The following is a 115,343-nucleotide window of genomic DNA, read 5'->3' as shown; positions in this document are numbered from 1 at the left end:
CGAGATCCAACTGCTACGCGGCAGCGGACTGCTCGCGGCCGATCCCGACGACCTCGAGACCACGCACCTCGTCACCCGCATCATCGCGGCGTCCGACGCCTCGATCGGACACCTCCTCGGCTACCACTACACACACCTGTGGCGCGCCCGCCTGTACGACAACGCCGACCTGGCCCGCCGACTGCGACAAGACGTCAGAGCCGAAGGGCTCTTCGTGGCCTCCGTCAGCAACCCCCGCGACACCATCGTGGCGACCACGACCGCAGACACGTTCACGGTCTCCGGCCGGGGCGCGTTCGCCACCGGATGTGCCATCGCTGACCGGATCCTGGTCGGCGCGATTCGCGACGACCAGGAGTCCCGCATCGTGGTAGTGGTACCCGGTGACGCGGACGGGCTCTCGCATCCACCGGACTGGGACAACCTGGGCCAGCGCCTGACGGCCAGCGGCAGCATCGTCCTGCGGGATGTCACGGCCGGCCCCGCCGACGTGCTGGGCACCTTCCCGCCCGGTGAGGACGAGACGAGCCCGAGATGGCAGCAACTGTCGCTCGTCTCCCTCGCCTTCCAAACAGTGCTCACCCAGATACTCGTCGGCATCACCGAGGGAGCGCTGGACGAGGCTGCCCGCTACACGCGGGAGCAGTCCCGGCCCTGGCCAGCCAGCGGGCTGGCCAGGGCCGTCGACGACCCACACGTGCTCGCCGGATACGGCGAACTCGCCGCGAGCCTCCACGCGGCGCGATTGCTGGCCGACGACGCGACCCGCGCCCTCGTCAAGGCCGACCGGCGGGGCCTGGACCTGACCCCGGCCGAACGTGGCCGGACCGCGCTGACGGTCTCGGCCGCGAAGGTCGTAGCCACCCGCCTCGCGGTGGAGGCAACGAGCCGGATCTTCGAACTCACCGGGGGTCGCGCCACGACACGCTCATCCGGACTGGACCGCTTCTGGCGTGACGCCCGAACGCTCACCGTCCATGATCCAGTCACCTACAAGGCCCGGGAACTCGGCACGCACCTGCTCACCGGCAACCCGCCACCGACCACGGCGTACAGCTGAGATCCGTTGCTCAGCGGATCGCGACCAGGACCCGCTCTTCGAGATCCTGCCAAACCACGCCGACCTCGGTCAGCCCGGCCTCCACGAGAGCTGCCTGGTGATAGTCGAGCGTGGCACCCGTCCAGTCACGGGCCCCTGCTGGCCACAGCGTCTGCCGTTCGGCGACGGCGTCGGCCAGCGCCGGGTGTGCTTCGACGGCCGCCCACCAGTCCTCCCACGGCTCCGCGCCGGCCTCGATCGCATGCTGCTGGCGCCCCCGGTCGATGGCCTCACAGGCGGCCCGGAGGCGGCTGCCCGCAGGTAGTGGTAGGTAGTCGGCGTTGATCAGGACGCCACCCGGGCGGAGCAACCCGGCCGCGGTACGGTAGACCGCCGTCAGCGCGGGCGGCGTGAGCCAGTGCAGCGCCGTGCTGGACAGGACGGCATCGAACGAGCCCTCACCGGATTCAGGGCCGAGCCGCTCCGCCCACGACGGATCACGGAGGTCAGCCCGGACCCAACGCAGCCGCCCGCCCTGGTCGCCGAGCCCGCCCTCGCCGATGGCGAGCAGCACCGGATCGGTGTCAAGCGCCACCGCGCGGCCCTCGGGAAAGCGGCGGAGAAAGCGTTCGCTGATGGCGCCGGGACCGCAGGCGAGATCGAGCACCGTCAGGCCGGGCTGCGGGCAGAGCTGCTCCAGGACGTCGAACATCACGGTGAACACCCGCTCGCGTTGCTCGATGTAGATGTCCTGCTGGACATCCCAGCGGCGCAGCAGCTCGGCGAACGAGGCCTGCGCGATCGTCTGGTCGATCATGCTTGCTCCTGATTCTGTCGGTGACAGGCGACGGACTCGTCGGGACGGGGCCCGACGATCATTTGCGGGCGTTCGGCTTCGCACCGGTCGAACGCCTGCGGACAACGCGGGTTGAAGGCACACCCGTCGATGCTGGCGAGCGGGCCGGGCATCTCCCCGCGCAGCGTAGGAGCCGGCGAAGGGTCCGCGTCGAGGCGTGGGACGGCCGCAAGCAACGCCTGCGTGTACGGGTGCCGAGCGGCATCCATCAGGCGCAGCGTGGGCGCGCTCTCGACGATTCGGCCCCGGTACATGACGGCCACCCGGTCGGCGAGTTGGCGCACCACGGCGAGGTCATGCGCGATGAACAGGCAGCCGAGCCCGAGCCTGTCCACCAGATCCCGGATCAGGTTGAGGACGGTGGCCTGCACGGGCGCGTCGAGGGCCGTGACCGGTTCGTCGCAGATCAGCAGCCGGGGCCGTACCGCGAGAGCGCGCGCGATCGCGACGCGTTGGCGCTGCCCTCCACTGAGCTCACGCGGCCGCCGCCCGGCGAGGCCCGGGTCCAGCTCGACCAGCTCGAGTAGTTCCGCCACCCGCTGGCGGCGTGCCGCCCGAGAGCCGATGCGGTGGATGTGCAGTGGTTCGGCGAGCGCACGGGCGACCGTCTGCCGCGGACTCAGCGATTGGAACGGATCTTGAAAGACCATCTGTACCGCCCGCCGGTACGCCCGGAGGGCGTCACCACGCAGCGCGTGGACATCCGCGCCGTCCAGAGACACCGTGCCGGCGATCGGGCGTTCGAGCCGCACCACGGTCCGGGCGATTGTCGACTTGCCGCAACCGGACTCACCCACGAGCGCCAGCAGTTCGCCGGGGCGGACACTCAGGTCGACGTCGCGGACCACCGGCACGAGCCTGCCGGCGATCGGGAACGCCACTCGTACTGCGGTCAGCTCAAGCACCGTCGTACCCGATCGGCCGCGCCACCGTCGGACGCACCCAGCAGGCAGAGGTGTGCCCTGGCGTCACCGGTTGCAGCGGCGGTTCCTCGACGTGACATCGCTTCGTGGCATGTGCGCAGCGCGGCGTGAATGCGCAGGCACCCACCTCGCGTCGGGCCGGCTCCGCGGGCGGAAGGGTCCGGAACCGGGTTCCGGGCACCGCCATGGGTGACGGCACCGCGTCGAGCAGGCCGCGTGTGTACGGATGGTCGGGCCGGCTCACGACGTCGGCTGCCGGCCCGACCTCGACGATGCGGCCGGCGTAGCAGACCGCGATGTCGTCGGCTATCCGGGCCGCCGCCGCGATGTCGTGGCTGATGAGGATCAGCCCCATCCCGATGGATTCGCGCAGATCCGCCAGCAGAGCATGGATCTGGGCCTGGGTGGTGACGTCCAACGCCGAGGTTGGTTCGTCGGCGATCAGGATCTCCGGCTCTCCGGCCAAGGCCAGGGCGATCATCACCCGCTGGCACATTCCACCGGACAGCGTGTGCGGGTAGGCGTAGACCTGCGACTCCGGTTCCGGGAGACCGACCATCTTCAACAGCTCGAGCGATCGGGCGCGCTCACGGCCGCGCGGGACGACGCCAGCGTGCCGCACCGCGTCGTCGAGCAGCGCGCCCACCGTCCGTACCGGGTTGAGCGCACCCCGCGCGTCCTGCAACACCACACCGACCCGGCGCCCCCGCACCGCCTCCTGGATCGCCGGTCCGCCGCCGAGCAGGTCGACCTGGCCCAGGACGGCGCGACCGCTGACCCGCGCGGTGGCATCGATCAGCCCGAGCGGGGCGAGGGTGGACAAGGTCTTGCCGCTCCCGCTCTCCCCGACGATCGCCAACGCTCTGCCAGGGGCTACGCGGTAGTCGATACCGTCCACCACCTTTCGTCCGGCGAAGGCGACCGCGAGTTCCTCGACCCGGTACGGGCCGGCGGTCGAGCCGTTCATCCGGGCGCGCCGCCGCGGCATCCCGAGCCGTACCAGCGGCAGGTTGTCGGTGGCGAACTGCTCGGCCAGCAGGTTGCTGGCGAGGACGACGGCGGCGATGGCCAGGCCGGGTGGCAACGCCAGCCACAGGGCGGAGTCCAGATACGGGCGGGCGTCGATGAGCATCTGCCCCCACTCCGGTTCGGGCGGCGGGATGCCGAGACCGAGAAAGCTGAGGAACGCCAGCGACAGCACGATGAAACCGATCTCGATGCTCGCGTAGACGAGCACTGGTGCTGCCAGGGCGGGCAATGCATGTTGAAAGAGGATCCGGAACCGGGACGCGCCGAGCACCTGCAGCGCGTCGAAGTAGGTGCTGCGGCGGAGACTGACGAACCGCCCACGCGCCAACCGGGCAAATGGCGGCCAACCGGTCAGGGACAGGGCCAGAACGAGGTTGGCGCTGCCGTGACCGCGCACGCCCAGGATGGCCAGCGCGACGATCAGTGAGGGCAGCGTCAGCGTCACGTCCATCAACCACAACGCCACGCGATCCGGCCAGCCGCCGAGGAAGCCTCCGGCGGCACCGATCACCACCCCGACAGTGACGGACACCGCGAGCACCGCCGCGGCCAGTATCAGTGAGGCCTGCGCACCGTACAGCAGGCGGGACAACTGGTCCCGGCCCAGTTGGTCGGTGCCCAGCAGATGCTCCATCGACGGCCGCGCCAGGCTGGCCATCAGATCGTTGGCGATCGGGTCGTACGGAGCGATGACCGGTGCCAGGGCCCCGGCTATGACGAAACCCAGCAACGGCAGTGCGCAGATCACCGTACGACGCCGGCGGCCCGCCCCCGACGCCGTCATCCGCTGCTCACCCGCGGGTCGATCCGGCCGTGCAGCCGGTCGGCCAGCCGGTTGGTCGCGGTGAAGGCCAGCGCGAAGCACAGCACGCACGCCTGGATCGCCATCAGGTCGCGGAAGTTCACGGCCTGGACGAAGTAGTCACCGATACCGTTGTGGGCGAAGACGGTCTCCACCACCAGCGCTCCGGTGAGCATGCCGCCGACGATCAGGCCGATCGTGTTGAGGACGGCGCCGGCGACGTTGGGCAGCGCGTCGCGCACGACGATCGACACCGTCGGCGTGCCCCGCGCCTGCGCGGCGCGTACATACGGTTGGGCGAGTGCTTCGCGCAGTGACACAGCGACCACACGGCTGAGTAGGCCGACAGCCGGTAGGGCGAGGACGACCACCGGCATCACGTATCCGGCGAGACCGCCGTCGGCGGAGGTGGGTAGAAGACCCAGTTGCTCGGTGAGCACGACGACCAGTAGGTAGCTGACCCAGAAGGTGGGCAACGAGACGGCGAGCAGGCCCGTCAGCCGCAGGCCGCGTCGAGCCGGACGCCACGGCAGCATGACGGCCAGCGCACCGACCAGCATGCCTAGCGGCAACGCCACAACCGCCGCCAGCCCGGCCAGCGACAGCGTGACCGGGACTCGTTCCGCCAACTCGGTCAGGACCGGCCGGCCGGTGCGCGCGGACTTCCCCAGATCACCCTGCACGGCGTGGCCGAGCCAACGGACGTAACGTTCGGGGATGCTGCCCTCCATTCCCAGCTCACGCCGGGCCGAGGCGACCTGGTCCTCGGTGACGCCGGGGTGCCCGGCCCGCTGCTGCGCGAGCCGGGTGGCGGCGTCACCGGGGGCCAGCGCGATGAGCCCGAACGCCAGCAGCGACGTGATTCCGAGAACCAGCGCCAACTCGGCGGCCAGCCGGGCCGACCGCCGAGTCCAACGCACGAGCAGAGCGTTCATCGTTGCAGCGTCACCGTGGACAGGTCGAAGTCGTACTCCGTGTGCGGCACCTGGAAGCCCTTGACCGCCGGACCGACGGCCCACACCCGTGGCCGGTACGCGATCGGCACGAAGGCGGCCTCCCGGTTCAGCACGGCCCAGGCGTCCTGGTAGTTCTTGGCGCGGGTGGCGGCGTCCCGGGCGTACAACGCTCCGTCGATGAGCCGTTCGACCTCGTCGGTCTTCCACAGTCCGGGATCCTTACGGTCGCCGGTCAGGAAGCCGACCACGAACCCCGACGGGTCGTAAGGGGCGCCGTAGGTCTCCATGAAGGCGAGGTCGTACTTGCCGGCGTGCAGGTCGTCGTAGAACGTGGCCTCGTCGACCGCGACGATGTTCACCGTGATCCCGACCTCGCCCAGTGCCGAGGCGACGGCCTGAGCGCTGAGCCGCGAGTCCTGCCAGCCGACGGCGGCCGTCGACGGGATCCGCAGCGACAGGACCAGCTGCTTGCCATCCTTGACCCGGCCCTTGCCCTCCTGGCGCCACCCGGCCGCATCGAGAATCCGGCGGGCCTGGTCGGGATCGAAGGGCAGGCTCTGCGGCGCCCCTGCGTCCGGGATTCCCGGCGCGAACAGCGTGGTCGCGGCCTTGGCCTGTCCGGCATAGAGCACCTTGGTCAGGGTTTCCCGGTCCAGGGCGTACCGCACCGCCTCGCGGATCGCCTTGTCGCCCGCGATGCCGTTGAGGTTGAAGCCGAGCATGACGGTGATGTCCGGATCACCGTGCAGCACCGTGACCCGCTCGTCCTTGCCGAGGGTGACCGCCTCGGTCGGCGAGATCGGCGCAAGGTAACTACCGCCGAGCATGTCCACCTCGCCCGCGCGCAGCGCGGAGACCCGGGTCTGCGAGTCCTTTCTGACGCTGAACTCAACCCGGTCGATCTTCGGTTTGGCGCCCCAATAGCCGTCGTTGCGGACCAGGCTCGCGGCCGTCGTCGTGATCTGTTCCAGCCGCCATGGCCCGGTGCCGATGGCCTTGGTGAACTTCCCGGAAGTGTCGACGGCCTTGGGGCTCATGAAGCCGGGGGGCCGGGTGAAGGTCAGTTCCTGCAGCAGCGGGTCGTAGGCGCGTCCGAGGCGCAGCCGCAGCTTCATCGGCCCAGGCACCTCCACGGCCTTGATGATCTTCGAGGCGGCCAGCCAGGAGTGCGACTCCTTGCCCACCCAGCGATCGAGGTTCCACTTCGCCGCCTGTTCGTCGAACGGCGTGTCGTCGTGGAACTTCACACCGGTCCGCAGCTCGAAGTCGATCGTGAGTCCGTCCGCCGCGACCTGCCACGACGTGGCCAGGCCCGGCTCCAGGCGACCACCCTGTCCGTACTTCACCAGCGTCTCGAAGACCATCGGCGCGATGAACCAGTCCCCGTTGTAGTCGTGCGGGTCCTGGTCGCCGTACTCGTTCGCGTTCGCCACGCGCAGCGTGCCGCCGGTCGCGGCGGTTCGATCGGTGTCCCCGGATCCGCTGGCCGTGCAACCTGCCACCAGAGCAGCCAGCACCGCCAGTGTGGCCAGCGCCCGGGCTGGTCGGCGAACCCGCACCAGCGAGGAACCTTCGTCCGAATAGCAAGCGACACGCATCAAGGAGCCTTCCAGAGTGGCATCTGCGCTGACCAGGGGTGGCGGACACCCTAGCCTCGAGAAGGAGGCCGGGGTGATTCACAGACATAGTCGTCTGACGACAAGCGAAAGTTCCCTCAAGGTGAGCCGGCGACCGGATCGGCGGACCAGTCGGGTGATGCGGTACGCCGACCGGGCGCGGGAGTGTGGCGATGTCGGCTCTGCCTCACGCAGCCCCGCCACAGTCCAAACCGGTGCCTGGCACCTGCTCCGATCCGGCGACGGGGTGTCCCCGAGGCGAGTCGGTCACGGTGCCGTGCCCCGATCCCGGCGTGCACCCCTGCGCCCGAGCCCTCGTTGTCCCTCCGAAGGTCGTTTGCCGATCCGGCAAGTTTCCTCGCCGGCATCGCGTAACAGGGGGCACCATGCCGGTCGAGCCTGATCGATCGTGAGGACGTGAGCGTATGAAGTACATCGAGCGCCCGGACGCGGCAACCCCGGCCGAGTTCTGGGAGAGTCTGCACCAGCAGGTGGCCGACGCCCAGTGGGAGGTGCGCGTCAACCCGATCCTTGCCGCAACGGTCGGTGACCTTCCGCCGGGTGCCGCTCTCGACCTGGGCTGCGGCCAGGGCGGCGACAGCCTGTGGCTCGCGCAACGCGGCTGGCAGGTCACCGCGGTCGACATCGCCGATGCCGCCCTGCAACGGGTGAGCGAACGTGCCGCCCAGCAGAGACTGAGCGACAGGATCGTCACCGAACGGCATGATCTGGCGGATTCCCTACCCCGGGGCACCTGGGACCTGGTGAGCGCTCATTACCTGCACAGCCTCTTCGACTTCCCCAGGGCCCGCATCCTGCGTGATCTCGGCGAGCAGGTGAACCCCGGTGGCATGCTGCTGATCGTCGACCACGGTTCAGTAGCACCGTGGTCCTGGAACCAGGGGGCCACGATTCCCACCCCGGACGAGACCCTGGCCGGTCTGGCCCTCGATTCCACGTTCTGGCATGTGCTTCGCTGCGAAGCCCGCGACCGGACGGCCACCGGCCCGGGTGGCCAGACGGCCGAGGTGACCGACAATGTGATCGCCTTGCGCAGGACGGGCTGACCGGATCTTCGCTGCGAGGGCGACCGCCGTCGGCTCGGCCCGCGCGAACTGGCCCACGACGGGCGTCATTCGGTTCGGGCAGAGCGTTCCGCGTTACCGGAGGTGACCGTCCCCCGGCGGGCCATGTCGTCGCCGGTGACGAGCAGGCCGTCAGGTTCGGCTGGTTCCACGCTGCTGACGCTGGCGGGTTTGTGGGCGAGGGACCCGCTCCGCTGCTGGTGGAAGGTCGGAACAGGGAACTAAAGCCGTCCACGGCGCGACCAACCCGAGGTGATGACTGACGTTCCTGACGCCGGGATCGCCGGGGTGCGCACCCGGGTGGTGCTGGTCATCCTGTTCGACGGGGTGCAGCCGATCGACGTGGCCGGTCCGGTCGACGTGTTCACGTCGGCTACCCGCTTCGTGGGTGACGCGGACAGCCCGCCGTACGTCATCCGGACCGCCTCTCTCGATGGTGGGGCGGTCCGGGCCGCCGGTGGTCTGTGCCTCGTCCCGGACGGTGACCTGGGCGGCGTCGAGGATCCGGACCTGCTGGTGGTGCCGGGCGGGCCGGGCGTGGGAGACGTCGACGACCGGCTCGTCGCCTGGCTCGCCGAGCGTGCTCCCGGCATCCCGCGGGTGGTTTCGGTGTGCACCGGGGCCTACCTGCTGGCCAAGGCCGGTCTCCTGGACGGTCGCCGGGCCACCACCCACTGGGAGGCCTGCGGTTATCTGAGCGAGATGTTTCCCCGGGTGGCGTTCGACCCGGACGCCATCTTCGTCCGGGACGGGACGATCTCCACGTCGGCGGGGGCGACAGCCGGGGTCGACCTGGCCATGGCGCTGGTCGAGGAGGACTTCGGTCGTGCGGTGGCTCTGGGCATCGCCCGGCTGTTGGTGTGCTACCTGCGCCGGCCGGGCAATCAGGCCCAGCTCAGCGTCCAGCTCTCGACCCAGATCGCCCGGACCGATCCGCTGCGCGAGGTGCAGTACTGGGCCGCCGCGAACCTGGCGGCCGACCTGTCCGTCCCGGCGATGGCGGAGCGCGCCGGGCTGTCTCCGCGGCAGTTCGCCCGGGCCTTCGGGGAACAGGTTGGGATGCCGCCGGGCCGGTACGTGGACCTGATCCGGCTGGAGGCTGCCCAGCGCATGCTGACCGACACCACCGATGGTGTGCTCGGTATCGCTCACCGTTGCGGATATGGGTCGGCGGAGGCGATGCGCCGGGCGTTCCTGCGCGAACTCGACATTTCGCCGACCGAATACCGTCGCGCGTCGGCGAAGGAATCGGTGATCCCCGACGGATCCCCGTCGATGGCAGATTTGTTGGCCGGTACGTCATAGGCGTGAGCGCGGGCCGCTTCTAAGCTTCCTGACATATGGCGAAATGAATATTTTCATGCCATTTTCAGCTTTCCGTGCACGCTTCATGACAGAGATGTGAGCTCGACGTGACTCTCGTTCCAGACCGGATTGTCCGTTCCACGCTGGCCATCGGCCTCGTCGTCGCGCTCGGCGCCTGCTCGGGGACGACGGTGCCGGACGCTCCGGTCGCATCGGCCGACGCGTCGGTCGCCGTCGGTCCCCGAACCACGTATCCGCTGACGATCGACAACTGCGGCCGTGAGGTCACGTTCTCCCAGGCGCCCCGCCGGGTCGTGCTGCTCAACGGCGCGTCCGTGGCCGAGGTCGAGTCGATGATCGCGCTCGGTGTCGAGGGAACCATCGTGGCCAACAGCCAGAGCTACGGCGTCTCCGACGACCCGACGATGGTCGAACGGATCAAGGCCATCCCGACGGGCGGGCTGAAGCTGAACAAGAACTTCGAGGTCCCCCGCGAGCAGGTGATCGCCCAGTCACCCGATCTGGTGATCTCGACATGGGCGGGCGGGTTCGACGACAAGATCGGCTCGATCACCCGCGACGAGCTCGGCAAGGCCGGCATCAACAGTTTCGTGTCCCCGTCGAACTGCGCCAACGGTGCGACCTCGCCCCGACCGCAGGACACGGCCACGTATGCGAAGCGGTCGGTCGAGTCGTCGTACGAGCTGCTGAACCAACTCGGGGTCATCTTCGACGTTCAAGGCAAGGCGGCGCAGGTCGTGCAGGACTCGCGCACGGCGCTGGCCGCCATCCCGTCGCCGAGCGGGGCACCCAAGCGGGTGCTGGCCGCCTATCCCAGTATGGGGTCGGCGATGGGTCTCAAGGTGCCTGCCGTGTTCGGCGGCGGCATCTTCGACGACATCATCACCCGGGCCGGCGGTGTCAACGCGTTCGGCGGCCTGACCGACCAGCAACTCACCGCACTCAACGTCGAGGCCCTCGCCGCGGCGAACGTAGAGGTGCTGGTGATCGGCCTGTACCAGCCGGACGACGACGCCAAGAAGTTCGCGGAGCAGCTGTTCGCGCAGTATCCGCAGTGGCCGGCGTCGAAGACCAAGACCTACACCTCGGTTTCCGACAGCTTCTACCTCGGACCGCTGAACGCGGTCGCGGTGAAGAAGATCAGCGATGCCGTCCACGCAGCGAACTGACCGCACCCGCCCGGAAGCGGCCCGTGCCCACCTCGTACCCGACAGAGCCGTTCCGCTGCTGATCGTGCTCCTGACCGTCGCGGTCGTGCTGGCTGCGGCGGTCGCGATCGCCGTCGGCACGGTACCGGTGCCGCTGGGCGACGTGGTCGCGGTGACCTGGGCGCACCTCACGCCGGGAGACACCGAGCGCAGCCTGCTCTACGACCAGATCGTGTGGGACTTCCGCGCGCCCCGGGTGCTGCTGGCAGGGGTCGCCGGCGCGGGTCTCAGCATCGCCGGAGTCTGTCTGCAGGCATTGGTGCGCAACCCGCTGGCCGATCCCTACCTGCTCGGCATCTCAGGAGGCGCCTCCATCGGCGCCGCCCTGGCGCTGAGCTTCGTGCCCGCGGCGATCGCCGGACTGGGTGTCTCCGGCGCGGCCTTCCTCGGGGCGGTGGTCAGCGTCGCCCTGGTCGTGGGGCTGGCACAGCGGGCCGGTCGGGTCGCGCCGGGCCGGCTGATCCTGGCCGGAGTGGCCGTCGCCTATCTGGGCAGTGCCGTCACCAGCTACATCCAACTGCAGGCCAACCCGGGCGAACTACGCGGCATCCTGTTCTGGGTGCTCGGCTCGGTCGCCGCCGCGTCCTGGCCGGACCTACCCGCACCCACCGCCGCCCTGCTGGTCTGCCTGCTCTGGCTGCTGGTTGACGGCCGCCGGTTGAACGCGCTGACGATGGGCGAGACGTCGGCGGCCGGGCTGGGGATCGACGTCAACCGGCTGCGTCTCGGGCTGCTCGCGGTGGCGTCGCTGCTGACCGCGACGATCGTCAGCGTCGCGGGTGGGATCGGCTTCGTCGGCCTGCTGGTGCCGCACGCGGTCCGGCTGCTGGTCGGCCCCGACCATCGCCGGGTGATCCCGGTGTCGCTGCTGCTGGGGGCGGTCTTCCTGATCCTCGTCGACCTGTTGTCGCGCACCCTGGACCGGCCGAACGAGATGCCGATCGGCATCTTCACCGCCGTGCTCGGCGCGCCCTTCTTCCTGTGGCTGCTGCGCAGCCAGTCCGGGGCGGTGCGATGAGGGTCGTGGCGACCGGCGTCTCGGTGACCATCGACGGCACGACCATCCTCGATGACGTCTCGTTCACCGCCGCCGACGGCCGGGTGACCGGACTGATCGGGCCGAACGGATCCGGCAAGAGCACACTGCTGCGCTGCCTGTACCGCATCATCCGGCCGCAGCAGGGCACCGTGCACATCGGCGATCACGACGTCTGGCAGGTCCCCGCCCGCCGGGCCGGCCAGTTACGGGCGGTGGTCGCCCAGGACCAGGAACTCGACAACGACTACACCGTCCGCGACATCGTCGCCATGGGACGGATCCCGCACCAGCGACTGCTCGAACGGGAGAGCACCACCGACCGCACCATCGTCGACGAGGCGCTGGTCCGCGCCCGCATCGAGTGGGCCGAGGGACGGCGTTTCGTCACGCTGTCCGGCGGCGAACGCCAGCGGGTCCTACTCGCCCGCGCGCTCGCCCAGAACACCCCGGTCCTGCTGCTCGACGAGCCGACCAACCACCTCGACATCGGCGCGCAACTGGAACTGCTCGAGTTGATCCGCGAACTCGGGCTCACCACCGTCGCCGCCCTGCACGACCTCGACCACGCGATGTCCTACTGCGACGCCGTCGTGCTGCTGCACCACGGCCGGGTCGTCGCGGCCGACGATCCCGTCACCGTGCTCACCCCGCAACGCCTGGCCGACGTCTTCGGCGTACGGGGAGCGACGACCACCCACCCACTCACCGGTCAGCCGCACCTGGTGTTCGCGGCGCCGTGTTCCGAACGGGAGATTTCCAGATGACCATGCAGAGCCCGCCCGGCGAGCCGGTTCCCGACGCCAGGCTCACCGCACCCCTCGAACCACCTGCGACCGGCACCATCACCGTGGCCGTCGTTCTCTCACCGCACGCGGAACTGGTCGACTTCGCCGGCCCGTGGGGCGTGTTCGAGTACGCCCGCCTCGACGACGGGCGTACCCCGTTCACGCTGACCACGGTGGCGGCTACGACGGACCCTGTCCCGATCTCCGGAGGCATGGTCGTCGTGCCCGGTCACGCCGTCGAAACAGTGCCGGCACCGGACATCGTGGTCGTCCCGGCCCTGGACACCGGCAAGCTCGCCCCCGAGGTGCTGGACTGGCTGCGGCGTGTCCATCAGAACACCGCAGTGACCATGTCGGTCTGCAACGGATCGTTCGTACTAGGCCAGGCGGGCCTCCTCGACGGCCGGACCGCAACGGCCCACCACAGCGCCTACCAGGCACTCCAGGCCATGTTTCCCGCCCTTACCGTCGTCGCCGGGGTCCGCTACGTCGAGGACGGCCGGCTCGCCACCGCCGGCGGGCTCACCTCGGGCACCGACCTGGCCCTGCGGATCGTCGAACGCTACTTCGGGCGCGCCGTCGCGCAGCGCACCGCCACCTACCTCGAATACCAGGGCACGGGCTGGATGCACCCCGACAGCAACGCCGAGTTCACCGAGCCTGCGGCGGTAAACCCGGAACAGCCGGTGTGTCCGGTATGTCAGATGCCGGTATCCCCCGACACCCCGATCACCCTCGAACTGGACGGACGTACCTGGCACTTCTGCGGCGACTGGTGCCAGGAGCAGTTCCGGGCGGCACCACAGCGCTTCGCCATCGCGGAGGGATCGTGACATGCAGGTCGCCATCGTCGTCTATCCCGGTTTCACGGCGCTCGACGTCCTCGGGCCGTACGAGGTTCTGGGTCGTCTGCCGGACACCGAGGTCGTGTTCGTCGCCGAGCGTCCGGGCTTGGTCGTGAACGACCTGGGCAGCCTGTCGGTCGACGCCGTCGCGACGTACGCCGACGTGTCCGAGCCGGACATCGTGCTGGTCGGCGGGGGAGCGGGCCAGCAGGACCAGATGGCCGCCGACGGCCCGCTGATCGAGTGGCTGCGGGCCGTCGACCGGACCACCACATGGACGACGTCCGTCTGCACCGGCGCGTTCGTGCTGGCCGCCGCCGGACTGCTGACGGGCCGACGGGCGACGACCCACTGGGCCGGGCTCGACATGCTCACCGGCTTCGGGGTGACGCCCGTGAAGGACCGGGTGGTGATCGACGGCCACTACGCGACCGCGGCCGGCGTGTCCGCAGGCATCGACATGGCGCTGATCCTGGCCGGCCGGATCATGGGCGACGAGGCCGCACAGACCGTGCAGCTGATCATCGAGTACGCCCCGGAGCCGCCGTACCAGGCAGGTTCCGTGGACACCGCGCCACCGTCGGTAGTGGAGCGGGCCGGCCGCATGCTGTCGCCTTGATGGGTACTCCGGTCCACTATGGACCGCCGAGTCTGCCGTCTGGTTCGGCGACACCCACCGCACCTTCACCCACGGCCAGGAACTTTCTCCTCCCGGCCGGCGACTGTCTGTACATCGACGGGTGTCGGGAGGTGCTCCTCATGAGGCGACGGGCAGTGCTGGCGGGTAGTGCGGCTGCGGGCGTGGGCACACTGATCGGCGCACAGCCGGCCGAGGCCACACGGGGTGGTGCCAAGGGTCCCCTGCGGGTTGGCATCGTCCTGGTCGACGGTCAACGTCAGGGGGCTGGGGAGGGTTCGGCACCCGGCTGATCACCGGCAGTTATACCCGCTCAAGTCAACAGGGTGCGCCAGTAGAACCAGAACTGCTCGCCGATGAGGGCGACGATGATGACGTACCAGACGGTGAGGACGACGGTGTGATACCGGAGGAGCACAGCCCCCCGGGAAGTGAACAACTGCTCGCGATGGACGTTGTGCAGGGTGACATACCAGAAGATCGCGATGGTGACGACCCACACCACAATGCAGTACGGACACAACGCGCCGATACGGTAGAGGCTCTGGAAGATCAGCCAGTGCACGAACCCGATACCGAACGTCGCGCCGAGTTGCAGGCCGAGCCAGAACCAGCGCGGTAGTCGGGCGCCGGCCAGGACCGCGACACCGATGGTGGTCACCGCGCTGAACCCGACGATACCGATCAGAGGGTTGGGGAAACCGAACGCGGCCGCCTGCGGCGTGGTCATCACCGAGCCGCAGGACAGGATCGGGTTGATGCTGCAACTGGGCCGATAGCTCGGATCGGTCAGAAGGTTGATCTTCTCGATGGTCAGGGTCAGCGCTGCGGCGCTACCGATCGCACCGCAGACGGCCAGCACCCAGCCGATGATGCGCGCCGCGAACGGCACCGTCGGGTCCGCCGGGACGACCGCCGGGCCGGGAGCGGTCGTGACCTGCCCGCTCATCCGGCGAGCGCTGCGTCGACGGCGGCCTTGAGCCCGGCGTACGTGGCCTGCCCGTCGAAGCGCTGGCCATTGATGAAGAACGACGGGGTGCTCTGGACCCCGGCGGCGGTCCCGTCGCTCTGGTCGTCACGGATGCGGGCCGCGGTGCCCGGGTCGTCGCGGTCGGCGCGGAACTTCGCCAGGTCGAGGCCAAGCTGCTGGGCGTAGCCCTCGAAGACGACGGACTGGTCCTGCTGCTGCCCGCCCCACGTGGACTGGTTCTCGAAGAGCTTGACGTACATCTGCTCGAACTTGTCCTGTCGCGCGGCGGCCTCGGCGGCGCGGGCGGCGTTCTGTGCGTTGGCGTGCTGGGTCAGCGGGAAGTTCCGGACCACATAGGTGATCTTGCCAGTGTACTCCTGGCGGAGTCTCTCCACGCCAGGGAACGCCTGTCCGCAGGACGGGCACTCGAAATCGAGGAACTCGACGATGGTGACCTTGCCGTCCTCGGCGGCGGTGAGCCGGTGGCTGTCCGCCCTCACCACCCGGTCGCCAGCTGCCTGCCGAGCTTTGTCACTGCTGTTCTGGACGAAGACGAACAGCCCGGCGAGTCCGGCGAGCACGATCGCCAACAGCCCGAAAGTGATCTTGGTGTTGGTGCTCACACGTCGGGCGCGCATCGCCTTGGCAGCCTTGTCAGACGCCTTCCTGCTGCGCTCTGCTCCGGAACCGCCAGTCCTACCGCCGTCGGCGGTCGGCCTTGCGGGGCGGTTGCGCTTCTTGGACATCCGTGGACCTTCCACCCGAGGCTTCGTCGCACTGCCGCCTTCGGGCGGGTGCTGCCTCATTGGTCGTTCGAGACCCTGCTGGAGTTCCGGCTCGTGCGACGACCGGTCAGATCCGGATGGCCGTCGACAGAGTCGGGAGGGCGCCGGAGTCCGTGTCCAGCTCGAAGGACAGCCGCCAGACGTGACCGGGGGTAAGGGCCACGTGTCCGATCGCGGTTTGAGCGGTCAGCGCCAGAACCTCGACGTCGGTCCGCAGCTCGGGAGCGGTGGCGTCCACGGCGGTGGCCGCCCAGCCGCGGATCTCGTCGGCGGGGCCGCCGTCGTTGGTCCAGCAGAGGTGCAGGAGGGGAGACGCGGTGTCGCGCTGCAACCACACGTGCAGAGTGTGGCCGTCCCCGCTGATCGCCACCGACTGACGCTTGGGACAGAACGCGCGGTCACGGGCTGCCTGCGCGGTGACCGGTGGCACCGTCACCGCGGCGATCAGCGTCAGTGCGAGGGCGGACACCGCGAGCACGGCTGGCCATCGCTGGTGCCGCTGCGGCCCGCTGAGCGCCTCGTGACGCCCACGGGCACGAGGCGCGCAGCTGAGGACATGACCGAGATCCTGAGTCTTCCCCGTGGTGTGGCCGGCCGTCCGGTGACTCAGCCGGAGACCCGGGCCATGTCGCCGCCCGTGACCGCGTACCGCTCTGGTCGCCGTGATCGCTGGTGCGGTCACCTGCCGTCGACGAGTCGTCGGGTGTCGAGGGTCGGGGAAGCAGCGGGCCGGGCCGGTTGCGGCGTGGTCAGGCTCCGCGCACTGGCCAGGCGACGATGGCACTTCGGTTTCCACGGAGGTGTCTCCGGATAGATCAGGAACACGTCGCCCGGCCGTCAGGAGCAGGCAGACCGTCACGGCCAGACCCACCGCCAGGATGTGTACGCCCGTCATTCGGTACCGCCCCCCCGCCGCGCCCCGGTACGGCATGCGCCGACCGCTGGTGGGGTAGTCGCACCGCCGACCCCGCTGGTTCCCGACATCCGGCGCGCACCACCGGTCTCGCCGCCCTGACCAGAGGCGACGTCCGGCGAACTGATCACGGCAACGGGGGTGACCAGCCGGCATCGGATTGGGCGTGCTGCTGGCCCACCAGACGCGGGGTTCGGCCGCCCGTTCGGCGGACGAACGGCCGAACCCTGTCAGTGCGTCAGCTGCCGGCTGGCGCGGGGGAGGTGGGGACCACGGCCGGACGGCGTCGTCGCGACACCGCGCCCACGACGACGTCGATGACGAGGAATGCGAGCAGGGTGATCCCGAACAGGGGCAGCGCCCAACCGATTGCCACGGTCACCGGTACGCCGATGAGCAGGACCCACACCGGCATGCCGCGGACACCGCCACGGGACGGCGGGGTGCCGGCGAGGGCGCGTCGGTCGGCGCGGGTGGGTCGACGTTGCCACCACATGCGGTAGCCCCAGACGATGACGCAGAGCAGCCCGAGCGCCAGCGCCGCGAGCAGGATCTGGTTGACCGGGCCGAACAGGATACCCATGTGGGCCTGGATACCGAGACCACTGAGTTTCGCCAGCAGCGGCCAGTCGGCGAAGTCGCTGCGGGCGGTGACCTGACCGCCGGCCGGGTCGACGGCGACGCGGTCCTTGGCGACGGGCCAGGTGTTGTCGACCTGCGTGACCGTCCAGGCCGAGCCCGCCTCGGCAGCCGGGGCGATCTCGACCGGGCCGTCCAGGCCGGCCGTACGGGCGGCCGCCACCACCCGATCGAAAGCAGCCGACTCGACCACTCCGCCTGCACCGCTGGCCTCGTGGTGGCCGCCGCCGGTCTCGGCCGGCTCGTCCGGGACGGTGGTGAGGCTGGTCGAGATCTCCGGGGCGCGGGCGCTGAGCGCGTCGAGGCCGGCACCGAAGTTCGCCCCGGCATAGCGGGACCAGGTGAGCCCGGTGGCCGAGAGGAACAGCAGGCCGACGGTGAGCCAGATGCCTGTGGTGGCGTGCCAGCCCCGGGTACGGCGGACACCCTTGCCGGCGGACAGGTCCGGTACGAGCAGGTGCCGGGCGGTGGCCCGGGAGGCGCTGCGTCGACGCCACCACAGGATCACCCCGCCGAGCGCGAGGACCCACAGCCAGCTCGCGGCCAGCTCGGAGTAGTGCCGGCCCACCACGCCCAGGTGCAGGTTGCGGTGCAGGTCGTCCAGCCAGGTGGTGGCCGGGGTCGAGCCGAACCAGGTGGTCAGCTGGCCCTGGACCTGCGCGGTGTACGGGTCGACGTAGACGGTGTGCTGCTTGTCGCCGAGCGCTGGCAGGGCGAACGTCACCCGGGTGGTCCGGTCACCCTCGCCGGGCTGCACGGTGGTGATGCTGCCCTCGGGGTGGGCGTTGCGGGCGGCACCGACCTGGTCGGCCAGTGGCAGCGGACGGTCACCCACCTGAGCGACGGTCAGTTGGTCGCTGTAGAGGATGCTGTCCAGTTGCGGGGTGGTGGTGTAGGCCAGCCCGGTCAGGGCGGCGACCACCAGGAACGGGGCGACGAGGATACCGGCGTAGAAGTGCAGCCGTAGCAGCAGCGCACCGAACGGTGACGTTCGTCGGGCCGGTCGGGCAGGTGTTTCGGTGGCTGTGGCGGGTTCCGGCGTCGACCCGCCGGACAGTTCGGTGAGAGACATGTTCTTCCGATCGGCATTGGCGAGAAGCACCCCGCCAGGGGGTGCTTCTCCTGCTGGCATGGTCGCCCGGTGGTTCGTTGCGTTGCTCCGGCTTGGTGAGGTAGTCGGAACGCAAGCCCTCGAGGTTCCCGAGAATTTCTCGGACGGCACCAGGCCGCAGCGTTGTCAGTGCTGGTCGGATCCGGTCGCGCGCCGCGCGCCACTGTCGGCCTGTCCGGACGCGGCGAGGAACGCGTTGTAGCGGGCGAGGTCGTCCTCCTCGCCGGTTGCGTCCGCCCGGTCGGCCGCCCGGTCGAGGCGGGCCTGCTCGCGCACATCGGCGCGGATCCACTGGCGAACAAGAATAATCATGACGACGACGGCAGGTAGCTCGCCGAAGGCCCAGGCGATGCCGGCGCCGAGGTTCTGGTCGGCCAGCAGCGACGACGCCCAGGCGGGGTGGACGGCGATGTACCAGTCGGGGGCGATGACGGTGGTGGTCTGCATGAGGACCAGGCCGAAGAAGCCGTGGGCCATCATCGACGCGAGGTGGATGATCACCAGCAGGGGATGGGGGAGCCGTCGGCGACCGGGGTCGACACCGACGAGCACCCAGAACAGCAGGTAGCCGGCGACCACGAAGTGGGTGAGCATCGCCAGGTGACCGAGGTGGGAGCGCATCAGCACGCCGAGCAGGTCGCTGAAGTACAGACCGAACAGGCTGCCGGTGTAGATGCCGAGCGCGACGAGTGGGTGGGTGAGCAGCTTGGTGACGCGGCTGTGCACGGCGATCAGCAGCCACTCCCGGGCGCCGCGTACCTGTGGGTCGGCCGGTCGGCGTAGGGCACGCAGGGCGAGGGTGACCGGTGCGCCGCCGACCAGCAGGATCGGCACCAGCATCGACAGCACCATGTGTTGGGCCATGTGTGCGCTGAACAGCACGTACGCGTAGCGGGCCACACCGAGGTTGGTCGTCGCGGCGAGCAACAGCAACCCGCCCACCCAACTCGCCGTCCGGGCGAGAGGCCAACGGTGCCCGGCGACGTGCATCCGGCGTACCCCGGCCAGGTACCCGCCGACGCCGACAGCGCAGAGGGTCAGGAAGAACATGTCCGGCAGCGGCTGCCCGAGCAGGTTGCCCGCCGTGGGTGCGGCAGGCATCGGGAAGCCGAGCAACTCGGTGATCGGGTCGGCGTCGATGCCGGACACCGGGACGGGGGTGGGGCTGCGCGACAGTGCCACGGCAAGGCCCACGGTGGCGGCGAACACGATCAGCTCACCGGCGGCCAGTCGGGTGAACGCCCATCGACTGCCGGCGCGCAACGCCGGCAGGGTACGGCAGCGGTGTGCCGCGCCGAGCACGCCGAGGATCAGCAGGGCGGCGACCTTGCCGAGGACCAGCCAGCCGTAGCGGGACTGCCAGAGCTGGTCGACCGTGCCGAGGCGGACGGCGGCGTTGGCCAGCCCGCTCACCGTCACGGCGACGATGCAGCCCAGGGCCAGGCGGCTGTACCGGGCAGCGGCCTCGGCCAGCATTCGGCTGCGCCGCACCATCAGCAGGGCGACGAGTCCACCGATCCACACCGCGGCGGCGAGGATGTGCAGGGCCAGGCTGGTGACCGCGATCTGGTGGTCACCGGCTCCGGCGGCGTGGCCGGTGAAAGCCGGAGGTAGCACCGCGATCAGGGCCAGGATCGTGACCGTCGCGGCGAGCCCTCGGGACACCCCGGCGCGGGCCAGCAGCGCCACGGTCAGGGCCAGCCCAGCCTGCAGCATGAGGGACTGGCCCTGCGAGATCATGGTGGCGAAACTGACGACCGTCGCGGGCTTGAGCGTTTCCAGCGGCTGGCCGAGCAGGTCTGAGACCGTCAGCACCATCAGCGACAGCGCCGCCACCGCCCAGCCGAGCGCGGTGAGGCTCGCTCGCCGTAGCAGCAGGTAGCCGTGGGGCGAGACGGTGCGCCCGTCGCCGGGCAGCAGGAATGCGGAGGTCACCAGCATGCCGACGGTGACGGTGGCGAGGCCGTCACCGAGGAGCCGGACCACCGGTAGCGCCCAGGTCGTGGCTGGTCCCGCATCGGGTAGGCCTGGAATCACGGCGGCGAGGGCACCCCCGACCCGCAGGCCCGACAGCAGCACAGCGATCCCCGAGGCGCAGGCGGTGACAACAAGGAACCAGTCGTAGGCCGTCGATGCGGTGGACCGGAACCGGCTGGCGGATGTCGCCGCCGGCACCGGGGTGGTGGTACCGGAGCCGTCGGCGGCGACCTGCCGGGAATCTGTGTCGGACACGTGGTGACCTTGACCTGTGAAGTGGTGATGGGACGCGACCGCAGGAGAACGGTCTGGTCAGCGACGGTTCGCTCGCCGTCGGAGGAGCAGCCCACCAACGACCACCACGACGACGGCGGCCAGCGCGCCGCCGGCGACGAGGACGCCGGTGCCCGGCCCATCGTCGCCCTGCACCGACGCCGCCGCGGACGGCGCGTCGGTGGTCGTACCGACGATCGGCGCGGCGCTGGAGTTGGGGTCGGCCACCGTGAACGGGTACGACCCCTGGACCGGGTGGCCGTCGGTGGAGACGACCCGGTAGGCGACGGTGTAGGTGCCGTTGGGCAGCGCCCCGGTCAGCTGGACCGATCCCTTCGCGCCACCGACGACCGGATCGCCCGTGGGTACCTTCCGTTTGGCGGCGTCGGTGAGCACGATGGTGGTGAACGTCGGGTCCAGCCGTTCGACGAACTCGAGCACGATCTCGGTGGGTGCGCTGGACAGCGTCGACTCCTGGGCCGGTGCAGCCGAGCGCAGCGTGTTGTGTGCCCACGCCGGGCTGACCGGAATGAGCAGCGCCACGACGGCGGCGAGTACCGCCGCGCCGAGTCGAACGGCGGTGGGGCGGGACGACGGTGCGGTCATGACGAAACTCCGGTGGACGTGATCATCCGAGTACCTGCTCGCCGATCCATCCTCCCGGTTGACAACCGGGAGGGACGGCGAAGACGGCGGACCCGATCGGGGTGGTCCACTCGTTGAGTAGATCCCGATCGGCCAACCGGCGCTGGATGGGCAGGAACTGACGGGTGATGTCGGCCTGGTAGGACGCGAAGATCAGACCGCTGTCCGCGTGACCCTCCGCCGTCGGCGCACCGTCGTAGTTGTAGGGCCGGCGCAGGATCTTGTACCGGTCGTCGGTGACGTGTGCGCGGGTCATGTGGGAGAAGTCGGGGATGACGGTGAGGCCGTCCGGGCCGGTGGCGGCGAAGTCGGGTTCGTCGTGCTCGGCGGTTCCGGTCAGTGGTGCGCCGGTGGCGAGCCGTCGGCCCACGGCGAGTTCGCGGTCGGTACGGCCGAGCAGGTCCCAGGTCTCCAGGTTCATGCTGATTCGTCTCAGTACCAGGGTGGTGCTGTCGCGTAGCCATGCCGGTCCGTCGGCCACGAAGACGGCCGTGTCCATCGCAACCCCCGGCTGGGGGTTGGCGGTGCCGTCGAGTTGACCGAACAGGTTGCGCTGTGTGTGGCCGCCCGGCTCGACGCCGGGGCTACGCCGGAAGCCCTGTTGCACCCATCGCACGGTCGCGAACGGCCTGCTGTCCTTGATCAGGACCCGTTGGGCATGGGCCACGCTGATCGCGTCGTCGGCGCAGATCTGCAGCAGCAGATCACCACCGGACCAGGCCGGCTGAAGCCGGTCGATGCGGAACGACGGAAGGTCGGCGACCGACGCCGGCCGGCGATCGTCGACGCCGCCCGCCCGGTAGAGGCCCGGCCCGAAGCCGAAGGTCACGGTCAACCGTGCGGGCAGCAGCCCGAGTTCGGCCTCGGTGTCAGCCAGAGCGGGTCGGCCCTGGGTGAGCCGGGCCGCGTCGTCGGTCAGTAGTCGCAGCCATCGACCCAGCGCGGCCCGGTCCGTGCCGGCCCGCAGTGTGAACGCCACGAACGACCCGTGCGCCTGCGGTTCGGTGGCGATCCCGGCCTGCCGGACGCCGTGGAACGGCTCGACCAGGCCGCCGACACTCGCCACCGGCGTCGTGCCGGCGGCGTCCACCGACGGGGGGCCGGTCTGCCCTGCGCGGGTCGCGACAACGGCGGCCCCACCGGCCAGTACCCCGCCGGTGGCCAGCGCGCCGCCGGTGAGCAGGCCACGCCTGCTCACCGGGGGGACGGGTGGTGTCTGCGTCACGATGCTGGGGTCATGGTCATCCCCGGCGTGGCGCTCATGCCGGGCATCGGCTCGCCGTGCCCCGGGGCATAGGTCTCCTGCGCGCCGGTGAACGGCTTGGCGACCGCGGTGAACTGCTGGGTCTTGCCGTCGGAGAAGGTGAGCGTGAAGGTCAACTCGTCGCCGGCCTGGACGGGCTTGGTGATATCCATCAGCATCAGGTGATCACCGCCGGGCTCCAACGCGTGGGTGCTCTTGGCCTTGATCACGATGCCGCCCTGCTTCTGCTGCATGACCATCTTGCCGTCTTTCATGGCCATCTCGTGCAACTCCATCGCGGAGATGGAGGTCGTGGCGCTGGTCAGAGTCACATCGGTGTCGCCGTCGTTGACCAGGGTCCCGAAGGCCGCAGTCATCCCCTTGTCGGCTGCCTTCACCCACGGGTCGCGAACCGTGACCACACCCGCAGCGGCGCTGGCCGACGTGGACGGGCTCGGCTGCGCGGTCGACGACGAGTCGGACGAGGCGCATCCGCCGGCACCGACTGCGACGAGCGCAGCTGCGGTGGCGAGGACAAGGGCCGAACGTCGGCGCGATCCGAAAGGGCTGGTGGTGCGCATAAACTGTGCCTCCGATAGTTGCGTGCTGCATTGTTGGTCGGTCGCCGCGGCGCGAAAGTTCCGGGCTGGCGGGTAATGGCCGTCACGTGGCCACGGCTGGCGCAGTGGTGTGGCGCTCTCGCTGTTCAGGCCGCTGACCGGTCGCTGATCCGTGCCGTGCCCGGGTGGGGCGGTGCCAGTCGCAGCCTCGGCCGGGTGGCCTGTGGTTCGTCACCAGCCGTGGAATGCCAAGTGGGACGGGTGGTCCGGCTGTGCGTCGGAGGCTCGTCACGGTGCCGCCTGGTCTGCGACAACGCGACGACGATCAGGTACCCGGCGAGCAGGAAACCGTGGCTGACCAGGCGGGAGGGTTCCACCCGGCCGGTCATCAGGTCATTGACCGACAACAGCATGAGTGTGCCGACGAAGGCACTCAGGGTCGGCACCAGCCCGGTGGAGGGTGTACGCCGCGCTGCCACGAAGAGGAATCCAGCGCCGACGGCGACGTTCCAGGCGGCAGCCTCGTGCCACAGGTGCCCAGAGCTCAGGGCGCCGTGGGCGTGTGCGGTGGACGGGCCACGGCCGACCTGCGCCAGGCCCAGCACCAGCTGAACAGCACCGATGAGCGCAAGCCCTGCTCGCAGGGGGAGCACGAGACGGTCCCGCAGGCGTCGAGGCGCGGGGGGTGCGACCACGACGACGTGGGTGAGAACGGGTCCGGGCGCGGTGAGCGTCAGGCGGGTCCGCCGGGTCACGGCAGCGGCCCGGTCGTACCATCGCCGGCAGGTCGCGCACCCGTCGAGGTGAACGTCGGCCCCGGCCTGCTCAGCGAAGGTTGCCTCGCCGTCCAACTGCGCTGACAGGATCTCCCGCCACTGCTCACACCCCATGCACCGGTAGTCGGTTGACTGGGTGTCCTGGTTCCCGGGTTGACCGGGGATGTGGCGTCCTCGGTCGGTCGCCTTCAGCTGGCCGCGCTGCCGCGCTGCCGCCGCGCCGGCCAGGGGCTCGCGTCGACTGCGGCAACCAGGTCCTCTCGAGCCCGTGCCACCCGGGAACGGATGGTGCCGACAGGGCACCCGCACACCTCGGCGGTCTCGGCGTAGGACAGGCCGAGGATCTGGGTCGCCACGAACGCTTCGCGTCGGTCCGGCGCCAACGAGCACAGGAGATCGTTGAGCACGACCGCACCATCGAAGGCGCTGCCGCCAGCGTCGGGGACATCGTGCCGGTCTGACAGTTGCGTGGTACGCGGCCGTCTCGTCGCCGCGCGTACGTGGTCGACCGCTACCTTCCGGGCGATCCCGAGCAGCCATGTCCTGGCCGACGAACGCGCGGCGAATGACGGCAACGAGCGCATCGCTCGCAGATACGTCTCCTGGGTCAGGTCGTCGGCCTCGGACGGGCTGATCAGGTGGGCGACGAACCGCCATATGTACTGCTGGGTCGCCCGAATGAAGCGGGTGGCCGATTCCTGGTCGCCCCGGCCTGCCGCTAGAGCCCAGGAGGTGATCTCCGCGTCGTCGGTCACCTGGTACCTCCGTGTCCGGTTTTGCCGGGCGTCCCCCGCCGTCATGACCCGATCGCCGGTGACGACGGGTCGTCGCAGGTGCCGGGGGAGCCTACGGCACCGCTGCGTCTACCGGTGCGGTCACGATCAGTCAGTGGATCAACGTGCGGCGGTTGTTGTCGGCGCGCTGCCCCACTGCCTCGTCGGCCGCTGGTCGCCAGCGGAACAGGCGAAGGCTGTTGAGCACGACGAGCAGGCTGGAGCAGGCCATCGCGGCGGCGGCGAGCATCGGGGTGACCAGACCCACAGCGGCCAGCGGGATCATCAGGCTGTTGTAGGCGAACGCCCAGAACAGGTTGACCTTGATGGTGCGCAGGGTGGCCCGGGCCAGGGACAGCGCGTCGACCACGGCGGTGAGGTCCACGGTGCCGGCCCTCGCGCGGACGATCGTGACGTCGCTGGCCTCGATGGCGACGTCGCTGCCGGTCGCGATCGCCACGCCGAGGTCGGCTTCGGCGAGAGCGGCCGCGTCGTTGACTCCGTCGCCGATCATGGCTACCGTCGCGCCCTCGTCGCGCAGCCGCCGTACGGTGGCAGCCTTCGCCTCGGGTGTGACATCGGCTATGACCTCAGTCAACCCCACCTGAGCGGCGACGCCCTCCGCCGCGGCGAGGCTGTCACCGGTCAGCAGGACCGGCCGCAGGCCAAGTGCGCGCAGCCGTCGCAACATCGGCACGGTGGACTCTCGCAGCGTGTCGGCGATGGTGATCCAACCCCGAAGCTGCCCGTCCCATGCGACGTAGACCACCGTGTCCGCCGATCCCGTCACCTGGTCGACGTCGATGCCGTCCAGGGCGAGGAGCCGGGCGTTACCGATCGTGACCCGGACCTGGTCGACGGTGCCCCGGGCCCCGAGCCCCGGCTCGGCATGGAAGGCATCAGCCGGCGGCAGGCTCAGCCCATCCTCGGCCCCGGCGGCGATCACGATGGCATGGGCGACCGGATGCTCGGAGCACGCCTCGACTGCGGCGGCCAAGCGCAGCAGTTCGCTGCGGCTGACCTCGGGAAGGGGATGCACGCCGGTGACCCGCATCCGACCGCTGGTCAGGGTGCCGGTCTTGTCGAGCACGATGGTGTCGATGCGACGGGCCGACTCCAGCGCCGCCACCCCACGGATCAACACGCCGAGTTGCGCGCCGCGTCCGGTGCCGACGAGCAGTGCGGTCGGTGTGGCCAGGCCGAGAGCGCACGGGCACGCGACGATCAGCACCGCCACCGCCACCCCGACCGCCGTCGCAGCGGGGGCGAGGACGAGCCAGCCGGCGAAGGTGGCCAGGGCGATCACCAGTACGAACGGGACGAAGATGCCTGCTACTTCGTCGGCGAGACGCTGAATCCGGGCCTTGCCGGCCTGCGCCTCGGCGACCAGGCGGGTGATCTGCGCGAGCCGTGTGTCGGCCCCGACCCGGCTCGCCCGCACGACAAGCCGACCGCCGGTGTTCACCGTGGCGCCGGTCACTGTCGACCCCGGGCCCACCTCGACGGGGACGCTCTCCCCGGTGAGCAGGGCGACGTCAACCGCGCTCACGCCGGCCTCGACCACCCCGTCGGTGGCGATCTTCTCGCCGGGGCGGACCACGAACAGGTCACCGACCCTCAGGTCGGTGACCTGCGTCCGCCGCTCGGTGCCGTCCGTGTCGAGGACAGCGACGTCCTTGGCACCCAACCGGGCGAGTGAACGGACAGCAGAACCAGCGCGGTACCGGGCCCGTGCCTCCAGCCACCGCCCGGCCAGCAGGAACGTCACCAGGGCCGCACCCACCTCGAAGTACAGCGGGTGGTCGTGTCCGGAAAACCAGGACAGGCTCATCTGTAGTCCCGGCTGACCGGCGGGTGTGGCGAGCAACGCCCACAGACTCCACAGGAAGGAGACCAACGCGCCGAGAGAAACCAGCGTGTCCATCGTGGCGGCGCCGTGGCGGACATTGATCATTGCCGCCCGATGGAACGGCCAGCCCGCCCACGCGACGACCGGCGCGGTCAGTGCGGCGGTCGCCCACTGCCAGTACGGGAACTGGGCTGCTGGGGTCATCGAGATCACCATCACCGGGGCGGCGAACGCCGCCGCGACCAGCAGCCGTCGCCCCGCGTCGTTCGTGGTTCGGTCGTCTTCCTGGGCAATGGTCGTCGGCGCGGGCGGCTGAGCGGTGTAGCCCATCGCGGTGACGGTCGCCACCAGGTCGGGCACCGCAACAGCCGAATCGTGCTCCACGGTGGCGGTGGCCGTGGCGAAGTTGACCGTGGCCCGCACGCCGTCAATCCGATTGAGTTTGCGCTCGATGCGGTTGGCGCAGGCTGCGCAGGTCATACCCCCGATTGTCAGCGACGTGTGCAGTTGGTCGACGGTGGTGGTCACGCGGGGCTGCCGGCCAGTTCGAAGCCGGCCTCGTCCACTGCCCGCTGGACCTCGGCCAGCGGCAATGCCGCAGCGCTACGAATGGTGACACGACCCGCCTCGACATCGACCTCGACGGTCTGAACGCCCGACAGTGCGGTGAGCTCGGAAGTGACGGACTGGGCGCAGTGCCCGCAGGTCATACCCCGAACCTGGTACGTGGATTGCACGATGACCTCTTTCGATCAGCCGGATCCGCACGATGTACGGCGGAGAACGGGCGGCACCCTGCCCTGGTGTCGACCCTGGGTGACGCACCGCGGATGGTCCTGCGGTGGTGTGTCCCGGCTCCGCACCATGGTACGCGGGAAAGGGCGGCGCGGTTCAGCAGAACGCGGTCATTCGCTCGACATCTGATCGAGAACCAGCATCGTCTCGCGACGCAATGTGCCGCGCCGGACGTCGCGTTCTCGGGTGGCGAGGGCGGCCTCCAGCACATGCGCGTCGAGAAGGGGGCGGTGCACGCACAAGTCATCCGACCCGGAGGAGGGAGATGACTGGGCACGGGCGAGCCGGAGACGATCTGCCGTGCCGTTCCGCCAGACCGTACGGTGCGGCGTCGGCGCGGGTCCGAGGATTTCGTCCAGCCCGGTGGGAGAGAGCAGCATCGACGTGCTCACGCCGACCGCTTCGCCCCCGGCGAGCCGGCGGGCGACGCGGCCCGAGTGCTGCAGGCCGGACCCGAGCAGGTCGAGTCGGCAGCGCACTGCCATCCGTAGCCGGTGCGCGACGAGCGGACCCGTGATGGTTGCCGGCGCCTCGGCAACGGGTGGCGTCCAGTACCGCTCGTGGCGAACTGCCCCGTCGTCGTACAGCAGTGCCCCGGTAGCCTCGGGCAGGAGTACCGCGGTGGGCCCGGGTCTGGTGCCGGCGGTCCCGTCATCGAGCCAGAGCCGGCAGACTCCCGCCACATCGCCGGCAACGTACGTGCCGTACGGCGCGCGGACGAAGGTGAGGTAGCTGCCGGGGAGTCGGGCCAGCGCGCCGAACGCATGACGCCGCACGGCCTGATTGGCCTGCTCAGTGAGCAGCCGTGGCGACAGGGGACAGGGACCGAGCAGGACCATCCGGAAGCCCGGAACGTCGATCTGGTGAAAAGCCCGCTGCGGCCACCAGCCGGTGAGCCAGGGCCTGCCGGAGATCGGATCGAGTACAGTCCGGCGGGGACCTGGCGACCGGCTGTCGGCGGTGTCCGAGGGGCGGTGGCTCATCACCCAGCATCGGGTGCCGGGGATGTCGGAGGTCAATCTAGGCGGAGGCCACGTCGTCCAGCGCGCCCGAGCGGGCGAGTCCGACGATGTCGCTGAGCTGGCCGCCGCTGAGTCGGATCGCGTTACCGAAATCATCGGTGATGACGACCCGCTGCTCGGCGGGCGCTGCGGGGTCGATGTACAGCTCCGGGCATCCACAGTTGCAGTTGCCGCACAAGGTGAGCACATGAACCAGGCCGTCGGCTGCCATATGGGCCTCCATTCGTCGGACGTCGCTGTTCACGTTAGAACGGGTCTGTGCATTCCCGCCGTGACCGCTTTATGTTTGTCAGCGGGCGACTATTCATCACAAGGTGGGAACCCGATGCCGGCGGCATCCGACTACCTCCGAATGTGTAGGTGGTCGGGCTACCGACGTGGCTTACCGAGGGTCCGGTTGAGCAGACCTAAAAGCAACGCCGCCGCACCGAGGACGACACCGGCCACGGCGACGGCCAACGCGACTCCGGCCGGGCGGTCGCCGACGGCCGTCGGTGGGGCCGCAGTGATCGGCATCCCGTGTTCATCGACACCGCTGGCCGCCGCCTCGGTCAGGCGCAGGACAATGGCGGGGTTTTCCGGCTCGGGCCCGCCCGCCTGGGGTTCCTCGATCCATCGGGAGATGACGCCGTCGGCGTACGTCTGGAGCGCCTTGAACACGATGCGGTCGCCGGTGGTGGGCAACGGGCCCACGGAGACACTGAACTCCTGGAACTGGTTGCCGTCGATGGCGTCCTCGGCGGTTGCCGCCGTCCAGGTCACCGAGGTGATCGCCTCGGTCACCGTTGCCGAGCCGACCTTGACCGGCGCGGTGAGTGGGCCGTCCTCGACGGTAGCCCGCCACCCGGCCAGCTTGTGAACCGCAGCCGAGGTGATGGGCGTGGCCTCGGGCATCACGATGCGCACGCTCGTCGTCGCCGCTTCGGCGCGCTCGTTGGGCACCCGGAACGTCAGGGTGGTGAATCCACCTGGCGCGGCCTGGGCGGGGCTTACCGAGACGTGCGCCTGCGCCGGGCCGACCGGCGCGATCCCGACCGCCGCTCCCGCGAGCAACGCCAGGGCGATCCGTCCCGGTACATGCTGTCGCATCGTTCATCTCCTCCTGCTGGGCGTGCCTTCGCTGGCCTTCAGCGGCTATCGCACGATGTTCATCATGGTGGGGAGGCCGTCGGGTGGCGTGTGGGGGTGTGCCAGGCGATGTGGCCGTCCGGTCGCACCAGAAGGCCACCGGTGTCGTGCAGGCCGCACTGGTCGAGGAAGACCGTTCGCGCAGATGGCGACATCACGGTTGAGGTGGTGGACGGTCAGTGGAAACCCGACCTTCTGCTGCTCGGCCGCAGTCGAGGCCCAGGCCGCGTCGGGCCGGCGAGCAGGATGAAACCGTCGCCTGCGACCAGGTCGAGGGTGGACCGGGTCTGTTCCGGGTCGAGCCAGACGTGGGGGAGACGGTGGCCCGGCCGGCCGGTGGGGACGTAGTCGGCCACCGGATCCCCGGCAGGCGGGGCCGTGCCATCGGCGATGACGGCGGCGGAGGTGTAGTGGTGGCGAACACCGCCGGTCAACCACGGCCGGCTGCGGCCTGACAGCGGGGTCCCCGTGTCGCCCGACGGGCATGGGGACCCCGCGCAGCGCCGGCCGGGCCACGGCGGGCCGCCGATCCGGGGCCAGCCGTGGGACAGCGCGGTCATCCGCTGGTGGCCAGGCGGACACCCAGGGCGATGAAGGCCACCGCGCAGATCCGGCTGATCCGCCGCGACCACCGACCGTCGGTCACCCGGCCGGCGAACCTGCCCGCCCCGGCGCCGAGAGTGACATCGACGGTGAGTTGTATCGCGACGAAGATCGCACCGAGGAGCACCAACTGTGCCGTGACGTTACCGGTCGCCGGGCTGACGAACTGCGGCAGGAAAGCCACGCTGAACAGGATCATCTTGGGGTTGAGGAGATTGGTCACCAACCCGCGGAGGAATGCCCCGCCACCGCGGCTGTTCCGCTCCGCCGTGGTGGCGGCCGTCGCCCTGCCGTCGCGTAGGGCCCGAATCCCGAGGAAGATCAGATAGGCCGCCCCGGCCCAGCGGATCGCGGCGAACAACACCGGCGAGGCGGAGACCACGGCGGCGAGGCCACCGACCACCGCCGCCACATGTACCGCCTCCCCGGCCGCGACCCCGAGCGCGGCGACCGCGCCGGCCCGGGTGCCGTAGCGGGTGGCGTTGGCCAGGACGAACATCATGTCCGGCCCGGGAGTGATCATGAGGACGGCGATGGCGGCAAGGTAGCCGGCCAGGGTGGCCGCGGACAGTCCGAGCACCACTCAGCCCTCCTCTGCGCCGTCGAGCAACGCCCGCCGGAGAGCGAGCCGGTGCTCCCGCCGGATTTGCGCCTCCCGGTAACGACGCCGGTCACCATCGGTCTCCGGCAACAGTGGCGGTACAGCGCGCGGTTGACCGTCGTCGTCGACGGCGACCATCACCAGGTGGGCGGTGGCCACGTCGACCGGCGGCACCGCCCGGTCCCAACGGTCCGCGCTGACCTTGACGGCGACCTCCATCGAGCTGCGGCCGGCCCAGGTGATCCGGGCGTCGACGTGCACGACGTCGCCGACGCGTACGGCCCGCAGGAAGGCGGTCTCGTCGATGGCGGCGGTGACCGCCGGCCCGTCGGAGTGTCGGGCGGCGACCACTCCGGCGACGGAGTCGATGAGGTTGAGTATCCGACCGCCGTGGACGGTGCCCATCAGGTTGGTGTGGTGCTGGTCCATGATCTGCGACAGGGTCAGCCGTGACGCCGACGGGGGCCGGCCGGTGAGTGTGGTGCTCTCGTGCATGGTTCATCCGTCCTCGGGAAGCACACCGACCGACCAGCCGGCACGCACGTCGAGGACACGCCGCAGCGCATCACCCGCCCGACCCGCCCGCGAGGTCGACGGCAGCGCACCCACCTCGTGGATGCGCAGCGCGGGCAGGTCTTCGGACTCGTGGGCGTGATCCGGATCCCGGATCTCCTACTGGCCGTCGCTTCCCAGGCCGTGCGGCCCAGTGCTGATGACGGCGGTCGTTCCCACTCACCGCTGCGGGGCAGTCCCGGATTCCCACCGGGTTCCCTCTTACGACGCCCAGGCGTGACGAACGTCCGGGCGAACCAGCGCCACGAAGCAGCCTATCCGCGACCGGTCAGTCCGCCGGCCGCTGCGGGGCCTGATGTGACCCACCTCCCTGCCCGCCCTCCTCGGCGGTGGCGGGTGGCTCATCCAGCCCTCGGCGGGCAGGCGGGGCCACGCCTACGGCGGGACCCGGCACGTCCTGCGGTGCCGCCACCGGCGTTTCGGGTCGCGGCGTGGCCGTTGACGGTGCCGGCTGCGGCGCGGGCGCGGCGAAGGTGACCGGGGCGTCGAACGCGGCCCGCCGGGCGGCGCGCCGCAGGGCGGCCAGCACCGCCGGGCCGGCCAGCACGACCGCCACCGCCGTGGTGATCGCCCGCCCGGTGTCCCAACCGAACGTCGAGGTGACAGCCGTGAACACCGCGAAGCGGTGCAGATTGTCCAGCACCGGCGCACCGGCGACGTAGGAGAGTTGAGTGTCCGCGCCAAGGCTGAACGGCCAGAACCACAGGTTCATCAGTAGGCCGTAGCCGTAGGCGGCGAACGCACCGTAGCCGGCCAGGACAGCCACCTCGGCCCGGCCGCGTAACCGCGTAGGGAGCAGACCGGCACCGAGACCCACCCAGGAGGCGCACAGCATCTGGAACGGCAACCACGGACCCACCCCGGCGGTGAGCAGCGCGGAGGCGAACAGCGACGTCGAACCGAGGAGGAACCCGAAACCCGGCCCGAAGACCCGACCAGCGAGGACGAGCAGGAAGAACACGGTTTCGATGCCCGCGGTGCCGGCGCCCAGGGGACGCAGCGCGGCGTTGACCGCGGCGAGCACACCGAGCATGGCCAGGGCCTTGCTGTCGATGCCACCGGAGCTGAGTTCGGCCAGCACGAGCGCCACCAGCACCGGCAGCATGACGAGGAAGACCAGCGGGGCCTCACCCGTGCGAGCGGTGCTCTCGGGATGCGCGGGAATGAAGAACGGCCAGGTGAAGGTGGCCAACGCGGCGGCGGAGGCGAGGGCCAGCACCACGGCGGTGCGCGGCGCGATCCGCAGCACGCTCATGCCGGCTCCCGGGCCGGGCCCAGCACGGCGGTGACCTGCTCGACCGTCAGCCACGGCGCCGGGGCGAGCACCTTGGCCACCTGCGGGGCGAACGCCGGTGAGGCGAGCATGACCTCGGCCGTGGTGCCGTCGGCCACGATGTCCCCCTCGGCCATCACGACCACCCGGTCGGCGAGGGTCGCGACGAGCTCGACGTCGTGCGTCGCGACCATCACCGCCCGGCCGGCGGCGGCCAGCCCGCGAACCAGGGCGACGAACTGCCGCTTGGCGAGATAGTCCAGCCCTCGGGTCGGTTCGTCGAGCAGGACCACCGGTGGGGCGGCGGTGAGCTGCACGGCGAGCACGAGCGCCAACCGTTGCCCCTCGGACAGGTCACGGGGGTGCCGGTCGCCGGGCAGACCGGGGGCGAGCCGGTCGAGCAGGCTGCGGCAGGTGCCGGCCGCCGTGGCGGTCTCCCGGTCGGCCTGACGGCACTCGGCGTCCACCGTCTCCAGATAGAGCAGGTCTCCCGGGGTCTGCGGGACGAGTCCGACGTGCCGGCGGGCCTGACCGGCTGGCAGCTGCTTCGGGTCGACGGGGTCCCGCCCATCGCCGGCATCGACGGTGACGGTGCCCCGGTGGCGGGGACCGCTGCCCTGCACCGCCCAGAGCAGGCTCGACTTGCCGGACCCGTTGCGGCCCATCAACGCGACGACCCGGCCACGGTGCAGGTCGAGGTCGACGCCGGCCACGGCCACGGTGCCCGGATACCGCACGACGATCTTGCGGGCGGCCAGCACCGGGGTCGTGCCCGGAGCCGGCGGCGGGTCGGGAGGAGTCGTGTCGGCGAGCCGCTGGCGCAGGGCACCGGCCCGTCGGCGGGCGTCGCGGACCGACAGCGGCAGCGGCGTCCACCCGGCCAGCCGGCCCAGCTCGACCAGCGGCGGCGCGAGGTCGACGCCGGCCAGCACCGCCGCCGGTTCGCCGTCGACCACCCGGCCGTCGCCGGGCAGGTAGAGCAGCCGGTCGGCGTACTGCACGACCCGTTCCAGGCGGTGTTCGGCAAGCACCACGGTCACACCCAGGTCGTGCACCAGCCGGGTGACGGCGGCGAGGACGTCCTCGGCGGCTGTGGGGTCCAGGGCGGAGGTGGGTTCGTCGAGCACCAGCACCCGGGGGTGGGTGGTGAGGACCGCGCCGATCGCGACCCGCTGCTGCTGCCCACCCGACAGTGTCCGCAGCGGCCGGTGCCGCAGCTCGGCGATGCCGAGCAGATCAAGGGTCTCCTCCACCCGCTTACGCATCACCGCCGCAGGCAGGGCCAACTGCTCCATGCCGTACGCCAACTCTTCTTCGACGGTGTCGGTGACGAAGCCGGACAGCGGGTCCTGACCGACCACGCCGACGACGTCGGCGAGATCGCGGGGCGGGTGCCGGCGGGTGTCCCGACCGTCGACGGTGACGCTGCCGTGCAGGGTGCCGCCGGTGAAGTGCGGCACCAGCCCGTTGATCGCCCGCAGCAGCGTCGATTTGCCGGCTCCGGTGCGACCGGCGACCAGGCACAGTTCGCCCTCCTCGACCCGCAGGCTCACCTCACGCAGCGGCGGTGGACCGTCGTCGCTGTAGCGGACGGTCACCCGGTCGAAGGTGATCATGGGTGACCTCCGGGTACGGACGTGGCCGGGTCGCCGGTACGGGTAGGTGCCGCGACAGCGCTGCCCGATGTGCCCGCCGTCGGTGGTCGGGTCGACGGCGACCCGGTTGGTGGCGGGGCCAGCCACGCCGGCCCCGCCGCCGCGGTGACGGCGAGCAGCATCAGCGGCGTCACCTCGGGCCAGGTCAGCGGACTGACCGGCGGATAGAGCAACTCCGGGGTGACCGAGCCGGCGAGCAGCGTCAACGCGGCCGCGGCGATGCCACATCCGGCCACCAGCAGCTCGGCGGAACGCCACCGGTCCGGTCGGTAGCGGCTACGCCGTACCCGGCGACCGGCCAACAGCATTCCGGTCACGGCGACGACCAGGCCGGTGAGGAGCATCGGCAGACCCAGGTAGCCGGATCCGGTGGAGTCGAGCAGTCCGTATGTGCCGGCGCAGACACCGACCAGCCCACCGAGCACCAGGGCTCCCGTCGCGGCGCGCTGACCGGCCGGCACCGCCGCGGTGCGGCCGTAGCCGCGCGAGTCCATCGCCGCCGCCAGCGCCAACGACCGGTCCAGGGCATCGGCCAGCACCGGCAGGGCGATCCCCCGCAGCGCACGCATGCCCCGACCGGTCGCGCCGCGCAGCCGACGCGCCCGACGTACCCGCAGCACGCTCTCCACCAGTTGCGGCGCGACCGACAGCGCCACCACCACGGCGGTGCCCACCGCATACAGTGCCCCGGGCACCGCCTTGAGGAGCCGTTTCGGGTTGGCCAGCGCGTTGGCGGCGCCGAGGCAGACCAGCATCGTGGCCAGCCGCAGCCCGTCGTAGAAGCCGCCGAGGACCTGCTCGACGGCGACCGGCCCGAACAACCGGATGCCCGCCGCCCACTCGGGCAGCGGGATCTCCGGCAGCGACACCAGCAGGTGCTCGCCCTGCCCGCCACCGAAGACGATCCGGAACACCACCCGCATCGTGATGATCACCGCGCCGAGGACGAGGTACATCCGGAACGCCAGCGCCCATGGAGCATCGGTGCGTCGCCGTAGCACCGTCAGCGCGGCGACGGCGACGAGCAGCGCCAACAGCAACGGATTGGTGGTGTGGCTGGCTGCTGTGGCCAGACCGAGTGCCCACAACCACCACGCGCCCGGATGCAACCCCCGCGGCAGCCGGGCGGCCGACCAGCGGCGCGGTCCGCGCCCCGGGGCGGCCGCAGCCGCGTCAACCCCGTCCCGATGTTCAGTCATCGGGGTCGGCGGCGCGGCGTCGGCGGGCGGTGACCACGCCGCCGACGGCGAGCGCGGCCAGCAGCAGTGCCCCGGCGATCGTGCCCAGCGGCAGCCCGCCGTGGCCGCTGCCGGAGGCGGCGACCTCGGTCACCGCCGGCTCGCTTGCCGTACCGCCCGACGAGCCGGTGACACCACCGGGCGTCGTCGTCGGCACCGCCGTCGGGGGTGCCGCCGCCACACTGGCTGACGCCGTGCCTACCGGGGTGGCACCCGGGGTGCCGGCAGGAGGGACGGTCGTGGTCCGACCGGGCCCGCCGGCCGATGGCACGACCGGGCCACCACCTGCGGCCGGCGGTGGCGTTGCCGGCCCGCCACCGACCGCAGGTGGCGGCGATGTAGGTGGAGGAGGAGGTGTGGGAGCCGGCCGTTTCGGCGTGACTTTCGGCCTGGGGGCGTCGCTGGCGTTGCGGTTGAGCGAGAAGGACCAACCCTCGAAGCTGCCGGCCGGCGGCTTGCGGTTGAGGACACCCTTGTCGCTGTACGCCCAACCACCCCCGTTCGCGGCATGCCAGTACGACCAGTAGGCGCTGGCCGGCGGGGTGTCCACGCATTTCTCCGAGGCAGCCGACGGCTTGCCGTCGATCCGGCAGATGAAACCCTCACCCCAGCGCAGCGTGCCGGTGATCTCGAAGCCGGCGTTCTTGAGCGCCGCGAGACCGGTGGCCTGGGTTCCGGAGGCGCAGCGCACCACCGTGCCTCCGCCCAACTCGTTGAAGTCGACCACGACGGTGACCCCGGAGGCATCCGGGCAGTAGCCGGTCGACCCGGCAGCCGCCGCCGGGCTGCCCGGCCAGGAGACGCTGCTCACCGCAGTGAGCACGACGACCGTCGCGGCATGAGCGGCCCGGCGGCTCATTGCGCCCGCCGTCGACGTCCGAGCACCAACAGCACCACACCGCCGCCGATCAGCAGCAGCGCGACCAGCACGTACCCGATGATCGCCGCACCGGTGGTGGGGAGGCCGGGCAGCGCGGGAGCCGCCGGGGTGGTGCTCGGTGCGGCGGTGCCGGTCGGTGACATGGTGGGGGAGGGCGTCGCCGGGCTGCCGGTGGCGCTCGGGCTCGGCCCGGCCGTGCCGGTCACCGTCGGTGTCGGTGCGACCGTCGGGGTGGGGGACATGGTCGGTGTGGGAGTCGCGGTGCCGGTCGGCGTGGGCGTCGGCGACGTCGGCGGCAGGTCGAGACCGATGCGGCCCAGCGGCACCTGGGCGAGCCCGAGCAGGGCCTGCGCGGTGGCCCTGCGCCACTGGTCCCGGTCGGTGTCCGCGATCCCCGTCGAGACAGCGCCGGTGAACGATTCGGCGTGGTAGGCTATCGCGCCCGCGTCGCCGACGGCAGCACCACCGTTCGCCGCCGTGAGCTGCAACTGCGTCACAGCGTGTGCGGCCCGTGCAGCCTGGCTGTCCCGGCCGGCAGCGGCGAGCGCCTGCCCGGCCAGCCCGGTGCTGTTGGAGTTCGCGCCGGTGGTCGGGCCGGAACCGCCGAACGAACCGTCGGCGTGCTGCTGACCCGCCAACCAGTCCGCGCCCCGGCGGGCGGCGTCGGAAGCGCCGGCGGCACCGGAGTCAGCGGCAGCCAGCAACGCCTGCACGGCCATCGCCGTGGAATCGACGTCGAGGGTCGCGCCCGGCTGCTCGTCGCAGGACGGCGACGGGCCGTCCGCGGTGTCCGGGTAGAGCCGGAAGCCGCCGGCGGCGCACTGCTGCCGGACGAGGAAGTCGACGGTGTCCTGCGGCAGGTCACCGCTGCGGGCCAGACCCAGCACCGCGAAGGACTGGTCGAAGGTGTTGCTGGCGTCCGGTCCACTGTCGGCCGTGGTGCGACTGGTGATCCGTCCCCGCTGGTGACCGGCGTCCGCCCCGGCCAGCAGGGACAGCGTCACCGCCCGCAGGTCGTACCCGCCGAAGTCGGTGGGGTCGGCGCCGGCGGCGGACGCGACGTAGAGCAGCTTCGCGGTCGCCCCGCCGTCGGTGAACCCCTCGATGCCCCAGTCGTCGTAGCTGTTGTAGGACCGGACGTGCGCCGCGACCTGCCCGGTCGCCGCCTGACGCGTCGGCGCGGACCCGCTGGTGGCGGACATCGCGATGATGCCGTCGATGGTCAGACCCCAGTCCTGACCACCGAACGGCCCAGGCAGCGTGCCGTCGGTGAACTCACCGGCCAACCACGAGGTGGCGTCACGCGCGGCGGCGGCATCAGCCGGGGCGGGTGCGGCCACCCCGGCCAGGGGCACCGCGGCCGTGACGACGGTCGTCGCCACGATCGCGCTGAGGCCGGTGGCGAGACGCCGGGACAAAAGCATGGGATTGCCTTTCGCAGAGCGGTCGGTGAGGCCTCCGGAACACACCCCCGGGCACGTCACCCCGCTCCGCATGCTGCGGTGAGCGGGGTGAACGGACCGTCGACGGCAGCCCGGACCTCACCCTGTAGACCTCGACAGTGGAAGCCGCTCGTCCCGGGCGGGGCATTCCGGCTCGCGAGAGGACCCCTCGCTCACGGTTGCGGGTCAGCGCCGGCTTCTACCGGCTTCCCCCCACACGGGACGTATGCAGTTGTGTACCCGGCGCACCGGATGCCGACACGGTACCGCCCTGGCGTCGCAGGACGCCAGGGCGGCCGCCGACAGCCGACGCGCCGGTCACAGCAGGGATGCCGTCAGGATCAGGGAACAGCGATGCTCGGCGCTGCGCCCGCCCCGAACGACCAGCCCTCGACACTGCCCGGAGCCGGGTTGTAGCTGCTCGCGCCCGAGGAACTGTAGGACCACGACCCGCCCGCCGGGGCATGCCAGTACGACCAGTAGGCGGTCGCCGGCGGCGTGTTGACACACGGCTCGGTCGCGGAGGTGGGCTTGCCGTTGATCCGGCAGACGAACGCCAGACCCCAGCGCGAGGTGCCGGTCACCGTGAAACCGGCCCCCTGCAGGGCGGCCACCCCGGTGGCCGGGTCGCCCAGGGCACACGCGACCTGCACGCCCCCGCCGAGCGCGGCGAAGTCGACCACGACGGTGACCCCTGTGGTGCCGGTGCAGGCGGCGGCGTGCGCCGCCTGCGGCGCGGGCTCCACGGCGGTCAGGGCGACGGCGGCGACGGCAGCGGCCACCAGCCCGGCCAGCCGCACGCGGACGATGGATTGGAGACGGAACACGTGTCCTCCCGGGTTCAGGTCGGCGCGACAGGTCATGGACAGGTGAGGACCGGTGCGCCGGAACCGGCGGCCGCAGCGGAGAGCGTGGCGTAGCCGTCGCCGGTCAGGCCCAGGACGGCCTGGCCGGTGGCGCGGGTGGCGGTGGCCGGGTCGAAGGTGCCGCCGTCGAAGTCGACCGCGCCCCGGTCGGCCGGCGCTGCGCCGCAACCCACCTGCAGGCCGACCAGGTACGCCCGTGCCCGCAACCAGGCCAACGGCCGGTGGCCGGCGCGCAGCGCCTGCGCGGCGAGCCCGGTGCTGTTGGCGTTCGGGACGCCCGACGAGTCGGCGAAGCTGCCGTTGGCGCCCTGCACCGACACCAGCCAGTGCAGCCCGGCGGCAGCGTCGGCTGGGCGGCCCGCCGCCTGGAGCGCCTGCACCGCCAGTGCGGTGGCGTCCACATCGGAGGTACACACCGGCTGAGCGGGCAGCAGCGGGTATCCGCCGTCCGGGCAGCGGGTCCCGGCCAGCCAGATGGCGGCGGTCGCGGGCACACCGTGCGCCGTGCGGTCCAGGGCGAGGATCGCGAAGGACTGGCTGAACGCATTGCTGTAGTTGCCGTACGCGGACCGGTCGGTGAACCGGCCACTGGGCGATTCCAGGCCCCGCAACCGGGCGATCAGGTCGACACCGCCGACGTCGGTCGGGTCGCCCCCGCGAACCTGCACGGCGAGGGCGAGCTTCGCGGTCGCACCGGCGTACGCCTCGGTGCCGCCGTCACCGACGTAACCGTCGCGGATGTCCGGTCGGGTGACCCAGTCCAGTGCCTGCGCGCCGAAGTCGTCGGCGACACCGGCGGCGGCGAAGGCGAACACCGTGTCGAGGGTCAACCCCTGGTCGGGGTAGGCGACGCCGTCGAAGACCACCTCGAATCGTTCACCGTCGACGAGTTGCCGCGCGAGCCAGCCGGCGGCGGCCCCGGCCCGGTCGACGCCGGGGTGCGCGGGTGCGGCGGTCGCAGGTGTGGCGAGGGTGAGAGCGGCGAGTACGCCGCAGAACAGGGCGAGCAGGCGGTGCCGGCTCAGGCGGACGACCATCGGAAGCGCCTTTCCGGCCCGGCGGTCGTCAGAACCCGGACGATCGCCACCGGCAGGCAGGATCGACCGGCCTCCGACCCGTGGGCCACGACGGGTGGGGAACGGAAAACCACGCGTGCGGCGGGTATTCGGGCTCGCCGTCAGGGGTGTCTGCCACCTCGACGACCTACCGTTGCGGGCCAGCGCCGGACTTCGACCGGACTTCCCCCACGCACACACGTTGATGGAGTTGTCGCGACAGTCTGATCGCCCTCGACAGTGGATGTCAATGCGCCATCGCGCGAACACGCTTGGTGATAACCGGCGTTGCGGCGTCCTCTACGGACGACAAGCGCCGTACCCCCACCAGCCGACACGAATGCGGTCAGCACCGGCACATTGACTCACCGCATCGCCCCCGGTGCGCAACGCCGCGGCCCGAAGCACCGCCGCATCGGGACCCGACGCGATATCGTGACACCGCAGTCGGTCCGCCACGCCACCACGTGGCGGCGCAAGAGGGAACCCGGTGCGAGACCGGGACTGCCCCGCAGCGGTGAGTGGGAACGACCGCCGTCATCAGCACTGGGCCCGCACGGCCTGGGAAGCGACGGCCGGTAGGCCTGAGCACGACGCCCACGAGTCCGAAGACCTGCCCGCTGCCCACGTGCACCCGCACGCGGAGAGCTCGGCGACCTTCGAGGGCGGGTCGACCATCGCCGACAGCACGACATCCGGTGCTGCCTGCGACCGCACCGCTCCCAGCCGAGTTCGACGACTCGGCACAAGGAGACCCCGATGCAAGCGCCACCAGCACAACGACCCCGTCCGTCAACGTACGGTGCCGTGACCCCCGGCACCGTCGGCATGCCAGCCGAACGGAACGGCCAGTGACTAGGCCCGCCGCACCACGTCGCATCAGAATCGATGACGAAGATGTCGTCGTCCTCCCGGCAGCGGACTACGAACGTCTCGCCTCCACGCGACGGCAACTCGGCGCACGCGAAGCGCGAAACCGCAGCCTGACCGACCAGGTGAACACCCTGAGCACACTGCTGGCCGACATCCGGCGCATCGTCGACTCGACGCCGCAGTGCTGTGCGACCCACCGCGACGCCGACAGCCGGATCCGTGACCTGCTAGATGCCCAGCGGATCCCGCGACCGCAGGGCTCGCCCACACCGACGCCATGAACCACCGCGACACCCACCCGGACGCCGCCCGGCACGCGACGGCATCATCCTGGGCCGCCCGATCCTGCCGGGCATGGGGTTCGCGCGAACGACTCATCCGCTCCGGGCGGACCCCAGGGGGAGTCCGCCCGGACCGGCCCGTTCAGCTCGCGCGGACCTCGGCGGCAGCCGCGACGAGGTGTCGGAGGGACGCCTCGACCTCGGCATAGGTGCGGGTCTTCAGACCACAGTCCGGGTTGACCCACAGCCGTCGGGCGGGCACGGCCGCAACGGCCCGACGGAGCGCGTCGACCACCTCGTGGTGCGGTGGGACGCGGGGCGAGTGGATGTCCCACACCCCGGGGCCGACCCCCCGGCGATAGCCGATCGCGGCAAGGTCGTCGAGGATCTCCATCTTCGAACGCGACGCCTCGATGCTGGTGACGTCCGCGTCGAGCGCGTCGATGGCGGTGATCACCTCACCGAACTCGCTGTAGCACAGGTGGGTGTGTATCTGGGTGTCGTCGGCGACGCCGCCGGTGGCCAGCCGGAACGCGCCGACCGCCCAGTCCAGGTACACCTTCTGGTCGGCCCGACGTAACGGCAGGGTCTCCCGCAGGGCAGGCTCGTCGACCTGAATGATCCGGATACCGGCGGCCTCCAGGTCGCGGCACTCGTCGCGCAGCGCGAGCGCCACCTGGTCGGCGGTGTCGGCCAATGGCTGGTCGGTCCGGACGAACGACCAGGCCAGGATGGTGACCGGCCCGGTGAGCATGCCCTTGACCGGACGGTCGGTCAGCGACTGGGCATAGGTGGACCACGCGACGGTCATCGGTGCCCGGCGGGCCACGTCGCCGTGGATGATCGGCGGGCGGACGCAACGGGACCCGTAGGACTGCACCCAGCCGTGCGTGGTGGCGGCGAAACCGTCGAGTTGTTCGCCGAAGTACTGGACCATGTCGTTGCGTTCCGGCTCACCGTGCACCAGCACATCCAGGCCCAGCCGCTCCTGCAACCGGATGACCTGCTCCACCTCGGCGCGCATTCGCTGCGTGTAGCCGGCGTCGTCGAGGGTGCCGGCGCGGTGCGCGGCACGGGCCCGGCGCAGCTCGGCGGTCTGCGGGAACGAACCGATCGTGGTGGTCGGCAGGTCCGGCAGCCCCAGCCGTTCCTGCTGGCGGGCGGCCCGCCCGGCGTAGTCGCCACGGTGCCGGTCGGTGGGGCGCAGCGCCGCCAACCGGCCGCGCACGTCGTCGTGCCGCCACGCCGGCGGGGCGGGCGGCAACGGGGCCGGCAGGCTGGTGGTGCCGTCGCGCAGCGCACGCCCGAGCAGGACCACCTCGTCGACCTTCTGCCGGGCGAACGCGAGCCGCGCGGACAACTCCGGGTCGAGGGAGGTCTCGGCCGACAGATCGACCGGCACGTGCAGCAGCGAACAGGACGTGGACACCGCCACGTGATCGGCCAGCCCGGCGACCGTGGCACCGGCGGCGACGGCCGCCCGCAGATCCGTGCGCCAGATGTTGCGCCCGTCGACCAGGCCGGCGACGACGGTCGTGCCGCGCAGGGGACCGGCGGCGGCGAGCCGGCGCAGGTTGCCCGCACCGGCGACCAGGTCCAGGCCGATCGCCTCGACCGGGGTGTCCAGCAACGCCGGCAGCGCGTCGCCGAGGTCACCGAAATAGGTGGCGACGAAGATCCGGGGACGGTGGGGCAGCTCCCCGAGACGCCGGTAGGCGTGCCGCAGGCCGTCGATCTCGGCCGTGGTGCGGTCCGCGACGTAGGCGGGTTCGTCCAGTTGGACCCAGGCCACGCCCGCGTCGGCCAGGGTGGTGAGGATCCGGGCGTACGTGTCGACCAGGTCGTCGAGCCGGGCGAACGGATTGTCGCCCTTGGCCAGCAGCAGGAAGGTGGCCGGACCCACCAGCACCGGCCGGGTGGTGATGCCCAGGTCACGTGCCTGCGCATACTCGCTCAGCGCCTTCGCCGGGTCCGCCGCGAACACGGTGTCGGGGTCGATCTCCGGCACCAGGTAGTGGTAGTTGGTGTCGAACCACTTGGTGAGTTCCAGAGCGGGTGCGGCATCGACACCACGGGCCATGGCGAAGTAGGTGTCGAGTCGACCGAGGCCGAGCCGGGCGAAGCGGCGGGGGACCGCCCCCACCGCGACGGCGGTGTCGAGCATGTGGTCGTAGTAGGAGAACGTGTTGGACGGGATCGCATCGAGGCGGGCGTCGCGCAGCGTCCGCCACACCTCGGCCCGCAGCCCGGCCGCGACGTCCTCCAGGCCGGTGGCGTCCAGCGTGCCGGCCCAGTACGCCTCGACGGCCTTCTTCCACTCGCGGTGGGCGCCGATACGGGGATAGCCGAGCACGGTGCTCTGCCCGAATGAGGTGGTCACAGATGGTCCTTCCCTCGCGGTGTCCGACGACCACCGGAGAGGAAGACGGATACGCCACGGCGTAACCGGCATTCCGCCCTGGCCCTCCCGAGAGGCCGCCGACGGCGCGTACCGGCGGTACGCGCAGCGCTGGCAGGTCTTCGGACTCGTGGGCGTGACACAGGGTCGCCTACTGGCCGTCGCTTCCCAGACCTTGCGGTCCAGTGCTTCGTTGACGGCGGTCGTTCCCACTCACCGCTGCGGGGCAGTCCCGGTCTCACACCGGGTTCCCTCTTACGACGCCCCACCCGCGCACGGGAGAGGCGAACCAGCACCGCCCGCGATCCTACGCCCCACCGCCGCCCGCCGCGGCCGGCGTCCGAGGCGCGGGACACGATTCGCGCTACTCGGCCTGGGTGGCCAACCGTCTCGGCTGTCTGTGCGACCTGCGGGTCCTCCGCTTCGCGGACCCGGGCGGGGCAACAGCGCGATGGTCGCCGAGCCACCAGCGTCTTCACCACTGCTGCGGGCGTCGCACCTTGCGTGCGCATCACTGCCGTAGCTTTGCCGACCATTGCCCTGGAGCGGGTGCCGGTGCTGGTCCGTGCGGACCGCCGGCCCTCACTGAGCTGGGCTCACATACCGGTCGGCGACGCCCCGTACGCGGAAGATCAGTCAGGGAAGAAGCCTGGTGCGGCGCTCGGTACGACGAATGACCCAGGTTGACGGCAGGTCGTGATGCGACTACCGCGACCGGCGGGTTAGCGTGGCGAGCAGGTACCGCAGCTCCACGATCTGTGTGTCGATTGGTGCGCGGGTCGGGTTGCGGATCAGGTGAGTGTCGCCTGGATGGATGTAGCGCACTGCGGGCCGTTCATCCGTGCCGCCAGCCAGGTCGACGATGAGCAGGGGTACCGGTCCCGCGCGCACAATGTGTTCGTCTTCGGGTCGGGTCCTGAGGCGCTGGACGCGTACGTCGTCGGTGTCCAGGACCGCGGTCAGGGCTGCGCCCTCGGGTGCGTTCTCGGGCCAACCGTCGCTCGTGTCGATGAGGGCTTCGAGTGCTTCTCCCGAGGTGTCCTCGCCGAGGTCGAGTAGTTCGATGAGGCGGTTGCGGTACAGGCTGTGGCCCTGGTTGGTGAGCATGTGTACCGGGGAGACGGGCCGGTAGAGGGCTCCGCCCACCTGTTCGTTGATGAACCGGGCTGGGCTGCCGTTGAGCCAGTCCATGCGGCAGGCCGAGGTGTCGAGGCAGAGCACGAGGTACGGGTTGTGGTGCAGGTGCCAGGGCTGGCACTCGCCGGGGGCGAGGGCCACCTCCCAGACCCGTACCCGGGAATTGGCGAGCAGGACCCGCTGACCAACCTCGCCGAGCACGACGTTGCTGCCATCGGGGAAACGAACGACAGTGCCGGCGCTCATGGGTTCCTTTCGGCAGGCGGGTGCCCGGCCGGTGGCGGCGGGACCTTCAAGTGGGGACGGTCAGTCAGTGGCGGCGAGGGCGGCGATGCGCAGGGAGATCTCCCGGACGATGACGGGCAACTCCCTACCGGTGTGGTCGCTGGTGATGGCGAGGGCGAGTTCGGTGAGCAGGAGGAAGGCGTGGGCGCGTTCGGCGTCGTCGGTGAACGCGTCGGTGAGCGCCTGGACGCCGGCGAGGTCGCCGCGGTGGCGGGCCGCGACGATCCCTACGGCACGTTGCATCCCGGCCAGCAGAGCAGCGGCGTCGGGCGTCATGCGGCGCGGGCGAGGTCCCGCAGCCGGTCGAGCAGCTCCACCGGATCCGCGTCTGCTCTGCCCTGGGCGGACGCGGCGCTGCCACCGCCCTTTCCCGCCAGGAGACGCTTGATCAGGTCGTTGGCGGCCAGGCCGCGTTGCACGCCGGCGGGGGTGACGGCGACGACGATGCTCGCCCCGCGGACGACGCCGACGACGCCGGGGCGGCGGCCGAGGCGATCGCGGACCTTCTCGGCGAGACGGCGGGCGTCGCCGGTGGTCGTGATACCGGCGTAGGCGACGCCGTCGAGGTCGACGGCGTTGGCGGCGTACGTGTCGGCGTCCAGGTCGATGAGCCGGCCGCGCAGGCTGTCAGCCTCGCGTTCGGTCTGCTTGAGTCGCGCCAGCAGGGTGGTGATCCGGTCGGGAAGTTCCTCGGGGCGGGCCTTGAGCTGGGCGGCGAGTTGGGTGACGAGGTCGCGTTCGCGGGCCAGATACCGGAACGCCTCGATCCCGGTGACCGCTTCGATGCGACGTTGGCCGGCACCGACCGATGATTCGCCGGTGAGCGCGAGGGAGCCGATCTGCGCGGAGTGCGCGACGTGGGTGCCGCCGCACAGCTCACGGGACCACTCGCCACCGATCTCGACGACCCGGACGGTGTCGTCGTAGGTTTCGCCGAACAGCGCCAGGGCGCCCTCGGCGCGGGCCTGTGCCAGCGGCAGGTGGCGGACCTCGACGGGCAGGTCACGGCGGATCGCCAGATTGGCGACCTCCTCGATCTCACTGCGGGTGGTGTCGCCCAGGCCGCCGCGCCAGGCGAAGTCCAGGCGCAGGTAGCCGGGCCGGTTGTACGAGCCCGACTGCAGCGCGTTCGGCCCGAGGACCTGGCGCAGTGCGGCATGCACGACGTGCGTGCCCGAGTGGGCCTGCCGGGCGCCGATGCGCCACTCGGGGTCGACTGCGGCGTGTACCGGGTCACCGACGGTGAGGCTGCCTTCGAAGATCCGGACCGTGTGCAGTCTATTGGCAGGAGGGTGAGGCGGTTCGGGACGCCCCACGGTCGACTGCCCCGCTCGACTGTCCGTGGTGCGGTGCGGCCAGCGAGCCGACTGGGGAAGGCGGCAGGCACTGCGCGAGCGCGGGTTCCGGTCGGTGCCGCCGTCACGTCTGGCGGCACCGACCGGATGACCACCGCCGTCAGCTGTCGGGCGGGGTGGCGGTGGCGGCGACGAGCAGGGACAGTTCCCGCACGAGATCGTCCATGGACTGGCCGCTCTGCGCGCGGAGCAGCCCGAGGCTCAGATCGGCCAGGAGGTAGAAGCCGAGGCTCTTGGCCTGCTCGGAACCGAACGCGGCGAGCAGCTCCTCGGCGCCGTCGAGGTCACCGCGGTGCTTGGCCGCGATGACCCCGGCGGCGCGTTGGACCAGTTCGGCCGCTGCCGGGGTGGGGCTGGTCACGCCGATCAGATCTTTGGCGTGGTGGCGCGGGCGGCGTCGAAGCGGGAGATCACATCCGACCAGTTGACCAGGTTCCACAGCCGGTCGACGTAGTCCGGCCGGACGTTGCGGTACTGCAGGTAGTAGGCGTGCTCCCAGGCATCGAAGACCAGCAGCGGAACGGAGCCCTGGCCGACGTTGCCGTGGTGGTCGTAGACCTGCTCCACGATCAGCCGCTGCCCGAGTGGTTCCCAGGCCAGCACGCCCCATCCGGAGCCCTGCACGCCCTTGGTGGCGGCGGACAGCTGCCCGGCGAACGCGTCGAACGTGCCGAAGTGCTCCTCGATCGCGGCGGCCAGCTCGCCGTCGGGACGGTCACCGCCGTCCGGGGAGAGGTTGCCCCAGAAGATCGAGTGCAGCACGTGCCCGGACAGGTTGAACGCGTACGTCTTCTCCAGGCCGACCAGGGTCGAGAAGTCTCCCTTCGCACGGGCCTCGGCGAGCTGCTCCAGGCCGTCGTTGGCGCCCTTGACGTACGCGGCGTGGTGCTTGTCGTGATGCAGCTCCAGGATCTGCCCCGACATGGCTGGCTCCAGCGCGCCGTAGTCGTAGGGCAGATCGGGCAGGGTATAGACCGCCATCAGAACTCCTCGGGTTGCTGCCAAGTTGGTGCTCTTGCCACTATCTTGCAATAGATCCGGTGACTGTGCGGCGAGGAGTGGCGGTTGACCACGTCGGAGACCGAGCGGGTGAACGCTGCGGTGCAGCGACTACGCCGCGCTGGCCTGCGCAACACCGCAGCCCGCCGCGGAGTACTCGACCAACTCGCCCACGCCGTGGGCGGCCGCGGGCACCTCAGCGTGAGTGAGCTGCATCACGCGCTGCTAGCCCGTGGCGTGGTCGTGGAACTGTCGACGGTGCACCGGGTGCTGCGGCAACTGGTCGAGCTGGGCATCGCCCACACCGTGCCGGTCGGCAGGACGACGACCTTCGGGCTCGCCGACGACATCCATCATCACGCCGTCTGCGGCACCTGCGGCGACATGCGGCAGCTACCGGCCGAGGCGGTCGCGGCGAGCGTGGCCGCCGCCCGCGCTGTCGGGATCGACACAGACCAGTCGGGCCATCCCAACGGTGTCGTCGTCTACGGGCGGTGTGTGCGGTGCCGGACGACGGGCCGCTAAGGACCGCACCCGCCGGTGCGCACTTTGCCCCGGCTTCGGTCACACTCGGGCGTCCGCCGCGCGCTCATGGCACCGGGGTGGGCAACCGCAGCGGGCTGACCGGCAGCTACTCGCTGGCCCTCCGTGCGACGGCACTGGCCAACGCGCGGCTCGAAGACCCTGCGGACGTGTGGGTGCTGCTGGCGGACCAGCCGTGGCTGCGCGACATTGCCACGGAAGCCGACCTGCACACACTGCGGGTGGCCGGACATCGCCTGCGCGAGGTGTTCCAGACCGTGACCGCGGGACACGAGCGGGAGGCGGTCGACCGTCTTAACGGCCTGCTGACCCGGTATCGGGTTCGGCCGACGATTTCCGGCACCTACGCGGGCGACTGGCATATCCACGTCGCCGCACCCGGCACTCCTCCAGTTGAGTACCTTGCTGCTGCCGTGTGGGGACTCGCCGTATGGCTGTGCCAACGGGGGATCGATCGACTCGGCGTCTGCGCGGAACCCCGATGCCACAACGCGTTCCTCGATGACAGCAGCAACCGATGCCGCCGGTTCTGCTCCGACCGTTGCGCCACCCGAAACCACGTCCGGGCCCACCGCGCCAGACGCCGCGCCACCCACCCCTGACCGCCGCCCGACGCTCCCGAACACGGTCCGCAGTGTCAAACGGCACCCGAACTCTTACTGCAAAGATCTAGCAATTGCATACTATGGGCAACTGTGCAGACCTCCACCGGCACTCCGCGACCGATCACCCGTTACGGCACCCCCGTGCTGCATCGCCCCTGTGCTGAGGTGACCGACTTCGACGATGCCCTCGCCCAGCTTGTCGCCGACATGTTCGCCAGCATGTACGCCGCCCACGGCGTCGGTCTGGCCGCCAACCAGATCGGCGTCGACGCGCGGATCTTCGTCGTCGACTGCCCCGACGCCACCGGCACCCACACCGTCGCCACCGTCATCAACCCGGTTCTGCACCTACCCGAGCACCGCGAGTTGGTGACCGACTCCGAGGGCTGCCTGTCCGTCCCCGGCCAGCATGCCGACCTGGCCCGCTGCGCCACCGCCACCGTCACCGGCTTCGACCTCCACGGCCAGGAGATCCGGCTGGACGGCACCGGCACCCTCGCCCGCTGCTTCCAACACGAGGTCGACCACCTCGACGGCCTCGCCTACGTCGACCGGCTCCCCACCAAACTCCGCAAACAGATCCTCGCCGCCAGTGCCGAACACCCCGGCGTCGGCGCAGGCACGGCGCAGGACGCCTGACCGATGCCGGTCGTCCTCGGCATCGAAACCTCCTGCGACGAGACCGGCGTCGGCATCGTCGCCGATGGCATCCTGCTCGGCGACGCCCTCGCCACCAGCATGGACGAGCACGCCCGCTTCGGTGGCGTCGTCCCCGAGATCGCCGCCCGCGCGCACCTGCACGCCGTCACCCCCATGGTCCGCCACGCCCTCGACCGCGCCGGGATCAGCTTCGGCGACATCGACGCCGTCGCCGCCACCGCCGGACCCGGCCTCGCCACCGCCGTGCAGGTCGGCCTCGCCGCCGGCAAGGCATACGCCCTCGCCCTCGGCGTCCCCCTCTACGGCGTGCACCACCTCGCCGGCCACGCCGCCGTCGACACCCTCGAACACGGCCCCCTACCCGATCGCTGCGTCGCACTCATCGTCTCCGGCGGACACACCTCACTCCTCCTGCTCGGCGACCTCGCCCGCGACCCCGTCATCCACCTTGGTGACACCGTCGACGACGCCGCCGGCGAAGCCTTCGACAAAGTCGCCCGCCTCCTCGGCCTGCCCTACCCCGGCGGACCCGCCATCGACCGCATCGCCCAGAACGGCAACCCTGACGCCATCACCTTCCCGCGCCCCATGACCAGCCCCCACGACCCGCCCTACCAATTCTCCTTCTCCGGCCTCAAGACCGCCGTCGCCCGCTGGATCGAGAAGCACGGGGACCAGCCCGTACCCTTGGCCGACGTCGCCGCCTCCTTCCAGGAAGCCGTCGCGGACACCCTCACGCAGAAAGCCATCGCCGCCTGCCGCGACCACCACGCGGACACGCTGCTGCTTGTCGGTGGCGTCGCCGCCAACAGTCGGGTGCGACATCTCGCCGAACAACGTGCCGCCACCGCCGGAGTGCGGCTGCGCGTACCCTCACCACGACTCTGCACCGACAACGGCGCCATGATCGCCGCCGTCGGCGACCTACTCGTCCGCGCGAACGTCGCGCCGGACCGACTCGATCTCAGCGCAGACCCGTCCGCCGTCCTACACGGCGCGCTCCTACACGGCCCACGCGGGACCGCGTAGATTTCCAGGCATCCGACCCGACGTCCGGCCACATCAACGGCTCCCCCGAAAACACCCGCTGATCGTCGACTGCCGGTGACAATCATGGCCCATTCCGCGATCGTGTTTGTGCAGCTCAGTGGCAGCTCGTAGTGAATGTTGACAAGCCGGGAACCGTGAGATTCGGACAGCGTAGGTCGACGGTTCGATTCCATCTTGGGCTGCAGCTCCGCTTCGCCGCGCCGGCCAGGGGGCATGGCTGGGCAGGCGGCAAGGGCATGTCACCGGCGGCTACAGTTCAGAATTCAATAGCAATGTCATCATCCATGCGCTGCGGCGGTGGGGTTGCAGTATCGATCTCCCCTCGGACACACTTTTGCAGCATCCCTGCTGTCTACGACGTACGGATGGTCAAGCACGCTTGACACACCAATCTGATCTCCGTCTCGACGTCGGCCGGTCCCGCTTCGGGCGGGGGTGGTCGGCGTGGCTGACGTGGTGGTCGCTCCCGTCGTCCCGCCGGTTGTGCTGGCGGGCCGGGGCAAGTCGGGTGGTCGGTCTGACGGAGGTCTTCGTCGTCGGCCGTTGCCGCTTGCGGATCTTCCAACTCCTCGTGTCGGCACCCTGGTCTATGGGGTGGCGGCGCTGGATGCCAGTGGTCGGATCGCCGACAGTGGGGTCGTTCGGGCGCTGGGTCGGGTGCCGGGAACCCGGTTGCACATCCATGAGGGTGCCGGTCTGGTGGTGCTCCGTGCGGATCGGCAGGGTGTGTTCACGGTGACGGGTCAGGGTCATCTGCGGCTGCCGGCGGCGGTGCGGCAGTGGTGCGGGTTGGCGGCGGGTGACCGGGTGCTGCTGGCGGCCTGTCCTGCGGAGGGCTTGTTGGTGGTGCATCCGCCGGCGGCCGTGGAACGCCATGGTCCCGTCAGGCCGCGTGACTGAGACTGTCACCTATCGGTGCAGCAGACCCACCCGAGTGTGAGTCAGTCCGGTTCAGGGATACCGTCCCGTGATGACCTTCGACTTCGGTATTGCCGGCTACCAGCCGGCCTGGCTGAACGGAGCTGCTGAGGTCGCCGGTCGTCACGCGCAACGGCTGCGGGGCCTTGTCGGCAGGCGGCTGACGTCCGGTTGGGTGGTGTGGGATGACGGTGACGACACCTGGTTCGCCGACTGTCCGGTGGTGTTCGACTTCGATGACGAGCGCCTTGAGGTCAATCATCAGAAGTTCGATGATCTGTCGATCACGTATGGGTCGATCGACGTGACGCGGAAGCCGGTGTGGCCGACCTCGGACGTGTTCCGGCTCCGCTGGCGCAGCGATGCTCCCGCACTGTTGGTTGCCCGGCGCGGGCAGCGGCTTGAGGCGGTGGAGCTTCTGGAGTGGGCCGGGGGTGACCTGGCGGACGGTGCCGTGGCGTTGGGCCTGCGATTTGCGAGCGGCTGGTTGACGGTCTACAACGCGCTGGACGAGAACGGGATTGAGGAGGGCGATCCTTCCCCGCGGTACCGCCGACACCGACTGGGGTGAGCGTGCAACTGCATGACTCGACCGAGCCGTCAGCGGCACAAGCGGATGGCAGGCGGCTGTGGTGCCTGGATCACGCACGGGTACGGCGAAAACTCACCGGTTGCTCATCAATGGGCCTGCCCGCCTCGGCCTCGCAGTTGATCGTCCATCAACTCGGATGGCAGCTCCGGGGGATCCGTTGACCGGGCTCGAACCGGCGTCCTCCCGGCCCCTAGCCGGGTGCTCTACCGCTGAGCTACAACGGATCTCCACGGGCCCCGTCGGCTGGGCTCGAACCAGCGTCCACCCGGTCCAGAGCCGGGCGCTCTACCACTGAGCTACGACGAGCGTGATCATGCTGCCCGATCACGGCTTGACGTGTCCATCCCGTTCCGGCAGCTCGCTGACCACGACGTTACCCGGGATCGGCGTCTGCGCCACGCTGTTTGTGATCATCTTCCCGGAGAACGCCCCACCGGCACGGAGCATCGACGCCCACAGCGGGTCCACGATCGATACCCCGTGCACCAGCTCGGGCGTGGGCCGAAAGCGCCCGGTGGCGGCGGGTGCCCTGGGGCCTGTCCAGCCCGACGGGACGGGGTCGACGCCAGCATCGGCGCATGCCGCCTCGACATCCGCGCGGGTGCAGGCGGTGGTGCCGTCGAGCACGTCCCACGGCAGCGGTAGCCGAGCCCACACGCCCACGTCGGGGTGCAGGCCGCCGCCGGTCGAGCGGTGCCACGCCGCCAGGTCCGCCGCGATCAGCATCATCGCTTTGCCCGGGCAGGACGCCTGCAGCAGGCCGAGGCTGCCGGCGGCGTCGAGCGTCGCGAGCCAGGCCGTCCGCGCGGCGTTGTACGCGCCGCACAGGAGGTTCCAGGTCGACGAGTCGTTGCCCCGCCTCACGATCATGGTGGCCCGGTCGAAGTCGCTGGCCGTCCATACCCGCTTGAGTAACGCCGCGACCTGACGCATCGTCGTCCACCACCGGCCCAGCAGTTCACCGCGCTGTGCCTCGGTCAGCCGGGCGAGCACGGGCGGCGTCGGATGGGCCTGGGCGATCATCCACCAGTCCGTCGTCGGGTTGGCGGTGCAGTGTTTGAACAACAGGTCGGCGATGTCGTCGTACGGGTTGTCCCGCCCTGAGAGCGTGAACTCCCGCCGCAACTTCCGCTTGGCAGTCAGATACGCCACGAAGCATCCCGCCCACGGATCAGCCAGAAAGGCGTCCCGCTCGATGCTCGCGGCGAATCCTGCCCGGGCGACCATGGTCAACTGCCGCTTGGTCTGCTCGACGGCCAACGTGTCGGCTTTCGCCGACAGCCGCTGGTTCACCCGGAACCGCCGGTTGTGCTGCCGCTTCGACAGCTCGATCCCGGCCGCGGCCCGGCCCTCCCGGTTCAACCGGTCACGCAGGAAGTCCAGCCGGGCCGGATCGACGGCACCGAGGGATTCGCCGAGGCGGGCCGAGAAATCAAGCAGCGACACGGGATCGTCCGGGTCGATGCCACCGGGCGGCAGCTCGAACAGCCGCGCGGCGGCGTCGATCTGACGGGCACCGCCGACCGGCCGGGCGAAGTCCGCCGACATCGAACTCCACCCGTTCCAGCGTGCTGCCGCACGAGCCGCCCGCCCCAACGTCATCCGGTCGCGGAGCCCCAACTGGCCGCCCACCACCCGCAGCACGAGATGCGCGATCTCCTCCGGCCGGCGCCGCTCGTCGAGCGACGTGTGCAGCGCGACCAGGGCATCCTCGGCAGAGGTCTCGGCGATCGACATGGCGGCATCCTGGCAGGCTCGATGAGACCGGGCAATCCGATTCGCCACCGCCCCACGTGCCGCACCGAGGATGCCCATCGTCAGATAACGCGGCAGCCGCGACCCGATAGACAGGTCCGTCGGCAACTCCTCGCCGTCATCGGCCTTGACGACGGCGGCACCCGCCCGCCACGCGGCCCAGCACAACCGCAACCACAACCGGGGCGCGGCAGGATCCGCCGTGTGCAGGGCCCGGAGGAACCCTGCCAGGACTTCGGAGTCCACGTCCTCGGCGTACCGGGCCTGACCGCGGCCTGCTGGCCGAGGTCCACGGGCCGACGCTGCGACCCGGTCACAGGAGATGCCGGGGTCGGGCACGTACCTGCCCCGGGTCCGGGCGGGCCGTCCCGACCCGAGTCGGCTGGAGGAGCGGTACGAACAGTTCCGCGTCGCCGCCTGAGCGGTGGTGCCGGGTTCCGCCGTCACTGGTCCGGCACCTCGGCATGCATATTGACACCCATCACTTGACGGTCCGTTGGTGGCGACCGTACGGTTTGGCGAATCGATTCGTCGAGCCTGCGGAGACCTGTCCGAGTGTGCCCCGCGTACGCGGTCAGTCGCCCATCGGCGCCCGTCCACGCCGCCACGTCCGGCTCACCCGTCCTCGGCGTCAACGCGGCCGTCCGTGATCGCGGGGTCGTACGCCGGTAACCGGCACCGGCGGCGGTGGGTCGGCAGCGGGAGGCCGCTCCTCGCCGCACCGTCCCGGGCCGGTGCCGGCGGATCGGGTCCGGGTTCGGGCCCGGCGGGGCCGGGCAGCCCTGCCGCCACGACGGGCCGTGGGACGGACAGCCAAACCCGACCACCCGGGCGAGCCGGCAAGCGGGTAGCCGGGGGCGGGATGTTCATGACAGAAGGAGTTGAATGGTCGTGAAACACAGAGCAACCCTGGCATCCGTGGCAGCCGCCGCGGTCGCCCTCACCCTGGCCGCCGGCCTCACCATCAACGGCGGACTCGCCTCCGCAGCCTCCACTACTGGTGCTGGTGCGCTGGCCGCGACCGCCGGGTGCGGCAAGGCGCCCACCCTGACCAGCGGTAAGCGCACGATCACCAGCGGCGGACAGAACCGCAGCTACATCCTGCGGGTCCCCGACAACTACGACAGCAACCACCCCTACCGGCTGGTCTTCTCCTTCCACTGGGTCGGTGGCACCGCCGAACAGGTGGACAACGGCAGCACCAGCGGCATCGAATGGTCCTACTACGGACTGCGCGTCGACAGGTACGGCAAGGGCAATACGATCTTCGTCGCTCCCCAGGGCATCAACAATGGCTGGGGCAACTCCAACGGTCAGGACCTCACGTTCGTCGACGACATGATCGGGCAGATCGAAGGCGGCCTGTGCGTCGACACCACCCAGCTGTTCGCCTCCGGCTTCAGCTACGGCGGCGCCATGACCTACGCCATCGCCTGCGCCCGCGCCACCACCTTCCGCGGCGTCATCGTCTACTCCGGCGGGGTCCTCAGCGGATGCCAGGGCGGCACGCAACCCATCGCCTACTTCGGCATCCACGGTCTCCGCGACGGCACCCTCCCCATCTCCGGCGGACGGTCGATGCGCGACCGGTTCGTCCAGAACAACGGCTGCACCCGACAGAACCCGCCCGAGCCACCCCAGGGCAGCCTCACCCACATCGTCACCTGGTACACCGGCTGCCGCACCGGCTACCCCGTCGTCTGGGGCGCCTTCGACGGACCACACGCCCCCAACGCCGTCGACGGCTCCGCCGACCCCTACGCACCCGGCGCCAGATCCTGGACCCAGGCTGAGGTGTGGAGGTTCATCACCTCACTGAGCCCAGACGGACCCACCACCCCGCCCACCACCACCCCACCGACCACCACGCCACCCACGACGACGCCGCCGGCAAACGGGCAGCAGATCCTCGGCGCACAGTCCAACCGCTGCGTGGACGTGCCGAACTCGACCCAGAACAACGGCACCCAGGTACAGCTCTGGGACTGCGGCACCGCCACGGGCCAGCGCTTCACCTACACCTCGGGGAGGCAACTGCAGGTGTACGGCAACAAGTGCCTGGACGCGAACGGCGCGGGTACCAGCAACGGCACGACGGTGATCATCTGGGACTGCAACGGCCAGCCGAACCAGCAGTGGAACGTCAACTCCAACGGCACGATCACCGGACAGCAGTCCGGACTGTGCCTCGACGCCAACGCCGCCGGGACGGCCAACGGCACCAAACTGATCCTGTGGTCCTGCAACGGCGGCTCCAACCAGCGATGGAGTCTGCGTAGCTGACCGCCACCTCTCTCGGGGCGGACTCGGTCCGGACCCGAGAGAGGTCTTCGTCCAACGGTGCCAGCGTGGTGCGGATCGTGTCTGCGGCACCCCGGTCGTGGTTGAACTGGGCCAGGACCGCCAGGTGTTGTCGTAACTGGATGACGGGCCTACGGGCTTTGCCACGGCGAGGTGCTGCTGCGGGTCGCCGGCGGCGCCGTGCCCCGCACCGCCTTGGAGGGCGCACTCGGCGGAACCCCCGTCGCTATCCCACTGTTCGCGGTGTCGGGGTCGGGCTCCAGCCCGACCCCGACACCTACCTCCGAACCCGAAACCGCTGAACGGCGTTCGGGCCGGGCCCCGCTACTTGGCGATCCCGCCCCAGTCCGAACTCGTGAAGGGGCTCTTCAGGGACGAGTTGACCGACGTGCAGTACGCGTAGGAAATCGTGCCGGAAGCCGCCTGCGCACCTTGCGTGATGCGACCGTTCTTGCACCTCGCCCAGCCGACGAACGAGCTACCGGAGCACCTGATGGCAGCGGTGTTCTGGTCTTTCCACGCCAGCGAACACGAGAACGCCAGAGACTGGGCACCCTGGCCGGCCACGGCTGGCGTGGCCGTCGCAAGAGTGCTGCCTCCCGCGAGGGCCAGCCCCGCGGCGGCGACAGCAAAGAGCTTCCGCTTCATGCCTCTTTCCTCCTTCTGTTGTCTACCTGGCACTTCTCTGGCCTGGTAGCGGATTCCTGGTCGGAAACCGGCGGTTGCTGAGCATCCGACTGGGCCCTGGCCGACGTGGCCGGACGGCTGCGCAAAGGCACCGACGCTTCTGGCCCGCTGTGGGATGCATCGATCTGGCGATAAGCCTGACCTGCGGTCTGTAGGGCGGAACAGGGTCTGAGCTGTGCGGAACAGTTTCGCTCACGTCGCCTCGGGGGACGCCTGCCGATTTGTCAGATGATGTGATCTATATCACACGATGGCCGAAAGTACTCGATTTAAGATTATGGATGTCTAGTTGTCTGAATCCTGTTTGTTCCAACCGGATCGAGACCCACCGTGACATGGAGGAGTGGCCCGTGTTACCACCACCGGCACCCGATCCATCTATGAACGCCGGAGAGTTCGTCGCGGCCCTGAGGGCCTTACGCCTGTGGGCGGGGCTGTCGTACCGGGAGTTGGCCGCGAAGGCGCAGGCATCGGGAGGGTCGCTTCCACCCAGCACGATCACCTCGATGCTCGGCCGCAGCACCCTGCCACGCGCTCCACTGATCGCGACGTTCGTCCATGCCTGCGGCCTGGATCAGGACACTGCGGACCGGTGGGTCGCGGTACGCAACAGCATCGCCGTACGATCCGAGCAACCAGCATCGGGGCCGCTTCCCGAGCTGCTGGAACCGCCGTCAGGCGGCGGCACCGAACGGACGCCGGCGGATCTTCAGGTGAAGCGACGCTCGCGGTTGTGGCCAGTCGCGACCGGCCTGCTGATCACCCTCGTGCTGGTGATCAGCATCGCGGCATTCCTGCTGCCCGAACGCGATGGCAGCCGACACGGTCGAGTCGCTGCCATACCCGAGGCACCGTCGACGCACAACGGTGCCGTGCCTGTGCCACCGAACGGTTGGGTGCGCATCCGCCCGGTTGGTGCCCCGCACCTCTGCCTGACCGACGGCCGCGTGCAGGATCGGCGGTACGTTCCGCTCGTGGCCGTGCAACGGCGGTGCGACGCGGTCGCCCCGCAGGGCACCGTGTTGGAACCGATGGGTGGCGACCTCTACCGGATCCAGTGGCACCATCCCGACTACGGCAAGGGCTGCCTGAAGGCCCTGAGCGACGGACCCGGCACCGGTCTGCTGGAGCCGATTGACGACTGCCTCCAGGACAGTCGATTCCACCTCGAACCATCCGCACCGTACGGAAGCAACCGGTACGTGCTGCGGGTGGACGGCCAAGGCTGTGTGGGCATCAGAGACTCGGACACCTCCGAGGGGACCGAAGCGGTCATGGAACGCTGTGTGGGAAGGGGCGGACAGGTCTTCCTCATCGAGGCCGCGTCGTAACCGAGCTCGGTTCGGATCCAGGTCGGGTCCGGCGTCGCCGGTCGAACAGCGTCCGGAGCATCTCCGCCGGGCACGTCCCCGCCGTCCTGCCGGGGGATGCGTCGGGGGCCCCGGAACAGGTCCGGACCCCACGGCGCCAGGTGGATGTTCGTCTACCGCACCACACCGGGTAGCCCGTGACACGAGGGCTGGCTGCGCTTCGCGGACCCGGTCGACCAGACCTGCCGCTCTTCCTGTCGGGGACCGGGCCAGCGTGGTGTCCAGCAGCCCGTCGGGCCTCCTGCGATGGCATCTCGACAGAGCATGCACTCGGCGGCTGGGCAACGGGTGATGTCCTGCCGGGCGGCTATCGTGGCCGTCGCGACGGCAAGGGCTTGTCGGGCCGGAAAGGCGCGCCAGCGCGAGGTGCCGACCACGACGCTCCGGGCAAGCGGACCGAGGTCCGGCTCCAGCCGCGGGAACCCCGCGGAGCAGGAGCCGACCTCGACCATACGGACGGCGCCGTCGATGTCTCGTGCCCATCTGCGGAACATGCGGCGACCGGACCACTGCTCGGCCAGGTGCAGGGCTGTCATGCGGTCGAGGCCCACGCCGATGAGCAGGATCACGCCGTCGCGGTCGGCCAGCTCGCGAATCGGCCCGTACACGTCCTCGGGGCTCTGGGCGTCGATGATCTCAACGGCCTCCGGGCCGACCGCGGCGAAGGAGTTGAGTGGGTGTCTCCCGCGTACGGCGTCGGGGCGCTCGACGAGCACGGCCGGAAGCAGGCCGAGCGCAGGGTTGACCAGTCGGCAGCCGACGCTGTAGGGACCCGCCTCCAGCAGGGGGTTGTCCACCGGCGGCGCGGTGTAGTCGACGCCGTTGCGCGCCGGACGCAGGTCGGCGGGGGCGGCCACCCCGAACTGGGGTTCCGTGAAGGCGGGCGTCATCACGGTGCAACCACGTCCGAGCAGTGCGCCGATGATGCCGTCGGGGCCGCCGTCGATCACCGATCCGAAGGACCGCAGTGACGCGTGCAGCATGACCGGGCGATTCGCCAGGTGCAGGGTTCCTGAGGCGGCGGTGAGGTGTGCTGTGAGGATCATGGTGGCCTCCCGAATGGTCAGGCGAAGTGGACGGCATCGACGACCCGCCCGTGCCGAAGCTCGTCCAGTGCCCATCGGGTCGTTTCGGTGTCGGGGTGGTCGGCGCCCAGCGTGCGGTCGCGGCGCTCCAGGACCTGCCGGTAGATGGTCTCCGCCTCGGCCCGGCGGCCCTGACGCGCGAGCGTCCAGGCCAGTTCGTGCAGGGTCAGCAGGGTGTGGGGGTGGTCGGCATCGAGCACCTGACGCAGGCCGAGGAGCTGGCGGTACCGGACCTCGGCCGCAGCCCACCTGCCCTTCCTGGCGGTGATCCAGGCGAGCGCGTGCTGGGTCTGGAGGGTCTGCGGAGCGAGATCGGAGAGGACCCGCCGCCGGTCGCGCAGGACCTCCTCGAAGATCGGCTCAGCTTCGTCGATGCGGCCCTGCCGGGCGATCGCGTACGCCAGCTCGTGCCGCGTGGTGAGGGTGTCCCGCGAGTCCGGTCCGAGGTGGAGCAGGCAGTCGCGGAGGGTGCTCCGGTAGAGCTGCTCGGCCTCGGCCCATCTGCCGAGCAGGCTGGCGATCCAACCGGACTCGTGGCGGCTGCGGAGGGTGTCGGGGTGGGAGTCGCCGAGGACACGTCGTCGGATGCCGAGGACGTCCTGGTAGATGGCCTCGGCTTGGGTCAGGTCGCCCCGGTTGGCCACGGTCCAGGCAAGCTGGTGCCGGAGGCGTAGTACCGCTGGGTGTTCCTCGCCCAGTGCCGCGCAGTGGGCGAGGGCGGTCCGGCACAGCCGCCCGGCAGCCCCGCTCTCGCCGCTGTGGTTGAAGGCCCTGGCCACGCTGGCGGTGGCATCCGCCAGGAGGGCCAGATGCTTGTTGTCCCCGTACTCGGCGGCGGTGTCGAGCAGGGCCAGCAGGTGCTGGCTGAGCAGCCGGTACTCCGGCCAGCATTCCGGCTGGTCGTAGCTGAGCTCCTGCAGTGCGCCGACCAGGTGCGCGACTGCGGCATGCCAGACCTCTGATCCCTCCAGGTGGGCGCGGCTGGTGTCGGTGACGACGGGATGGAGGGTGATCGCGGCGGATCCGCTCTGGATCAGGCCCACGCCTGTCAATCCGTCGAGTGCCTCCTGTAGGCCGCTGATGGACAACATCCGTGTCGGGATCGACGTGGGGGCGTAGCAACTGGCGAGCCGCAGTAGCGCCCGAGCCTGGGGGATACCCTGGTGGGCCAGCCCGTCCAGGGCGATCTCCGCGGTGCGGGCCACCATGGTCCCGGTACGACTGCCGAGGGCCCGATCGTAGGCGGCGAAGCTGGGCGACGGTGCTACCCCGGAGCCCAGGTACGTCCCGGCCAGGTGAAGGGTGAGTGGCAGACCACCGAGACGACGCACCAGGTTCCGGGCCTCGGTATCGTCCCCTGCCTGCGGTGCGAGATCCCGCAGGACCTGTGCGGCGTCGGCCGTACCCAGGTGCCCGACCACGAAGAGCCGGGCTTTCACCCACATGCGTGGGTCGGTCTCCCGGCTCGTCACCACGACCAGACCGCGCTTCGACGCCCGCAGCCAGCCTGTTCCGTCCTGGATACCCGCTGGCGAGTCCGCCTCGGCGAGCGTCCAGGGATCGTCGGCGTCGTCGATGACGAGCAGCCACCTGCTGGACGAGCGTTCCAGCAAACGCCAGAGCCGGTCCGGGCCGTCGGCCGCTCCGTTGGCGACCGACTCCATGTCCGTGGTGGAGCCGCCAAGGTCCCGGATCACCCTGGTCAGACCTGCGGAGAAGCCGGCCGGATCGGCGGCGGAGACCCACCACACCTGTTGGCCCCAGCTCCGTGCCCGCTCCGCCAGGGCGGCAGCCAGCGTGGACTTCCCCGCGCCACCGGTCCCGACGAGCACGGCGGGACCTTCCCCTGCGGGTCGGCGGGCCAGGGTCGCCAACTCCTCCAGGAGGTCACGGCGTCCCCGGAGTTCGAGCTGCGAGTGTCGCAGGGCGGCGGGGGAGAAGCCGCCATCCGCCTCCTCCACTATGTCGACTTCCCGGTCGATCCAGGCGCTCAATTCGTCCAGACCGTGCTTGAGGTCGAAGGGCGGGACCATCTCGGCTCCGGCGGCGCGGGCGAGTCGGTAGACCTCGGCGAATGTGAGCGGAATCCGCTGCTCGTTGTCGGACATCACGCAGACTCCTGTTCTTCCTCATCATCGATGAACGGCACGAGGTGGCCGACGCTGGCCCTCAACTGCAGACGCGCCTCCCGCAGATGGCCGCGAACGGTGCTTTCCGCCAGCCCGAGATGGTCGGCGACGCGTCTGCCATCCCAGCCCTCACCCCAGACCAGAGAGGCGACCGTCCGGCGGCGTGGTGACATCTGTTCGATCGCCCTCCAGACACTGGTCAGGGCGATCACCAACTCCACCCGCCGGCCCGTCTCATCGCCGGGCGTGGGTGGCAGGTGAAGATCGTCGGCGGTCAGGTCGACCACCTTCTGCTTCCTCCAGAGATCGACCGCCTTGTGCTTGAGTACCTGACGCAGCCAGCGCCTGCGCTCGTCGGAACCGAGCGGCTCGACCTTCCCCCAGGCGCGGATGGCCTCGAGAAACGTGGTGTGGACCAGATCCGACGCATCGGCCGCCCGGATCCACGGACGCGAGTGGGCATACCAGTGCAGGTCCTTGGCCTCCTGCGCGTAGAGATCCTTGATCTGTTCCACCTGGTTTCTGGTGAGCTTCGGCCGGGACTCGAACGACCCCACATCACGTCCCTGACTGCGGTCGCCGCCGAGCTGACTCGGCATTCCACGTCAGCTCGACAGTCTGCTCGGCGTCCCCGCACACGATCCGGACTACCGGGACCTGGTGGGTCGGGGTGGCGGGGTTGCTCCGCGAATGCCAGTCGACGAGCAGGCTCATGGCGGTGCAGACGGCCAGCAGAGCCGCCGTCAACGTGCTCGACTGCCAGGGCATGGTGCTCGCGGTCAGGGCGGCCAGCGCCACCCGTGCTCTGTGCTCGGGGAATGTCATCACACCCTCCTGTCGGGCGACACCCCCGTCGCGTTTGGTCGTCGCCGTGAGAACCTTCGAAACCTCTGATCTTTCCCCAGTCCTGCCGGAACGAGTTGCGCAGCAGATGCACCACACCCGTCTGCACGATCGGGCGCGGCCCGACCGTCTCCACCGCCTCGGGCAGGCCCTTGAGTCCGCGCAGGCGAGCATGAGCACGTCGGCGACGCCGCGGTTCTTCAGAAAGGTGTCAGCCCATGGAGCGCTCAAGACCAACGTCATGGATCGCCTTCAGCCGGTTGTCGAGCGGTCCACTCAACTTCAGGACAGGAGCGTCGTTCCAGGCATCGAGGGGGTCGCCGGCCCGGCCGAGCCGTCGTACCGGCGTCCTTCAGGGTCCCGATGGGTCAGCCCGGGTGAGGCTCGAAATCGGCCTGGATACCATCCATTCATGGTAATGCCGGAGCGAGAACAGCAGTCGATCTCACCGGCGCTGCGCCATGTACAGGACATCAGCGCCGTGGCTTTCGCCGAAAGCGACGTTATCGCGGCGCGTGACGGCACCACGCCGGTTCGGCTCAGTGGCGGTGCCTACGTAACCCGGGCGGTCGAGGGAAGACTCCTCGAACGGCTGACCACACCCTCGATCACGGCGCTGGTGGGCGAGGCCGGTTACGGCAAAACCGCGCTGCTGAGCCAAATACACCGGCGACTCACCGAGATCGGCCGGCTTCCCCTGCTGATCCCGGCAACCGCGCTTCTCGCCGAGGACGACACCGGCGCAGGTCTGACGACAGAAATCCTCGACGACGCCATACGCGACGCGGTACGCACGCAGCTCCCGGTCGTGCTGCTTGTCGACACCCTGGATCTGCTACTGCAGCATCAGGGCACCCGGGGTCGGGTAAACGCGCTGCTCGGACTGGCTGCACGACACCGAATACCGGCACTGGTGACAAGCCGACCCGTCGAGGCTCGCCAGCTGGAGGTCGACTACGGCGACAAGGAAGGCGATCGTGGTTCGGAAAATTCGATATCGGGCATCCGACTCGGGCCCTTCGACCGGACCGAACAGCCCGCCGCGATCGAGGCCTACGCCCGAGCATTCTACGACGAAGAACGCGTTCCGGAGGTGGTTGCCTCGGTCAGCGACGCATCCCTACGTGGCCTGCCCCTGCGCGAGGTGTGCCGGATTCCGCTGGCGCTACGGCTCATGTTCGAGTTGTACGCACCGGACGAGGTGCCACCTAACGACATCGACACCATTACTCTGTATGAACGTTACTGGTGGCGTCGGATCGAGGAGGATCACCGGGGCGCACCCGTACACCGCGACCAGCACGATCTGAGTCTGGAAGCAGAGGCCGTCGCTCTGGCCCTGCTGACCGCGGGGGTGGTTGAGTCGGAGACGACCCGACTGGTCGAGCGCGCACGCCAGCTCGCCCAGGTTTCGGGCACCGCAGCCAACGCCGCTGTCCAAGCACTACATGCCCGCGGTGTGCTCCTCATGCCGGCGAACAGCCAGCGGGTGCGCTTCTTCCACCAGACGTTCTTCGAGCACGCCGCCGCGCGCGGCGTTGCCAGCAGAGGAACGGCGCTGCTCACGGCGCTGGCCGCCCAGGTCGCCGCAGACCCGCTCGACCTCTTCTACGGTGAGGTCGCCGCGCAGGTACTGCTCCTGGCCGGCCGCGATGCTCGGGTTTCGACGGCGCTGGTCGAGCGGCTCCTGCGCGACTGGCTCCGCACCGACGACGCCAATCTGCTCACTCTGACGCTGCGCACGTACGCTCGGATGCCGGCACCGAGTCGCCCTCTCCGTGCGGGGGCAGAGGCTGCCCTGCGTCGCGCCCCGGTGGACGCGGTCCGTGACTACCTGCGACTCTTGCCGTCGGTTCACCACGTCGGATTCGAGCGGGTCGAGGCCGAGCTGGCGCTGCTCTGGCACCGCGCGTGTCCGCCCGGCGACGCTCGGACCGACCAGGCGCTCGCCTTCGACGTGGTCGGGGCGCTGGCCCGGTTCTCCGCCCAGCAGCCCGAGGCGGTACAGAGATTCCTGATGGATCACGGCTGTCTGGACTGGCTTGCCGACCAGCGGCCGGACGAATGGCGCCGTCGGGACAACGTGCACCTGCAGCTGTTGGAGCCGCTGTCGCAGTACGCACCCCGCTGGTGCGCGACCGAGCTCATGCGCTGCCTCACCGCTTTCGCCAAGACCCGCAACGTCGAGGGCATGGCGGAGATACTCGACCTGATGGGACGGCTCGCCGCCACCACCCCTCTTCCGGCGGAGACCGCGACGGCACTGGCCGAGATGGTGTGGACGGTGCAGAACGAGACCAACGCCGAACGACTGGAGCGCGCGTACTCGGTCCTTCGCGCCGGTCAGCTCACCGAGCGGAGCGGGGTGGGCTTGTTGGCGCACACCTGCTCCGCACTCGGCCCGCGCCGAGGGGCTCCGTCGCGCTGGAGCAAGGCTGGTCGCCGAGCCGAGCTCCGCGCCTGTGCCGAGGCGGGCGGCGCGCTGGACTCTCGTGAGGCGGGCGCCTTTCTCGCGGCCCTGTTGGCCGAACGAGACCCGACCCGCCAGGAGGGCGTCTGTACGGTGCTGGGTCAGGCTCTGGCTGACGAACACCGACCCCCTTCGTCGCTGGCCGAGCACGCGCGCCGACGATGTCGGCAAGAGCTGACCCGACTGCCTGCCGAGCGCCGTGCGGACCGCAGCCGACCAGCGCCGATGCTCTTCGTCAACGCCTTGCACGGGGCGAATGTCCAGGGCCGGCAACTGCTGGTCGCGCTTCCCGATGAGGTGCCGGAGGAGAACTGGTACCGGCGTGACGCCCTCCTGCCGCTGCTGGTACACGCCGCCCTCGCCGGGCGACCGGACGCCATCCGAGCACTCCGGCGGGTCACCACCGTCGGAGCCGACGGACTGCAACGCCAGGTGCTGCGAACATCCGTGCTGGCCCGCCTGCAGTACGCCGCCCGGGCTGGATCCCACGCCGCCTTCGGATACCTGATCGCGGAGGCGGGACGCAGCGGTGACGTCACCGACGTGTGCGCGGTGCTGCGGCGAACCACGACGGTGACCACCCAACTGCTCGCCGACCATCACGGCGAGCTTCGCCGGCTGCGTGCCCGGCTCGTCGTGGCCGGCAACCATGACCAGCGGCGGCAGGGTTTCGTGCTGTGGCGGCTGTTGCTCGAACGCGGCGTGTACCGTGCTCCCGAACCCGCCCTTCTGGTCGACGTCCTGGAGCGGCGACCGAGCGCGTACCTGGTCATCTCGACCCTGGAGTTGCTCCTGGCGTCGATACGATCGGCGGACTGGGCTGGTGTGGACCCGGCGCCGTTCCTCGGCCCACTCCAGACGGTGATCGAGCGGGGTGCGACCCTTCGCAGCAGGGCGACGACGAGCCCCGGCGGGTCCCGTGACCTCGGCACCGAGCAGGTGCGCACCCAGGAGATTCTTGCCCGGCGGGCCCTGCTGGCCGCGAATGCGCGGCTGGCCGAGCTCCCTCCCAGCGGGCCGCGCAGGCACTCCTTCGCCCGTCGGGTATTCGCGCTCGTCTGGGATGCCGGGTACCAACTGGAGGACAAGTCCGACCGGATGGCGTTCACTGCCTGCTTCGCCGAACTCGGGCATCTGCTGAAGCGGGTCGGCCGCCCCACTTCCAGTCAACTGGTGCTTGACACCGCCCAGCGGCTCAACCAACTGGCTCCCACTCCGACCCGATGGCGTGAGGAACTTGCCAGTTCGTGGTACAGCGCTATCGCCGACGCCATCGCGGGGATGCCCGCCGGCGACCGGGAGCACTTCGTGACACAACTGGTCAAGCACGATGTGGACCTGGCCGCCATCGCGGTGCGCGCGTGCATCGACCGCGTCCGTCCGACCCCCCTCTGGCTGCGGGACCTGGAACCCGTCATGCCACAGAAAGTCCGCGAACATTACCAGTCTGCCCTCCATCGTCAGGCTCGCGAAGGCAGCCAACGCCCGATCCCCGACCTGTTCGAGTTGGCCCTACGCCCGCCCGACCCGGCGGGCGACGAGATACCGGAGACGTCAATGCCCGACACCCGAACGGTCTTCGTCATCCAGGATCGCGACGAAGAGGCCCGCAAGGCCCTCTACGGATTCCTGCGGGCTCTCGACCTGAGGCCGGTCGAATGGGAAGAGAACGTGCACAAGACGGGCAGTGCCGCCCCGTTCGTTGGCGACGTGCTCGCCCGCGCGTTCGAGGACGTTCAGGCGGCGATCGTCCTGCTCACGCCGGACGACGTGGCGAGCCTGCACCCCAACCTGCACGGTGCGAACGAACCCGACCACGAGGCCAGACCGACCGGGCAGCCTCGCGCGAACGTCATCTTCGAGGCGGGCATGGCGCTGGCCCTGCACCCACAACGGACGATCATCATCGAGATCGGGCAGCTCCGCCCGTTCTCCGACCTCGAGGGCCGCAACGTCATACGGTTCGACGGCACGGTCGAGAAGTTGAAGAAGATCGCCCAGCGGCTGAAGAACGCCGGCTGCACGATCAACGACACCGGCACGGACTGGCTGGACACCACGAGGTTCACCGGGCTCGACGCGTACACCCGCCGCCCCTGACGGCGCTCCTGGCCGCTCGGGGCGCTACCGGCACCCGGCGGGCCGTTCAGAGGGAGTCGAGAAACTCCTGTAACTCCAGCCGATCCAACTCGGCGAACTCTGCGGGAGGAACGACGATCGAGAGTTCGCGGCTTATCACACGCTGCCGCGACGCGGCGACGAAGGACAACAGGATCAGCTTGATCAAGGTCGGTCGTTGCACTGCGTCGACCCGGGCCAGCCCGGCCCCGACCACCGCCATGGCGATCCCGCCGCGCTGCCCCCGGCGATGCGCCTCGGCCCACAGCCGGCCGAGGCTGTGCCACAACTCGTCGGGGCCGGACTGTGCGACCAGATCGGGCGACATGGCGCTGTATCCCACGCAGAAGAAGAGCCGCTGCGGGGTGCCGAGGGTGGCAACCGTGCCCACCGGATAGCGCGTCGTCTTGCCGAGCGGCTTTTCCTGACGGGTCAGGACGCCCACCGGAGCAACCCCCGCCAGGGCTGCGTCCAGATCCATGTCGAGCCGAGCGCGGTCGTCGTCGTAGATCCGGGTCAGGAACTGGCCCTGGACGCTGCCACGGTTGATGATGCGGTCGTCTCCTGTGTCAGTGTCGAACGTGTCGGTGAAACCCACCACGAGGTGCGACCGGGTCTGGTCGAACAGATCCCCTGCAATGATCCTGATGGAGCAGTCCGGGTGGGTCAGCCGCCGCCGTACCGGGGTGGGCGGCCACGCCCGCGCGACGCCGTACGCCACCGCGGCGACGACCACGACGAAGGCGACCATGAGCTCCCGCCGAGGATAGATTGAACGGTTCCAGATCGCCTGATAGGTCTGGAGCAGCAGTGCCGCAGAGGCGAACCCGGCGAACGCGTGGGCCGCGACTCGCCGCATTCCCCGCATGGTCAGTAGCCATCGCACGGTCCGATCCTTCCGAACCCGGTCAAGGATTGCCAGGGCGGTCCACTATGGCCTGATGACCGGAGAGATCGACGTAGTTCTCCAGCAGGCGTCGGCCTTCGTGGACAGTCATGATCTGCCGGCCGCCCGCCGTCTGCTTGAGCCGTTGGCAGCTCGGCCGGATCTGCCCCCGGCGATCCGTGCCCGGGTGCTGCTCGACTGGGGGTGGGTGCTCAGCGCCGAGCAGCGCTACCGGGAGGCGGCCCTCGCGTACGCCGAGGCGATCAGGCTTGTCGACGTGCCCGAACTGGCTGACCTGCACAGCGAGGCGCTGCTGGAAAGTGGGATCCTCGCCCGCTACCAGGGTCGGCTGGACGAGGCCGACGGCCTGCTTGCCAGGGCCGGTGCGCTGGCCGCCTCGCGAGAGGACCATCTGAGGTCCGGGCAGGCCCTTGCGCAGCGGGCGTCGGTGGCGCACCTGCGACACCGGTTCGCCGAGGCACGCGAGCATCTGCACGCACTGGAAGAGCTACTGCCCCGCTGCCCGCTCCATCCACGGACCGAGCAGTTACGCGCGGACTGGGCCCACATGGCTGCGGTTTCCGCACGGCTCGCCTACGACTTCGACCGGGCGCGGATTCTGCTGGCCGAGGCGAGCGACCGTTATACCGCACTGGGCCGACGGATCGGGGCGGCCAACATCGAACGCGAACTCGGTGCCGTCCTCGGTCAGCTCGGTGACACGGTGGGAGCGCGACAGGCGTTCGGCAGGGCTTTCACGCTCTACCTGCGGGCGGGTCGACGCCTCGGTGCCGCCCACGTGGCCCGCAGACTCGGCCAGATGCGGCTTCTGGCCGTACCGGAGGATCCCGCTGCCGACACCTACGTCCGTCGCCGGTTTTACCAGGCGCTGCGCCTCGGTGCCGGCGAGCCTGGCAATCGCCTCCTCAGCGAGCTGGGCCTGGCGCGCCTCGACCGGCTCGTGGGAGAACTCGACCTGGCGGCGGCCCGGCTCGCGGCGCTGCCGTTCGGCGACGCCCCGGACGCCCGGCACCTCTCCGAGGCCGCCCTCGAATGGGGGATGGTCGAGCGGGCGCGCGGCGACCGACCCGCTGCGATCGAGATGTTCCGCCAGGCACTGCACCTACTGGAGAGGGGAGGTGACCCCAGCGCGGCGTCCGTGGCGCACTACCAGTTGGCCTACGACCTGATCCTCGACGACCGGGTCACCGAGGCGAAGGAGCATGCGGTCAGGGCGTTCCATCTCAACGAGGAGGCTGGGCGGCGACTGCGTGATCCAGCCGACCGCGAGACGTTCTACCGCGAAAGCCGGCAGGCCTACGTTCTGGCCATGCACTGCGCCGCCCGCGACGAGGACGGGCCCACCGCGTTCACCGTGGCCACCGCGGCCCGCGCGGAGGCCGTGGCGGCGTTCATCCGAGCCGGAGCCAGGTTCTCCCCGGCGCTGCACGAGCTCGTCGCGGCGATCACCCTGGCCCGACGAACACCCGACGAGGCCGCCCGCCTGCCCGAGCTGCACCGCCAACTCGACCGCCTCACCACCACCGAACTGCGACGCAGCGTCGTACCGGAGCCGGTCGACCTCGCCGCGACGCGGGCCGCGATGCCAGAAGGCGGGCACGCGCTGCTGGTCGACGTGCTGGAGGACGAAACCACCATCTGCAACCGGATCTGGCTGGCCCCCGACGGCACGACCAGGGTCGACGAGGTGCTGCTGCCGCCGGACGTACGCCGCTGGCTGGACCGCTACCACGATGCGGAGGAGGGATTCGCCGCCAAGGTCCAGGACGATGCCCTGGCGGCACTGGGGGCGGCGATCATTCCGCCGGGTCTGGCCGCAGCCCTGGAGAGGGGTGAGGAACCGGCCTTGGTGATCTCCACCGGCGGGCTGCTCGGACCGGTGCCGGTGGCCGCGATCCGGGTTGGCACGCGATACCTGGCGGAGTTGGCGCGCATCGCGGTCGTACCCGCGATCACCCTCTGGGCGGCCCTACGGTCGCGCCCGGTCCGCCGGGGGACGGGCCTGCTGGCGTACCTGGACCAGTCGGTGTCCGCCGTTCGCCGGGAAAAGTCCGAGCTGGAGCTCGCGTTTCCGACGGCCACGGTGCTCACCCGCGACCAAGTGCGGTCCTCCCTGTCCGACGCGGCAGATCACGCGGCGGTCCTGATCAGCGTGCACGGCACGGCCACCAGCGGCCTTGGCCAGGCCCTGGAGCTCGGCGACGGTGACGCCCTGACCGCTGCCGACCTGCTCGGGTGCCGCCTCCCGGAGGCGGTCATGATGCCCGCCTGCTGGGCGGGGCGGATCGACCAGCGCCCGGCAGCCGAGCCGCTCGGCCTTCCGACTGCGGCACTGCTCGCCGGGGCCCGCTGGGTCCTCGCCGGCACGGTCGACATCGCTACCTCCCGGACCGCTACCCTCCTCGGCGTCTTCTACGCGGAGCTGGCGCACGCCCGTTCCCCGGTCGACGCGCTGCGCCAGGTGCAAATCGACTACCTGCGTAGCCCCGGCCGCGGGCAGGTACCCCCGTACACCTGGGCCGGCCTCTGCATCGTGGGGGACGGGTTCGACCCCTGGAGACCCGCACCGCACCCCGACAGGGGCTGAGCGCCGTGCCGGTGCCCCGCGCCCCGAGCAGCGGTCGTGACTACGATCTGTTCATGTCCGATCACCTCCTCCCGATCGACGTGCTCGACGACCTCCGTAACGTGCTTGACGACATGGACGACTGGCAGTTCGATCCCGCAGGCTGGGCCGACATCGACACGCTGCTCGAACGGGTGGCGGTCTCCCTCGCCTCCGGGGCGACCGACGAGTTCCGGGATGCCGTGGCGGTCCTGGAGTGGAGCGGCCCCACCAAGGCCAAGAGCGCCGACAGCGGCGCCACCGGCAAACAACCGCCGAAGATCCGCGAGAAGGTGATCCGGCTCAGGGACACGCTCGAGAGCCCGAAACGGTCCGGTCAGGAAAAGCCGAGCGGTGAGTCCCGCAGCCGCTGACAAAGAACTGGTGGTCCACCTCTTCGCCCGGGGGGACGGGCCGCACGCTGACGCTGCCTACGGCGAGCTGAGGGAGATCTGGACGCGGTGCCGGGAGGTGCTCGGCATGACCGCTGCGCTCAAGCGGTCGGGGCTACCCACCACCCTTCCGGTGATGCTCGGCGACCTACCCAGGGATCTCGGTGGGGGCGAGATGGTCGTGGCCGCATGTCAGCACCCGCACATGCTGTACCAGGCGGTGCTGCGCCGGTTTCCCGCGACCGTCAACCTGTCGGCGGTACTTTCCCCTGGCACCGTGTTCGACGGCGCGCCCGGCTGGGCTGAACTCGACCGGTTGTGGCGTTCGATCACGGGACCGTGGTCGGGGCTGCTGCTCGGGGCGGCGTATCTGTTCCTGGGAAAGGCCGAGGTTTCCGGCTCGGCCGAGCCGAGCCTGGCTGAGCAGGTCGCCGAGGACCTACCGATCACCGGCCCTCACGGTTGGTGGCATGACGGGGTGTTGACCGCAGCCGGCCTGGCTCTGTGGGAGCCCCGCCTACGCGGGTCCGACGACCGCGCGGAGCGCTGGTTCCTGATTCTCGCCCGACCCGAGCACGACGACCAACTCAGCGACTGGACGTGGTCGAACGGGCTGCCCGTCCTGCCGCCCTTCGGCCACCATCTCCGACATGCGGCCACTGTCCGTCACCAGCTCAGGGTGTGGCAGGAAGCCGGCGGACTGCGCCGAGTCCAGCAGCGACTGGACGCCGCCGGCCCTGATGACCTGACGGAGATCCGCACCGACCTCGCCTACTGGCGGGCAGCCCTGCGCGAGATGCGGCACAGCATGAAGAACGCGGAAGTCGCCATACGCGAGATCCTGGGCCCCGACGCCTCCGGCGCTGCCGGTCCGCTCGCCGACGACCTGGCGCTGGCCGGGTGGCTCCGTCGCAGCCTCAGAAACGAACTGACCACGTTGGCCATAGCTGACGACCGAGCCCGTGCGCTGGCCGAACTCCCACCCGCTCGACGCTCCGAACCCACAGGAGACCCCGTGCCCAACCCGCGCGACGTTTTCGTGATCCACGGCCGGGACGAACAGGCCCGCCAGGCCCTCTGGACCTTCCTGCACGCCATCGACCTGCACCCGCTCGACTGGGAGGAGATCGTGCGGCAGACCGGCGAACCCTCCCCCTACATGGGCGAGGTCCTGCAGCGGGCCTTCCAGACCAACCAGGCCGCCGTCGTCCTGATGACCCCGGACGACGGCGCCATCCTGCACGAGAGCCTGCGCAACAAAGGCGATCTCGTGCATGAGAGCGAACTGACCGGGCAGGCTCGTCCCAACGTCCTCCTGGAGGCCGGCATGGCCCTGGCCCTGCAACGCAACCGGACGGTGATCATCGAGATCGGCAAACTACGGCCGATCTCCGACCTGGCGGGCATAAACACCATCCACTTCGACGGCACGCCGGCCAGCCTGCAGAAGATCGCCCAACGGCTCAGCGCCGCCGGCTGCGCCGTGAACATGATGGGGACGGACTGGCTGAACACCAGCCGCTTCAAGGATCTCTCCGCGTACGATCGGACGTTCTGAACGACCCGGTCAGCTCCGTTGGGTGCGCCCTAGCGGGCCAGACGCTCCAGTAGTTCGTCGAGCAGTCCGCGTTCGCCCGGGGTGAGGTCGCCCGGGTCGTCGTCGACCAGCGCGCGCAACGTCAGCGCGGCGCTCGCCCGGGTCGCGGGGGCGTCGGTGGTGGGCGTGTGCAGGACTCCGGCCAGCGCGGCCTCGCGGACGCGTCCGGACAGTCCGAAGTCCGGCTCCGTCTGGGTGATCAGGGTGAGCGTGATGCCGACGTTGGCGGCGAACACCTGTTCGGCGGCGTCCGCCGCCGGCACCCTGAGCATGCCCTGGGTCGCTGCGGCGGTGAACCGCTCCCGCAACGCGGCGTGCGCGGGAGCGGTGACGGCGCAGGCTCTTCCCGGCTCGGCGCGGCCGTAGAGCAACCCGTAGAACGACGGGTGCTCCAGCCCGAACCGCACGTGCCGGTCCCAGCCCTTGCGGAGGTCGTCCAGCGGGTCGCCCGAGTTCTCGACCGCCGTGTACTGGGTGAAGCCGTGGTTGGCCACGGCGTCGATCAGGCCCTGCTTGCTGCCGAAGTGGTGGTAGAGCGTCGGGGCCTGCACCCCGGCGCGTTCGCACACCGCCCGCGTGGACACCGTGGCGCCGCTCTCCAGCATCTCCGCCGCGGCGAGCAGGAGACGATCCCGTGCGTTGGTCACGCTTGCTATGGTAGCTCATGTAGCGCTACATTGCGCTCTATAGCGAGAGGAGAAGTCCATGCGGACCTGGTTCATCACCGGTGGAACCCCCGGGGGCTTCGGCCTGGTCTACGCCGACGCTGCGCTGGCCCAGGGGGACCAGGTCGCGGTGACCGCACGTCGCCCCGCTGAACTGCGCAAATGGGCTGAACCGTACGGCGAGCGGGTGCTGGTCCTCCAGCTCGACGTCACCGACCCCGACCAGGTGCGCACGGCGGTCGCGGCGGCAGAGGACCGGTTCGGCGGCATCGACGTGCTCGTCAACAGCGCGGGCCGTGGCTGGTACGGCTCGATCGAGGGTGCCCCCGACGAGATGATCCGCCGCACGTTCGACCTCAACCTGTTCGCCGTCGTCGAGGTGATCCGCGCGGTCCTGCCGGGTATGCGGGCCCGCGGCGACGGCTGGATCGTCAACATGTCGTCGGTGGCCGGCCTCGTCGGCGCACCGGGGTTCGGCTACTACGCGGCGGCGAAGTTCGCGATCGAGGGACTCACCGCGACACTGCGCCAGGAGGTCGAGCCGTTCGGGGTGCGGGTGCTCTCCGTAGCGCCGGGAGCCTTCCGTACCAGTGCCTTCTCCTACTTCCGGAACGAACCCGTCACCGAGACCGTCGACGCCCACGTGCCGATGGTCGAGGCCGTCAAGGCGGCATTCGTGGACGCCGACGGCAAGCAGGCCGGAGACCCTGTTCGTGGCGTGCAGGCCGTGATCAGCGCGATGAACGCACCTGTCCCGCCGCACCGGATCGTGCTCGGCAACTCCGGCTACGACGCCGTGGTCGCGATGCACGAGAACGCACTCGCGGAGCTGCGCGCCAACGAGAAGCTCTCCCGCAGCGCGGACTTCTGAGCCTGCCGTCCCCGAGAAACCGGAGAATGGACATGAACGACATCACGCTGCCCGACCCTGTCGAGAACTTCGTCGCCGCCACCAACGCACACGACCCGAACGCACTGACCGCGGTCTTCGCCGACGGGGCCACCGTACGCGACGACGGGAAGACCTGGACCGGCCGGACCGAGATCCGCGAGTGGATCCAGGGGCACCTGATCACCCCCAGGATCGTGCTCACGCCGACCTCGTTCGCGGACGACCGGCTGGTGGCCTCCGGGGACGGCGACTTCCCCGGCGGCCCGCTGTCCTTCTCGTTCGTCTTCACCATCAAGGACGACGAGGTCACCGACCTCACTATCGCCCCGGTCTGATCCGTCAGCGGCCGTGCCAGCCCAGGGGAGGCCGGCCTCCCGATCATCGGGAGCCGGCCACGTGAGGTGCCGAGGTGCGACCGCGGCACGGTGACGGGCCCACCCGGCAGCCCGGCGCGACCGGACGAGGAAAGTCGCACCCGAGCCGTCTACCGCAGCCGGGTCACCGCGGGGCGCGCGAGGAGTGATCGTCCATCAGCTCCTGGACCACCGTCCACATGTGGCCGGCACCGGAGAACAGCGCGGGGTCGAGCACCTCGTCGCCGAAGTCGACACCGAACTCCCTCTCCAGGTCCGCCAGGAGCGCTGTCGCCCGTAGCGAGTCCAGGCCCAGGTCGAGAAGCGGTTCTGCCGGGATGTCCTCGTCCACGGAGAGCGCCGCCAGGTAACGGCGCAGGATCGCCTCGAACGACGCCGGCCAGGTGGTGGGTGACGACATCTAGGTCTCCGTTCCGGGCGGGGCCGCGTCGGCATGGTCGAGGAACCGTCGGGTCAGTGCCGGATAGTCGACCTTGCCGTTGCTGTTCGTGTCGATCGCCTCCACCGCGAGCCACCGCGTCGGCAGCATGTACGGGGGCAACGTCCGGGCCAGTACGGACCGTACCGACGCGTGGTCCGGCGGCCGGTCGCCGGCGGCCACGTAGGCGAGGCCGATCTCGCGCCCGGCAGCCTCGGGGGAGTCGACCGCCACGATCGCCACGTCGGCGAACTCCGGCAGCTGCCGCGCCACCCGGGCGATCTCGTCCAGTTCGATGCGGTACCCGCGGGACTTGATCTGCCGGTCACCGCGACCGTGGAAGTGGGCGAGCCCCTGCTCGTCGATGCTGGCACGGTCCCCGGTGCGGTACCAGCGGGTGACGTCGTCCCCCTCGACGGTGCCGAACGCCGCCGCCGTCTCCGCCGGGCTCCGCCAGTACCCCGGGCTGAGCCCGACCCCGGCGATGTGCAGGTCACCGACCACGCCGGTCGGCACCGGCCGCCGGTGTTCGTCGAACACCCCCAGGCGCTCACCGGGCAGCGCGGTGCCGATCGGCACCCCGGCACCCGACGCCGGCATCGCCCCGACGTCGTGGTAGCTGCTCGCGACGGTGGCCTCGGTGGGCCCGTAGAGGTTGGTGAACCGGACGTGCGGCAGGTTCGCCATCCAGTGGCGCAGGCCGTCGACCGGAAAGACGTCCCCGCACCAGACCACCCGGCGCAGGTCCGGCATGTCCCGCACCACACCACGGTTGGCCATCGCCATGAGGACCGACGGCACGGACGACCACTGGGTCAGCCGCTGGTCACGGATGAACCGTGCCAGCAGGTCGGGGGCGAGGTTGTAGTGCGCCGGCACCAGGTGCAGCGACGCGCCGGCCGCCACCGCCGAGTAGATGTCGAGCACGGAGAAGTCGAACGACAACGCCGAGTGGCAGGAGAGCCGGTCCGCGCCGGTCAGTCGGAAGTGCTCCCGCGCCCAGGACGCCAGACACAGCACGCTCCCGTGGGTGATCGGCACTCCCTTCGGCGTCCCCGTCGAACCCGAGGTGAAGAGCAGGTACGCGAGGTCGGTGCGGCCCGGTTCGGTGGCCGGTGGCGTGGCCGGTGCGGCGGAGACCTCGGCCGCCAGGACGTCCTGCGGTCGCCGTGCGTCCGGCGGTGGGTCGGTGAGCCAGACCGTCACGGCCGACGGACCGTCCCAGCACTGCCGGAGCAGACGGCGGGTGGTGGCATCCCCGATCAGGAACCGGGGCTCGGCCGCGACGATCCGGGGCCGCAGCCGGGCCGGCGGGCTGGCGGTGTCCAGCGGAACGTAGACGCCACGGCATTTCAGGACCGCGAAGATGGCGCAGATCGCCGCAGCGGTCCGGGGGAGCAGGAGGACGACCCGGTCGCCCGGCCGGAGCCCACGGGCCGCCAGGACGTGGGCGAGGCGGCTGCTCTCCCGCTCCAGGTCGCCGTAGGTCAGCACCCCGCCCTCGTCGACCACCGCCACGCTCGACGCGTCACGGTCGGCCTGTTCCCGGACGAGATCGACGAGGCTGCCACGTGCCACGGCCCGTATCCCCATGTCGGGCTTCCCCTCCGGAACCTCGTAGTTGGTGCCGCCGACGAAAATTCCCGCCTTTCTACCACACGATCATTGCCGCGAGAGGACACAGTTTCCCGGTGCAAGGGAACCGAACCAACCACCCGGACTCCTGTTCGGACGGTGCTCCACGCCGGCCGTTGCCGCCGGCACCACGGGGCCCGGGAACCCTGCTTGACACCCGGCACCCGCTCGCCGATTCTCTAGGTGATCACTGGTCGATGCCGTTCCTCCGGTCGATCCCACTGCCGGCTGCCACCGGTGCGGCCCCGTGACGCAGGGCCGCCAAGGGAAAGGAGTCCCACGGTGACGGCCATTCTCGACGAACAGCTCATCGACGACCGGGAGACCACTCCCGAGAGCCTGTACCTGCGCTGGGAGCGGCAGAACTGGTCCACCCAGGACCTCACGATGGCCGCCGACCGACCGGCGTGGCAGGCGCTGCGGCCCTTCCTCTACCAGGAACTCAAGGCCGCCCTCGTGGAACTCGCCGTCGGCGAGGTCGCCGTCGCCCGGCTGCTGACCCCCCTGGTGTACGCGGCCCCCACCCAGGCCGCCCAGTTCTACCTCTCCAGCCAGCTCGTGGACGAGAGCCGGCACAGCATCTTCTTCCTCGGCTACCTCCGGGCGGTGGAGGGGGCCATCGAACCACCCCACGCGTACGCGCTGCGGTGCCGCGCGGAGGCCTCCGCCGCCACCGTGGAACTGTTCGACGCGTACCTGCTGGAACAGACCGAACGGGTGCGGCGCGACCCGGACGACCGCGACGCCTGGTACGCCGCGGTGACCACCTACCACGTGGTGGCCGAGGGGGCGCTCGCGCTGGTCGTGCTCCGCTCGGTCGCCGAGGCGGTCCGCCGCTGCGGCCAGCTGCCCGTGCTGGCCGAGGGACTGCGCAACGTGATCCGCGACGAGTCCCGGCACGTCGGTTTCGGCGTGTGGGCGATGCGCCACGCCGTGGACAACGGCCGCCGGCAGCTCGTCGGCGACCAGGTCCTCGACACCATCCCGTACGTGGTGCACGTGCTGGTCGGACCGGAGCGGCGCAACCCGTCGGCGCTGCCGATGGTGGTCCGGGCCCGGGGCCGGCAACTGCGCGACCAGTGGGACACCGCCCGGGACGCGCTGCTGCGCCGCGTGCGCGCCGCCGGTCTCGACGACGTCGACGCACAGGTCACCGAGGTGTGGCGGGCCGCCGAGGAGCGGGCCGTCGCCGACTACGAGAACCGGCACGGCGTGCCACATCCGATCCGGAGCCTGAACTGAGGAAACCGGAGCCCGAGCTGAGGAAACCGGAGCCCGAACTCAGGAAACCGGAGCCTGAACTGAGGAAAAGGGAGAAAGTCCGATGGCAGAGCCCGTCGAGGTGACGGTCCGCCAACTGGTGGCCAGCATGGCACCCCACCCGGCCGGGGACGTCACCGACGGCCAGCGACTCGTCGAGGACCTGCACTTCGACTCGCTCACGCTCATCGAACTGGCCGTCGCGTTGGAGCGGCGGTTCGACCTGCCACCGATCTCCGACGACGAGGCGATGGACGTCGTCACGGTCGCCGACGTGGTGGCGCTGGTCAGCCAGGCCGCCGGATGACGACGCCATGAGCCTGACCGGCTGGCTCACCGAGCCGCGCACCGGCCACGGGCTACGGGTGGCCACCGACGACGCCGGTTGGGCCCGGCACGACTTCCCCTCCCTCGCCGCCGCCGCCCTGGACGTGGCCGGACTGCTGCGCGGCACGGGACTGCGCCGGGGCGAGGTGGTCTCGCTCCTGCTGGTGTCACCGGAGACGTTCCTGGCCGGGTTCTTCGGAACGCTGGCGGCCGGCGGGGTGGTCAATCCGATGCCGCCGCCCGCCGGGCTCGGCGCGGGTGCGGCGTACCCGGAGCAGTTGACCCACCTGATGCGGGTCGCCGGCACCCGTACCGTGCTCGTCGACCCGCACCTGGCCGGGACCGCCCGCAGCGCCGCAGCCGCCGCCGGTCTGGCGGTGACCGTGCTGACCGTCGCGGGCCCGGACCAGCCGGGCGACGCGGGGCCGGGCCGGCCCGTCGCGCCTGCCGCCGACGATCCGCAGCCACCGGCCGGGGACGAGGTGGCGCTGGTCCAGTTCACCTCCGGATCGTCGGGCCACCCCCGGGCGGTCGCCATCCGCGCCGACAACCTCCTGGCCAACGTCACCGCCATCCGCCGCTGGCTCGACATGGACGCCGCCGACGTGACCGCCACCTGGCTGCCGACCTACCACGACATGGGGCTGATCGGCTGCACGTTGGCCCCGGTGCTCAACCAGAGCGACATCCTCGCCATGCGGCCGGACCAGTTCATCCGCTCACCCCGACGCTGGCTGTCCTGCTTCGGCGAGCAGGGTGCGACGCTGACCGCCGCACCCACCTTCGGCTACGCCTACGCCGCCCGGCGGATCGGCCCGGACGAGCTGGCCGGAATGGACTTCAGCGGCTGGCGGGCCGCGATCGTCGGAGCCGAACGGGTCAGCCGGCACACCCTGGAGTCGTTCGCGGCGCTGCTCGGCCCGTACGGGTTCCGCACCCGCACCTTCCTCCCCGCGTACGGGCTGGCCGAGAACACCCTAGTAGCGACCGGCCTGCACCTGGCCCCACCACCGGTGGCGCTCCGGGTCGCCGGCGAGCTGCGCCCCGGCGAGCCGGTCGAGGTGACCGCCGTCGAGGAGGTCGGGACGGACCCGTCGGCCGACGACGACTGGTTGGTTGGCTGCGGCGATGCCCGCGACGGTGTCGCGGTGACCGTCGTCGACGACGAGGGCAGGACGCTGCCGCCCGACGTCGTCGGGGAGATCGCACTGACCGGCCGGTCGGTGGCCGCCGGATACCACGGTCCCGCCGCACCTGACGCCGCCTTCGCCGAGGGCCGGCTGCGCACCGGCGACCACGGCTTCCTCCACGACGGCCAACTGTTCGTCCTCGGCCGGGCTGGCGACAGCCTCAAGGTACGCGGACGCAACCTCTACGCGGAGGACCTGGAGGCCCGTCTCGCCGGCGTCGACGGACTCTCCCCGGAACGGGTCGTGGTGCTGGCCGGGTCCGCCGGCCACACACCCGTACTGCATGCGCTGATCCGGCAGCGGCCGGGGCCGTGGGCCGCGGAGGTCGCGCGGATACTCGGCCGGGAGGGCGGCCCCGGCGTACGGATCCGGGTGCTCAGCGTGCCCGCGCCCGCGGTGGCGCGTACCACCAGCGGCAAACCACGACGGCGGCCCATGTTCCGGGCCGCCACGGACGGCTCCCTCCCCGGCGAGGTGCTCTACGACTCCGCCGAGCCCGCAGCGTGGCCGCGATGAGCGCCGTCACCGCAGCGCAGACCGACAGCTGGCTCGCCGCGCTGCGCCGGATCACCCTCGTCCCGCCGGCCCACCGCGAGGCCACCGTCGACCGGGCGGGCGCGCTGGGGCTGCTGCGTTGCCCCGCCGAGACACTGGATCTGCTGGTCGAGGCCGGTCTGCCGGTCACCGGCGAGGGCGACGAACGGCGGTTCTGCCACTACGACCTGATCAACCTGGGTCTCTACTCGGGCAGCGGGAACAGCCTGCCGGAGATCGGCTGGGAGTTCGCCTTCCGGTTCTCCCTCAAGCCCGCCGCCACCTGGACCGAACCGAGGTCCTGGCGGATGACCGCGACCCTGAGGTGCCCGGACGGCGGATGCGGCACCGACCCCGGCTGGCTGCTGCACCGACCGGTTCCGGAGCTGACCGGTGGCGCGGCCTCCGGCTGGACCAGCGCCGCCGGGCCGGTGACCGTGACCGACGACGAGGTGCGGCTGCCGGCCGTACCCGACCTGGTCACCGTCGACCTGGACCTGGTCACCGCGGGCCGGGCGGACCGGATCGTCTCCCCCCGGCTGGCCCGGCTCTTCGCCGACATCCGGCACGGCGGGCCGCGTTTCCAGATGCTGCCGTCGAGTTGGCAGGTCGACCCGGACGACACCCTCGCCAACGGGGTGGTCAACTGCGTCTCCGCCAGCCTGTACCTCGAACGTGAGTGCCGGGCCATGGGGTACGAGGCGTACGCCCGGCGGGGTTGGCTGATCGGGATGATGGACCTCGACCACGCCTGGCTGGAGGTGCGCGACGACGACGGCCGGATCAAGGCGGTGGACCCGGTGATGGCGCTGCTGGCCCGCCTGCTTCCCGGCGACCGGACCGCCTTCGAGGAGTTCTGCATCGGCTCCAGCCTCAACCGGGTGTTGCCCTGCGCCTGCCGGGCGGAGGGTCCGATGGCGGTACACCACTGCGGGGGCCGGACCCGTCCGCTCGCGGTGGGCACCACCATCAAACCGCTGCGGCCCGGCCGACCGCGGGCTGATGGACCACTGCCGTGACCGTCGGGTCCAGGGTTTACCGCACGGGCACCGAGGCCCGCTATCCGGCCATCACCCAACGGGGCACCCTGAAACCGACCCAGCTGGTGCACCTCCTCGACGAGGTCTCCGCCGGCTGGTGGCAGGAGACGGCCGGCCTCGACCGCTGGTCCTACTTCGAACGGCACCGGGTCCGCGCCGTGGTGCGGTACGTGCAGGCGTACACCCCGCCGGTGCGGGTGCTTCCCGGAGCGCCGCTCGACGCCGAACTGGCCGTCACCCTCGGCGTCGACCGGCGTGGCTGGTACGGCGGGCACGACGAGCTGACCCTGCGCGCCGCCGACGGCACCGTGGTGGCGGTGTGGACCAGCCGGTGGACCTGGTTGGACGCCGGCGCCGGGGCACGACCCACACCGCGCACCGAGGCGCCCCCGGGCTTCGGCGGCGACTCGCCGCTGCTGCCGGAGCTGCCGCGACGACCCCGCAGCGGCGGAACCGAGACGGCGGCTTTCACCTTCAGCGACCGGGAGACGGATCTGAACGACCACGTCTTCTTCGCGTGCTACCTGGAGCGCGGCGAGAACGCGCTGGCCGACGCGGGGGTGCCGCCCGGCCGTACCGACACCAGCCGGTGCTGGTACCTGCGACCGGCGCGGGCCGGTCAGTCGATCACACCAGCGGTCACCGAGACCGCCCACGGGCACGTCGTCGAGCTGCGCTTCGGCGCGGGCGGCTTTCCGGCGGCGGTCTGTGAGTACGCCAGCATCGAGCGGTGACCGAGCCGAGCCCAGGCCGGTCGGGATCGGACCGGTGTCAGCCGCTCACCGCCGCCGAGAGCGTCGTCGTGCTCCTCCGGCCGCACGGGAGTCCAGCGACCGGAGGGCCTCGTGGTGGGCCTGACCGCCGGACACCTCGGCGAGGACGTCGCACACCCCGGCGTCCACGTGGACGCCGGAACACCGGGACCCGCTGCGTGTGCTGTCGGGCCGGGCCGTGGCCGGCCGGCGTCGGTGGTGCGGGTTAGCATCGGCGACGGCATGATCGTGCGAGGTGCCCCGCGCACGCGGGGAGAATCGGGAAGCCGGTGTGATTCCGGCACGGGCCCGCCGCGGTGACCGGGGAGCGACCGTCCAGGCGCGAGGAGCGCAGCCACTGGCCCAAGGGCTGGGAAGGCGGACGGGTCGGCGTTGATCCGGGAGTCCGAAGACCGGCCTCGCGTCGAGCGCCCACCCGTCGGGGTGGGCCGAGCGCAGCGGGAGCCTGCCTGTGGAACTCTACGACGCCATCCACCGCCGCCGGGACGTCCGGGCCGAGTTCACCGGGGAGCCGGTGCCGGCCGACACCCTGCACCGGATTCTCGACGCCGCGCACGCCGCGCCCAGCGTCGGCAACTCGCAGCCGTGGGATTTCGTCCTGGTCCGGGACCCGGCCGTCCGTCGCCGGTTCCATCGGCACGTGCAGGCCGAGCGGGCGACGTTCGCCGCCACCCTGGACGGTGCGGCGGCCGAGCGGTTAGCGCGTATCAAGATCGACGGGGTGCTGGAGTCGACGCTGTCGGTGGTCGTCACCTACGACCCGCAGCGCGGCGGCCCGGCGGTGCTCGGGCGGCACGCCATCGCCGACGCGGGCCTCTACTCGGTCTGCCTGGCCATCCAGAACCTCTGGCTCGCCGCCACCGCCGAAGGGCTGGGCGTCGGGTGGGTGTCCTTCTACCGGGAGCCGTTCCTGGCCGAGCTGCTGGGTGTGCCGGCCGGCATCCGGCCGGTGGCCTGGCTCTGCGTCGGGCCGGTCACCCACCTGGAGGCCGTGCCCGATCTGGAGCGGCACGGGTGGCGGCGGCGCAGGCCCCTCACCGAGGCGGTCCACCACGACCGGTGGCTACGGCGGGGGACCGACCAACCGAACAGCTAATTCGGGTACGTCGATGCGACGGCTAGGCTGGCGTCGCACTGAGTCATCACTCGGCCACGTTGGGAGGAGTTTCATGCGTACCACCGTCAAGGTGCTGGCGGCGTCCGCGCTCGCCGTCCTGAGCCTCGCCGCCGCCGGCGCCACGCCGGCACTCGCCGCCGCCCCGGCGCCCTTCTGCGAGTCCGGCGCGTCGCAGTTCTACTGCGACGCCAGCAGCACCGGCACGACGACCTGGAGCATCACCTGGTACTCCGGCAGTGTCGGCACCTTCACGACCGCCGCGCCGACCCTCTTCGCCACCTGCCCGGCCAGCAACCTCGGCCACCCCGTGCGGGCCAGCTACAGCTATGTGGACGGCGGCACCACCCAGTACAGCGGCACCACCCAGTTCATCTGCCGCAGCGGCCCCTGGCAGTAGGGCCGTCCGGCGTCCGGCGTACGCGCGGGTGACGCGCGCACGCCGGACGGGCTCTGGTGTGACCACCACCCGGGCGTCGACGCCGGACTTTCCGGGACCACGGGCACCGACGACCGGACGCCGGTCACGTCGTGGTGATGGCCGCAGCTCGTGAGTAGCTGTACAGGATGTATCCCCGGTAGACGGCGGCGTGGAACAGGTAATGCGCGATGCCCACCATCTCACCGTCGCGCCGTGCGCAGATGCCCCGGATCTGTTCGCGGTCCACCAGGCGCTGCCACGTGCGTTCGTAGCCCTCGTCGTCGACCTCGGTTGCGGGTCGACCCGGCCGGCCCGCCCAGTGCGCGGGGAAACGCCGGGTCAAACCCTCCCACTCTTCGCGGTCACGTCCAGTCAACGAGTCGATGCTCACCACGGCCGTCATCCTCGCATCACCTCCCGTACTGCGGAGGGCGTCGGACGCGGTGTCCGGCGGACCGGACGCCACCTCGGTGCACCAACGCTGCCGGGTGAGCAGGTATGGGTTTGTATGGGGATCCCCCGCACGGCCCGACGTCACGCGACGCTCGTCGGCGAGGCCCGCCCCGAGGGCGGGCGCCGAGCTATTCCACCTGTGGTGGGAGGGAACGATGATGAGATTGCTACCGCGAGAACACCGGTCACCATCCGGGCTGGTGGGCATCACGATCGCGGCGGTCCTGCTGGGGATGGGGGTACATGCCAGCGGGGAGGGGAGACCCCCGGCTGCCCAGGGGGATCTTCAGGACTGGCATTCGACGATGGTGAAGGTGCCGCGGCCGTCGGCGCAGGGGTGCTTCACCGCGGCCTATCCCGAACTGGTGTGGCAGAAGACCGGGTGCGTGGCCCCGCCGTCGGCTCCGATGGCCCCGAACCTCGAACAGGCTCCCCGGCGGGACGTCGGGGGCGGGATCGGGATCGTGACGGGAAGGCCGACGGGTGCCGGTCCGATCACCCGCGCGTCCGGCAGTTTTGAGAAGGTGAACCAGCAGAACCTGAGCGTGACCAGCGTCCCGACCGACGGGCCGACCATGCCGGGCAGCTACTCGTTCCAGCTCAACACCAACCACCTCCGGGTCCAGGAGTGCAACGGTTCACCGACCGCCGGCCTGTGCCGGGGCTGGAAGCAGTTCGTGTTCGCCAACGACGGCACCAGGGGCGGCAATCCCAATCCGGACCCCAGCCCCAGCCGCCTCTACGTCGAGTACTGGCTGCTGCACTACAACCCGGACCCGAGCCAGCCGTGCCCACCGGGGTGGACCGAGGCACCGGACGACTCAGAGACCCACTGTTCGCGCAAGACCGACGCGATCCAGCTGCCCTACCTGCCGATCCAGAGCATGGCGAAGCCGGCCCTGCGACTGGACGGCTCGGTCGCGAAGACGGCCGATGGGCAGGAGACCGACACCGTCACCTTCAACGACGGCTCGGGGCGGATCTACTCGTCCACGGGAGCGGGCATCCTCCACGTTCTGCCACCGGATCCCCAGGAACCCGCCTCGGAGTGGACGCAGGTCGAGTTCAACGTGTTTGGCTACGGCCACGGCTCAACGGCGAAGTTCAATCCCGAGGCGAGCTTCAACGTCCGCACGACCGTCGAGGACGGCAGCCCGGTCAGGCCCGACTGTCAGAACTTCGGCTTCAGCAGTGAGCGGAACAACCTCAACTTCGGCCCCCCGGGTCCGGTCCCGTCGAGCCCGGCGCCGGCCGTCGTCATCAACGAGTCGGTCCAGGGTCCGGCGGCGGCGTCGGCCTGCCGCATCGCCGCGGTCATCGGCGACACCCACCAGTACACGTTCGGCGGTCTGTTCTACGACTTCCAGGCCACGGGCGACTTCGTCGAGGCCCAGGCCGGTTCGACATTCGAGGTGCAGACCCGCAAGGCGCCCGGTGGCTCGACCTGGCCCAACACCTCGGTCAACCGGTCGGTCGCGCTGAGGATGGGCAACGCGAGGCTGGCACTGTGCGACGGGACACGGCTGGTGGTGAACGGCACCACCACCAGCCTGCCGACCGGCGGGTCACTGCTGCTGCCCAACGGGGTGGCGATCGACCGCGTCAACAACGTGTACACGTTCAAGGACCCGTCGGGTAACAGCGTCCGCGCCACCGCCAACACGGGGTACCTCGACCTGGGCATCGGCGTCGGACCCGGGGCGCCGACGGTGCGCGGCCTCCTGGGCAATCCCGATGACGATCCGCACTACCTCGAGGTCAAGGGCGGCGGCGCCCTGCGCGTGCCGCTCTCCCATGCCGACCTCTACGACAGGTTCGGCAACAGTTGGCGGGTCAGCCCTTCCGCCACCCTGCTGCAACCCTGCACCGCCGTCGCCGTGGGCAACCCGACGGCACCGTTCTACGCCGGCAACCTCAACCAGAACACCAGGCTGTGGGCGCAGGAGCTCTGCCGCACCCGGCAGGTCGCCACGCTGTGGCTGGACACGTGCGCCCTGGACGTCGGCGTGCTCGGCGCATCCGCCGCCACCGTCTACGTCGGACTGCAACGACCGGACGTCGACGCCAATCCCGTGCAGCCACCGGTCTGCATACCCGGCACCACCCATCCGACCTGCCCCACCCCGACGTGTTCCCCGGCGGGATGTCGACGGGCCGGCGGGTGACCCCAGCCGCCAGGAACGTGCGGTCTCCGGAGATCAGGGCAGCTCCGGGGACCGCACGGTCAGCTCCGGGGGACCTGCGTCGTCGAGGGCGGCGAGGCAGGCGCGGATCTGGTCGGCTTCGGGGGTGCCGAGGTCCGTGTAGATGGTCAGGGCCTGCCGGTAGTGGTCGCGGGCCCGATCGTGCCGGTCGAGGGCGCGGTGGGCGCCGGCGAGTCCGGCCTGGGCACGGGCCCGCTGGTCCCGGGCGCCGATCTCGGCGGCGATGGTGTGGGCGGCAGTGTGGTGGGTGAGCGCGTCGGTGGCGTGGCCGGCGGCGAGGGTGGCCTCGCCGAGCCCGTTGAGCGCCCACGCCGCGCCGTGCCTGTCCCCGGTCGTCTGCAGGATCGTCAGGGCCTGCCGATGATGTCGGGCGGCCTCGGTGGCCTGTCCGAGGTGGCGGTGGAGGGTGCCGAGCCCGTCCAGGGCCCAGGCCTCGCCGTTGCGGTGACCGGCCTGACGGAACAGGACGAGCGCCCGGTCCAGGTTCTCCGCAGCCGCCCCGTACCGCCCCGACCGGGTGTCGACCTCCGCGAGGTTGGCCAGCGACACCGCCTCACCGGCGTGGTCTCCGCTCCGTCGGTACAGGGCGAGTGCCTGTCGGAGGTGCCGGGCGGCTCTGCGGTAGTGGCCCAGGCGCTGTTCGACGTCACCGAGGTTGCTCAACGCGCGGGCCTGGCCGGTCTGGTCGCCGGTCCGTAGGTGCGCGGTCCGGGCCTGCGCGAAGTGGGCGGCGGCCCTGCGGTAGTGGCCGAGCCGCTGTTCGGCGACGCCCAGGTTGGTGTGGGTCCGGGCCTGCCCGAACCCGTGTCCGGTCTGGCCGAACAGGTGCAGGGCCGTGGTGAGGTGCTCGACGGCGGACTCGTACCGGGCGACCCAGAGATAGGCGACGCCGAGATCGGTCAGGGCGTGGGCCTGTTCGGTGACGTCGCCGGTGTGCCGGGCCGCGTGGTGCGCGTGCTGGTGGACGGTGACGGCGTCGCTGCCGTGACCGCCGGCGAAGTAGCGGTACAGGATGCGCGAGAGGCGCGTCGTGTGGCCGGGCCAGCCGTGGCCGGCGGTGTGGGCCGCGACGGTGACCAGGGTGGGCCGTTCGATGTCGAGCCAGGCCAGAGCGCTGTCCGGGTTGGCCAGGTCGGGGGCGGGTGTGCCGGTCGGCGGAACGTGGGGACGAAGGTGCGCCTGGGCGGGGTGTAGGGCGTTCATCGCGGTGGCCGCCGTGGCGAGATAGTGGTCGAAAAGGCGGGTGAGGGCTTCCCGACGGTCGGCGGGACGTACCTCGTCGTGTGCACGGGTGACGGCGAAGGCCCGGACGAGGTCGTGCAACGTGTAGCGGCCCGAGGCGGACTGCTGGAGGAGATGGTCGCGGCACAGGTGGTCCAGGTGCGTGCGGGTGGTGTCCAGGCCGGTGCCGGTCAGGGCGGCGGCAGCGTAGGCGTCACTGTCCTGCCCGGGGTGCAGTGCCAGCAGCCGCAGCAGCCGTCGCTGGTCGGTGGGCAGATGGTGGTAGGAGAGGTCGAGAGCGAGTTCGACGCCGGTTTCCAGGCGTCGCTGGAGGTGGCGTTCGTCGAGCCGGTCGGCGTGGTCGGTGAGGGTCCAGCCGGGGGTGGCCCGCATGTGTCCGGCGGTCAGGTCGAGAGCCAGGGGGAGATGGCCGCATCGTCGGGTGATACGCGCCGCCGCGTCCGGGTCGTCACCCCTGGGGATCCGGCCGACGACCCGGGCGAGATAGTCGACGGCCTCGTCCTCGGTGAACACGTCGACCACCAGGCGCGTGGCCGGCCGCAGGTCGGACAGGATCCGCCGGCTGGTGATCAGGGTGAGACAGTCGGGCACCTCGGGGAGGAGCGGCCGGACCTGGTCGACGTCGGCAGCATTGTCCAGCACGATCAGGGTACGGGTGCCGGTGAGCCGGTCGCGGTAGGCCGCCGTGCGGGCGGACAGGTCGTGGGGGATCTGGTGGGCCGGTACGCCGAGCAGGCGCAGGAACCCCTCCAGGACGGCGGCCGGGTCCGCGGGAGGCCGGGCGGGGTCGGGGAAGAACCCGCGCAGATTGACGAAGAGCGTCCGGTCGAAGCGGGACTCCCGGATCAGGAGGTGTCCGGCGTGGACGGCGAGCTGGGTTTTGCCGACCCCGGCCATGCCCTCGATCGCGACCGCCATCGCCCCGGTGGTGTGTCGGTGGTGGCCGAGGGTGTGCCGGAGCTGGTCGAGTTCGCTGGCGCGACCGGTGAACCCGGCGAGGTCGGGCGGCAGCCGGTCCTGGACCCGTACCACGGTGGCGGCCTGGGCCTCCCCGCCGAGCACCCGGAGCGCCTGACGCCACTGGTGCACGTATCCCTCGTCCGGGTGCAGGGCCCGCACGATCGCGGTGACGAGGTCGGCGTTCAGTCGTCGCCGGCCGGGCTTGAAACAGTCCACGACCGTGGGACGTTTGGTCCACTCGCCGACCGGACGGCCGGCGGTCCGCCAGGCGTGGTTGACCTGGTTGGTGATCCGTTCGTAGGACGGGCTTCCGGCCCAGAGCTTCAGGGACCTCAGCGCCGCGGTGAGCTCGTCGAGTGTGCGGGCCCGACCCGGGTCCGGCAGCAGGGCAGACGCGCCGTCCGCTCGGGTAGCGGTCATCGGTCGATCTCAAGCATTCATAGATGTGTGCGGATGTAGCTCATCGTATCGGAAAAGGCGCTTCCCGTGTCTCTGGCTGGTGGTGCCGGTCGTGTGCGGCGGGTGGTAGTTTTCGCTCCCGCGTGAGCAGTGTCGAGAAAGGACGTCCGGGTGACTGACGACCACTCCTGGGTCGGGCCCACCGCCGAGGTGCCACGACGACGGCATCGATGGGTCATCCCGTCGGTGGCGGCCCTCGCGGTGCTCGCCCTGGGTGGCGGCGCGGTGGCGTACTGGCAGCTCGCTGACCGGGGGGACGAGGATCCGGGGGTGACGGCCTGCCGGTCGGCCGGATTCGTGGTGCGGGCCGGGGAGGGCGAGGTCGCCCCGGACGACGAGGTGCAGCGGGTGGGGGAGTTGTTCCAACGCTCCGCGCACGAGGATCTGCGGTCTGCCGGGGTCTTCGCGGTGGGCATGGTGCAGCGGGTGCAACGGGCGCAGGATCCGCGCGATGCGCCGGAGACGGTGAAGCTACGGCAGGGCAACCTGGCCGCCGCAGTCCCCAGGTTGATCGCTGCCTGTGCGAAACACCAGGTCACCGTCAAGGGGTAGCCGTGGATGTGGGCGTGACTGCGGCCAGCAGCCCGGTCGCAGCGACGCCCGACCGATGAGTGGCACCCGGGCGGAGCCGGGTCGGTGACCGGCGTGCGGCCGTGCGGTGGTGCCGTCCACCGGTGCCGCTCGCGCCGGTCTCACCCCTGCGAAGCACCCTGACCGTTCGGCAGCCCTTCCAGTTCGGCCCGCAGCGTCGCGAGTGCGACGTCGATGATGTCGCCGAGCCGGCGACCGTCGTCGGTTTCGAGCCATGCGGCGACGGACACGTACATCAGGGTTCCCGCTGTCTCGGCGAGCAGGTCGGCCCGGAGCGGGTCGAGGCCGCGGGCGCGGAAGCCGTCCCGCATCACCTGGGCCAGCATCGCGCGCTTGTGCTGGTCGCGTTCGCCCAGCCCCGGGTCGGACGCCACGATGGCGCGCCGTTGCCGCAGGTCGTCCTTGCGGCCTTCGAAGTAGGTCTCGGCGACCGTGCGCAGGCCCGCGACGATGAACGTCAGCGGTTCGTCGGTGGGCGCCGTGGCCATGAGTTTCGTGGCGAAGGCGCTGATCTCGGCCTCGTCCGCGAAGAGCACCTCGCGCTTGTCGGCGAAGTGCCGGAAGAACGTGCGCGTCGTCAGGCCGGCCCGCGCGGTGATCGCCGGCACCGTGGTAGCGGCGAAGCCCTGTTCGGCGAAGAGTTCGAGCGCCGCCTGCCGCAGCCGCTCGCGGGCATCCGGTCGCCATCGGGCCATGATCCCAGTGTAGCCGTGATGACATGACGTGTCGTCGACGGTATGGTGATGACACGGCGTGTCGTCACTGGGGCGGCTGCCGCACCAGGGCGGAGCTGTGCCATGACCGACGTATGGATCCTCGGCGGCACCGGACGCAGCGGGCGCGCCATCGCGGCCGAACTGCGCCGACGGAGCATCGAGCCGGTGCTGGTCGGCCGGGACGCCGGACGGCTGAAGGCCGCCGCCGACGGGCTGCCGACGATCGTGGCCGCTTCGGTCCGCGAAACGGCCGCCGCGATCCGCCGGGAGCGGCCGGCCGTGGTGATCAACACCGTCGGACCGTTCATCGAGACGGCCCTGCCGCTGCTGGACGCGTGCCTCCCGGCCGGCCACTACCTCGACCTCGCCAACGATCTGGCCTCGTTGACGGCGATCCTCGGCCGGCACGGGGAGTTGACGGCCGCGGGGTGCACGGCCGTCACGGGAGCCGGGTTCGGCGTGACCGCCACCGAGAGCGTCGTGGTGAAGCTCTGCGAAGGACGGCCGACACCTCGGCGGGTCCGGGTCGACATGGTGCCCTCGTTGGCCGCCGAGGACGGCGTCGTCGGCGACGCCCTGGCCGCCACGATCGTGGAGGGCATCCCCGGGGTCGAGGGCGGCGGCCGGTTCCAGGGCCGCCGGTACCGCGACGGACGACTCACCCCGGCCAGCCTCGCCGGCGACCCGATGAAACTGGTCCTGCCCGACGGTTCCACGGTGACCACCGCCAGCATGCCGCTGGGCGAACTGGTGGCCGCCCAACGGGCCAGCGGTGCCGCGGATGTGCTCGCCGCATCGAGCGAGGCCCCGTCCTCCCCGGTCGTGCGCGCGGTGCTGCCCGTCGCGACCGCCCTGCTCGCGATCGGCCCGGTGCGCGCCCTGCTGCGGCGACGGCTCGCCGCGGTACCGACCAGGGCCCGCCCGAAGCCCCGCGAGCACTCCTGGGGCCACGCGGTCGTCCAATGGCCGGACGGCAGCATCCGCGAGGGCTGGCTACGGGTCGGCGAGGCCCAGTCCTGGACGGCGACGGTGCCCGCCGAGCTGGTTCGGCGGCTGCTGGCCGGGCAGGGGAAACCCGGCGCGTACACGCCTGCGGCGCTGTTCGGGTCGACTCTCGCCGAGGCGTGCGGCGGCGTGTACCAGGTGGCAGTGCACCGCTGACGGCCCCGTGACCGGCCAGCCGCCGGCCGCGACGAGCCGCCGACCGGGCACGTGTTCGGCCGGAACGCTGCCGGGGCGCGGCCACGCCTGAGCGTGGCCGGCGGCAGGGGCGCGGCCCTGATGGGAAAACCGACACCGCCCCGACCACCCGCCGGTCCCACGGCGGTGCGGGGTCAGGGTCGGTCGGGAGGCGGGGCAGGCCGGTGCGGCGGATCGGCCTGACCGCCTGCGGCCGGCAGGCGAAGGGTGAACACCGCTCCCGTTCCTGCAGCGCCGGCGACCGCCGAGGTGCCGCCGTGTGACTCAGCGATCTTGCGGACGATGGCGAGCCCGAGACCGCTGCCGCCCGTCCGCCGGCTGCGGGACTTCTCGGCCCGCCAGAACCGTTCGAAGACCAGCTCACGCTGCTCCTGCGGAATCCCCGGCCCGGTATCGGCCACGGCGATCTCGACGTACGCTGCCCGGTGTCGGGCGGAGAGCGTGACCCGGCCGTCGGCGGGGGTGTGCCGGATCGCGTTGGTGATCAGGTTGCCGATGGCCTGCCGGAGCCGGATCGGATCGGCGTCGAGCGTGCCGGGTGCGGCATCGACGACCAGCGTGACCCCGGCGGACTCGGCGGCGGGAGCGAAGGCGTCCGCGACCTCGCGCAGCAGCCTGGGCAGCTCGACCTGTTGCCGGTGCAGTGTCAGCTCGCCCGCGTCGGCTGCGGCGAGATCCTGGAGGTCGTCGATGACGTGCTGGAGTAGGAGCGCCTCGTCCAGCAGCGAGCTGACCAGGTCCACATCGAGTTCGACCACTCCGTCCTCGGCTGCCTCCAACCAGCCGCGGATGTTCGTCACCGGCGTACGCATCTCGTGGGCGATGTCGCCGACCATGTCGCGGCGCAGTTGCTCGACCCGGCACCGCTGTTCGGCCATCTCGTTGAACGCGGTGCCGAGCCGGGCGATCTCATCGCGTCCGGCGACCCGCACCCGTGCCGTGGTGTCGCCGTTGCGCATCCGCCCGGCTGCGGCGGTCAACGCGTGTAGTGGTCGGACCAGGCGTACCCCCACCAGCACCGTGACGCCGACCGCGACGAGCAGCACCACCCCGGCCACCCCGAAGATCCGCAACCGGTTGGCCGGGGTGAGGTCGAAGGCGCCGACCGGCACCGGGGTACCCGGGTCGGTGACGAACAACAACACGGGTGGCGCGACGTGGCCGGCGATCTGGGTGCGTCGGGCCGCGGCGACACAACCGTCGACGTCGTCGCGTCGTTCGGCGGTGATCAGACCGGACCCGGCCGGGGTCCACTGTCCGTCGAGGTCGGTTCGCACCGCCGGAATCCGCTGGCGGCCCAGGCAGGCGTTGACGAGGTCGTCGAGCTGGTCCAGCGCTTGTCGCTCGGTGGCGGTCGGCTCGGCCAACGCGTCGAACTCCCCGGCGCACCGCGCGTCGCTGATGACGGTGGCGCCTCGGGACACGATGCGGGGCCGGCCGCTGGGGGTGACGACGATCTCCGCGTCGGTACGGACCGGAAGCAACCCTTCCGCCGCGGTCAGCGGGGCCGGGTCGAGCGGACCGTGCAGACAGTCCAGTGCCCGCACCGCCAATCTGCGCAGCGCGGTCCGTTCGGCGTCCGGGAGCTGGTACGGGCCGGTGGCCCGCGCGTCGATCCCGCCGGCTCCCGCAGTTCCCGCCAGATCGGTGTCGACGTCGAGCGGATCGACGGTGGCGGAGGCCCGTTGCGGCAGGGCTCCCGCACCGGACGCGGCGAGCGGGGTGCGGTTGCGGTCGGTCAGGACGATCCGTCGCTCGGTGTCCGCCGCGAGGGACCGCACCAGTGGCGACACGCCCGTCCAGTCGTGGTGCGTCGCGGCGTGCCCGAGCAGGGCGTTGTAGATCCGCGCGTCGTCGGCGAGCGCCCGGCCGCGCTCCTGTTGCAGTGCCCGGGTCGTGTCGCGTACGGCGAGCCAGGCGGTCGCCGAGATCGAGAGTACGGAGATGACCACGCTGAGGGCGAGCAGCCGGACCAGGAGGCTGCCGCGTCCGCACCACTCAGCCATCGGCGAGTTTGTATCCGATGCCGTACACGGTGAGCAGCCGCGCCGGGCGTCGCGGATCCGTCTCGATCTTCCGGCGCAGGTTCATCACGTGCACGTCGACCGTGCGGGCGGTGACGTACGAGTCGAGCCCGTGCAGCCGGCGGAGCAGTTGGTCGCGGCTGAACGCCCTGCCCGGCTCCGCCGCGAACGCACTCAACAGGGCGAACTCGCCCGGGGTGCACACCACCGGGCTGCCCGCGACGGTGACCTCGTGGCGTACCGGATCAAGGAGAAGATCGCCCACCTGCAGGGGCGGCGCGACGGGCCGCGCCGCCGTGGACCGGGTCCGACGGAGCAGGGTGCGCACCCGCGCCGCCAGTTCCCGCGGGCTGTACGGCTTCGTCAGGTAGTCGTCGGCGCCCAGGTCCAGGCCCAGCAGCAGGTCGTCCTCGGTGCTGCGGGCGGTGACCATCAGCACCGGCACCTCGGAGTCCCGACGCAGGATGCGGCACACGTCGAGGCCGTCGACGCGCGGCATCATGACGTCCAGCACCAGCAGGTCCGGCGGGCGGTGGCGGATCTCGTCCAGCGCTGCCCGGCCATCGTGGACCACCGACACCCGGTGGCCCTCGTGCTCCAGGTACCGCCGGAGCAGTTCGGCCTGCTTGGGGTCGTCCTCGGCGACGAGCACGTTCGCGTTCACGGCGGCGAGTCTAGGAGGCGTCAGAACATCGAAACAGGTAGCGAACGGGACCACTACCGGATCACCACAGGTTCCTGACAAGGGTTCGCCAGGATGTGGCACGTAACAGCCCCCGGTCCCCGTGAAGGAGAAAAGGTTGTCATTGCTGAAGGGCCTGGCCGCAGTGGCGCTGGTCGCCGCCGGCCTCGTGCCTGCGTCACCCGCCCAGGCCAGGGACCGCACCTATCCAGTCAGGTCGCTCGACTACACCCTCGGCGACCGTGCGTTCACCGTCGCCGGTTTCCACACCGACGGCCCGGACTCGTCGACCCTGGCACCGATCGAGCTGACCGGCAACGTGCACTACCCGGCCGCCGGCAACGGGCCGTTTCCCCTGGTGGTGCTCTCGCACGGCTACTGGTCCACCTGCGCCGACCGGGCTGCCGACGCCGAGGCGGCTCGGATCGAGAAGGAGTCGCCGGACGACTACTACGACGACCCGCGCTGGTTGGACGCCATCCACCGGCTCTGGCAGTGGCCGTGCGCGCCCGGTGTCGCCGCACTACCCAGCTACCGGGGCTACGACTATCTCGCCCGACAGCTCGCCGCCCAGGGAATGGTCGTCGTCTCGATCAGCGCCAACGGGATCAACGCCGGTCAGATCGGCACCGAGGCCGACAACGCCCGCGCGAAGCTCATCAACAAGCATCTCGCGCTCTGGACCGAACTGGCCCGCACGGGCGGTGGCGCGCTGGCCGGCCACTTCAACGGCCCGACCCCGAACCTCAGAGGCAGGATCGACTTCTCTCGTACGGGGACACTCGGCCACTCACGCGGTGGCCGTGCGGTGGCCTGGCACGCCGCGGACGTCCACCGCGTCGACCTTCCGGCAGGCGTACGCGTGGCCGGCGTCCTCGCCCTCGCCGCCGCCGGCTCGGGCACCGCCACCAATCCCGGTTCCCCGGATGCCAAGCTCTACCGGGTGACCTCGGCACCGCTCGCGGTCTGGGTCGGCGGCTGCGACAGCGAGCAGGGTCTCGACTATGCGAAGTTGGCAACCGGTCACACGCGTGAGCCGGTCTACACCTGGCATGTTCGTGGCGCGAACCACAACTTCCTCAACACCCAGTGGTCTCCCGGGAGCGGGCAGGTCGGCGCCATCGACGACCAGGGCTTCGGTCCGGCACCGGGTTGGTGCGGCACCCCGACGTTCCCGGACTGGGACCCGGACAGCGGCACCCCCGAACCGCCGATCGAGTGGTCGCACGTGACCCGCAAACTGACCGAGACCGAACAGCGCCAGGTCAGCGCCGGATACGTCACCGCATTCTTCCGTTCGGTGCTCCTGGGCGACCGGCAGGCCGAGGCGGTCGTCAGCGGTGGCGTCCACCCGTACGCCTCGTTCACCGTGGTCGACGCCGAGAAGATCGTTCCCCGACCTCGGCGGGGCCTGCGGTAGCGCCGTACGGCGGTGAAGCCCTCGTCGTCCACGGTCGGGCCGTGGCTGGCCGGTAGCGATGTCCGGGGCCGGGGCCTCCGTAGCCGATCGGCGCGGCTGTCAGGGTCGGACAGGTTCCGTCCGACCCTGACAGGCCGGCCGTCGGCAGGACGGTCCGCTCATCCACCGGGCGCCACCGCTGGGCTGGTCGGGTGGGTGCGGGCGGACTCGGGGAACACCGCGGGAGTGCCCGTCACCGGATCGGGCACGATCCGGCAGCGCAACCCGAACACGTCGGCGACGAGGTCCGGGGTGAGCGCCGTCGACGGGTGACCGGTCGTGGCGACCTGGCCGTCGCGCAGCACCACCAGGTCGGTGGCGTAGCGGGCCGCCTGGTTGAGGTCGTGCAGGACGGCGACCACGGTCCGGCCACCGGCGTGCAGGTCGGCGAGCAGGTCGAGGACCTCGTACTGGTGGGCGATGTCGAGGTAGGTGGTCGGTTCGTCGAGCAGCAGGATCGGGGTGTCCTGCGCCAGCAGCATGGCCAACCAGGCGCGTTGCCGTTGGCCTCCGGAGAGTTCCGCCAGCACCCGGTCGCCGAGGTCGGTGGTGCCGGTGGCGGCCAGCGCCGCGGTGACCGCCCGTTCGTCCTGCGCCGTCCAGCGGCCCAGCGTCGACCGGTGCGGGTGCCGTCCGCGCAGCACCAGATCGGTGACGGTCATCCCGGCCGGTGCCTCGATGCCCTGGGGGAGCAGCCCCACGGTGCGGGCGTACTGCCGCCGGCGGTAGCCGTGCACGTCGCGGCCGGCCACGGCCACCCGGCCCCCGCTCGGGCGCAACACCCGGGCGATGGTGCGCAGCAGGGTCGACTTGCCGCACCCGTTGGGCCCGATGAAGACGGTGAAGCTCCCCTCGGCGATCCGCAGGGAGACGTCCCGGCAGACGGTCCGACGGTCGTAGCCGACGGTGACCGAGTCCAGTTCGATCGCGGGCGGGGCGGTCATTGTTGCCTCCGGGGTGGACGGTGCGGTGCGGGACGGGCGGCGGCTCACCCGGGCCTCCCTCGCCAGCTCCAGGCCAGGACGAGAGCGAGGTAGCCGCCGCCGACGACGCCGGTGACCGCGCCGACGGGCAGTTGCTGCCCGGGGACGAGCCGCTGGGCGAGCTGGTCGGCGGCGAGCAGCAGCACCGCGCCGAACACCGCGCTGGTGGTCACCAGGGGAGCGGCGACGCGGGTGAGCCGGCGGGCCAGGTGGGGGGCGGCCAGGGCGACGAAACCGACAGGCCCGGCGCCGGCGACCCCGACGGCGGTGAGCGCGACCGCCAGGGCCGTCGCGGTGAGGCGTTGCCGGCGTACGGGTACACCGAGGCTGAGTGCCTTGTCCCCGCCGTTCTCGATGAGTCGCAGCCCCCGGGCCGCCAGCACGGCGGGTGGCAGCAGTGCGGCGAGCGCCCAGAGCAGCAGCGGCAGGTGCGGGCCGCTGCCGTTGAGGCTGCCGACGAGCCAGACGGCGGCGTTCTGCGCGTCGGTCACCTCGGCGCGGGTCAGCAGGTACGCGTTGACGGAGGTGAGCAGGGCGGACAGGCCGATCCCGACGAGGATGAGGCGTTGCCCGGTTCCGCCGAGCAGCAGGGCCGCCCCGGCGACGGCGGCACCGCCGAGCACCGCGCCCACGGCCGGGGTGAGTCGGGTGTCGTGGACGACCAGCAGGACGACGAGTGCGCCGGTGGCGGCGCCGACGGTGAAGCCGACGATGTCGGGGCTGCCGAGGGGGTTGCGGCTGGCGCTCTGGAAGAGTGCGCCGGCCGCGCCGAGGGCGGCTCCGACGGCGAGTGCGGTGCCGATCCGGGGCAGCCGCAGCTCGAACAGGACGAACCGCAGGCCGGGGTCGCCGCCCCCGGTCAGCACCGGCCACAGGTCGTGCGGCGGGGTGGCGTACCGGCCGCTGGCCAGGGCGACGACGGCCAGCCCGACGCCGAGGGCCAGCGCGACGAGGCAGGCCAGGGTGGCGCGGCGGGTGTGCCGGCGGCGGGTGCGGCGACCCGGGGCGCTGGTCGGGGCGGTGGTCATGGGCGGGGAATCCTCCGGGCGCGGACCAGGGCGATGAACACGGGGGCACCGATGGCGCCCATGACGATCGCGACCTCGATCTCTCCGGGGCGGGCCAGGAGCCGGCCGAGCACGTCGGCGGTGATCAGCAGGATCGGGCCGAGCAGGCAGGCATAGGCGACGATCCACCCGAGCCGGGGGCCGCAGATCGCCCGGGCGGCGTGCGGGACGGCGAGCCCGAGGAAGCCGATCGGGCCGGCCACGGCGGTCGCGCCGCCGCAGAGCAGGGTGGTGGCGACCAGCGCGAGCAGCCGGGTGCGGCCGGGGCTGACCCCCAACGCGGTGCCGCCCTCGTCGCCGAAGCGCAGCACGTCCAACGGCCGGATCACGCCGACGGTGACGAGCAGGCCGGCGAGCAGCGCTGGTGCCGCGGTGAGCAGGGCGGACGGCGGCTGGTCGGCGAGGCTGCCGACGGCCCAGAAGCGGTACCTGTCGAACGCGGTCTGGTCGATCAGGGTGACCCCGGCGACGGCCCCGGTCAGGCAGGCGCCGACGGCCGCGCCGGCCAGGACCAGCCGGCCGTCCTCGGCCCGGCCCGGACCCCGGGTGCCGCCGATGGCGGTGACCAGGCCGGCGGCGAGGCCCGCGCCGAGCAGGGCGAGCAGCAGGTGTCCGCGCTGGCTGCCCACCCCGGCGAGGATGCCGGCGACCACGGCGGCGGCGGCTCCGGCGTTGACGCCCAACAGCCCGGGGTCGGCGAGCGGGTTGCGGGTGAGGGCCTGCATCAGGGTGCCGGCCAGGGCCAGGGCCGCGCCGACGCCGATCGCGATCACCGTACGGGGCAGCCGGACCTCCCAGACGATCAGGCCCGCCTCGCTGTCGCCGTGGGCGAGGAGTTCCCGCAGCACGGTGCCGGTCGTCAGGGGCAGTGCGCCGACGGCGAGGCTGGCGGTGATCGCGGCCAGCAGGGCGAGCGCGCAGGCGAGCAGGCCGGCGGCGAGCAGGCGGGGGCGGCGTAAGCCGGCGGGGGTGGCGACCGACACTGTGACTCACTTCATGGTGGAACGTTCCATCACTGGCTAAGGTAAACCTACCCTAAGCCACTGGGAACGTCGTTCTCGCTGCCCCTCCTGAGGATCGAATGCCATGTCACACTCCCGCCCACGCCGGCTGAGCACACTCCTGACCGCCGCCGCACTGGCGCTCGCCCTGCTGGTGGCCGGCGGTTGCGCCGCCGACGGGGCAAGCCCCGCCGCGCCCGCGTCCGGATCGTCCGACGCCGCGTTCCCCACCACCCTCACCCACGCCTTCGGCGCGACCACCCTCACCGCCAAGCCCGAACGGATCGTGGTGGTGGGCCTCAAGGAGCAGGACTACTTCCTCGCCCTCGGTGAGGTGCCGGTGGCGATCCGCGACTGGTACGGCAACATGCCGAACGCAACCTGGCCGTGGGCCCGCGAACGACTCGGCACCGCCAAACCGGAGGTGCTGGCGCGGGCCGAACTCGACTACGAACAGATCGCCGCGCTACGCCCCGACGTCATCGTCGGCCTCTCCTCCGGCATGTCCCGCCAGGAGTACGACCTGCTCACCAAGATCGCCCCCACCGTCGCCCAGCCGGCGGGGGACGGCAGTTGGGCGGTGACCTGGCAGCAGATGACCCGGGCCGCCGGTCAGATCACCGGCCGCAGCGCCGAAGCCGAGAAACTCGTCACCGACCTGGAACAGCGGATCGCCTCGGTCGCCGGCGCGCATCCCTGCCTCAAGGGCGCCAGCACCGTGTTCGCCTCCACCTACGAAGGCCAGTACTACCTGTTCAGCCCCGAGACCACCGCCTCGAAGGTGCTGCTCGACCTGGGGCTGACCATGACGCCCGAGGTCACGACCCTCACCGCGAACGCCAACCAGTCCGCCACCATCAGCCGCGAACGGTTCGACCTGGTGGACGTGGACGTCGCCGTCTGGTCCGAGGCGGCCACCGACCCCGGCGTGACCACCCTGCTCGGCGACCCGCTCTACACCCGGCTGGACGTCCGTACCCAACGCCGGGACGTCTTCCTCGGCACCGCGGCCAACGGCGCGCTGGCGTTCGCCTCCGTGCTGAGCCTGCCCTACGTCCTGGACAAGATCGTCCCCGCGCTCGCCACCGCGGTCGACGGCGACCCGGCCACCGACTCGGAGTTCAGCGCGAAATGACCGACACACTCACCCGTCCCGGCTTCTGGACCGCCACCGTGCACGAGGTCCGCCGGCTGACCCCGCACCTGCAACGGGTCGTCCTCGGCGGCCCCGACCTCGTCCGCTTCCCCGCCCTGGGCCTGCCGGACGAGTCGGTGACGCTCTACTTCCCCCGCCCCGGCGAGTCGGCCCCGCCGCCGATGACCCTGCGCGGCGAGGTGTGGGGCTACCACGACGAGCAGCACCTGCCCATCGGCCGCAACTACTCCGTCCGCGCCGTCGACCCCGCCGGGGCACGGCTGACCATCGACTTCGCCCTGCACGACCACGGCCCCGCCACGTCCTGGGCGCGGCAGGCCGAGACCGGCGCCGGCCTGCTGCTGTGGCGGTGCCGCGCCTGGTTCCGTCCCCCCGCCGACACCCGCTGGCTGGTGCTCGCCACCGACCTGTCCGGGCTGCCCGCCGCGACCCGCGCCGTCGCGGAACGCACCCCCGGCCTCCCGGTACGGGTGCTGGTGGACCTGCCGGACCTGGCCGACGCCCGGGACCTGCTCGCCGCCGCCGGCGACGACCCCACGGTGCACGTCGACGTCCGGGTCGGGGTCGGTAACGGCCGGGGCCCGGGCAGCCTCGTCGACCGGCTGCGGGACACGACCCTGCCCGACGGCCCCGGCTACGTGTGGGTCGCGGGCGAGGCGGGGGAGTGCCGACAGGCCCGGTCCGTGCTGCGCACCGTGCACCGGCTGCCCCGCGACCGCGCCGTCTGCGTGGGCTACTGGCGCACCGACTCCGCCGACTGGGAACGCCGCTACGCCCGCTTCCGCCCCCTGCTCGACCAGGTCTACCAGGACGGTCTCGCGGCCGGGCTCAACCCGGTGGAAGCGGGCGACCGGATGGAGGAGGCACTGGAACGGATGACCCGGTGACCTACCCCCGGGTCGACTCCCGCCACCACAGGTGGACCGGATGCTCGTAGACCCCACCCGGGCCGCCACCGATCAGCTCGTCGAGCAGGTCGGCGCAGCGGCGTCCGGCGTCCAACGGCGACAGGTCGAGCGCGGTGATCGGCGGCTGGCCCAGCCGCAGGGCGCTCGACTCGGTGGCGCTGGCCAGCAGGACGTCCCGCCCGACCCGGCGGCCGAGCCGGTGCAGCACCTGGACGGCCGTCGGCGCGGTGTCCACCGAGGCGCATACCAGGGCGTCCACCCCCGGCCGGGCGAGCACCTGTTCGACCGCCCGGGACACCTCCTGCGGCGACGGCACCCACGGATGGTGCGCCACCACGGCGGCGACGCCGTGCCGGGCGCACCAGTCCCGGTGCGCCGCCGCCAGTTGGGCCGCCCAGTCACCGGTCTCCGGCGGCACCACCAGGGCGGGACACCGGGCCCCGGCCCCGGCCATCCGGTCCAGCAGCCCGGTGAGTGCCCGGTGGTGGTCCGCCCAGAGGACGACGTCCGGGCGCATCCCGGCCGGGGGGCGTTCGAAACACACGACCGGCATGCCACCCTGCATCAGGACCGGCACGAACGCGTCGTCCCGGTGCGGATCGGCCACGATCACCCCGTCGAGCGCCCGGGGCGAGCGGTGTTCCGAGGCGGTCAGGATGGTGACGTCCCGGTCGCGGGCGGCGGCGCGTTCCATGACGCCGAAGACGAACCGCATGTAGAACTCCGACGTGGACGGCACGCCCGGGACGTAGACGCCGACGATGCCGGTCCGCCCGCCCCGCAACTGCCGGGCCGCCCGGTTCGGGACGTAACCCAGTTCCTGCATCGCCGCGCGGACCCGTTCCCGGGTCGCCTCGGAGACCCGGCCGGAACACGACAGCACATTGGAAACGGTGGACTTGCCGACACCCGCCCGGCGCGCGACATCGTGCAGCGTGACGGGACGGGCCATCAGCCCAGTCTAGGGAACCGGGCGTCGGTCGGGACACGCCGCCACCACACCCCCCACGGAAGACGGTGATCCTCATGTCCGAGCACCATCCGGCCCCGCCGCGTACGACGGCACCCGTCGGCAACGACCACCGGCAGCGACCCGCGGTGCTCGGCGCGGCGGGCGACGGGTGGGTCGACTTCGACCTGCCCGGCGTGGCGATCGGCACCGCCGAGTATCCCGACGGCCCGACCGGCGTCACCGTGCTCAGCATCCCCGGCGGCGCGCGTACCGCTGTCGACAAGCGGGGCGGGGCTGTCGGGGTCAGCGGCGGTTTCCCGTACCACCATGCGTTGTGCTTCGCCGGCGGGTCGAGCTTCGGGCTCGCCGCGGCGTCCGGTGTCTACGACGAACTGCTCCGCCGCACCGGCTACGCGACCGACTTCGGCAGCCTGCCGGTGGTGTCCGGGGCCGTCGTCTACGACTTCACGCCCCGGGACAACGCCATCTACCCCGACGCCGGGCTCGGTGCCGACGGGCTGCGCGCGGTACGCGCCGACCGGGTGGCCGTCGGGCGGGTCGGCGCGGGTGTCGGCGCGACCGTCGGCAAGGTCGACAACGCCCGCGCCGAGTGGGGCGGGCAGGGTGCCGCCTTCGCCCGCGTCGGCCCGGCCCGGCTGCTGGTGCTGACCGTGGTCAACGCCATGGGGGTGATCGTCGACCGCAACGGCGGGATCGTGCGGGGCAACCTCGACCCGGCGACCGGCCGGCGTCGCCACCCGGCCGAGGACTACGCCGAGCTGGTCGCGGCGGCCACCCCGGACCTCGCGCCCACCGGCGGGAACACCACCCTGACCGCCGTGGTCACCAACGTCCGGATGACCGACACCGAACTCGCCCAGTTCGCCACCCAGGTGCACAGCTCCATGCATCGGGCGATCCAGCCGTTCCACACCATCGCCGACGGCGACACCCTGTTCGCCCTGACCACCGACGAGGTGACGGTGCCCGCCCCGTCGCTGCGGCTGGGCACGGTCGCCGCCGAACTGGCCTGGGACGCCGTCCTCTCCAGCGTCGACGCCGCCTGACGACGACCCCGCCCACGCCGCCCGGGCGATCAGACCGGGTTCAGTCGATTCCGTCGACCCCGCTGACGCTCTTGATCCAGCCGGCCAGGAAACCGGTGGGAACGGACAGTCCACCCAGCGCGTCGTCGGAGTGGGTGAACACGGCCTGGACGCGGTTGTTCTGCCAGACCGCCGCCCCGGAGTCGCCGTTCAGGGGAACCCCGTCGAGTCCCTCCAACTCCAGCTCCGACCCGATGGATCGCTTGACCTGCAGGCTGCACACCCGCAGGGTCGACGCCGGAGGCCCGTTCTCCTCGGTCTGCCCCCAGCCGCGGATGGCTACGGTGACCCCGGTCTTGAGCAGAGCCGTGTCTCTGCTGTAGGGAACGACGAGATTGCTCTGGGTGACGTTCGACGCCAGATGCAGGACCGCCATGTCGTAGCCCTTCGGCGCCGCCGCCGTGCCGTCGACGATGATGCGCTGACCGCTGCCGAGACGCTTGTCGCCCGCCTTGACCACGAGGCGGCTGCTGTGGAGGCAGTGTGCCGCGGTGAGCACGTAGTGCACATGGATGAGCGAGCCGGTACAGCGGAAGTCGGCCCCTCCGTTGTTCCAGATCTGCACCTGCCCGTGCAGCGACGACGTGGTGGTGCCGCCGGCGATCGCCGATGCGGGGGTCTGCGGGCCGACCACCAGCACGGCTCCGCACAGCACGGCGAGAAAAGCTCTACGAAAGTGATTCACCGACACTCCTCCGTGCATGTGGAAGCAGCAGACTCGCGGTAGAAATCGGGAGACGCGGATGGTGTGACGTGCCGTTGCCTCGCTCCAGCAGGCACAGCCCCGCCCGCCCGGCGCGGTCCGGGCACTCTCTCTGCACCCCGACGAGCCGAACGGCCCGACCGCGCGGTGTCAGCATGCCCGATCCAGGAACCGTCCACAATCACCACTGCGACCCGACGAGCAACACGTCTACTCCCGTCGCCGGAACCAGGTCGCGAGTTCCCGGTCGTCATCGTCGCGACCGGCCGGTGACGAGGGCCCGCGAGACGCCTCTGCGGGACTACCGTTGTTCCGCATGACCCACCGGGAAGAGGAGATCACCGCGGAGCTGGTCCAGGAGTTGGTTCGGGACCAACACCCCGACCTCGCCGGTCTTCCCGTTCGGCTGGGCGCACGCGGGTGGGACAACCAGATGTGGCGGCTCGGTGACGAGCTGGCTGTCCGGCTCGCCTGGGCGACCGACCGCGCGGACGCGCTGCTGCGCAAGGAGGTCACCTGGCTGCCCACCCTGGCCCCGCACCTTCCACTGCCGGTCCCGGTACCGCAGCGCATCGGCACACCGTCCGACCGGTTCCCCCGGTGCTGGCTCGTCACCACGTGGGTGCCGGGTGTCCCCGCCGACCGGCACCCCGTCACCCGGGCCACCGACGCGGCGCACTCCTTGGCCGCCTTCCTGACCGCACTGCACCAGCCTGCCCCCACCGGCGCTCCGACCGGCGGCAGTCGGGGCGGCCCGCTGACCGACCACACCGGGGGATTCACCGCAGCGCTCACCGACGCCACCGAACGGGGCCTGATCCCCGACCCGGACGCGGTGCGCGCCGTCTGGCACGACGCCGTCACCGCCCCTGGCTGGACGGGGCCGTTGTGCTGGCTGCATGCCGACCTGCACCCGGCCAACGTCCTCACCACCGACGGCACCCTCTGCGGCGTGATCGACTTCGGCGACCTCAGCGCGGGGGACCCCGCCTACGACCTTGCCGCCGGATGGCTCCTGCTACCCGACGACGGCATCGACCACTTCCTCGCCGCCTACCGGCCGGCACCCGACACCGCCACCATCCGTCGTGCCCGGGGGTGGGCCCTGGCGCGCGCCCTCGGTGGCATCCTGATCGGCGACGCCGGTGTCCACCACCGCGCCGGCGGCAAACCGTCCTGGGGTCCTCCCGCTCACGCCGCCATGCGACGCCTCACCCGCCACCACCGGTAATCGGCTGCCGGACCGGTGTCACGGGACGAAGCTGGCGTGGTAGGACGCCGCCATGTCCTCGTCGCCGTGCCCCTGCTCGGCCGCGCGCCGGAACCGTTGCGCACCGGCGGCCAGGACGTCGAGGCGTACCCCGTGGTCCTCGCCGGCCGCGACGATCAGCCGGGCGTCCTTCTCGGCGGTCTCCACCGCGAAGCTCGCCGGCGACAACCGGCCCTGCCGCACCAGGTCGGTCTTGGCGTGCAGGTAGCCCATGTCCAGCGGGCCGCCCTCGATCCCCTCGAAGAAGCGGTCCGGGTCGACGCCGAGCGCCCCGGCCAACGCCAGCATCTCGACCGCGCCGTGGGTCACCGTCAGGACCCAACTGTTCGCCACCAGCTTCAACCGGGTGGCGTCGCCCCGCGCGCCGTCCTCAGCCAGCCACACCACCCGGGCCGCGATCGCGTCGAACACCGCGGTGAGCTTCTCCCGGCCGGTCTGCGGCCCGGCGGCGAGCACGGTCAACCGGCCGGCCTCGGCGGGCTGTCGGGTGCCGAGCACGGGCGAGTCGTAGAACGCCACCCGGTGCTCGGCGGCGATCTCGGCGAACCCGGCCGTGTCGGCCAGGCCCACGGTGGTGGTCTGCAGCCAGGCCGCGCCCGCCTTCAGCCCGGGTGCGGCACGCCCGATCACCTCGCGGACGGTCGCCCCGTCGTACAGCATCGTGATGATCACGTCGGCGTCGCGTACGGCGTCGGCCGGGGTCTGCGCCACGGTCGCGCCGGTCCCCGCCGCCTTCTCCGGGGACCGGTTCCACACGCGGACGACGTGCCCGGCCCGGACGAGATTACGGGCCATGGCGGCACCCATGATGCCCGCGCCCAGCACCGCCACGGTCAACTCATCGGTCATCGGTCCCTCCTCTCGCCCACGGCCGTCGGCCTGAGCAGGCTGGTGGTGAGCTGGTAGCGGGCCCCTCCTACTGCCGGTAGGTGGACAGGAAGGTGCGGATGCGCCCGATCGCGTCGTCGAGGACGTCGGTCGGGGCCAGGAACACCATGCGCAGGTGGTCCGGGGTGTCGATGTTGAAGCCGCTGCCGTGCGAGATCAGCAGATGCTGCTGCTCCAGCAGGTCGATCACGAGCTTCTCGTCGTCGTGGATCTTGTGGACGGCCGGATCGAGGCGGGCGAAGAGGTACAGCGCGCCCTCCGGCTTGACGCAGTCGACACCGGGGATCGAGACGACCTCGCGCCAGGCGTGGTCGCGCTGTTCGAGCAGACGCCCGCCGGGCCGGATCAGCTCGTCGATGCTCTGGTAGCCGCCGAGCGCGGTCTGGATGGCGTGCTGGGCCGGCACGTTCGGGCAGACCCGGAGGTTGGCCAGCAGTTGCAGCCCGTTCAGGTAGTCCGTGTCGGTGCCGGTGAAGCCGCTGGTGGCGAGCCAGCCGGAGCGGAAGCCGGCGGCCCGGTAGACCTTCGACAGGCCGCCCATGCTGACCACCGGCACGTCCGGGGCGAGCGCCGCGAGCGTGTGGTGGGTGGCGCCGTCGTACACGATCCGGTCGTAGATCTCGTCGGCGAAGATCATCAGGCCGTGCCGGCGGGCCAGTTCGATCATGCCGAGCAGGGCCTGCTCCGAGTACACCGCGCCTGTCGGGTTGTTCGGGTTGATCACCACGAGGGCGCGGGTACGTTCGGTGATCCGCGAGGCCAGGTGCTCCAGGTCGGGTTGCCAGCCGGCGCTCTCGTCGCAGCGGTAGTGCACGGCCTGCCCGCCGCACAGGTTGACCGCGGCGGTCCAGAGCGGGTAGTCCGGGCTGGGCACCAGCACCTCGTCGCCGGAGTCGAGCAGCGCCTGCAACACCATCATGATCAGCTCGGAGACCCCGTTGCCGAGCAGCACGTCGTCCGGCTGGACGTCGGTCACGCCCAGGTTCTGGTACCGCTGGGCGACGGCGACCCGCGCCGAGTAGATGCCCCGGGCGTCGCTGTAGCCCTGCGCCTCGACGAGGTTCTGCACCACGTCGGCGACGATCGGTCCGGGGGTGGCCAGTCCCCAGGGTGCCGGGTTGCCCAGGTTCAGCTTGAGGATCCGGTGGCCGGCGGCCTCCATCTCCTGTGCCCGCCGCAGCACCGGCCCGCGGATGTCGTACCGGACGCTCTTCAGCCGTTTGGCCTGCCGCATCGGACCCCCTCGACCACCTGGACACTTTGCCCCGGAAAGCACCCTAGTACGACCGCCGGAAGGGTGGCTGCTCCGGCCCACCACCGCAGCCCCCCGAGGTAACGGAGCGTAGCGGTGCCCGCACCGATCTTCATGTACGATCGTCTATCTCATTCGTGCGAGGATGGGGATGCTTGTGCTGCTTCGTTCGTCATCGGATTCGACCCGTGCGGCGCACGACCGCCGGTACGGGACCCACGGCACCCACCTGCCGGATCCGACCATGACCGGCACCACCCCCTGATTCCGTCGGCGGCCCCGGTGGCCGCCGGGGAAACGCGCGTCGTCGTGCACCATTCCTGCGTGGCTACGGCCGGAACGGCAAGGTGGCAGAGACATGAAGGTCCTCGTGATCGGTGGTGGCCCCGCCGGGAGCACCGCGGCAACGGCGATGGCCCAGGCCGGCCTCGACGTGCGGCTCGTCGAGAGCGCCCACTTCCCGCGATACCACGTGGGTGAGTCGCTCACGCCGTCGTGCCGGGTGGTGCTGGACGCCATCGGCATGTCGAAGATCCTCGACGACCACGGCTTCGTCAAGAAGAACGGCGGCGTCATCCACTGGGACGACGACCAGTGGACGTTCGACTGGCAGGCGCAGTCCGGGGTGCAGTCGTGGCAGGTCGACCGCAGCGAGTTCGACGCGCTGCTGCTGGAACACGCCCGCAACAACGGGGTCGCCGTCACCACCGGCGTCACCGGCCGGTCGGTACGCTTCGCCGACGGCCGGCCGGTGGCCGTGGAGTGCTCCCCGGACGACGGCGAACCGTTCACCATCGACGACTTCGACTTCCTGGTCGACGCCACCGGGCGCAACGGGCTGCTCAGCGCCCGGCACTTCGGCAACCGCGAGCCGCTGAACAACCTGCGCAACGTCGGCATCTGGGGCTACTGGACCGGTGCCACCCTGCTGCCCGAGACGCCGACCGGAGGGATCAACATCATCTCTTCGCCGGAGGGCTGGTACTGGGTGATCCCGATGGCCGGCGGGCGGATGAGCATCGGCTACGTCACCACCAAGGACGCCTTCGCGCGGGACCGCCACGAGCACCAGTCGTCGGACGAGCTGTACCGGCACCTCATCGCAACCTCACCGACCATCGCCGGCCTCACCGCGGGGGCGGAGTTCCTCGGCGTGACGAGGGTCGAGACCGACTACTCGTACATCGCGGACCAGTTCTGCGGGCCCGGTTACGCGATCGTGGGCGACGCGGCGTGCTTCCTGGACCCGCTGCTGTCCACCGGCGTGCACCTCGCGCTCTACAGCGCGTTGACCGCCGCCGCATGCGTCGCCTCGGTGGACCGTGGCGAGGTCGACGAGGCGGAGGCGCTGAGGTTCTTCGAATTCGCCTACCGGCGCGCGTACATGCGGCTGTTCGCGCTGGTGACCATCATGTACGAGCGCTACCTGGGCAAGGACGGCTTCTTCCGCACCTCCGACCGGTTGATCGGCGACGAGCAGTCCGCGCAGCCGGACACCGACGTCTCCTCCCGCTCCTTCGCCGAGATCATCGGTGGTCTGTCCGACCTGCGGGAGGCGGCCGACTCGTCCACCCGCGTCATCACCGACCGCCTGCGCGAGGAGGCGGTGCGGGCGCAACTTCAGGTGGTGCACGCACCCGACTCCGACGGACCCGACTTCACCCCGGTCCGGGGCGACCCCCTGTCCGACGCGGAGTCGGCCGACTACCGCCTCGTCACCAGCCCGCGACTCGGCCTCGAACGGGTCCGCGCGGCACGCCCCTGAACCGCACCACCGGCCGCCGGGGTGCCGACCGGAACGACGCGGGGTGCCCCGGCCGGACGGCCGGGGCACCCCGAGGTCCCACCGGGAGGCGGCCGGCCTACCCGTCCAGCTGGCCGGTGGCGACCAGCCGGCGGTACCAGTGGGCGCTGTCCTTCCAGCGGCGTTCCTGCGTGTCGTAGTCGACGTGGATGATGCCGAACCGACGGTCGTAGCCGTAACCCCACTCGAAGTTGTCCAGCAGCGACCAGACGAAGTAGCCCCGCACGTCCACGCCCAGCGCGCGGGCGTCGGCCACCGCCCCGATGTGCCGGCGCAGGTAGTCGATCCGCCGGTCGTCGTGGATCCGCCCGTCGGCCGACACCACGTCGTCGAACGCCGCGCCGTTCTCGGTGATCATCAACGGCTGGCCCGGGTGGTCGCGCCCCAGCCGCACCAGCAGCTCGGTGAAGGCCGGCGGGTCGATGTTCCACCCCATCGCCGTGTACGGGCCGGGCTGCGGCAGGAAGTCGACGTCCTCGGCACCCACCCACGGCGAGTGCACCGACGCCCCGTGCCCGTCGGCGGCTGAGCGGGCCGAGTGCCCGTCCCAGGCGCGGACCAGGGTGCTGGAGTAGTAGTTGACCCCGAGCACGTCCAGCGGCACCGCGATCAGCTTCTCGTCACCGGGGCGCACGAACGACCAGTCGGTGACGGCGGCGGTGTCGGCCAGCAGGTCCGCCGGGTACGCCCCGTCCAGCATCGGGCCGAGGAACGCCCGGTTCGCCAGCGCGTCGATCCGCCGGACCGCGTCGGCGTCGGCGGCCGACCCGGACGCGCCCCGCACGACGTGCAGGTTCAACGTCACCGACAGCTCGGCGCTCGGCGTCAGCTCCCGCACCACCCGCCCGGCCAGGCCGTGCGCCAGGTTCAGGTGGTGCACCGCCGCCAACGCCGCCGCCGGTTCGGTGCGGCCGGGCGCGTGCACGCCGGAGCCGTACCCCAGGTACGCCGAGCACCACGGTTCGTTGAGCGTCGTCCAGGTGTGCACCCGGTCGCCGAGCGCGCCGACGATCCCCGCCGCGTACTCCTCGAAACGCAGCGCCGTGTCCCGCGCCGGCCACCCGCCGGCGTCCTCCAGCTCCTGCGGCAGGTCCCAGTGGTACATGGTCGCCACCGGCCGGATGCCGCGCTCCAGCAGTCCGTCGACCAGCCGGGCGTAGAAGTCCAGGCCGGCGGGGTTGAACCGGCCGGAACCGCCCGGCTGCACCCGGGGCCAGGAGATCGAGAAGCGGTACGCGCCCAGCCCCAGCTCGGCGAGGTGGTCCAGATCCTGCGGCCACCGGTGGTAGTGGTCGGCGGCCACGTCACCGGTGTCGCCGTTCAACGTCCGCCCGGGGGTGTGGCTGTAGGTGTCCCAGATGGACGGACCCCGACCGTCCTCGGTGGCCGCGCCCTCGATCTGGTACGCCGCCGTCGCCGACCCCCAGAGGAAGCTCTCCGGGAAGTTCCGTGCCGTCATCGTCCCGCCCTCTCCGCGCCGACCACCACGCAGTGGTACGCCGACGACTCACCCGACACCAGCTCGGCGGTCGCCACCCCGCCCCGGAACCCCACCTCGAACTGGGCACCCGGCCCCCCGTCGGGCGACGGGATGCGCACCCGCTGCCGTTGCCCCTCCGCCGGAGCGTAGAGCCGCAGTTCCACCCCGTCGGCCCAGGCGTAGTCGGGCCGGTCGCAGCGCGCCCCGAACCCGATGACCGCGCCGGGCCGGGCGAGCACCGGCAGGCTGTCGTACCCGTGCTTCTCGGTCACCCACGCCGGGCCGGTGAGCTGCGCCCCGGTGACCAGGTGGGTCCAGGTGCCGGCGGGCACGTAGAAGGTGACCTGCCCGTCGGCGCTGAGCACCGGCGCGACGAGCACGTCCGGGCCGAGCATGTACTGCCGGTCGAGGTGCGCCACGGCCGGATCGTCCGGGAACTCCACGATCATCGGACGCATCATCGGGATGCCGTCGCGGTGCGCCTGTTCGGCGGTCGCCGCCAGGTACGGCATCAGGCCTAGCTTGAGGCGGGTGAAGTGGCGCAGCACCTCCACGGCCTGCTCGTCGTACGCCCACGGCACCCGGTACGAGCCGGAGCCGTGCAACCGCGAGTGCGACGACAGCAGACCGAACGCGATCCACCGCTTGAACACCGCCGGGTCGGGGGTGCCCTCGAAGCCGCCGATGTCGTGGCTCCAGTAGCCGAAGCCGGACGACGCCAGGGACAGCCCGCCGCGCAGCGACTCGGCCATCGCGACGAATGTCGACTCGCAGTCGCCGCCCCAGTGCACCGGGAACTGCTGGCCGCCGGTGGTGGCGGAGCGGGCGAACACCACCGCCTCACCCTCGCCGCGTTCGGTCTCCAGCAGCTCGAAGACCGCCTTGTTGTAGAGGTAGGAGTAGTAGTTGTGCATGCGCTGCGGGTCCGACCCGTCGTGCCACACCACGTCGGTCGGGATGCGCTCGCCGAAGTCGGTCTTGAAGCAGTCGACGCCCATGTCCAGCAGTGACTTGAGCTTGCCGGTGAACCAGGCCACCGCGTCGGGGTTGGTGAAGTCGACGAGCGCCATGCCGGCCTGCCACTTGTCCCACTGCCACACCGACCCGTCCGGGTTGCGTACCAGGTAGTCGGCCTCGCGGCCCTCCTCGAACAGGTACGACCGCTGGGCGATGTACGGGTTGATCCACACGCACACCTTCAGGCCCCGCTCGTGCAGCCGGTGCAGCATGCCCTCCGGGTCGGGGAAAGTCGCCGGGTCCCAGACGAAGTCGACCCAGTGGAACTGGCGCATCCAGAAGCAGTCGAAGTGGAAGACCGACAGCGGCAGGTCCCGCTCGGCCATCCCGTCAACGAACTCGGTCACCGTCTTCTCGTCGTACGACGTGGTGAACGACGTGGACAGCCACAGCCCGTACGACCAGGCGGGCACCCGGGCCGGGCGGCCGGTCAGCGCGGTGTAGCGGCGCAGCACGTCCTTCGGGGTGGGCCCGTCGATGACGTGGTAGGTCAGCGACTGGCCCTCCACGCTGAACTGGGTCTGCGCCACGACCTCCGAGCCGACCTCGAACGACACGTGCTCCGGGTGGTCCACGAACAACCCGTAGCCGGCGCTGCTCAGATAGAACGGCACGTTCTTGTAAGCCTGCTCGCTGGCGGTGCCGCCGTCGGCGTTCCAGATGTCGACCGTCTGCCCGTTCTTGACGAACGGGCCGAACCGCTCGCCCAGCCCGTACACCGTCTCGCCGACGCCGAGCGCGAGCCGCTCGTGCACGTACCGGCGTCCCTCGCCGTCGGTGACGATGCCGATGCTGCGTTCGGTGGACGCGGTGACCAGCCGGTCGCCGTGCTTGAACTCGACCCGCCAGCCGTCGACCAGCGCGACCCGCACGGTCAGCTCGCCGGTGGTCAGCGACGCGCTGATCCCGGTGATGTCGACGGTGACCGGGTGGGTGTCGTCGGTGTCCAGCCCGAAGCGGGGTTCGCGGGGCAGCCCGCCGCTGTGGTGGCCGATGGTCACCCCGACCACGCCGGGTGCGGGGGAGAAGAACCGGACGGTGACGACCGGCCGGTTGAGCGTGTCGCCCCGGCCGTTGATCTGACCGGCCGGCGCGAAGACGGTGAAACCGCGGTCGTCCGGCTCGACCGATTCGACAGTGCCGGGGCGCAGCACGCTGACCCCGGGGCGCAGTTGCCAGTACCCGTCGGTGAACTTCACTTCTCGGCTCCTGCCGTGATGCCGCGCGCCAGGGTGCGCTGGAAGATGAGGAAGAACAGGATGGCCGGCACCAGGCTGATCAGGGCGCCGGCGTTGGTGGTGGGGGCGTCCATCAGCCGGTCACCCTGCAACGACGCGAGGGCGACCGGGATGGTCTGGGTCTGGTTGTCGATCAGCATGACCAGCGGGATGAGGAACTCGTTCCAGGTCCAGATGAAGAAGAAGATGAGCAGCACGGCGAGGGTGGGCCGCAGGTTGGGGAAGACCACCCGCCACAGCACCGTCCACTTCCCGGCGCCGTCGAGCGCGGCGGCCTCCAGCAGCGCCCGGGGGAACGTGCCCAGCACCGAGGCCAGCAGGTACGTGCCGAACGCGCTCTGGATGACGGTGAAGATGATGATCACCGACAGCCGGGTGTTGTAGAGACCGATCTCCTTGGCGACGTAGTACAGCGGATAGATCAACGCCTCCTGCGGCAGCATGTTGGCCAGCAGGAACACCCCGACGATCCACAGCCGCCCCCGGACCCGGCCGACACCCAGCGCGTACGCGTTGAGCAGCGACACGACGACACCGAGCACCGCCACCGACCCGGCGATGAGCGCCGAGTTCCACAGCTTGAGCGGGAAGTTCACCTCCGACCAGTACGTCCGCAGACCCGTGGTGTAGAACTCCGACGGCCAGCTCAGCGGGCCGCCCGACGAGTAGTCCCCGGGCGACTTGAACGCGTTGAGCAGCATGAACGCGAACGGCACCAGCATGACCAGCGCGCCCACGGTGACCAGTGCGAGCACCACCCAGCGGCTGACGCCCCGGTGGTGGCGGTCGCGCACCTTCTTGCGGTGGACCGGGACCTTGGCGATCGTCACGGTCATCTCAGATCCCCCGGTCCCGGCGTTCGCTGCGGGCCTGCACGGCGATGAAGACCACGGCCACCACCACGATTATCACGGTGAGTACGGTGGAGATCGCCGAGCCGTAGCCGACCTGGAGCTTCTTGAAGAACGTGTAGTACGCGAAGTACGACGGCACGTTGGTGGCGTTCTCCGGGCCGCCCCGGGTCAGCGCGAAGATCGGCCCGAACACCTTCAGAGCGGCGATCGTGCAGGTCAGGGCCACCACGAAGGTCTCCGGCCGGATCTGCGGCAGGGTGATCGCCCGGAACCGGCGCAGCCAGTTCGCCCCGTCGACCTCGGCCGCCTCGTACAGCTCCGGGTCGACCCGCTGCAACGCCGCCATGAACACGACCACCGGGTAGCCGATCTGCACCCAGATCATCACCGCCATCACCGCCGGCAGCGCGGTGTCCGGGTCGCCCAGCCAGTCGTGGCGCAGCGCGCCGAGACCGACCGCGTCGAGCACGCTGTTGAACGCGCCGTCGGGACGCAGGATCCAGCCCCACACGATGCCGGCCACCACCACGGGCAGCACCTGCGGCAGGTAGAACGCGGCCCGCAGGGCCGCCGCCGTCCGGGGCCGGAACCGCCGCCCGATGACGTCGAAGAGCACCGAGGCGAGCAGCAGCCCGAGCAGCGTCGGCACCACCACCATCGCGACGATCATCGCCACGGTGTTGCGGAACGACGCCCAGAACACGTCGTCGTCCAGCAGCCGCCGGTAGTTGTCCAACCCGACGAAGGTGGGGTCACCGACGCCCGACCACCGGGTCAGCGACAGGTAGCCGGTGCCGACCAGCGGCACGCCGATGACCAGGACGAACAGCACCGCCCCGGGGAGCAGGTAGAGCCAGTACGCCGCGTCGCGGCCGTCGCGTCGGCGGCGGCGCGGGGACGCGGGGGAGGGGGGCGGGGGCGTCGCCTGCGGTGTGCCGGCGACGGTGTCGGGGACTGTCATCCAGGATCCTTCCCGGCGGGGTGGGCGGGCGCGCCGGTCGTGCCGGTCGCGCCCGCCGCTCGCCGTGTCACTTGCCGGTGATCTCCTTGACGCCGTCGGCGTACGGCTTGGCGATCGTGTCGAGCACCTGGTCGGGGGACTTGGATCCGTTGATCAGCGCCTGGAACCCGCCGACCAGCACGTCGTAGTAGCCGGGCACCGGCCAGTCCGGGTAGAAGGCCAGGCCGTCCTGCTTGCTGACCGTGTTGAAGTCCTCGATCAGCTTGCGGTCCTTCGGGTCGGTGATCTTCGCAGGGTCACCGGCCACCGGGATGCCACCGTTGTTGCCGATCAGGTCCTGGATCTCCGGACGCAGGGTGATGTCGATGAAGTCGTACGCCAGGCTCTTGGCCTTGCTGTTGGTCGGGACGACCCAGAGGTTGCCGGACGAGCCGGCGTTGAGGGTGTTGCCCGGGAACAGGAAGGTGTCCCAGTCGGCCTTCATCTCGGCCTTGAACCGGCCGTACCACCAGCTCCCGGAGACGATCATCGGGGTCTTGCCCGCGATGAACGCCGTGCCCATGTCCTCGGCCTTGAGGCTCGCCGAGTCCTTGGCCACGTAGCCCTTGCGCACCCAGTCGGCGAAGGTGTCCGCGCCGTACTTCAGCGGGTCGGCGCGGAAGTCGACCGGGTTCTTGTAGAGCTGGTAGTCGTCGACGAACTGCCGGTCGGCCTTCGACAGGGCCAACTGGTAGAACAGCTGCCCGGCCGGGTACTCGGCGCCGGCCATGCCCAGCGGGGTGATGCCCTTGTCGACGAAGGTGTCCATCGCGGCGGTCAGCTCCGCCATGCTGGTGGGCACCGTGACGCCGTTGCGGTCGAACAGGTCCTTGTTGTAGTAGACCGTGACGTACTCGCCGTAGTTGGGCACCCCGAACCAGTTGCCCGATCCCATCACGCCCTTGTCGCTGTACCGGGCGGTGGTCTGCAGGCTGGGGCTGAGCTTGCCGGCCCAGCCGCGCTTGTCGGCCTCGCCGCTGAGGTCGGTGAGCAGGCCCTGGGACGACAGCAGGCCGGCCGTCGCGTTGCCCTTGTTGTACTCCATGATGTCCGGGCCCTCGGACGAGTTGATGATCATGCCGGCGTTCTGCTGGATCTGCTCGAACGCCTTGCGCTCGAAGCGCACCTCGACACCCGGGTGTTCGGTCTTGAAGATCTCGATGGCCCTGGCCCAGCCGACCCCCATCGCGCTGTTCTCACCCTCGTAGTGCCAGAGCTTGAGGGTCTTGGCCCCGCTGTCGTCACCGCTGTCGTCGCCGCCGCACGCGGCCACGGTGGTCGTCGCGGTGGCCGCCAGGGCGATCGCGGCGACGATCCGGCGGAATCGCTGCATTGCTATCCTCCTCGTTGAGTATCGAGCCCGGTACTTCACTGGGTCCGTCGTCGCGTTGCCGCGCGGCGACGGGCCGTTTTACCTGGTCAACCCCCATCGGGCTGACGACTGCGGGGTGCTGCGGTCGATCCCCGGATCTCCAGCGCGCACGGCAGCAACTGCTGGTGGCGCTCGTTGCCGGCCCCGTCCAGGTGGCGCACCAGCGCCTCGATCGCGATCCGGCCCATCGCCGAGCCGGGCGACGTCATCGCGGTCAGCGCCGGGGTGGCCAGCTCGGCGACCTGCGGCGAGGTGACCATCGAGACCACCGACACGTCGTCGGGCACGCTCAGCCCCCGCGCGGTCAACTCGCCGAGGATGCCGAAGATCGCTGTCTCGTTCATGGCCAGCACGGCCGTCAGGCCCGGCGTCCGTGCGACGGCGGCGGCCAGCGCGGCCCGCCCACCGGCGGCGCTGTCCTGCGCCGGGATCATGACCGGCTCCAGGCCGTGGCCGGTCATCGCCGTGACGAACGCGTCCCGGGTCCGCAACGCCGGCCCGTAACCGCTGGCCAGGGTCTCGGCCGAGTGGTTGACGTAGACGATCTGCCGGTGCCCCAGGCCGACCAGGTGCGCCACCGCCTCCCGCACCGTCTGCTCGAAGTCGATGTCGACGTAGGAGAGGCCGTCGGTGTCCCCGGTGCGTCCGATCAGCACCAGCGGCACCCCGGCCTGCGCAAGGGCGTCGACCCGCTCGTCGGCGAGCTGCACCTCCATCAGCACGACCCCGTCGAACATCCGCTGGCTGGCCAGCCGGCGCAGCTCGTCGAGGTCGCCGCCCCCGCCGACGGGCGACAGCACCAGGTGGTAGCCGACGGCGCTGGCCGCCGCGGCGGCCCCGGTGACGAACGCCGCCTCGGTCGCGCCGAGCCCGCGCTCGTCCATCGGCAGCAGCAGGCCCAGGATCCGGCTGC

At 71.0% G+C, this 115,343-nt stretch carries 102 protein-coding genes, 2 tRNA genes, 1 pseudogene and 5 riboswitches (2 of these 110 cut by a window edge); of the genes and pseudogenes, 39 read left to right on the top strand and 66 right to left on the bottom strand.

Annotated elements, in window-relative coordinates:
- Positions 1-1,060, top strand: partial view of an acyl-CoA dehydrogenase family protein gene (locus JQX11_RS03785; protein WP_204923520.1) — the 3' portion only. 98 nt of this gene lie to the left of the window's left edge; only the last 1,060 of its 1,158 coding nucleotides appear in the window; the start codon falls outside the window, past its left edge; it ends in the stop codon at positions 1,058-1,060.
- A 10-nt stretch (positions 1,061-1,070) separates the two neighbouring features.
- On the opposite strand, the gene JQX11_RS03780 is transcribed toward JQX11_RS03785, so the two are convergent.
- The 5 genes from JQX11_RS03780 to JQX11_RS03760 are packed head-to-tail and all read right to left on the bottom strand — an operon-like array spanning position 1,071 to position 7,164.
- Positions 1,071-1,856: a class I SAM-dependent methyltransferase gene (locus JQX11_RS03780; protein WP_204923519.1), complete on the bottom strand. Its 786-nt coding sequence runs from the start codon at positions 1,854-1,856 to the stop codon at positions 1,071-1,073.
- Positions 1,853-2,800 (bottom strand): oligopeptide/dipeptide ABC transporter ATP-binding protein, encoded by a 948-nt coding sequence (locus JQX11_RS03775; RefSeq protein ID WP_088643297.1) that lies wholly within the window; start codon positions 2,798-2,800, stop codon positions 1,853-1,855. The genes JQX11_RS03780 and JQX11_RS03775 overlap by 4 nt, the downstream gene beginning before the upstream one ends.
- Positions 2,793-4,595 carry a dipeptide/oligopeptide/nickel ABC transporter permease/ATP-binding protein gene (locus JQX11_RS03770; RefSeq protein WP_204923518.1) on the bottom strand — a complete coding sequence of 601 codons (1,803 nt, stop codon included), beginning with the start codon at positions 4,593-4,595 and terminating at the stop codon, positions 2,793-2,795. Before JQX11_RS03770 ends, JQX11_RS03775 begins: the two co-directional genes overlap by 8 nt.
- 32 nt (positions 4,596-4,627) lie before the next feature.
- Positions 4,628-5,584: an ABC transporter permease gene (locus tag JQX11_RS03765; protein WP_204923517.1), complete on the bottom strand. Its 957-nt coding sequence runs from the start codon at positions 5,582-5,584 to the stop codon at positions 4,628-4,630.
- Positions 5,581-7,164: an ABC transporter substrate-binding protein gene (locus JQX11_RS03760; RefSeq protein ID WP_204923516.1), complete on the bottom strand. Its 1,584-nt coding sequence runs from the start codon at positions 7,162-7,164 to the stop codon at positions 5,581-5,583. The genes JQX11_RS03765 and JQX11_RS03760 overlap by 4 nt, the downstream gene beginning before the upstream one ends.
- A gap of 482 nt (positions 7,165-7,646) precedes the next feature.
- Here JQX11_RS03760 and JQX11_RS03755 point away from each other — a divergent pair, with 482 nt between their 5' ends.
- From JQX11_RS03755 to JQX11_RS03725, 7 genes are all read left to right on the top strand, one after another.
- Complete coding sequence (locus tag JQX11_RS03755) at positions 7,647-8,288, top strand: class I SAM-dependent methyltransferase (protein WP_204923515.1); 642 nt, start codon at positions 7,647-7,649, stop codon at positions 8,286-8,288.
- A 273-nt stretch (positions 8,289-8,561) separates the two neighbouring features.
- A complete protein-coding gene (locus tag JQX11_RS03750; RefSeq protein ID WP_204923514.1) occupies positions 8,562-9,611 on the top strand; it encodes a GlxA family transcriptional regulator in 1,050 nt (349 codons plus the stop codon).
- A gap of 335 nt (positions 9,612-9,946) precedes the next feature.
- The gene (locus tag JQX11_RS03745) at positions 9,947-10,801 is read left to right on the top strand and encodes an ABC transporter substrate-binding protein (RefSeq protein ID WP_204923513.1); all 855 of its coding nucleotides are present in this window, start codon (positions 9,947-9,949) and stop codon (positions 10,799-10,801) included.
- 64 nt (positions 10,802-10,865) lie between these two features.
- Positions 10,866-11,858: a FecCD family ABC transporter permease gene (locus tag JQX11_RS03740; RefSeq protein ID WP_204923512.1), complete on the top strand. Its 993-nt coding sequence runs from the start codon at positions 10,866-10,868 to the stop codon at positions 11,856-11,858.
- Entirely contained in the window at positions 11,855-12,643 is a 789-nt protein-coding gene (locus JQX11_RS03735; protein ID WP_204923511.1) for an ABC transporter ATP-binding protein, read from the top strand. The genes JQX11_RS03740 and JQX11_RS03735 overlap by 4 nt, the downstream gene beginning before the upstream one ends.
- A complete protein-coding gene (locus JQX11_RS03730) occupies positions 12,640-13,497 on the top strand; it encodes an AraC family transcriptional regulator (RefSeq protein WP_204923510.1) in 858 nt (285 codons plus the stop codon). The genes JQX11_RS03735 and JQX11_RS03730 overlap by 4 nt, the downstream gene beginning before the upstream one ends.
- A gap of 1 nt (position 13,498) precedes the next feature.
- Positions 13,499-14,128, top strand: a complete 630-nt coding sequence (locus JQX11_RS03725) for a DJ-1/PfpI family protein (protein ID WP_204923509.1) — start codon at positions 13,499-13,501, stop codon at positions 14,126-14,128.
- A 331-nt stretch (positions 14,129-14,459) separates the two neighbouring features.
- Here the strand turns inward: JQX11_RS03725 and JQX11_RS03720 are convergent, their stop codons facing one another.
- From JQX11_RS03720 to JQX11_RS03605, 24 genes are all read right to left on the bottom strand, one after another.
- Positions 14,460-15,095, bottom strand: a complete 636-nt coding sequence (locus JQX11_RS03720) for a vitamin K epoxide reductase family protein (protein WP_204923508.1) — start codon at positions 15,093-15,095, stop codon at positions 14,460-14,462.
- Positions 15,092-15,862, bottom strand: coding sequence for a DsbA family protein (locus JQX11_RS03715; protein WP_232377022.1), 771 nt, complete (start codon positions 15,860-15,862; stop codon positions 15,092-15,094). Before JQX11_RS03715 ends, JQX11_RS03720 begins: the two co-directional genes overlap by 4 nt.
- A gap of 106 nt (positions 15,863-15,968) precedes the next feature.
- On the bottom strand, positions 15,969-16,370 hold the full coding sequence (locus JQX11_RS03710) for a hypothetical protein (RefSeq protein WP_204923507.1): 402 nt from the start codon (positions 16,368-16,370) through the stop codon (positions 15,969-15,971).
- Between the two features lie 682 nt (positions 16,371-17,052).
- Positions 17,053-18,525 carry a PepSY-associated TM helix domain-containing protein gene (locus JQX11_RS03705; protein WP_204923506.1) on the bottom strand — a complete coding sequence of 491 codons (1,473 nt, stop codon included), beginning with the start codon at positions 18,523-18,525 and terminating at the stop codon, positions 17,053-17,055.
- A 165-nt stretch (positions 18,526-18,690) separates the two neighbouring features.
- On the bottom strand, positions 18,691-20,796 hold the full coding sequence (locus JQX11_RS03700; RefSeq protein ID WP_307826050.1) for a bifunctional copper resistance protein CopD/cytochrome c oxidase assembly protein: 2,106 nt from the start codon (positions 20,794-20,796) through the stop codon (positions 18,691-18,693).
- Between the two features lie 57 nt (positions 20,797-20,853).
- Positions 20,854-21,420 (bottom strand): copper resistance CopC family protein, encoded by a 567-nt coding sequence (locus tag JQX11_RS03695; RefSeq protein ID WP_204923505.1) that lies wholly within the window; start codon positions 21,418-21,420, stop codon positions 20,854-20,856.
- A gap of 22 nt (positions 21,421-21,442) precedes the next feature.
- Entirely contained in the window at positions 21,443-22,657 is a 1,215-nt protein-coding gene (locus JQX11_RS03690; RefSeq protein ID WP_204923504.1) for a Dyp-type peroxidase, read from the bottom strand.
- A 23-nt stretch (positions 22,658-22,680) separates the two neighbouring features.
- Positions 22,681-23,283, bottom strand: coding sequence for a copper chaperone PCu(A)C (locus JQX11_RS03685; RefSeq protein WP_204923503.1), 603 nt, complete (start codon positions 23,281-23,283; stop codon positions 22,681-22,683).
- A gap of 125 nt (positions 23,284-23,408) precedes the next feature.
- Entirely contained in the window at positions 23,409-24,152 is a 744-nt protein-coding gene (locus JQX11_RS03680) for a zf-HC2 domain-containing protein (RefSeq protein ID WP_088643415.1), read from the bottom strand.
- Between the two features lie 74 nt (positions 24,153-24,226).
- Positions 24,227-24,793 carry a sigma-70 family RNA polymerase sigma factor gene (locus tag JQX11_RS03675; protein ID WP_088643416.1) on the bottom strand — a complete coding sequence of 189 codons (567 nt, stop codon included), beginning with the start codon at positions 24,791-24,793 and terminating at the stop codon, positions 24,227-24,229.
- 130 nt (positions 24,794-24,923) lie between these two features.
- Positions 24,924-27,188: a heavy metal translocating P-type ATPase gene (locus JQX11_RS03670; protein WP_307826049.1), complete on the bottom strand. Its 2,265-nt coding sequence runs from the start codon at positions 27,186-27,188 to the stop codon at positions 24,924-24,926.
- The gene (locus JQX11_RS03665) at positions 27,185-27,400 is read right to left on the bottom strand and encodes a heavy-metal-associated domain-containing protein (RefSeq protein ID WP_204923617.1); all 216 of its coding nucleotides are present in this window, start codon (positions 27,398-27,400) and stop codon (positions 27,185-27,187) included. Before JQX11_RS03665 ends, JQX11_RS03670 begins: the two co-directional genes overlap by 4 nt.
- Positions 27,401-27,565: 165 nt before the next feature.
- The gene (locus JQX11_RS03660) at positions 27,566-28,474 is read right to left on the bottom strand and encodes a hypothetical protein (RefSeq protein WP_204923501.1); all 909 of its coding nucleotides are present in this window, start codon (positions 28,472-28,474) and stop codon (positions 27,566-27,568) included.
- A gap of 1 nt (position 28,475) precedes the next feature.
- Positions 28,476-28,688, bottom strand: coding sequence for a hypothetical protein (locus JQX11_RS03655; protein WP_088643418.1), 213 nt, complete (start codon positions 28,686-28,688; stop codon positions 28,476-28,478).
- Between the two features lie 158 nt (positions 28,689-28,846).
- The gene (locus JQX11_RS03650; RefSeq protein WP_204923500.1) at positions 28,847-29,566 is read right to left on the bottom strand and encodes a YcnI family copper-binding membrane protein; all 720 of its coding nucleotides are present in this window, start codon (positions 29,564-29,566) and stop codon (positions 28,847-28,849) included.
- A gap of 595 nt (positions 29,567-30,161) precedes the next feature.
- On the bottom strand, positions 30,162-30,791 hold the full coding sequence (locus JQX11_RS03645) for a LysE family translocator (protein WP_307826048.1): 630 nt from the start codon (positions 30,789-30,791) through the stop codon (positions 30,162-30,164).
- Entirely contained in the window at positions 30,792-31,304 is a 513-nt protein-coding gene (locus JQX11_RS03640; protein ID WP_145919155.1) for an acyl-CoA thioesterase, read from the bottom strand.
- A gap of 116 nt (positions 31,305-31,420) precedes the next feature.
- A riboswitch (cobalamin riboswitch) is annotated at positions 31,421-31,638 on the bottom strand.
- Between the two features lie 12 nt (positions 31,639-31,650).
- Complete coding sequence (locus JQX11_RS03635; RefSeq protein WP_232377021.1) at positions 31,651-32,637, bottom strand: ECF transporter S component; 987 nt, start codon at positions 32,635-32,637, stop codon at positions 31,651-31,653.
- Positions 32,634-34,271, bottom strand: a complete 1,638-nt coding sequence (locus JQX11_RS03630; RefSeq protein WP_204923499.1) for an ABC transporter ATP-binding protein — start codon at positions 34,269-34,271, stop codon at positions 32,634-32,636. Before JQX11_RS03630 ends, JQX11_RS03635 begins: the two co-directional genes overlap by 4 nt.
- Positions 34,268-35,509 (bottom strand): CbiQ family ECF transporter T component, encoded by a 1,242-nt coding sequence (locus tag JQX11_RS03625; RefSeq protein WP_232377020.1) that lies wholly within the window; start codon positions 35,507-35,509, stop codon positions 34,268-34,270. Before JQX11_RS03625 ends, JQX11_RS03630 begins: the two co-directional genes overlap by 4 nt.
- Positions 35,502-36,407: an SCO2322-related protein gene (locus JQX11_RS03620; protein WP_204923498.1), complete on the bottom strand. Its 906-nt coding sequence runs from the start codon at positions 36,405-36,407 to the stop codon at positions 35,502-35,504. The genes JQX11_RS03625 and JQX11_RS03620 overlap by 8 nt, the downstream gene beginning before the upstream one ends.
- Positions 36,404-37,852 (bottom strand): prenyltransferase/squalene oxidase repeat-containing protein, encoded by a 1,449-nt coding sequence (locus tag JQX11_RS03615; protein WP_204923497.1) that lies wholly within the window; start codon positions 37,850-37,852, stop codon positions 36,404-36,406. The genes JQX11_RS03620 and JQX11_RS03615 overlap by 4 nt, the downstream gene beginning before the upstream one ends.
- 359 nt (positions 37,853-38,211) lie before the next feature.
- Positions 38,212-38,733 carry an SCO2322-related protein gene (locus JQX11_RS03610; RefSeq protein ID WP_204923496.1) on the bottom strand — a complete coding sequence of 174 codons (522 nt, stop codon included), beginning with the start codon at positions 38,731-38,733 and terminating at the stop codon, positions 38,212-38,214.
- Positions 38,730-39,773, bottom strand: a complete 1,044-nt coding sequence (locus JQX11_RS03605; RefSeq protein ID WP_204923495.1) for a peptidase — start codon at positions 39,771-39,773, stop codon at positions 38,730-38,732. Before JQX11_RS03605 ends, JQX11_RS03610 begins: the two co-directional genes overlap by 4 nt.
- A gap of 102 nt (positions 39,774-39,875) precedes the next feature.
- A riboswitch (cobalamin riboswitch) is annotated at positions 39,876-40,004 on the bottom strand.
- A 218-nt stretch (positions 40,005-40,222) separates the two neighbouring features.
- Positions 40,223-40,426: riboswitch (cobalamin riboswitch) on the top strand.
- Between the two features lie 216 nt (positions 40,427-40,642).
- Here JQX11_RS03605 and JQX11_RS03600 point away from each other — a divergent pair.
- Positions 40,643-40,945: a hypothetical protein gene (locus tag JQX11_RS03600; RefSeq protein ID WP_204923494.1), complete on the top strand. Its 303-nt coding sequence runs from the start codon at positions 40,643-40,645 to the stop codon at positions 40,943-40,945.
- Positions 40,946-41,087: 142 nt separating this feature from the next.
- Here the strand turns inward: JQX11_RS03600 and metE are convergent, their stop codons facing one another.
- The 6 genes from metE to JQX11_RS03570 form a co-directional block, all read right to left on the bottom strand.
- Positions 41,088-43,325, bottom strand: a complete 2,238-nt coding sequence (gene metE, locus JQX11_RS03595; RefSeq protein WP_204923493.1) for a 5-methyltetrahydropteroyltriglutamate--homocysteine S-methyltransferase — start codon at positions 43,323-43,325, stop codon at positions 41,088-41,090.
- Between the two features lie 114 nt (positions 43,326-43,439).
- Positions 43,440-43,652, bottom strand: a riboswitch (cobalamin riboswitch).
- A gap of 396 nt (positions 43,653-44,048) precedes the next feature.
- Positions 44,049-44,726 (bottom strand): hypothetical protein, encoded by a 678-nt coding sequence (locus JQX11_RS03590; RefSeq protein WP_204923492.1) that lies wholly within the window; start codon positions 44,724-44,726, stop codon positions 44,049-44,051.
- A gap of 60 nt (positions 44,727-44,786) precedes the next feature.
- A complete protein-coding gene (locus JQX11_RS03585; protein WP_204923491.1) occupies positions 44,787-45,041 on the bottom strand; it encodes a superoxide dismutase in 255 nt (84 codons plus the stop codon).
- Positions 45,038-46,081: an alanine--tRNA ligase gene (locus JQX11_RS33300; RefSeq protein WP_307826047.1), complete on the bottom strand. Its 1,044-nt coding sequence runs from the start codon at positions 46,079-46,081 to the stop codon at positions 45,038-45,040. Before JQX11_RS33300 ends, JQX11_RS03585 begins: the two co-directional genes overlap by 4 nt.
- Before the next feature lie 139 nt (positions 46,082-46,220).
- The gene (locus JQX11_RS03575) at positions 46,221-46,481 is read right to left on the bottom strand and encodes a superoxide dismutase (RefSeq protein ID WP_088643333.1); all 261 of its coding nucleotides are present in this window, start codon (positions 46,479-46,481) and stop codon (positions 46,221-46,223) included.
- 5 nt (positions 46,482-46,486) lie between these two features.
- Positions 46,487-47,101, bottom strand: coding sequence for a superoxide dismutase (locus JQX11_RS03570; protein WP_204923490.1), 615 nt, complete (start codon positions 47,099-47,101; stop codon positions 46,487-46,489).
- Positions 47,102-47,185: 84 nt separating this feature from the next.
- Between JQX11_RS03570 and JQX11_RS03565 the strand changes: the two genes are divergently transcribed.
- The 6 genes from JQX11_RS03565 to JQX11_RS03540 all read left to right on the top strand — a co-directional run bounded on the left by JQX11_RS03565 (position 47,186) and on the right by JQX11_RS03540 (position 51,466).
- Entirely contained in the window at positions 47,186-47,644 is a 459-nt protein-coding gene (locus tag JQX11_RS03565) for a Fur family transcriptional regulator (protein ID WP_204923489.1), read from the top strand.
- 77 nt (positions 47,645-47,721) lie between these two features.
- Positions 47,722-48,264 (top strand): CGNR zinc finger domain-containing protein, encoded by a 543-nt coding sequence (locus JQX11_RS03560; RefSeq protein WP_307826046.1) that lies wholly within the window; start codon positions 47,722-47,724, stop codon positions 48,262-48,264.
- A 93-nt stretch (positions 48,265-48,357) separates the two neighbouring features.
- On the top strand, positions 48,358-48,906 hold the full coding sequence (gene def / locus JQX11_RS03555) for a peptide deformylase (RefSeq protein ID WP_204923488.1): 549 nt from the start codon (positions 48,358-48,360) through the stop codon (positions 48,904-48,906).
- A gap of 3 nt (positions 48,907-48,909) precedes the next feature.
- The gene (gene tsaD / locus JQX11_RS03550) at positions 48,910-49,956 is read left to right on the top strand and encodes a tRNA (adenosine(37)-N6)-threonylcarbamoyltransferase complex transferase subunit TsaD (RefSeq protein WP_204923487.1); all 1,047 of its coding nucleotides are present in this window, start codon (positions 48,910-48,912) and stop codon (positions 49,954-49,956) included.
- Between the two features lie 465 nt (positions 49,957-50,421).
- Positions 50,422-50,877 (top strand): hypothetical protein, encoded by a 456-nt coding sequence (locus JQX11_RS32105; protein ID WP_232377018.1) that lies wholly within the window; start codon positions 50,422-50,424, stop codon positions 50,875-50,877.
- A 70-nt stretch (positions 50,878-50,947) separates the two neighbouring features.
- Positions 50,948-51,466: a hypothetical protein gene (locus tag JQX11_RS03540; RefSeq protein WP_204923486.1), complete on the top strand. Its 519-nt coding sequence runs from the start codon at positions 50,948-50,950 to the stop codon at positions 51,464-51,466.
- Positions 51,467-51,639: 173 nt separating this feature from the next.
- Here JQX11_RS03540 and JQX11_RS03535 read toward each other — a convergent pair.
- The 3 genes from JQX11_RS03535 to JQX11_RS03525 form a co-directional block, all read right to left on the bottom strand.
- A tRNA-Pro gene (locus tag JQX11_RS03535) sits at positions 51,640-51,711 on the bottom strand.
- 10 nt (positions 51,712-51,721) lie between these two features.
- Positions 51,722-51,793: transfer RNA gene (locus JQX11_RS03530), tRNA-Gln, on the bottom strand.
- Between the two features lie 18 nt (positions 51,794-51,811).
- Entirely contained in the window at positions 51,812-53,488 is a 1,677-nt protein-coding gene (locus JQX11_RS03525) for a hypothetical protein (protein WP_307826045.1), read from the bottom strand.
- Positions 53,489-54,160: 672 nt separating this feature from the next.
- On the opposite strand from JQX11_RS03525, the gene JQX11_RS03520 reads away from it, so the two are divergent.
- A complete protein-coding gene (locus JQX11_RS03520) occupies positions 54,161-55,525 on the top strand; it encodes a ricin-type beta-trefoil lectin domain protein (RefSeq protein WP_372444535.1) in 1,365 nt (454 codons plus the stop codon).
- 342 nt (positions 55,526-55,867) lie between these two features.
- Here JQX11_RS03520 and JQX11_RS03515 read toward each other — a convergent pair whose 3' ends face one another.
- Positions 55,868-56,191, bottom strand: coding sequence for a hypothetical protein (locus tag JQX11_RS03515; protein WP_204923484.1), 324 nt, complete (start codon positions 56,189-56,191; stop codon positions 55,868-55,870).
- A 419-nt stretch (positions 56,192-56,610) separates the two neighbouring features.
- Here JQX11_RS03515 and JQX11_RS03510 point away from each other — a divergent pair, with 419 nt between their 5' ends.
- Positions 56,611-57,561 carry a helix-turn-helix domain-containing protein gene (locus tag JQX11_RS03510; protein WP_204923483.1) on the top strand — a complete coding sequence of 317 codons (951 nt, stop codon included), beginning with the start codon at positions 56,611-56,613 and terminating at the stop codon, positions 57,559-57,561.
- Between the two features lie 152 nt (positions 57,562-57,713).
- On the opposite strand, the gene JQX11_RS03505 is transcribed toward JQX11_RS03510, so the two are convergent.
- From JQX11_RS03505 to JQX11_RS03485, 5 genes and pseudogenes are all read right to left on the bottom strand, one after another.
- Positions 57,714-58,646 (bottom strand): AAC(3) family N-acetyltransferase, encoded by a 933-nt coding sequence (locus tag JQX11_RS03505; RefSeq protein ID WP_204923482.1) that lies wholly within the window; start codon positions 58,644-58,646, stop codon positions 57,714-57,716.
- Positions 58,647-58,663: 17 nt separating this feature from the next.
- A complete protein-coding gene (locus tag JQX11_RS03500) occupies positions 58,664-60,793 on the bottom strand; it encodes a tetratricopeptide repeat protein (protein ID WP_204923481.1) in 2,130 nt (709 codons plus the stop codon).
- The gene (locus tag JQX11_RS03495; protein WP_204923480.1) at positions 60,793-61,329 is read right to left on the bottom strand and encodes an RNA polymerase sigma factor; all 537 of its coding nucleotides are present in this window, start codon (positions 61,327-61,329) and stop codon (positions 60,793-60,795) included. The genes JQX11_RS03500 and JQX11_RS03495 overlap by 1 nt, the downstream gene beginning before the upstream one ends.
- A 43-nt stretch (positions 61,330-61,372) precedes the next feature.
- Positions 61,373-61,639: a hypothetical protein gene (locus JQX11_RS03490; RefSeq protein ID WP_204923479.1), complete on the bottom strand. Its 267-nt coding sequence runs from the start codon at positions 61,637-61,639 to the stop codon at positions 61,373-61,375.
- A gap of 64 nt (positions 61,640-61,703) precedes the next feature.
- A pseudogene (locus JQX11_RS03485) lies at positions 61,704-61,867 on the bottom strand (transposase); the annotation flags it as partial.
- Between the two features lie 202 nt (positions 61,868-62,069).
- Here JQX11_RS03485 and JQX11_RS03480 point away from each other — a divergent pair.
- On the top strand, positions 62,070-66,227 hold the full coding sequence (locus JQX11_RS03480) for a nucleotide-binding protein (protein WP_204923478.1): 4,158 nt from the start codon (positions 62,070-62,072) through the stop codon (positions 66,225-66,227).
- Positions 66,228-66,273: 46 nt separating this feature from the next.
- On the opposite strand, the gene JQX11_RS03475 is transcribed toward JQX11_RS03480, so the two are convergent.
- Positions 66,274-67,131: a macro domain-containing protein gene (locus JQX11_RS03475; protein ID WP_204923477.1), complete on the bottom strand. Its 858-nt coding sequence runs from the start codon at positions 67,129-67,131 to the stop codon at positions 66,274-66,276.
- A gap of 55 nt (positions 67,132-67,186) precedes the next feature.
- On the opposite strand from JQX11_RS03475, the gene JQX11_RS03470 reads away from it, so the two are divergent.
- The 3 genes from JQX11_RS03470 to JQX11_RS03460 are packed head-to-tail and all read left to right on the top strand — an operon-like array spanning position 67,187 to position 71,707.
- Positions 67,187-69,739, top strand: coding sequence for a CHAT domain-containing protein (locus JQX11_RS03470; RefSeq protein WP_204923476.1), 2,553 nt, complete (start codon positions 67,187-67,189; stop codon positions 69,737-69,739).
- Between the two features lie 53 nt (positions 69,740-69,792).
- Positions 69,793-70,131 (top strand): CATRA system-associated protein, encoded by a 339-nt coding sequence (locus tag JQX11_RS03465; RefSeq protein WP_204923475.1) that lies wholly within the window; start codon positions 69,793-69,795, stop codon positions 70,129-70,131.
- Positions 70,112-71,707 carry a CATRA conflict system CASPASE/TPR repeat-associated protein gene (locus JQX11_RS03460; RefSeq protein WP_307826044.1) on the top strand — a complete coding sequence of 532 codons (1,596 nt, stop codon included), beginning with the start codon at positions 70,112-70,114 and terminating at the stop codon, positions 71,705-71,707. The genes JQX11_RS03465 and JQX11_RS03460 overlap by 20 nt, the downstream gene beginning before the upstream one ends.
- 29 nt (positions 71,708-71,736) lie before the next feature.
- On the opposite strand, the gene JQX11_RS03455 is transcribed toward JQX11_RS03460, so the two are convergent.
- The gene (locus JQX11_RS03455; protein WP_204923473.1) at positions 71,737-72,393 is read right to left on the bottom strand and encodes a TetR/AcrR family transcriptional regulator; all 657 of its coding nucleotides are present in this window, start codon (positions 72,391-72,393) and stop codon (positions 71,737-71,739) included.
- Between the two features lie 58 nt (positions 72,394-72,451).
- On the opposite strand from JQX11_RS03455, the gene JQX11_RS03450 reads away from it, so the two are divergent.
- Together JQX11_RS03450 and JQX11_RS03445 are read left to right on the top strand one after the other, a co-directional pair.
- Positions 72,452-73,282: an SDR family NAD(P)-dependent oxidoreductase gene (locus tag JQX11_RS03450; RefSeq protein ID WP_204923472.1), complete on the top strand. Its 831-nt coding sequence runs from the start codon at positions 72,452-72,454 to the stop codon at positions 73,280-73,282.
- A 32-nt stretch (positions 73,283-73,314) separates the two neighbouring features.
- Positions 73,315-73,638, top strand: coding sequence for a nuclear transport factor 2 family protein (locus tag JQX11_RS03445; protein WP_204923471.1), 324 nt, complete (start codon positions 73,315-73,317; stop codon positions 73,636-73,638).
- 163 nt (positions 73,639-73,801) lie between these two features.
- Here JQX11_RS03445 and JQX11_RS03440 read toward each other — a convergent pair whose 3' ends face one another.
- Together JQX11_RS03440 and JQX11_RS03435 are read right to left on the bottom strand one after the other, a co-directional pair.
- A complete protein-coding gene (locus tag JQX11_RS03440; protein ID WP_204923470.1) occupies positions 73,802-74,077 on the bottom strand; it encodes an acyl carrier protein in 276 nt (91 codons plus the stop codon).
- On the bottom strand, positions 74,078-75,673 hold the full coding sequence (locus JQX11_RS03435; protein WP_204923469.1) for an amino acid adenylation domain-containing protein: 1,596 nt from the start codon (positions 75,671-75,673) through the stop codon (positions 74,078-74,080).
- Positions 75,674-76,012: 339 nt separating this feature from the next.
- Here JQX11_RS03435 and JQX11_RS03430 point away from each other — a divergent pair, with 339 nt between their 5' ends.
- The 7 genes from JQX11_RS03430 (at position 76,013) to JQX11_RS03400 (ending at position 82,368) form a co-directional block, all read left to right on the top strand.
- Positions 76,013-76,972: a ferritin family protein gene (locus tag JQX11_RS03430; RefSeq protein ID WP_204923468.1), complete on the top strand. Its 960-nt coding sequence runs from the start codon at positions 76,013-76,015 to the stop codon at positions 76,970-76,972.
- An 82-nt stretch (positions 76,973-77,054) separates the two neighbouring features.
- Positions 77,055-77,297 (top strand): acyl carrier protein, encoded by a 243-nt coding sequence (locus JQX11_RS03425; protein ID WP_204923467.1) that lies wholly within the window; start codon positions 77,055-77,057, stop codon positions 77,295-77,297.
- Between the two features lie 7 nt (positions 77,298-77,304).
- Positions 77,305-79,023 carry an AMP-binding protein gene (locus JQX11_RS03420; protein ID WP_204923466.1) on the top strand — a complete coding sequence of 573 codons (1,719 nt, stop codon included), beginning with the start codon at positions 77,305-77,307 and terminating at the stop codon, positions 79,021-79,023.
- A complete protein-coding gene (locus tag JQX11_RS03415) occupies positions 79,020-80,060 on the top strand; it encodes a hypothetical protein (protein WP_204923465.1) in 1,041 nt (346 codons plus the stop codon). Before JQX11_RS03420 ends, JQX11_RS03415 begins: the two co-directional genes overlap by 4 nt.
- The gene (locus JQX11_RS03410; protein ID WP_204923464.1) at positions 80,057-80,815 is read left to right on the top strand and encodes a hypothetical protein; all 759 of its coding nucleotides are present in this window, start codon (positions 80,057-80,059) and stop codon (positions 80,813-80,815) included. The genes JQX11_RS03415 and JQX11_RS03410 overlap by 4 nt, the downstream gene beginning before the upstream one ends.
- 256 nt (positions 80,816-81,071) lie before the next feature.
- A riboswitch (cobalamin riboswitch) is annotated at positions 81,072-81,269 on the top strand.
- Between the two features lie 36 nt (positions 81,270-81,305).
- Positions 81,306-81,950: a 5,6-dimethylbenzimidazole synthase gene (gene bluB / locus JQX11_RS03405; protein ID WP_204923463.1), complete on the top strand. Its 645-nt coding sequence runs from the start codon at positions 81,306-81,308 to the stop codon at positions 81,948-81,950.
- Positions 81,951-82,023: 73 nt separating this feature from the next.
- Positions 82,024-82,368 (top strand): hypothetical protein, encoded by a 345-nt coding sequence (locus JQX11_RS03400; protein ID WP_204923462.1) that lies wholly within the window; start codon positions 82,024-82,026, stop codon positions 82,366-82,368.
- Between the two features lie 124 nt (positions 82,369-82,492).
- On the opposite strand, the gene JQX11_RS03395 is transcribed toward JQX11_RS03400, so the two are convergent.
- Positions 82,493-82,792, bottom strand: coding sequence for a GNAT family N-acetyltransferase (locus JQX11_RS03395; protein WP_204923461.1), 300 nt, complete (start codon positions 82,790-82,792; stop codon positions 82,493-82,495).
- Positions 82,793-83,147: 355 nt separating this feature from the next.
- Between JQX11_RS03395 and JQX11_RS03390 the strand changes: the two genes are divergently transcribed.
- Positions 83,148-85,007 carry a hypothetical protein gene (locus JQX11_RS03390; protein WP_204923460.1) on the top strand — a complete coding sequence of 620 codons (1,860 nt, stop codon included), beginning with the start codon at positions 83,148-83,150 and terminating at the stop codon, positions 85,005-85,007.
- 33 nt (positions 85,008-85,040) lie between these two features.
- Here JQX11_RS03390 and JQX11_RS03385 read toward each other — a convergent pair whose 3' ends face one another.
- On the bottom strand, positions 85,041-87,668 hold the full coding sequence (locus JQX11_RS03385) for a tetratricopeptide repeat protein (protein WP_204923459.1): 2,628 nt from the start codon (positions 87,666-87,668) through the stop codon (positions 85,041-85,043).
- Between the two features lie 150 nt (positions 87,669-87,818).
- Here JQX11_RS03385 and JQX11_RS03380 point away from each other — a divergent pair, with 150 nt between their 5' ends.
- Positions 87,819-88,259 (top strand): hypothetical protein, encoded by a 441-nt coding sequence (locus JQX11_RS03380; RefSeq protein ID WP_204923458.1) that lies wholly within the window; start codon positions 87,819-87,821, stop codon positions 88,257-88,259.
- A 140-nt stretch (positions 88,260-88,399) separates the two neighbouring features.
- Here JQX11_RS03380 and JQX11_RS03375 read toward each other — a convergent pair whose 3' ends face one another.
- Entirely contained in the window at positions 88,400-88,993 is a 594-nt protein-coding gene (locus tag JQX11_RS03375) for a TetR/AcrR family transcriptional regulator (RefSeq protein WP_204923457.1), read from the bottom strand.
- A gap of 102 nt (positions 88,994-89,095) precedes the next feature.
- Between JQX11_RS03375 and JQX11_RS03370 the strand changes: the two genes are divergently transcribed.
- Complete coding sequence (locus JQX11_RS03370) at positions 89,096-90,175, top strand: saccharopine dehydrogenase family protein (RefSeq protein ID WP_204923456.1); 1,080 nt, start codon at positions 89,096-89,098, stop codon at positions 90,173-90,175.
- Positions 90,176-90,348: 173 nt separating this feature from the next.
- On the opposite strand, the gene JQX11_RS03365 is transcribed toward JQX11_RS03370, so the two are convergent.
- Both JQX11_RS03365 and JQX11_RS03360 read right to left on the bottom strand, forming a co-directional pair.
- The gene (locus JQX11_RS03365) at positions 90,349-92,220 is read right to left on the bottom strand and encodes a sensor histidine kinase (RefSeq protein ID WP_204923455.1); all 1,872 of its coding nucleotides are present in this window, start codon (positions 92,218-92,220) and stop codon (positions 90,349-90,351) included.
- On the bottom strand, positions 92,213-92,902 hold the full coding sequence (locus JQX11_RS03360; RefSeq protein WP_204923454.1) for a response regulator transcription factor: 690 nt from the start codon (positions 92,900-92,902) through the stop codon (positions 92,213-92,215). The genes JQX11_RS03365 and JQX11_RS03360 overlap by 8 nt, the downstream gene beginning before the upstream one ends.
- A gap of 136 nt (positions 92,903-93,038) precedes the next feature.
- Here JQX11_RS03360 and JQX11_RS03355 point away from each other — a divergent pair, with 136 nt between their 5' ends.
- On the top strand, positions 93,039-94,340 hold the full coding sequence (locus JQX11_RS03355) for an alpha/beta hydrolase (RefSeq protein WP_204923453.1): 1,302 nt from the start codon (positions 93,039-93,041) through the stop codon (positions 94,338-94,340).
- A 158-nt stretch (positions 94,341-94,498) separates the two neighbouring features.
- Here the strand turns inward: JQX11_RS03355 and JQX11_RS03350 are convergent, their stop codons facing one another.
- From JQX11_RS03350 to JQX11_RS03340, 3 genes are read right to left on the bottom strand one after another with little or no spacing between them, the layout of a single operon-like run.
- A complete protein-coding gene (locus tag JQX11_RS03350) occupies positions 94,499-95,323 on the bottom strand; it encodes an ABC transporter ATP-binding protein (protein WP_204923452.1) in 825 nt (274 codons plus the stop codon).
- Between the two features lie 44 nt (positions 95,324-95,367).
- Positions 95,368-96,390: a FecCD family ABC transporter permease gene (locus JQX11_RS03345; protein ID WP_204923451.1), complete on the bottom strand. Its 1,023-nt coding sequence runs from the start codon at positions 96,388-96,390 to the stop codon at positions 95,368-95,370.
- Entirely contained in the window at positions 96,387-97,412 is a 1,026-nt protein-coding gene (locus tag JQX11_RS03340) for a FecCD family ABC transporter permease (RefSeq protein WP_204923450.1), read from the bottom strand. Before JQX11_RS03340 ends, JQX11_RS03345 begins: the two co-directional genes overlap by 4 nt.
- A gap of 103 nt (positions 97,413-97,515) precedes the next feature.
- Between JQX11_RS03340 and JQX11_RS03335 the strand changes: the two genes are divergently transcribed.
- Complete coding sequence (locus tag JQX11_RS03335; protein ID WP_204923449.1) at positions 97,516-98,565, top strand: iron-siderophore ABC transporter substrate-binding protein; 1,050 nt, start codon at positions 97,516-97,518, stop codon at positions 98,563-98,565.
- Positions 98,562-99,473: a siderophore-interacting protein gene (locus JQX11_RS03330; RefSeq protein WP_204923448.1), complete on the top strand. Its 912-nt coding sequence runs from the start codon at positions 98,562-98,564 to the stop codon at positions 99,471-99,473. Before JQX11_RS03335 ends, JQX11_RS03330 begins: the two co-directional genes overlap by 4 nt.
- Before the next feature lies 1 nt (position 99,474).
- On the opposite strand, the gene JQX11_RS32920 is transcribed toward JQX11_RS03330, so the two are convergent.
- Positions 99,475-100,446 carry a LacI family DNA-binding transcriptional regulator gene (locus JQX11_RS32920; RefSeq protein ID WP_204923447.1) on the bottom strand — a complete coding sequence of 324 codons (972 nt, stop codon included), beginning with the start codon at positions 100,444-100,446 and terminating at the stop codon, positions 99,475-99,477.
- Between the two features lie 74 nt (positions 100,447-100,520).
- Here JQX11_RS32920 and JQX11_RS03320 point away from each other — a divergent pair, with 74 nt between their 5' ends.
- Complete coding sequence (locus tag JQX11_RS03320) at positions 100,521-101,513, top strand: P1 family peptidase (protein WP_204923446.1); 993 nt, start codon at positions 100,521-100,523, stop codon at positions 101,511-101,513.
- Positions 101,514-101,553: 40 nt separating this feature from the next.
- On the opposite strand, the gene JQX11_RS03315 is transcribed toward JQX11_RS03320, so the two are convergent.
- Complete coding sequence (locus JQX11_RS03315; protein ID WP_204923445.1) at positions 101,554-102,243, bottom strand: trypsin-like serine protease; 690 nt, start codon at positions 102,241-102,243, stop codon at positions 101,554-101,556.
- A 328-nt stretch (positions 102,244-102,571) separates the two neighbouring features.
- On the opposite strand from JQX11_RS03315, the gene JQX11_RS03310 reads away from it, so the two are divergent.
- Positions 102,572-103,486, top strand: coding sequence for an aminoglycoside phosphotransferase family protein (locus tag JQX11_RS03310; protein WP_204923444.1), 915 nt, complete (start codon positions 102,572-102,574; stop codon positions 103,484-103,486).
- 18 nt (positions 103,487-103,504) lie between these two features.
- On the opposite strand, the gene JQX11_RS03305 is transcribed toward JQX11_RS03310, so the two are convergent.
- Both JQX11_RS03305 and JQX11_RS03300 read right to left on the bottom strand, forming a co-directional pair.
- Positions 103,505-104,374, bottom strand: a complete 870-nt coding sequence (locus JQX11_RS03305; protein ID WP_204923443.1) for an NAD(P)-dependent oxidoreductase — start codon at positions 104,372-104,374, stop codon at positions 103,505-103,507.
- 67 nt (positions 104,375-104,441) lie between these two features.
- Positions 104,442-105,647, bottom strand: a complete 1,206-nt coding sequence (locus JQX11_RS03300) for a pyridoxal phosphate-dependent aminotransferase (protein ID WP_204923442.1) — start codon at positions 105,645-105,647, stop codon at positions 104,442-104,444.
- Between the two features lie 376 nt (positions 105,648-106,023).
- Here JQX11_RS03300 and JQX11_RS03295 point away from each other — a divergent pair, with 376 nt between their 5' ends.
- Positions 106,024-107,430, top strand: a complete 1,407-nt coding sequence (locus JQX11_RS03295; protein WP_204923441.1) for an NAD(P)/FAD-dependent oxidoreductase — start codon at positions 106,024-106,026, stop codon at positions 107,428-107,430.
- Positions 107,431-107,527: 97 nt separating this feature from the next.
- On the opposite strand, the gene JQX11_RS03290 is transcribed toward JQX11_RS03295, so the two are convergent.
- From JQX11_RS03290 to JQX11_RS03265, 6 genes are all read right to left on the bottom strand, one after another.
- A complete protein-coding gene (locus tag JQX11_RS03290; protein WP_204923440.1) occupies positions 107,528-108,928 on the bottom strand; it encodes a GH1 family beta-glucosidase in 1,401 nt (466 codons plus the stop codon).
- Positions 108,925-111,165 carry an alpha-xylosidase gene (gene yicI, locus JQX11_RS03285; RefSeq protein ID WP_204923439.1) on the bottom strand — a complete coding sequence of 747 codons (2,241 nt, stop codon included), beginning with the start codon at positions 111,163-111,165 and terminating at the stop codon, positions 108,925-108,927. Before yicI ends, JQX11_RS03290 begins: the two co-directional genes overlap by 4 nt.
- Positions 111,162-112,040, bottom strand: a complete 879-nt coding sequence (locus JQX11_RS03280; RefSeq protein WP_204923438.1) for a carbohydrate ABC transporter permease — start codon at positions 112,038-112,040, stop codon at positions 111,162-111,164. Before JQX11_RS03280 ends, yicI begins: the two co-directional genes overlap by 4 nt.
- 1 nt (position 112,041) lies before the next feature.
- Positions 112,042-113,019 (bottom strand): carbohydrate ABC transporter permease, encoded by a 978-nt coding sequence (locus tag JQX11_RS03275; protein ID WP_204923437.1) that lies wholly within the window; start codon positions 113,017-113,019, stop codon positions 112,042-112,044.
- A 67-nt stretch (positions 113,020-113,086) separates the two neighbouring features.
- Positions 113,087-114,391, bottom strand: coding sequence for an ABC transporter substrate-binding protein (locus JQX11_RS03270; protein ID WP_204923436.1), 1,305 nt, complete (start codon positions 114,389-114,391; stop codon positions 113,087-113,089).
- A gap of 86 nt (positions 114,392-114,477) precedes the next feature.
- A protein-coding gene (locus tag JQX11_RS03265) for a LacI family DNA-binding transcriptional regulator (protein ID WP_204923435.1) crosses the window boundary here: on the bottom strand, positions 114,478-115,343 show its 3' portion. It continues 172 nt past the right edge of the window; only the last 866 of its 1,038 coding nucleotides appear in the window; its start codon lies off the right edge, out of view — the gene reads right to left on this strand; it ends in the stop codon at positions 114,478-114,480.

Source organism: Micromonospora humida, from assembly GCF_016901255.1.
In the GTDB taxonomy this organism is placed as follows: Bacteria; Actinomycetota; Actinomycetes; order Mycobacteriales; family Micromonosporaceae; genus Micromonospora; species Micromonospora wenchangensis.
This window is presented reverse-complemented; position numbering and strand designations above follow the sequence as displayed.

Bases quoted from the DNA above. Each gene is read 5' to 3' on its own strand.
- JQX11_RS03780 (WP_204923519.1), bottom strand. From the start codon at position 1,856: ATGATCGACCAGACGATCGCGCAGGCCTCGTTCGCCGAGCTGCTGCGC.
- JQX11_RS03765 (WP_204923517.1), bottom strand. From the start codon at position 5,584: ATGAACGCTCTGCTCGTGCGTTGGACTCGGCGGTCGGCCCGGCTGGCC.
- JQX11_RS03755 (WP_204923515.1), top strand. From the start codon at position 7,647: ATGAAGTACATCGAGCGCCCGGACGCGGCAACCCCGGCCGAGTTCTGG.
- JQX11_RS03750 (WP_204923514.1), top strand. From the start codon at position 8,562: ATGACTGACGTTCCTGACGCCGGGATCGCCGGGGTGCGCACCCGGGTG.
- JQX11_RS03735 (WP_204923511.1), top strand. From the start codon at position 11,855: ATGAGGGTCGTGGCGACCGGCGTCTCGGTGACCATCGACGGCACGACC.
- JQX11_RS03730 (WP_204923510.1), top strand. From the start codon at position 12,640: ATGACCATGCAGAGCCCGCCCGGCGAGCCGGTTCCCGACGCCAGGCTC.
- JQX11_RS03725 (WP_204923509.1), top strand. From the start codon at position 13,499: ATGCAGGTCGCCATCGTCGTCTATCCCGGTTTCACGGCGCTCGACGTC.
- JQX11_RS03720 (WP_204923508.1), bottom strand. From the start codon at position 15,095: ATGAGCGGGCAGGTCACGACCGCTCCCGGCCCGGCGGTCGTCCCGGCG.
- JQX11_RS03715 (WP_232377022.1), bottom strand. From the start codon at position 15,862: ATGTCCAAGAAGCGCAACCGCCCCGCAAGGCCGACCGCCGACGGCGGT.
- JQX11_RS03705 (WP_204923506.1), bottom strand. From the start codon at position 18,525: ATGTCTCTCACCGAACTGTCCGGCGGGTCGACGCCGGAACCCGCCACA.
- JQX11_RS03695 (WP_204923505.1), bottom strand. From the start codon at position 21,420: ATGACCGCACCGTCGTCCCGCCCCACCGCCGTTCGACTCGGCGCGGCG.
- JQX11_RS03685 (WP_204923503.1), bottom strand. From the start codon at position 23,283: ATGCGCACCACCAGCCCTTTCGGATCGCGCCGACGTTCGGCCCTTGTC.
- JQX11_RS03680 (WP_088643415.1), bottom strand. From the start codon at position 24,152: ATGGGGTGTGAGCAGTGGCGGGAGATCCTGTCAGCGCAGTTGGACGGC.
- JQX11_RS03655 (WP_088643418.1), bottom strand. From the start codon at position 28,688: ATGGCAGCCGACGGCCTGGTTCATGTGCTCACCTTGTGCGGCAACTGC.
- JQX11_RS03650 (WP_204923500.1), bottom strand. From the start codon at position 29,566: ATGCGACAGCATGTACCGGGACGGATCGCCCTGGCGTTGCTCGCGGGA.
- JQX11_RS03640 (WP_145919155.1), bottom strand. From the start codon at position 31,304: ATGCACGAGAGCACCACACTCACCGGCCGGCCCCCGTCGGCGTCACGG.
- JQX11_RS03635 (WP_232377021.1), bottom strand. From the start codon at position 32,637: ATGAGCGTGCTGCGGATCGCGCCGCGCACCGCCGTGGTGCTGGCCCTC.
- JQX11_RS03630 (WP_204923499.1), bottom strand. From the start codon at position 34,271: ATGATCACCTTCGACCGGGTGACCGTCCGCTACAGCGACGACGGTCCA.
- JQX11_RS03625 (WP_232377020.1), bottom strand. From the start codon at position 35,509: ATGACTGAACATCGGGACGGGGTTGACGCGGCTGCGGCCGCCCCGGGG.
- JQX11_RS03620 (WP_204923498.1), bottom strand. From the start codon at position 36,407: ATGAGCCGCCGGGCCGCTCATGCCGCGACGGTCGTCGTGCTCACTGCG.
- JQX11_RS03615 (WP_204923497.1), bottom strand. From the start codon at position 37,852: ATGCTTTTGTCCCGGCGTCTCGCCACCGGCCTCAGCGCGATCGTGGCG.
- JQX11_RS03610 (WP_204923496.1), bottom strand. From the start codon at position 38,733: ATGACCTGTCGCGCCGACCTGAACCCGGGAGGACACGTGTTCCGTCTC.
- JQX11_RS03605 (WP_204923495.1), bottom strand. From the start codon at position 39,773: ATGGTCGTCCGCCTGAGCCGGCACCGCCTGCTCGCCCTGTTCTGCGGC.
- JQX11_RS03590 (WP_204923492.1), bottom strand. From the start codon at position 44,726: ATGAGCGCCGGCACTGTCGTTCGTTTCCCCGATGGCAGCAACGTCGTG.
- JQX11_RS03585 (WP_204923491.1), bottom strand. From the start codon at position 45,041: ATGACGCCCGACGCCGCTGCTCTGCTGGCCGGGATGCAACGTGCCGTA.
- JQX11_RS03570 (WP_204923490.1), bottom strand. From the start codon at position 47,101: ATGGCGGTCTATACCCTGCCCGATCTGCCCTACGACTACGGCGCGCTG.
- tsaD (WP_204923487.1), top strand. From the start codon at position 48,910: ATGCCGGTCGTCCTCGGCATCGAAACCTCCTGCGACGAGACCGGCGTC.
- JQX11_RS03540 (WP_204923486.1), top strand. From the start codon at position 50,948: ATGACCTTCGACTTCGGTATTGCCGGCTACCAGCCGGCCTGGCTGAAC.
- JQX11_RS03515 (WP_204923484.1), bottom strand. From the start codon at position 56,191: ATGAAGCGGAAGCTCTTTGCTGTCGCCGCCGCGGGGCTGGCCCTCGCG.
- JQX11_RS03510 (WP_204923483.1), top strand. From the start codon at position 56,611: ATGAACGCCGGAGAGTTCGTCGCGGCCCTGAGGGCCTTACGCCTGTGG.
- JQX11_RS03505 (WP_204923482.1), bottom strand. From the start codon at position 58,646: ATGATCCTCACAGCACACCTCACCGCCGCCTCAGGAACCCTGCACCTG.
- JQX11_RS03500 (WP_204923481.1), bottom strand. From the start codon at position 60,793: ATGTCCGACAACGAGCAGCGGATTCCGCTCACATTCGCCGAGGTCTAC.
- JQX11_RS03490 (WP_204923479.1), bottom strand. From the start codon at position 61,639: ATGACATTCCCCGAGCACAGAGCACGGGTGGCGCTGGCCGCCCTGACC.
- JQX11_RS03480 (WP_204923478.1), top strand. From the start codon at position 62,070: ATGGTAATGCCGGAGCGAGAACAGCAGTCGATCTCACCGGCGCTGCGC.
- JQX11_RS03470 (WP_204923476.1), top strand. From the start codon at position 67,187: ATGACCGGAGAGATCGACGTAGTTCTCCAGCAGGCGTCGGCCTTCGTG.
- JQX11_RS03465 (WP_204923475.1), top strand. From the start codon at position 69,793: ATGTCCGATCACCTCCTCCCGATCGACGTGCTCGACGACCTCCGTAAC.
- JQX11_RS03450 (WP_204923472.1), top strand. From the start codon at position 72,452: ATGCGGACCTGGTTCATCACCGGTGGAACCCCCGGGGGCTTCGGCCTG.
- JQX11_RS03445 (WP_204923471.1), top strand. From the start codon at position 73,315: ATGAACGACATCACGCTGCCCGACCCTGTCGAGAACTTCGTCGCCGCC.
- JQX11_RS03440 (WP_204923470.1), bottom strand. From the start codon at position 74,077: ATGTCGTCACCCACCACCTGGCCGGCGTCGTTCGAGGCGATCCTGCGC.
- JQX11_RS03425 (WP_204923467.1), top strand. From the start codon at position 77,055: ATGGCAGAGCCCGTCGAGGTGACGGTCCGCCAACTGGTGGCCAGCATG.
- JQX11_RS03420 (WP_204923466.1), top strand. From the start codon at position 77,305: ATGAGCCTGACCGGCTGGCTCACCGAGCCGCGCACCGGCCACGGGCTA.
- JQX11_RS03415 (WP_204923465.1), top strand. From the start codon at position 79,020: ATGAGCGCCGTCACCGCAGCGCAGACCGACAGCTGGCTCGCCGCGCTG.
- JQX11_RS03400 (WP_204923462.1), top strand. From the start codon at position 82,024: ATGCGTACCACCGTCAAGGTGCTGGCGGCGTCCGCGCTCGCCGTCCTG.
- JQX11_RS03395 (WP_204923461.1), bottom strand. From the start codon at position 82,792: ATGACGGCCGTGGTGAGCATCGACTCGTTGACTGGACGTGACCGCGAA.
- JQX11_RS03390 (WP_204923460.1), top strand. From the start codon at position 83,148: ATGGTGAAGGTGCCGCGGCCGTCGGCGCAGGGGTGCTTCACCGCGGCC.
- JQX11_RS03385 (WP_204923459.1), bottom strand. From the start codon at position 87,668: ATGACCGCTACCCGAGCGGACGGCGCGTCTGCCCTGCTGCCGGACCCG.
- JQX11_RS03375 (WP_204923457.1), bottom strand. From the start codon at position 88,993: ATGGCCCGATGGCGACCGGATGCCCGCGAGCGGCTGCGGCAGGCGGCG.
- JQX11_RS03370 (WP_204923456.1), top strand. From the start codon at position 89,096: ATGACCGACGTATGGATCCTCGGCGGCACCGGACGCAGCGGGCGCGCC.
- JQX11_RS03365 (WP_204923455.1), bottom strand. From the start codon at position 92,220: ATGGCTGAGTGGTGCGGACGCGGCAGCCTCCTGGTCCGGCTGCTCGCC.
- JQX11_RS03350 (WP_204923452.1), bottom strand. From the start codon at position 95,323: ATGACCGCCCCGCCCGCGATCGAACTGGACTCGGTCACCGTCGGCTAC.
- JQX11_RS03345 (WP_204923451.1), bottom strand. From the start codon at position 96,390: ATGACCACCGCCCCGACCAGCGCCCCGGGTCGCCGCACCCGCCGCCGG.
- JQX11_RS03335 (WP_204923449.1), top strand. From the start codon at position 97,516: ATGTCACACTCCCGCCCACGCCGGCTGAGCACACTCCTGACCGCCGCC.
- JQX11_RS03330 (WP_204923448.1), top strand. From the start codon at position 98,562: ATGACCGACACACTCACCCGTCCCGGCTTCTGGACCGCCACCGTGCAC.
- JQX11_RS32920 (WP_204923447.1), bottom strand. From the start codon at position 100,446: ATGGCCCGTCCCGTCACGCTGCACGATGTCGCGCGCCGGGCGGGTGTC.
- JQX11_RS03320 (WP_204923446.1), top strand. From the start codon at position 100,521: ATGTCCGAGCACCATCCGGCCCCGCCGCGTACGACGGCACCCGTCGGC.
- JQX11_RS03310 (WP_204923444.1), top strand. From the start codon at position 102,572: ATGACCCACCGGGAAGAGGAGATCACCGCGGAGCTGGTCCAGGAGTTG.
- JQX11_RS03305 (WP_204923443.1), bottom strand. From the start codon at position 104,374: ATGACCGATGAGTTGACCGTGGCGGTGCTGGGCGCGGGCATCATGGGT.
- JQX11_RS03300 (WP_204923442.1), bottom strand. From the start codon at position 105,647: ATGCGGCAGGCCAAACGGCTGAAGAGCGTCCGGTACGACATCCGCGGG.
- JQX11_RS03295 (WP_204923441.1), top strand. From the start codon at position 106,024: ATGAAGGTCCTCGTGATCGGTGGTGGCCCCGCCGGGAGCACCGCGGCA.
- JQX11_RS03290 (WP_204923440.1), bottom strand. From the start codon at position 108,928: ATGACGGCACGGAACTTCCCGGAGAGCTTCCTCTGGGGGTCGGCGACG.
- JQX11_RS03280 (WP_204923438.1), bottom strand. From the start codon at position 112,040: ATGACCGTGACGATCGCCAAGGTCCCGGTCCACCGCAAGAAGGTGCGC.
- JQX11_RS03275 (WP_204923437.1), bottom strand. From the start codon at position 113,019: ATGACAGTCCCCGACACCGTCGCCGGCACACCGCAGGCGACGCCCCCG.
- JQX11_RS03270 (WP_204923436.1), bottom strand. From the start codon at position 114,391: ATGCAGCGATTCCGCCGGATCGTCGCCGCGATCGCCCTGGCGGCCACC.